The following is a 94,586-nucleotide window of genomic DNA, read 5'->3' on the forward strand; positions in this document are numbered from 1 at the left end:
GCATCAGAGTCATGGATGTTGTTTGACACACCGCATTCGCGGGCAAGCGCGCTCCTACAGTAAACAGTAAACCGTGAATATCGATTAAACCTATGACCTATAGCGAAACTACCCGCTTAGTAGATAACAGTCGTCGGCTTAACATGGCGATCACCTCACCAGAGGCCAGGAGCCACCCATGAGCCGCGCTATTTTCATCCCCCGCAAACCCTTCAGCCAACTGACCCATCCACGGGAAGTCATCCGCCAGTTCACTCCCAACTGGTTCGCCGCCACCATGGGCACCGGGATTCTCTCCGCTGTGCTCACGCAGCTTCCAACCCGCATCCCTGGCCTGTTCCAGGTGGCCGAAGCCCTGTGGATGCTGAACATCGTGATGTTCCTGACCTTCAGTTTTCTCTACACCGCGCGCTGGGTGATGTTCTTCGATGAGGCGCGGCGCATCTTCGGGCATTCGACGGTCTCGATGTTCTTCGGCACGATTCCCATGGGCATGGCCACGATCATCAACGGCCTGCTGACGTTTGGCTTGCCGCGCTGGGGCAACGCGGTTTTACCCCTGGCTGAGATGCTCTGGTGGTTCGACGTGGCGATGTCCCTGGCCTGCGGCGTGCTGATTCCATTCATGATGTTTACCCGCCAGCAACACAGCATCGATCAGATGACCGCGGTGTGGCTGCTGCCGGTGGTGGCCGCTGAAGTGGCCGCCGCCAGCGGGGGATTGCTGGCGCCGCATCTGATCGACACTCACAGCCAGTTCAGCGTGCTCATCACCAGTTACGTGCTGTGGGCGCTGTCGGTGCCAGTGGCGTTCAGCATCCTCACCATCCTGCTGCTGCGCATGGCCCTGCACAAACTGCCGCACGAAAGCATGGCCGCGTCGAGCTGGCTGGCCTTGGGGCCGATCAGCACCGGGGCCTTTGGTTTGATGGTGCTGGGCGCCGACTCACCGGCTATTTTCGCGGCCAATGGCCTGCCGGGCGTGGGTGACATCGCCTCGGGGCTGGGCCTGATCGCGGGCGTCATGCTCTGGGGCGTGGGCGTATGGTGGCTGTTGCTGGCGATGCTGATCACGGCGCGTTACCTGCGTCACGGCATCCCGTTCAACCTGGGTTGGTGGGGCTTTACGTTCCCGTTGGGGGTATTTGCCCTGACCACGCTCAAGCTTGGGGCGATGCTGCATCTGAGTTTTTTTGCTGTCCTGGGCAGCCTGTTGGTGGCCGGCCTTGCAGCGCTGTGGCTGGTGATCATGAAGCGCACGGTGGTGGGGGCTTATAAAGGAGAACTCTTCGTGTCGCCGTGTATTGCAGGTTGAAAGGGTAAGGATTCTCACGGCCTGCACGGCATCAAACTGTGGGAGCCAATTTATTCTGGGCGGCACTCCGATGAGACGTCGGTACATGCGATAGGTATCCGTCGCCAAGCAGATCTTTCGCGAATGAATTCGCTCCCACAGAAAGTGTGTATCGACACAAAGAGCGGTTGCGTCTTCAATGTGGCTCGGATCGACGCTTGAGCGTTCCAATCCAAAAGCCGGTCAGCGGCGCCACTCAGGGATCTGTTTGATGAGTCAGACGCAGTTCAGTTTGTTGGGCAAGCGGCGCTTCCTGCCGTTCTTCGTGACCCAGTCCCTCGGGGCATTCAACGACAATATCTTCAAGCAGTCGCTGATCCTCGCCATCCTTTACAAGCTGACCATCGACGGCGACCGCTCGATCTACGTCAACCTCTGCGCGTTGCTGTTCATTCTTCCGTTCTTTCTGTTCTCGGCGCTGGCCGGGCAGTTCGGCGAGAAGTACCCCAAAGACAAACTGATCCGCATGATCAAGGTGCTGGAGATCGGCATCATGGTGGTCGGCGCGGTGGGCTTTCTCTTCGACCACCTGTCGCTGATGCTCGCGGCGCTGTTCGCCATGGGCACCCACTCGGCGCTGTTCGGGCCAGTGAAGTACTCGATCCTGCCGCAACATCTGCATGAAAATGAGCTGGTGGGCGGTAATGGTCTGGTGGAAATGGGCACCTTTCTGGCGATCCTGGCCGGGACCATCGGCGCCGGGATCATGATGTCCGCCACTCATTACGCGCCCATCGTCTCGACAGCGATGGTGCTGGTGGCCTGCCTGGGGTATCTGGCCAGTCGCGGCATTCCTCCCGCTGCTGCGGCCAGCCCGGAGATGCGCCTGAACTGGAACATCTTCAGCGAATCCTGGGCCACTCTCAAACTCGGTCTGAACCAGACCAAAGCCGTGTCCCGCTCCATCGTCGGCAACTCATGGTTCTGGTTCGTCGGCGCGATCTACCTGACGCAAATTCCTGCGTACGCCAAGGAATTTCTCTACGGCGATGAAACTGTCGTTACCCTGATCCTCACCGTTTTCTCTATCGGCATTGCCGCAGGTTCGATGCTTTGCGAGCGGCTGTCGGGGCGCAAAGTCGAGATCGGCCTGGTGCCTTTCGGCTCGGCGGGGCTGACTGTGTTCGGCCTGTTGCTGTGGTGGCATTCCGGCGGCTTCGCGCAGAACATTCAGGCCAACAACTGGCTGGCGGTGCTGGGGTACGGCCAGGCCTGGTGGGTGCTGCTGGACATCCTCGGCATCGGCGTGTTCGGCGGCTTTTACATCGTGCCGCTGTACGCGCTGATCCAGTCGCGCACCTCGGAGAAAGAGCGCTCGCGGGTGATCGCCTCGAACAACATCCTCAACGCGCTGTTCATGGTGGTCTCGGCGATTGTCTCGATCATCTTCCTCAGCGTGGTGAAACTGTCGATCCCGCAGCTGTTCCTCGTCGTCTCGCTGATGAACGTCGCGGTCAACACCTACATCTTCAAGATCGTCCCGGAATTCACCATGCGCTTCATGATCTGGCTGCTCAGCCATTCCATGTACCGCGTAGAACACCGCGACCTCGAACAGATCCCTGATGAAGGCGCGGCGTTGCTGGTCTGCAACCACGTGTCCTTCGTCGACGCGTTGCTGATCGCAGGCTCGGTGCGCCGGCCGATTCGCTTTGTCATGTACTACAAGATCTTCAACATCCCGGTGCTCAACTTCATCTTCCGCACCGCCGGTGCGATCCCGATTGCCGGGCGTGGCGAGGACCTGCTGATCTACGATCAGGCCTTCAAACGCATCGCCGAGTACCTGAAGGAAGGCGAGCTGGTGTGCATCTTCCCCGAAGGCAAACTGACCACCACCGGCGAGATCGACGAATTCAAAGGCGGCATGACCCGCGTACTCGAAGAAACCAACGTGCCGGTGATTCCGCTGGCGTTGCAAGGCTTGTGGGGCAGCTTCTTCAGCCGCGACCCGAACAAGGGCGTGTTCCGCCGATTGTGGTCACGGGTGACCTTGGTGGCCGGGCCTGCCTTGGCGGGGGATGAGTCGCAGCCGGGGTTGGTGCGGGAACGGGTGGCTGAGTTGCGAGGGGCGGCGCGCTGATCTGGCGTCGCGGTTCTGATTGGCAGTGCGGTTTTCTGTGGGTGCGAATTTATTCGCGAGACGTAGGTGCATCCGACCCATCATTGTCGGAAGTCCCACCGCATCGCGAATGAATTCGCTCCTACAGTGTGATTTCGTGGTGTGTCAGACAAGACGCCTTCTCTGACACATTGCCGTCAGCCAACCACCGGCTTTTCTTCCGTCACCGCCACATCCGGCTCCATCTTCCGGAAATACGTCGAAAGCAACGCACCGGAAATGTTGTGCCACACGCTGAACAGCGCGCTGGGCACGGCCGCCAGCGGCGAGAAGTGGGCGCTGGCCAGGGCGGCGCCGAGGCCGGAGTTCTGCATGCCGACTTCCAGGGACAGCGACTTGCGCTGGGCCAAAGGAAGCTTGAACAACTTGCCGGTGAAGTAGCCCAGCAGGAAGCCGAAGCTGTTGTGCAGGATGACCACGGCCATGATCAGCAGGCCCGATTCGGCGATTTTCGCCTGGCTGGCGGCGACCACCGCGCAGACGATCATAACGATGCTCACCACCGAAATCAGCGGCAGCACGTCGACGGCGAATTGCACTTTGGCGCCGAGCAGGCGTTGGGCGACCACGCCCAGCACGATGGGCAGCATCACCAGTTGCAGGATCGACCAGAACATTTCCATGAAGGACACCGGCAGCCAGGCTGAAGCCAGCAGCCAGATCAGCGCCGGGGTCAGCAGCGGGGCGAGGAGGGTGGTGACGGCGGCGATGGCCACCGACAGCGCCAGGTCGCCCTTGGCCAGCCAGGTCATGACGTTGGACGACGTGCCGCTCGGGCAGCAACCGACGAGAATCACACCGACGGCGATTTCCGCCGGCAGGTGGAACACCTGACACAGCAACCACGCCACACCCGGCATGATCACGAAATGCGCGACTACGCCCAACGCCACGCGCCATGGATGGCGCACGACCTCGGAGAAGTCTTCAAGCTTTAAGGTCAGGCCCATGCCGAACATGACCAGCCCCAGCAGCGGGACGATCAGGGTTTTCAGCCCGATGAACCAGCTCGGGAACAGGAACGCCAGCACGGCGAACAGCAGCACCCAGTACGCGAAGGTATTACCGACAAAACGACTCAATGCAGCCAGTGCACGCATGGCTTGCTCCTTTTATTGTGGGTTTCACGACTGTAGGAGCGCGCTTGCCCGCGAATGCGTCATGTCTGCTTCAGATTTATCTGCTGACACGACGCCTTCGCGGGCAAGCGCGCTCCTACAGGAACAACACGAGTCCGGACGCTGGGTCAAATCCCCTGCGGGATTTCTTCACCGCCCAGCGCTTCGAACAGCTCCGGCAGGAACTCGCCAAAGGTCAGCATCATCAGGGTGAAGCTGGCGTCCAGCTGGCCCAGTGCGTCGTCGCCGCCGTCCTGTTCAGCCTGATCCTGCAGCAGGTCTTCGAACTTCAGGCGCTTGATGCCCAGCTTGTCGTCCAGCACGAAGGACAGTTTGTCCTGCCAGGCCAGGGACAGCTGAGTGACAACCTTGCCAGTGCTCAAATGCAGCTGGATCTCGTCGCTGGTCAGGTCCTGACGCTTGCATTTGACGATGCCGCCGTCTTCGTGGGTGTCGCGCAGTTCGCACTCGTCCAGAACAAAGAAGTTGTCGGCGGTCTGGCCGGTCTTGACCCAGTCAGTCATGACGGCGGTCGGCGCGGTCTTCACGGTCACCGGGCGCACTGGCAGCGAGCCGACCACTTCACGCAGGGTCGACAGCAGGTCTTCGGCGCGTTTGGGGCTCGAAGCGTTGACCAGGATCACGCCTTGCTTCGGTGCGATGGCGGCAAAGGTGGCCGAGCGGCGGATGAAGGCGCGCGGCAGGAAGGCTTGGATGATTTCGTCCTTGAGCTGATCGCGCTCCTTTTTATAGACCTTGCGCATTTGCTCGGTCTCGATCTCTTCGACTTTCTCTTTAAGGGCGTCGTTGACCACGCTGCCCGGCAGAATGCGCTCTTCCTTGCGCGCCGAGATCAGCAGGAAATCACCGCTGACATGCACCAGAGGTGCGTCTTCGCCCTTGCCGAACGGGGCGATGAAACCGTAAGTGGTCAACTCCTGGCTGGCACAAGCGCGTGCAGGCTTGGTCGCCAATGCGGTTTCCAGCGCCTCGGCGTCAAATGGCAGGTCCTGGGTCAGGCGATAGACAAGCAGGTTTTTGAACCACATGGGGTACATCTCTCCTTTATACAAAGGGGGGCATTATTCGCTCCCGCGACCCTGCGGCCAACCCTGATGTAACCCTTTGGTTGGATTATAAAAATTATTTGAAAAAGTGCTTGCCAGAGGTAGGAACGCTCCGTAGAATGCGCGCCACACCGAGAGACAAGGGTGATTAGCTCAGCCGGGAGAGCATCTGCCTTACAAGCAGAGGGTCGGCGGTTCGATCCCGTCATCACCCACCACTCGATGTAGTTGCAGACGCGCAGCGGTAGTTCAGTCGGTTAGAATACCGGCCTGTCACGCCGGGGGTCGCGGGTTCGAGTCCCGTCCGCTGCGCCATATTGAGTTACGAGGCCCTTGAACTCCTCGTAACGACAAAGAAAGCGACCTCAGGGTCGCTTTTTTTGTGCCCGGGATTTGATGTCATGTCCCGTCGAATCCCGTAGGAGCGCGCTTGCCCGCGATTGCGTTGGGTCAAACAGCATTAATAGTGCTGATCTACCGCAATCGCGGGCAAGCGCGCTCCCACAAGGCAGGCCAACCATGGGCGAACATCACCCCACATCCACCTCAACCACATCTCCATTCAATCGCGCTGGCCAGGTCCGCAATTTCAGCGACGCATCTTCCAGGCATGTGCCGTCTTCCAGCCGGTAATGCTGCTTATATAAAGGCGAGGCGATCACCAGATCCCCCGCCAGGCTCCCTACCAGCCCCCGGCCTATCACGTTCACCCCGGACACTGGGTCGCGGTTATCGACGGCGAACAGCTGCGGCGTGCCGCTGATGCAGGCGACGTAGAACAGCGCGACCTGGGTGTGACCGATCAGCGCCACCACACCGGAATTGAGCACCAGATCCTGTCGGGCGCAGACGGCGCGCCAGGCCTGGGTTTTAGACAAGTCCATCATTGCTGCGTTGGCCGGGCTCATTGTGCGATCTCCTCGACAGGAATCAGGTTGAGTTCATGGCTGCGCGCCGGGCGTCGCTGACTGCGCTCCTTGACGAAATGAATGTCCGGATCGGCGCTCTTGTCGTTGACGAAGGTGCGGAAGCGCTTGAGCTTTTCCGGGCTCTTGAGCGCATTGGCCCATTCGCATTCGTAGCGGTCGACCACCAGTTGCATCTGTTCCTCCAGCTCATTGGCCAGCCCCAGACTGTCTTCGATGACCACGGTTTTCAGGTAATCCAGCCCGCCTTCCAGCGATTCGCGCCAGACCGACGTACGTTGCAGCTTGTCGGCGGTGCGGATGTAGAACATCAGCACTCGGTCGATGTAGCGAATCAGCGTCTCGTCATCCAGATCGGTGGCGAACAGCTCGGCGTGACGCGGGCGCATGCCGCCGTTGCCGCACACGTATAGGTTCCAGCCGTTCTCGGTGGCAATCACGCCGATGTCCTTGCTCTGGGCCTCGGCGCACTCGCGGGTGCAACCGGAAACCGCAAATTTCAACTTGTGTGGCGAACGCAGGCCCTTGTAGCGGTCCTCGATGCGCAACGCCATGCTCACGCTGTCCTGCACGCCATAGCGGCACCAGGTGCTGCCGACGCACGACTTCACGGTCCGCGTCGACTTGCCATAGGCGTGCCCGGTTTCGAAGCCAGCGGCGATCAGTTCGGCCCAGATGTCCGGAAGTTCATGCAGCTGCGCGCCAAACAGGTCGATGCGCTGGCCGCCAGTGATCTTGGTGTAGAGGTCGTACTTCTTCGCCACGGCGCCGATGGCGATCAACCCCTCGGGCGTGATTTCTCCTGCCGGAATGCGCGGGACCACCGAATACGTGCCGTTCTTCTGCATGTTGGCCATGAACGTGTCGTTGGTGTCCTGCAACGGCACTAGGGAGGGGTCCATGATCGGCTTGTTCCAGCAAGAGGCAAGGATCGAGCCGACCGCCGGTTTGCAGATGTCGCAACCAAGATGGCCCCTGCCGTGACGGGCGAGCATGCCCTCGAAGGTTTCGATGTTTTCCACCCGGGCGAAGGCGTATAGCTCCTGGCGGGTGTAGGCGAAGTGCTCGCACAGGCTCTTGTCCACGGCGACGCCACGGGCGGTCAGTTCGTGCTCGAACACGCTTTTGAGCAACGCCGCGCAGCCGCCGCAACCCGTCGCAGCCTTGGTGCAGGCCTTGATCCCGGCCAGATCCGTGCAGCCACCGTCGATGGCCGAGCAGATGGAGGCCTTGCTGACGTTGTGGCAGGAGCAAATGGTCGCGGTGGCGGGGAGGGCGTCGGCACCGAGGGTCGGCGCACCTTCGCTTTGGGGCATGATCAGGCTGGACGGATCGGCGGGGAGTTTGATGCCGTTCTGCGCATATTGCAGCAGGGTGTCGTAGTAGCTGTTGTCGCCGACCAGCACCGCACCGAGTACCTGTTTGCCATCGGCAGAGACCACCAGGCGCCGATAGCTGGCGGTTGCCTCGTCGATAAAACGGTAGCTGCGCGCGCCGGTCAGTGCGCCGTGGGCGTCGCCGATGGAGCCGACATCGACGCCCAGCAGCTTGAGTTTGGTCGACATGTCGGCACCGAAAAACGGCGCGGCGTCCAGGGCGCACAATTGCGCGGCGACGTTGCGCGCCATCTGATAACCCGGTGCCACCAGGCCGAACACGCTGCCGTTCCAGGCCGCGCACTCGCCGATGGCGAAGATGTCGGCATCGCTGGTGCGGCAGTGCTCGTCGATGGCGATGCCGCCGCGCGGGCCCAGCTCCAGCTCGCATTGGCGGGCGAGGGCGTCTTGTGGGCGGATGCCTGCGGAAAACACGATCAGGTCGGTTTCGAGGAATTCATCTCCGGCGAAATTCATCCGATAGCGGTACTGCTCGCCTTGGCTGATCGACTGCGTGGCACGGGACAGGTGCACGCCAACGCCCAAGGCTTCGATGCGCGCCTTGAGTGCTGCGCCGCCAAAGTCGTCCAGTTGCACCGGCATCAGGCGCGGCGCGAATTCCACGACATGAGCCTCCAGCCCCAGCGACTTCAGCGCGTTGGCTGCCTCCAGCCCCAACAAGCCGCCGCCAACAACCACGCCGCGCTTGGCCTGAGTGGCGGCGGCACGAATGGTGTCCAGGTCGTCCAGCGTGCGGTACACCAGACGCGAATGGCCCTCGGCGCCTTCGATCGGCGGCACGAACGGGTAGGAACCGGTCGCCAGCACGAGCTTGTCGTAGCCGAAGCAGCCTTGAGCGGTGATCACCTCGCGGCGCACGCGATCAATCTCCAGCACCGGCACGCCCAGATGCAAGGTCAGGCCCGCTTGTTCATATAAAGTAGCGTCGCTCAGGGCCAGGGATTCGGCATCGCGGCCGCCAAAATATTCAGACAGGTGCACGCGGTCGTACGCGCGCTGGCCTTCCTCGCTGAAGACGTGAATGCGAAAGCGGGTCAGGGCGCCCGCCGCGATCAACTGCTCGACGCAGTGGTGACCGACCATGCCGTTACCGACCACGATCAGGGTTTGCACATCATCAAGAGGGGCGACAGTGGTGTTCATATCGAGTCCCGGCCAAGGCCAATCAGGTTTTGAAAGCAAAAAAAAAGGCGCCCGGAACCTCTCGGTTCCAGGCGCCTTTGCCTGTTCTTTTAGGTGTTGTCGCTCGACCGCATTGTCGGCGCAACCTGCTCGACCCGTGGCCGGTCATCATTGACAGGCCTGAGCCGCCAGCCGCGCATGTGTGGCTGGACTTGCAAGGGATGTAGCAATGGCTGTGCCAGCGGGGGAGGGTTGCCGCTCAAAGGGCTTTCTCAATACGTGTTGCGTTTGATTCTGCCCAAAGGGCGTAGGAGTCCAGCTTGCTGACGATCTGGCGCGAAGCGGCAGCAAAATCAGACACCTTGGTTGCGTCAGGCATATCGAGTCGTCAGGTTTTGCGACTGCTTCGCAGCCGATCGCGAGCAAGCTTGCTCCTACGCCTTCGGCAGCATCGAGTACGGTTTTCGGCACGCAAACGGTGCGGTCTGCAATAAATCGCCCCAACCTGTAGCAGTTGCGATTGCCCAAGGACGCAGCCGTCCGCCACTTAACGCAGGCGCCAGACACTGGCCTGCCGTTTGCAAAGCCTCCATTACAGGCAGTCAACGCTGATTGCCATTTTCACGACAAAGGCGCCGTGTGCTCCCCGTTTTTCGACGGAGGAGAACAGGGCGTCTTTTTTTGGCCTCGGGAACGTGGATATGGCAAGCAACAGCGTGAGAAGTGTGTGTCCTTATTGCGGCGTCGGCTGCGGCATCGTCATGCAGGTCGAGAACAATCGGATAATCAAGGTCAGCGGCGACAAGGCCCATCCGAGCAATTTCGGTCGCCTGTGCACCAAGGGCACGACCTGCGGACAGGCGATTGCCGAGTCCGGGCGCATGGCGTCGGCGTACCTGCGTCATCAGCGCAACCAGGACCCGGTGCGCACGCCCATGGAGGCGGCGATCAGCGAAACCGCGCAACGCCTGCGCGCCATCCTCGACCGCGACGGCCCTGATGCATTGGCGTTTTACGTCTCCGGGCAGATGTCGCTGGAGGCGCAATACCTGGCCAACAAGCTGGCCAAAGGCTTCGTGGGCACGAACAACATCGAGTCCAATTCGCGCCTGTGCATGGCCAGTGCGGGGAGTGGTTACAAACTGTCACTGGGCTCGGACGGTCCGCCCGGCTCCTATGACGATTTCGACAAGGCTGACCTGTTCTTCGTGATCGGCGCGAACATGGCCGATTGTCACCCGATCCTGTTCCTGCGCATGATGGATCGGGTCAAGGCCGGGGCGAAGCTGATTGTGGTCGACCCCCGGCGCAGTGCTACGGCAGACAAGGCCAGCCTGTTTCTGCAGATCCGGCCCGGCACCGACTTGGCGCTGCTCAATGGCCTGCTGTATCTGTTGCAGGAAAACGGCGACCTCGACGCTGACTTCATCGCCGCGTACACCCAGGGTTGGGAAGCGATGCCCGCGTTTCTCGCCGACTACACCCCAGACAAGGTCGCGCAGATCACCGGGCTCTCCGAGGCTGACATTCGCCAGGCCGCGACGATGATCGGCCAGGCGCCGCAGTGGATGAGCTGCTGGACCATGGGCCTGAACCAGAGCACCCACGGCACCTGGAACACCAACGCGCTGTGCAATCTGCACTTGGCCACCGGGGCGATTTGTCGCCCCGGCAGTGGCCCTTTCTCGCTCACCGGGCAGCCCAATGCCATGGGCGGTCGGGAAATGGGCTACATGGGGCCCGGACTTCCCGGACAGCGTTCGGTACTGGTGGAGCAGGACCGCAGCTACATAGAAGACCTGTGGTCGATCCCGCGAGGCAGCCTTGGTCAGACCCTCGGCGGTGGGACCATCGACCTGTTCGAGCAGATGCGCGACGGCGCGATCAAGGCCTGCTGGATCATCTGCACCAACCCGGTGGCCAGCGTCGCCAACCGCGCCACGGTGACCCAAGCCCTGCAGGCCGCAGAGCTGGTGATCACCCAGGACGCCTTCCTCGACACCGAAACCAATCGCTACGCCGATATCCTTTTGCCCGGCGCGCTGTGGGCGGAAGCCGAAGGGGTGATGATCAATTCCGAGCGCAACCTCAACCTCACGCAAAAGGCCGTCGATGCCCCCGGAGATGCTTTGCCGGACTGGCAGATCATCGCGCGGGTGGCCTGTGAAATGGGCTTCGCCGAAGGTTTCAGCTATGCCAGCGCCGAGGCGGTTTTCGAAGAAATCAAACAGGCGTGGAACCCCAGGACCGGCTACGATATTCGCGGCGCCTCTTACGCTCGCCTGCGCGACCAATCGCTGCAATGGCCCTGCGCGCCGGACGCCGAAGGCGCGCGCAACCCGATTCGCTACCTCAACAACGGCATCAGCCAGATGTTGAAACATGGCGATCGCGGCCATCGCCCAGCCATCGTGTTCGCCACGGAAAACGGCAAAGCGATGTTTTGGCCGCGCCCGCACAGGGCACCGGCTGAAATGCCTAATGATGATTTTCCGATGGTGCTCAACACCGGGCGGGTGCAGCACCAATGGCACACCCTGACCAAGACCGGCAAAGTCGCCACCCTGAACACACTCAACCCCGGCCCCTTCGTCGAACTTCACCCCGATGATGCAGCAACGCTGGGCATCCGCGACAAGGATGCCGTCGAGGTGCGCTCGGCCCGAGGTCACGCTGTATTGCCTGCCTTAGTGACCGACCGGGTGCGCCCCGGCAATTGTTTCGCGCCGTTTCACTGGAATGACGTGTATGGCGAGAGTCTGGCGATCAACGCCGTCACCAGCGACGCCATCGACCCGATTTCCCGGCAGCCTGAATTCAAGTTCAGCGCAGTGGCTTTGAAGAAGGTCGAGCTGATTGGTCATCGCTTTCTCGACCTGCCCGTGGTCGAGGACGAGGCGCAGGAAACCCTCGAAGGCGAGCCGTTGCTGACCCTGCTCTGGGCCTCGCAGACCGGCAACGCCGAGACGTTGGCCAAGGGGTTCGGCAGCCGTTTGCGCTCGGCGGGCGTGCCGGTTCAGGTCGCGGCTATGGACAGTTTCCCCGTCAGCCGCTTGAACCAAGTGAGCAACGTCGCGCTGATCAGCAGCACTTTTGGCGACGGCGATTCCCCGGACAACGGCCAGGATTTCTGGCAGTCGCTGAGCGCGCAACCCCAGCGCCTAGAATCCCTGCGTTATGCCGTGTTGGCGCTGGGTGATCCGAGCTACCAGAACTTCTGCCAGCACGGCAAGAACCTCGATCAGCGCCTGCTCGCCTTGGGCGCGTCGCCGCTGGTGGCGCGCGTGGATTGTGACGGGGAGTTTCAGGGGCACGCCAATGATTGGTTCAAGGCATTGCAACAAGCGCTGGCGCTGGACCTCCCTGATGCCGGGGTCAGTGAGCCGCCAACCGATCAACCGACTCGCGCACGGCCTTATCCCGCCCGGTTGTCGGTCAATCGTCGGTTGAACGGCGAGGGCGCCAGCAAGGACACCCGACAGTTCGCCCTGACCCTCGGCGATTCGGGCATGACCTACGAAGCGGGTGACGCACTGGGCGTGTGGCCGCGCAACTGCCCCGCGCTGGTCGATGAACTGCTCGACCTCACGGGCCTCAAGGCCGAGCAGCCAGTCAAGGTCGCCAAAGCGGGGGATGTTTCGCTTCGTCGGGCCTTGAGCGAGCATCTGGAAATCGCTCGGCCCAACGCGGAAATCTTGCATTTCATCGCCGATCGCAGCAGCAGTCAGGAGCTGAAAACCCTGCTTGGCGAGCCCTTCAAAGGCGAGTTGAAAAGCTGGTTGTGGGGCCGGCAATTGGCGGATGTATTACGTGAGTTTCCCCTGCGCTGCTCAGGTCCTGAACTGCTGACCCATCTCAAGCCCCTGCAACCGCGTCTGTATTCCATCGCTTCCAGTTCAAAAGCCCACCCTGAGGCCATTCATTTGACGGTTTCGGCCGTGCGTTATGGACAGCGTAAGGGCGTGTCGTCGACCTATCTCGCCGATCGGGCAGGTGGCTGCGAGGTACCGATTTTTCTGCAACCCACCCAGCATTTCCGCCCACCCGCCGATGGCGACGTGCCGATCATCATGATCGGGCCGGGCACTGGCGTGGCACCGTTTCGCGCCTTCCTTCAGGAACGGCAGGCGCGAGGAGATCGAGGGCGCAACTGGCTGTTCTTTGGCGAGCAACATGCTGCCACGGATTTCTACTACCGCGAGGAGCTGGAGAACATGCAGAAGGACGGGTTGCTGACAAACCTGAGCCTGGCGTTTTCCCGCGATCAGGCCGAGAAAGTCTACGTGCAACACCGGATTCGCCAGCAAGGCGCCGAGTTATGGAAATGGCTTCAGGACGGCGCGCGGATTTACATCTGCGGCGACGCCACGCACATGGCCAAAGATGTCGATCAGGCGCTGCGGGAGGTCATCGGCGAGCAGGGCGGGATGAGCGCCGAACGAGCGGCCGAATACCTGCGCGGGTTGGCCGAGCAGAAGCGCTATGTGCGGGACGTATATTGACGTGAGGTGATCCGCTTCACCAGCGTCGTGAGCTTCAAAATGGTCAACGCGGATAGGAGCCTGAACCGAAACTGAACAGTTTTCCCGATCATTGAACAAAACCTTTGGATACCTGAACTTATCTGCCTTTTCCCCCTCTCATGCCGGTAGCCATTGATCGCGGCGGCCTGATAAGCTCGCGGCTTTACTCGTTTGCCCTTTCGGCGCATGAACAAGGAAACAGGATGAAACAGCATCGGTTGGCAGCGGCGATTGCCCTGGTCGGTCTGGTACTCGCGGGTTGCGACAAGCAAGCCAGCACCGTTGAACTGAAAACCCCGGCACAAAAAGCTTCCTACGGCATCGGCCTGAACATGGGCAAGAGCCTGGCTCAGGAAGGCATGGACGATCTGGATTCCAAAGCGGTAGCGCTGGGTATCGAAGACGCCGTCGGCAAGAAAGAACAGAAACTCAAAGACGAAGAGCTGGTTGCAGCCTTCGGCGAGCTGCAAAAGCGCGCTGAAGAGCGCATGGCCAAGATGAGTGAAGAGTCGGCAGCTGCTGGCAAGAAATTCCTCGAAGAGAACGGCAAGCGCAAGGAAGTCACCACCACCGCTTCCGGCCTTCAGTACGAAATCATCAAGAAAGCCGACGGTCCTGTACCCAAGCCTACGGATGTCGTGACCGTTCACTACGAAGGCAAACTGACTGACGGCAAGGTGTTCGACAGCTCCGTCGAGCGCGGCAGCCCGATCGATCTGCCTGTCAGCGGCGTGATCCCGGGTTGGGTCGAAGGTTTGCAACTGATGCACGTTGGCGAGAAGATCAAACTCTACATCCCTAGCGATCTGGCCTACGGCGCACAAAGCCCAAGCCCGATGATCCCGGCCAACTCGGTTTTGGTTTTCGACCTGGAACTGCTGGGCATCAAGGATCCGGCTGCTGCAGGTAACGACGCCGCTGGCGGCGCTGCTGGCGCAGACGAGGAAGAAGATGCGGCGCCTGCGGCAGAACCTGCCAAGCCTGCTGCCAAGAAGTAATCGACACCTCGATTGCCGCTTGAATGAAATGCCCCGTCTCGACGGGGCATTTTCGTTTTTGTCGAAAAAAAATCGAACCGGGCCGGGCAGCTACAGTCCCAATACCGTCAGCGCGCTGGACGAATGTCGGGAAATGTTGACGCAGTCGACAGCTTTCGCGGGGCATCCGTTAGCGTCGGCAAACGTTCAAGTCAACGATTTTTTGCGTTTTTTGATGTGAGTAAAAAACGCGCGATTTAAGCCAAGCCCCTGTAAAACGGGCGTCTCAGGGCCGAAACTCGGCTCTGTTCACAAGGTTATCCACAATTTGTGTGGATAACCTTTTATGCGTGCAACGCGGTGTTGCACGATCGGGTCCTTCCATCCGTGGTGATTGACCAGTTGGCCGATTTTTATCGGCTCTTTATCGACGTTGCTGGAGTCAGCATGAAAGCACCCTGGAACCTCATTCGTTTTATACCCATGGCCAAACGTCTGATGGCAGCAGGCCGTTTGCCGGCGCTGCTGTTCGCCGTGGCCGGCAAGGCGGCCAGTGAAGGCAACCGCCTGGGCAAGCTCAAGGATGATCTGAAACTGCTGCAGGCGCTGTGCCTGGCCTACTGGCGGGGCGAGTACCGGGCCATCAGCGGCAAGGCGATTCTGTCTGTGGTCGCAGGCTTGATGTATTTTCTGAGCCCGCTTGATGCCATTCCCGACTGGATTCCGGGGCTGGGTATGCTCGATGACATCGCGGTGCTGGCATGGGTCATGAAGAATCTCGAAGCGGAGCTCAGTGCTTTTCGCGCCTGGCGCGACCGTCAAACCCCGGAAAAGCTCGCCGTGGTCGAGCGCCTGCCCGCCACGCCGAAATTGCTGGAGCGGGAAAAGAAGGATTAGCGCCGGGCCAACTGGGGCTGCAGAGCATTCCTTGGGGAGCGACGTCATTCGCGATGGCCGAACATACGATGCATCAGTGGCGCCTGTTGGATCGCATCGCGAATGAAGTCGTACCCACAGGTTGATTACCCCTGAAAACGTCGCTCCTGAGAGAACTCTGTCGATAGATCGCACGCAAGTTCTCTTCATCCGCTGGTAAGATGCCGCATTACAACGAAAAAGATTACAAGCAACGGCATTTCGTCCTACAGGGGGTGGTATGGATCTTCAGGTTATTTCCCGCAATGGAGAGCCAGAATACGCGGTGCTGCCATGGGCGCAGTATCAGGCCCTGTTGCAGGCCGCCGGGGTTTCCCGCCCGCAACCCGCCGTCAGCGCTGCACAGGCTGCCGACTCGCCGCCGGCCTGCGACCTTCCTTCACTCCATCAACTGGCTGCGCTGCGTCAGGCCAAGGGCCTGGAGCTGGCGCAACTGGCGCGTACGGTCGGCATCAGCCCGTCGTACCTGGAACTGATCGAAAACGGCAGCCGCCAACCTGATGCCGCGATTCGACGAAGTCTGGCGTGGGAATTGGGTGTGCCGGGCTGGCGAGGTGAGCCATGAGCGTGCGTATCAGCCGTCAGCACTGGCAAGCGCTGCTGGCTGAGCTGGACCTTGCACGTCGTCAACGGCACTTGGTCACTTATCGCGCTCTGCTCGAACGCCTGCAATTGCCGACGCCTGCGATGCAAACCCTGACCGCTGCCCTCGAACATCTCGCTGCCATTGACGCTCGCGCCGAACAGCCGTTGCGCAGCTCGCTGGTCATCAGCCAAGGCGCCAGCCGTCTGCCACGCACCGGCTTTTTTGAATGCGTCGAACGCCTGGGGCGTTTCACCGGGCCGTCCGACGGTGTTGCCGCAGCCTCCTGGCACGCGGCTGAAGTGGTGCGAGTGTTTGAGTTCGAGTATTCGCAATCAGCGAAGCCAGAGTAAGCCGTGAGGGCCCTCCCCAGCCCCATGTCGATCAGCACCGCCAGCTCTTCCTGCAGTTCGATGCCTTCGGCGAACGGTGGGGGTCTGTTCGGTCAGTTCGACCACCACCCGGTTCGGCGCGATGCCGTAGCGTTGCCACAACTGCAACGTGCGCCCTGGCGGGTGCGAGGCTTCCAGCAGGCTGATGGGGGAGTGCAGGGCGCTATTGGACAGGCCGCGGGTCAGGGATTCATAGCCCAGGATGCGGCGTCGGACAGCGACACAATCGGTTGGAACAGGCTGTGCAAGTCGCGGTGAGTCAGAATCGCATTCAAAGCGCTCAGCTGTTCGGTCACGGTCATGGCAATCTCAAGGCAAGAAAAAAGGGCTCGACACCTTGGCGTCGAGCCCCGTATTTCACGACAGGTTCATGAGTGTTTGATGACGCTTTGTTATCACCTCATCATGGTTCATGACGAGGCAGTCATTCCTTCACTTCTTTGCCACAGAACCGCTCAGACCCAGGTAGTCGAGGAGGATCCGACCAGTCTCGGCCAGGTATGCGTCGTCTTCCGGTTTAGTCTTGTCGTCGTCCGCTGGCAATGCGTCTTCGTCTTCTTTCTTAAGCTCTTTGAGCGGCTCTTCGCCCTTGGCCTTGCGGCGGGTGTTTTCCATCACCAGCTGCTTGCTTTCGACGTCGGCGTGCTCGCTGCGGCGTTCGGCTTCGTTGAGGCTGACGGTCTTCTCGCTCATCAGCTTCTTGGCCAGCGCCAGTTTCTGCTCGACGAACACGAACTCGGCGTCTTTGGCCGAGCGCACATCGTGACGCGCCTGCAGCTGGGCCAGGAACGGTTTGAACGGGTCCACTGCCGGCTTGATCGCAGGCTTGATGGTGTCGTAGGTCATCGCTTCCGGCAGTGCGCTTTCGCCGATTTCCTTGGTGTCGATGATCGACGGGTAGGCGATGTCCGGCAGTACGCCCTGATGCTGGGTGCTCTGACCGGACACCCGGTAGAACTTGGCCAGGGTCAGTTTTAGCTCGCCATGGTTGAGCGGCTGGATGGTCTGCACGGTGCCTTTACCGAACGTCTGGCCACCGATGATCAGCGCGCGGTGGTAGTCCTGCATGGCGCCGGCGAAAATCTCCGAAGCCGAAGCGGACAGGCGGTTGACCAACAGCGCCATCGGGCCTTTGTAGAACGCGCCGCTGTTTTCGTCTTCCAGCACGTCGACCTTGCCGTCGGCGTTACGCACCAGCACGGTCGGGCCCTTGTCGATGAACAGGCTGGTCAGCTCGGTGGCTTCCTGCAGCGAGCCGCCGCCGTTGTTGCGCAGGTCGATGACCACGCCGTCGACTTTCTCGGACTGCAGCTCAGTCAGCAGCTTCTTCACGTCGCGCGTGGTGCTCTTGTACTCAGGATCGCCGGCACGGTAGGCCTTGAAGTCCAGGTAGAAGGCCGGGATCTCGATCACGCCCAGCTTGTAGTCCTTGCCGTCCTGATTCAGGTGCAGGATCGACTTCTTGGCGGCTTGCTCTTCGAGTTTCACGGCTTCGCGGGTGATCGACACGATCTTGGTGGTCTGGTCGCTCGGCGCATTGCTGGCCGGGATGATTTCCAGACGCACCACCGAGCCTTTTGGACCGCGGATCAGCTTGACCACTTCGTCCAGCCGCCAGCCGATCACGTCGACCATTTCTTTATCGCCCTGGGCAACGCCGATGATCTTGTCGGCGGTCGCCACCTGTTTGGTCTTGGCGGCAGGGCCGGCCGGAACCAGACGAACGATCTTGACGTTGTCGTTGTCGCTTTGCAGCACCGCGCCGATGCCTTCGAGCGACAAGCTCATGTTGATGTCGAAGTTTTCCGCGCTGTCGGGGGACAGGTAGTTGGTGTGCGGATCGTAGGACATCGCGAAGGTGTTCAGGTAAGCCTGGAAGATGTCTTCGCTGCGGGTCTGACCCAGACGCGCCAACTGGTTCTTGTAGCGCTTGGTCAGGGTTTCCTGGATCTTGGCCGGGTCTTTGCCCGCGATCTTCAGGCGCAGGACTTCGTCCTTGACGCGCTTGCGCCACAGGTCGTCCAGCTCGGCTTCGTTCTTGGGCCACGGAGCGTCCTTGCGATCAACCAGCAAGGTTTCGTTGGTGGTCAGGTCGATCTTGTCGACGCCTTTATTCAGCTGCGCGATGGCGAAGTCCAGACGCGACTTGATGCGGTCCAGATAGCGCTTGTAGATGGTGAAGCCTGGTTGCAGGTCGCCGCTCTTGAGGAAGTCGTCGAACTGAAAACGCCATTTGTCAAACTCGGCGATATCGCTGGCCAGAAAATAACTGCGCGCAGGATCGAGGAGCTTCAGGTAGCTCTGATAGATGATTTCCGAACGCTTGTCGTCCAGCGGCGGCTTGCTGTAGTGGTGGCGCTTGAGCAGCTCCACGACATTCAGACTGGCGATGACTTCATCGCGATCAGGTTGAAGATTGTCCCAGCTATTGGCTGCGAACGAACTGGCTGACATTGGCAATGCCGCCAGGCCAATGAGTAATGCAAGGGTGGTGCTGGGCAAAAAATGCTTCATGCTGATTCGACGCGGGGACAATTGATAACGCATATTAGGCCGTCTTTAAGGTCGCCGGTTCCTCTCAGGCTTCGTGAAAAATCGCGGCGCCAGGCAACGTTTTGGTTGCCCGGGTGCGTGATGTGTTCACACAGACTGATGCGAAACCCGGTCGCATAATGCAAAAAGCCCGAATGCCATGAGGCACGTCGAGCTCAGTCAAGACTCACTATGGAGGCACCGTGAAAGCATTGCAAGGCGTTGAAGGTCACGTGGAATGGGTTGAACAGCCATCTCCGACACTGGATGTAGGGCAAGTGCGCATCAAGGTTGCGGCAGCCGGGCTCAATCGTGCCGATTTGTTGCAGCGCGCAGGTCTGTATCCGCCACCCCCGGGCGTCACGCAAATCCTTGGCATGGAGTGTTCTGGTGTCATCGCCGAGGTCGGTGCCGGTACGTCCTGGCAGGTGGGAGACCGCGTCTGCGCGCTGGTTGCAGGCGGTGCGATGGCCGAAGAAGTGGTGGTCGACGCACGCCATGTTTTACCGGTACCAGAGGGCATGTCGCTGCACGAGGCTGCGGGCATTCCAGAGGTCTATGCCACTGCCTGGCTCAATCTGTTCCAATTGGCGGGCCTCAAGCCGGGCGAAAAAGTGTTGTTACACGCCGGCGCAAGTGGCGTTGGTTCAGCTGCCATTCAGCTGTGCAAGGCTTTCGGCAACCCGTGCTGGGTGAGTGTCGGTTCGGCTGATCGCTTGAAGTACTGTGAAGACCTCGGCGCCCAAGGCGGGGTGATTCGCAGCGAGAGCCTGGATGGCTTGAGCGACTTCGGCCCATTCAACGTGATCCTCGACCCGGTGGGCGCCAACTACGCCGCGCTCAATCTGAAAGTCCTCGGCACTGATGGCCGGCTGGTGCTGATCGGTCTGATGGGCGGGCGCCAGGCTGAGCTGGACCTGGCGCTGGTTTTGGGCAAGCGCATTCAGATCCTCGGCTCGACCCTGCGCAGCCGCGACGATCAGTTCAAGGCCGACCTGCTGGCCGATCTGGGGCAGCACGTCTGGCCGCTGTTCACTGAAGGGCGCCTGAAGCCTCAACTGGCGCGCAGCTTTGCGATTCGCGATGCCGAAGAAGCCTATGCCGAGCTTGCGACCAATCAGGTCTCGGGCAAGATCGTGCTGGTGATTGATCCTTCGTTGAGCTGACGCCAATCGCTCATGGCATCGTGGATCGCCCGATCCCGATGCCGCTGTTTCCCCGACTTTGACCCTTCCTTCCGAGCGACCAGCGGTCGCAAGCACTGTCAAAAGTGACAGTATCCAAGTGGTGCCGGTTGGTGCCTAATCGATTGCACTCAACGTTCTGGCAAGCCCTCCACAGCTCACTTGAAAACTGATTTCAAGCGTGGTGGGGCGGCCGGATTTCAGACTCAAGGACGATGTCTCATGAACAACCTGTATGTGGCAGACCATGACGACTCCGATGAGGGTCGCTGGCAGATCGACGCCGAATTCGAGCTGCCGGTGGTCCCGGCAATTATCAAGGATGATCAAGGCAACGAAGAGGCCGGTGGGCTGCTGCCAAGGACGGCGCTGCAGGACGATCTGGAGGTTATTATTCCAGCATGGCTGTTCGATCAGGCCCGGCCCAATACGGTGATACTGTCCTGGCGTCGCGCGGGGGCACCGTTCGTTTCAGTGGACCGGTTTACGTTTGAGCCGCCCATTCTTCCCGGGGACAAAGCCGTATCTGTTTCGCAGGGGCTACTGCAGGAGGGGGGCTTTGAGCTTTCCTACAAGATTTCACTGCTGGGTAACGACGGGCCGGAGTCGCTGAAAAAGACCGTCACGGTAGACCTGACCGAGCCCGGTGCAGGACTCAAGCCCCAGGCAGGGGTGTTCCCTGTCGAGCTGGGCGGGGTGATCACCGAGGACTACCTGAGCCGCGAAGGCGAGGTGAGGGTTTCGCTGCCCATGTACTTCGGCGCCCGGCCCGGGGACGTCGCCACCTGGTTCTGGACCGACGCCAACCCGCCACCGGACGGCGAACCGGTACAGGGACAGGTGCGATTCTCTCAGGACGACATCGATAACGATCGGTTGATCATTGCGGTCCCCGAGAGCGTTATCACGGCGGCCGGGCAAGGGCCCCGGTATCTGTATTACACACTGGGGGATCTGGCGGGGAACATCAGCACGCGCTCGGAGGTTTCGCCCATTTCGGTGGACCTGACGCCGCCGCCACAAAACCTCAAGCCCGCGCGGGTGCCGTTGTCTGCCCGAGGTCTGATCGATCGCCAGCATGCCCGTGAGGGGGCCAGCAACGAGGGAGGGGTCACGGTCGAGATCGACGCCTATGACAACGCTGAGGCCGGGCATTTCATTCTGATTGACTGGGATGGCACCGCGCTTGCCGAAGTGCCAGTGGTGCCTTCCGGATTCCCGCTGCGCGCTTATGTGCCCTGGAGCACCTTGACCGCCAAGGGGCTGGGCCCGATGACCGTGCAGGTGAACTACCAGGTGCGTCGTGGCACGCTGCTCACCCCGGCGCCAGGGCCTGTGTCGGTACCGGTGGACTTCACCATTGCCGGACAGGATCACGCCAATGCTCCGGCCTTGCTCAATACCACGCTGGATAAACTGGTGGTGTTCGGTGAGAACTCCAACACGGCCAACACGCTTACAGGCGTGGACTTCGGTCTGGACGCCACGGCCACGGTCGCGCTGTTCCAAGACCCCCTTCCCGGCGAGCGGATTGAAGTGTTCTGGGGACGCTCCACATCGCCGGTTGCCGACTACACAGTCAAGAGCGGGGATGTCGCCGGCCAGCCGCTGTCCTTCGTCATTCCTTGGGCCGTCATCGAGCCTGAGCTGGTCAACCCGGCCTTGCCGGTGTTTTACCTGACGGACAACGGCGTCAATCAGCAGACTTCTCGCGTGACCGACGTCAACGTCAACATCGAGGTCGTCGAGGGCCTTCCAGAACCTTCGTTTCCTCACGCCGACCTTTATGGGTACCTCAATTGCTGCGCCGTACCGAGGCTGTGGGAGGGCGTGACGGTGAGGGTCGAGGGCCATGCGCAGTTCGCCGCCGGAGACCGCATCGTGCTCAGCTGGCAGGGCTGCGAAAATCTCAATGGCACCCGGCCGATCCCCGGAGCGGCTGCCACGTTCTCACGAACCTTGACCGCAGCAGAGGCGAGTAATGGTTTCGAACAGGTGGTGCTGCCCTTCGACACGCTGATCGCGCCGATGGTGGACAACGGCTCGGCCGTCGCCTTTTACACGCTTTACAAAGCCAGCGGCACGGTAGGGCGCTCCTATGAGGATTTCGTAAAGATCACCCGAAAAATGCCCAGCGGCCAGATCTGCGGTCCCGACAATGATCTGTGTGTGCAGAGCCAGACAACCGAGCCTGAAGAGGCCGTTTCCGAAACGGTCATGGGCAAGCTGTTGAAAGGGCTTTTTGAACGTTTTCGCAAGTAAACCCGTTGTAAACAAACCGTGGCAGATGCTCGTCGGCCGGGATCAGCAGTACGTCGCCAATGGACTGAAGGCCACTCAAGGAGGAACCGCGATGAGCGTCTCTAACACGATTGACACAAAAAACGCCAACGAGGCACGTCAGAATTTTCTGGCATTTCGCAAGGGGCTGCCCCTGGCCAGGCCTGCCCCGGTCCTGGCCGCAACCAACCCCCTGCTGCCGCCTACGGCAGACGATACGGACTACCAGCTGCCCGCCAGGTTTCAGGGGCAAACCTTGCAGGTGGAGGTCCCTGAGTTTGACGTTGAAGGTAACGCTGGACTGGCCGTTATCGTGCGGTTGATGTGGGATGGCGCCTTGTTGCGCGGCAGTGAATACCGAGGCACGCTGCCGATTCCGCGCGAGGATTTTCCGCTGAAACTGACGCTACCCCCTACCCAGTCCACCCGGGCGGGTCCTCACGCCTTGACCTACAACGTCAACGTGCAAGGCAATGGCGCCGTCTCCGATCCATTGAACTTCTTCATCGACCGGATGGCGCCCAACGGCGGCAATGCGGGTGGCCTTGTGATCCTGCCGCCCGAGATCGAAGCCAATGGCATCACCAAAGAGTATCTGGATGCCAATGGCAGCGTGCTGATTACGGTGCCCGGCGATTATGCCGACCGGAAAATCGGGGACATCGTCACGGTTTACTTCGGCTCCAGCATCCCCACCGCCGTACTGGTCGGTACGATTCCTCGGGGCGATACCACCACCCCCCTGACCATTCCCCTGACTGCAGCGCAGGTGGGGAACGAGGAGGGTACGAAATCCATCTTCTACACCTTGCAAGACAGAGTGGGAAACGTCGGTCCGTCTTCGCAATACAAGCCTGTCGAGGTGATCCTGACCCCCGCACCTGCGGATCTGAAACCGCTGACGATCCCCCTTGCCGCACCCGGTGACGATCTGATCGATCCTCAGGATGCTTCGCTGGGTGTCGATGTACAGATTGAGGCCTACACCCACTATGTGGCGGGTGACGTCGTTGAAGTCACCTGGGGCGGAATCATTGCCGCCGCGCCTGCAGTTCAAGACAGTCCGACGCTGGTGCGCATCCCTTACTCAGCGTTGCTCAAGGGCGGCGGTGAGGGGAAAGGGCCCAAGCCTGTGGATGTAACCTACGCGATCAAACGTGGCAGATCCTACCCTGAAGGCACCGTTGTCAGCATTGAGGTCGACTTGCGCACACCCGGTCCTGAAAACCCGGATATCCCGGACCCAGTCAACCCGGATCTGGAGCTCGTGACTGTTCGCGGTGCCGTCAGTGCCGAGGACAACAAACTGACAGAGGCCGATGATGGCCAGCCCGCCGACGCGACGCTGCTGATCTACAAGCCGCATTTGGATGGTGAATTCGTGCAGTTGTACTGGAACCGGGTGGCGGTTCCGGCGCCCGGTGGCGTGTACAAGGTCGATGGCACAGAACCGGATGACTTCATCATTCCGTTTGTCATTCCGTGGAACATCATTGACGCAGCGGGCAACAACTCAGCATTGCCGGTGCATTACTCGATCACTCATCCCCTGGTGAACGCAGCCGAAGTGCTTTCGCCGGACCAGTCGGTGGAAGTTTCGGTCAAGAAGGTCACTCTACCTGAGGCTAAATTCCTCAATCTCGACGAAGACTTCGGCAATCTCAACTGCCAGTCGCTGAGAAACGTCAGCGGACGTGGGTGGGTTGTGGAAATCCATGTTGATGGCGGGGAACCTGCCCTGGCGGGTCAGCTTCTGACCTTCACCTACCAAGGGCACAATAACGCCGAGAACCGGGACATCACGTTCACGTTCACCTATCAGCCTACCGATCAGGAGGCGAGTGCCGGTTTCAATGTGTACCTGGATTATGAACCTCTGCGTGACACGCGGGACGGTCGGGGAAGTATCGAATACACCGCGAAGATCAACGGATTTGACCGCACCTCTCCCAAAGACGAGGTGGCTGTATGGATGGGGATCGCGGGTGGTCCTGGCCTGACCTGTGAGTTGACACGCTCGGCCAATAGTTGAGATCCCTGTTGTAAAAAAAGGGAAGTGGCTGAGCACTTCCCTTTTCTATCGTCAGTCCAACTAAGAGCAAAACGCTCTAACGGCTAAATCGCTTATCGCGATTTCGAGTAATCCACATTTCTGAAACAGCTATAACTTTAATGAGGTTATACCGAATGATGGGCGATTGAGACTGCAACCAAGTCTCTTGTCATCTTCTGCAGGATGTTTCCTACAAGGTTGTCGGATGCGTCCTGCATAGTTATTTCGGTTTACCCACTACATTTCCTCGCCGTTATTTTCCCTCGGTCATTAAGACCGGCCACCTCAAACGGACTTGAAAAGATGATCCCGTTCCTGACTTACCCTGCGAATGTTGCTGCGCGCTATACCTGCCCCTTGTCACCCGGCCGTTTGGCGGCGGCTACCATTACCTTCTTTTCAATGATACCCATGGCCAGTGCACTCACTGTCGTCACCAACGGTGATGTACTGGATATCATCGCTGCTACCCCGCTGGACGGTTATTCGGTGAGCGGAGCGGGCAGCACACTGAATGCCGCAGCGGCGAATCTCTCATTCGTCGATCTGGCCAGTGGAGGGACTTTCAACATGAACGGCGGGAGCGTGCTGGCCGGCAGTGACGGGGTGGCCATCGAAATGGCCAATGCCACTGCAACCATTACCAACGCGACCATTTCCAGTGACGAGATCGGTCTTTCTGCGGGGCGGGCAGCGGGTGGCAGTGGCTCGCAGGCATCGGTCACGGGCAGCACCATCGAGGGGCTGCAAGCCGGGGCGCGGGTAACCGGGCTGAGCACGGTGCAGCTCAATGACACTCGGGTAACGGGCAGTGGGGTGGGCGGTGTCGGACTGCAGATTCTGGGAGGCGATGTCACCGCCAGCAACGGGTCGACAATCACCGGCGCGCAACAGGGCGTCGTCTTCGCTCAGGACGTACCGGATAACGGCGGGGCGTATCGCCTGGTGCTTGATGGCTCCAGCGTGATCGGCACCGCGGGGCCTGCCATACAAGTGACCCAGGGCGTCACCGCCACCGTGGATGTGCTCAACGGTTCTACATTGAGCGGGGGTAACGGCAATCTGCTGGAGGTTGAAGACAATTCGACGGCCAATGTGCAGGTCAGCGGCAGCACCTTGACCGGTAATATCATCGTGGCCGACGGGAGCACGGGCGCGGTGTCGCTGAGCAACGGGTCGGCGCTGACCGGGTCGTTGACCGGCGTCAATTCCGTCACCCTGGACGCCAGCTCGCTAACGGGGGACTACAGGATTACCGACGGCCGTAACGCCACTCTGGCGTTGCGCAACGGCGCTCGGTTCACCGGTAATCTGATCGACGTTGGCGGCGTCACGCTGGCTGACCAGTCGATCTGGAATATGGTCGCCTCCAACAGCGTCGGTGCGATGTCGATCACCGACAGTTCGGTGAAATTCGGTGCTGCCGATGAATTCTTCCAATTGAATGTCGGCACCCTCGCGGGTAACGGCAACTTCCTGATGGATGTGGATTTCGCTACCAATCAGCATGACCTCTTGAATGTGACAGGGGTTGCAACAGGGACCCATTCCCTGGTGATCCCCGGTTCCGGCGTCGACCCGGTATCGCCCGAGCAACTGACCGTGGTGCGCACGGGCGGTGGCGACGCGACCTTCGCTCTGGCCGGATCAGGCGTAGTGGACGTCGGAACCTTCTCTTATACGCTGGGCTCAGTGGCCAACGGCACCGGCACCGACTGGTTCCTCGATCCGTCGACCAAAACCGTCAGCCCCGGCACGCGTTCTGTGCTGGCCCTGTTCAACACCGCGCCCACCGTCTGGTACGGCGAGCTGACGTCCCTGCGCACGCGCATGGGTGAATTGCGATTCAATGGCGGTCAGGCCGGGGGCTGGGCGCGCACCTACGGCAATAAATACGACGTGAACGAGTCTTCGGGGCTGGGCTATCAACAGACGCAACAAGGCTTCTCGCTGGGCGCCGATGCGCCGCTGCCGATCGGTGACGGTCAGTGGCTGATCGGTGTGCTCGCAGGGCACAGCACCTCTGATCTGGACGTCAGCCGTGGCACCTCAGGCACCGTGAAAAGCTACTACGTGGGCGCCTACACCACTTGGCTGGACAAGGACACCGGCTACTACTTCGACGGGGTGCTCAAGCTCAACCGCTTTCGCAACGACGCCAAAGTCAGCATGAGCGACAACACCCGAGCCAAGGGCGATTATGACAACGTCGGCGTGGGCGGTTCGCTGGAGTTCGGACGCCACATCAAGCTGGACGACGGCTACTTCGTCGAGCCGTTCACGCAGTGGTCCACCGTGGTCATTCAGGGCAAGGATTACGGCCTGGACAATGGCATGGAGGCCCAAGGGGACCGTACTCGTTCGCTGCTGGGCAAGGTGGGCATGACCGCGGGGCGCAATTTTGCGATGGCTGGCGGCAGTGTCGTGCAACCGTATGTGCGGGTGGCAGGGGTTCATGAGTTCGCCAAGAACAACCAAGTGCAGGTCAACAACAACACCTTCAACAATGACCTTTCAGGTTCTCGCGGCGAGCTGGGCGCGGGTGTGGCGGTGGCGTTCAATGACCGTCTGCAACTGCATGCGGATTTCGATTACTCGAACGGCGACAAGATCGAGCAACCGTTCGGGGCCAATGTGGGGTTGCGGTATAGCTGGTGATGAACTCGCCCTGCCGCGACCGGCAGGGCGATACCCCACTTAATTGCCGATACCGACGATGTTGGAGTATGAGCCAAAATTCTCGTATTTCGTCGACAGCGATGATTCCGCACCGGTGACCAAATACTTGACGTAGTTTTGCCACAAGCCTGGAGCAGCGGTGCTGGACCAATAATGCCAGTTGCCCATCGGAAAGTTTGCACCATACAAAGCGTGAATAGCGCGTAGCACGTCAAGTGACGGAATACTCAAACCTCTGCTTTGAGCTATCTTCACCGCTGCCTTATAGGTGTCGTTTCCCAGACCATGGACCATCGTCACGTTCGAGACGGTCACGCGATAGGACCCGGACCTTCCCAGGGCGTCGGTCACCGTAATGTTTGTCGTGCCATTTCCTGTCGAATAAACAAACCCGGCGCTGTTAACGCCAGCTGCTGAAGGATTGCTGGAAGAATACCGGTAAGGCGGGACGCCGCTGGACGGCGTTCTTACGTAGGTGGTACCCCCTGGCCAACTCAGCGGTGGATGACCTGGACTCCCTGCCAGTGCGTAAAACCTGCCATTAAGCGAAACCGGCGACGTATTCAACACGAAGTCCGGCACCGATGGGTTAACCGTAAACGTGCGCACATTCGATGACGCGCCATCACCGTATTGCGCCACGGCCTTCAAGCTGTGCGAGCCCAGTGCGAGCCCTGAAACCGGATGACTCCAGTCGCCATTCGCGTTGACGGATGCCTGGCCTTGGGACGTATTTCCATCGAACACCTCGACCAGCTCGCTGGCAGCGGCCTTCCCCGAAGCGGTGACCGCCGTGTCAGTTGTGGTACTGCCAACCTCTCCTTTGGAATCGCGAACACTGATCAGTGTCGGAACCATCGCCGCCCTGACCGTGAAGTTCCAGGCCGAAGACACCGGCTTGCTCCCATACAGCGCCTTGGCGGTCAGGGATCTGCTTCCCACCGCCAGACCGCTGACCAGCCTCGACCAGGCGCCCGTGGCATCGGCGGTGGCGGTGCCTTTTGAGGTCGCTCCGTCAAACACTTCGACCAGTTGATGGATCGAGGCCCGACCCGATGCCGTCACCCTGTTGGCATAGGTCGAGCCGCCGTTGCTCACCGGCCTGTTCTGCGGATCGACTACGGCGGTAATGGTGGGATTGACCATGGCGACCACAGTGAAGCGGCGCACGGCCGATTCGGCGCCACTGCCATACAACGCCCGCGCCTTGATGTCATGTCGGGTCAAGGTCAGGCCAGCGATGGGGTGTGTCCACACACCGTTGGCATTGGTTGTCGTTTTGCCCATGGATATCGCGCCATCGAAAATCTCCACCTCAAGATTGGCCGTGGCGTTGCCGGTCAGCGTGACTTGGGTGTCGACGGTAAAGCCGTTGGGTGCGACCTCACCATTGGCATCCCGCACGCTGCTGATGGTGGGGGCGACCGCGGCAGACACGACAACCGTCCAGATCGCCGATACCGGGCCTGTTCCGTACAGCGCTTTGGCCTGGAGAGGGTGCGACGCTATGCCAAGGCCCGATACCGGCCGCGACCAGGCGCCCATGTTGTTCGTCACGGCCTGGCCTTTGCTGACGTTGCCGTCAAACAGCTCAATAAGTTGGTCCGGACTCGCCGTGCCGGAAACCGTGACGGTGGTGTCGACCGTGGTGCCGCCATTGGCCACTGGCCCTCGTGAGTCCAGCACTTGCTCGATGACGGGCGTCATATTGGCCAGCACTTCGTACGTGCGAGGCTGTGACACCAGGTCGCTGCCATCGACTGCTCTGGCCGTGATGACGTAGCCTTTCGGGCGCAGCCCGGTCAGCGGTGTCGACCAGTTGCCGCTGGCGTCCGTGCGAACGGTGGTCAGTAACGCGGTGCCGTCGAGAATCTCAAGCTCGGTGTCGAGGGTGCCGGTGCCGCTCAGGTTCAGCGTCGAGTCGAAGGTCGTCCCGCCGTTGCTCACTTCGCCTTTCGAATCCCTGACGCTGACGATGACGGGCGTGACCCAGTCATGGTGCAGCTTGAAGATGTATTGCATCTCGGGCAGGGGCAGGGCGGCGGCTTCGTCGTCGATACCGCCGAACCCTACGTTGCAAATGGCGTTGAGCGCCGAGTCCTGCCCAAGTTTTCCCAACTCTGTACGCAGTACCGCTTGCGAAAGCCCTGCGGCCACCTGCGCGCTGGTGAGTAACTCGCCATTGAGCAGCACGATCGAAAGCGGTCCGCTGCTGGCAGTTTCACCTTCAAGCCGCAACCAGGCACGCTGTCCGGTCGCGATGAACGGCCAAGGGGCGACCGAGGTGGTCGCGTTGCCGGCAAACGTCGCCAGATTCAGCACCTTCGTCTGCGCGTTGGCTTGGGTAATGGCCGGTGAGGGCAATTGGCTGTCCGCAATAGCAGTGATGTCCAGCAGCAAAAAATCGGACAGCTTTTCGGCGGCTGAGCGTTTGACCCGATAGGACACGCTGACCCGCTGGCCGATGTTTGCGCCGATGACGCTGGCCGGAACGGCGAAGTCCACCTGTCCACTCGCGCTCCCCTTGGCTGTTTGGTCGGGAGGTGAGCCGACCCCCGGCGTACCGAGCCAGGACAACGTGATGATGTCCTGCGGGTCCATGTTTGCGTAGCGCACCCGCACGGTTGCGCCGGTTTGGGCCTGCATCGGGTCAAGCCTGTTGCCGTTTGCCTGGAGCACGCCCGGTGCGGGCAGATCGCCGATCAGCTTGCCGATGATCAGGTCCAGCACGGCCGAGTATTGGTAAGCGCCGGTGCTGGCCAGCTTGAGGCTGTAATAGAGCTTGACGATGTTGTTGATGTTGGGTTCGATCAGCGTCCTGGGGATGTTGAACGTGATTGGCCGGCCCGCAACCGGCTGGGTAATGGGCAGCCAGTCGCTGGCGCTGCCATCCAGGGATTCGCCCTGCCAATACCAGGTCAGAATATCCCCCGCGGCGGTGCCGGTGTATGGCATGCGATAGATCGCGTAGTCGGTGATCGTTTCGGGGTCCAGAACGCCATCGGGCGCTTCGTCCACCGAAGGCGCGGGCAACTCGGCGTAACGGGCGCGAAGGTTCAGAAAAAGATGATCCGAGACCCGTACGTCTAAAGTGCCCGGGTCGTCGTTGGACACCCGATAGCTCAGGTCCAGCGTGCCGTTGGCGAGCACAGCGATGTGCTCTTCGGCGACTGGAATGTAAAGGGGTTGGCCGACTTCGCTTGCCGAAACGAAGTGCTGGTCTTCGTACAGATACGGCGTGTCGTTTTGTCGTGTGCCCAGCCAGATCAGATCGATCAAGTCACCACTGGCCATTTTGTCGTAGGTCGGGATCTGCACATGCACGCGTTCAAGCGTCGGGTCGAGGGTGTCGCCGACCGCCTCGAATACCATGGGGGCAGGGAGCGGGATCTTGCCCGTGACCCGCGCGGTGGCGCGTTTGGAGGATTGAGGTGGATCACCGTTGGCTTTGGTCAGCACATACGTGGCGGTGCCGCTGCCGTCCCGAATGGCGCGTATCTCTGCGTTGGGGACCTGGATTTGTGCCACGGAAGGGACATTAGTCAGGGTATGAGTGTCGATGAATTCCCGCACGTCGCCGACACTGGTTGTGCCTGTCCAGGTCAGGGTGAGCAAGTCGTTTGGTTCGAAGGGCGGGCCGAAAACCGGGATCTGCACGGTCGCATTCGCAGACCCCAGCAGCGCGAGATCGATGACACCGTTGTCTGAGTCCTTGATTATCGGCGCGTCCAGGCGCTGAGCGCCAGCCTCTACTTTCACGAACGTGCGCAGCGACCAAGCCGTCGAAAAATTCCAGACCTCATCGAACACCTGGTACTGCACCAGCAGATTGGGTGAATCTCCCCCGGCCAGGATCGTGGCCTGATCCACGGTGATCACGATGGGCGCTGACCCCGCCGCTTGCGCCTCCGTCACGCGATGCGTGACTGTTGCATCGCCCCATTGCATCTCGATTGTGTCGCGAGCCGCGCGTGCGGGGTACGCCGCAATTTCTACCGGCACGCCACGGGCCGCCCAACTGGCGTCGACACCATTGTCGATCACATCCTGCGGCAGCCTTGGGGCGGCGAGCTCCGAGTGGCCGGGAAGGTGCGGATCCCGATCAACGCCGGCTGGCAGGTCGAGCTTGACCCGAATGCGCAGCGGGATGCTGTCCTCGGGAGCGGAAGAACCGGCACGGGTCAGACGATAGAACACCTTTTCCCCCCAGTCTGGAACGACGGGCTCTGTAGGCAGGAAAAAGATCAGACGCCGATCGACATCCGCCGCTTCCACACTTCGGCTGGCGACTTTCTCATCGTCCCAATAGACCTCGACATGATCACCCTCGGCCATGCGCTGCCAGGGGTCCACCGCCGTGAGCAGACCCGCCGGGTTGTCGTTCACCATCGAGTGATTGACGCCCCCGTCACCGTTCTCAACCGGGGTGACCATGCCAGCGATAAGCAATGGGCGCAAAGCCAGAATCGGGTAATCCCGGTCCAGTGCCGGGAAGAGGGTAGGGGTATAGCGCTTCATGAGTTGAGTCCTTTCGAGTTTATGGATCCTTGAGGCGTCTTGGCAGTGATGTGCGCGGATGTGACAGAGGATGCCGACGCATGGGCTCTGTCACATTACGGGTTCGCTCATCTCAGGATGAGTAGGCCACAGTCCCTGAGAGGGTCACGCTGGTGTCGGTGGTGGTGCCGCCGTCGGGAATAATCGTTCCTTTTGAGTCTTTGACGTCGGTGATGGCGACGGCAGTGACGGCGATCACCTTGAAGCTGCGTACAGCCGATTCAGGGTTGTCGCCGTATTGCGCCACCGCCTTGATGGCATGGGTTGCAACGCTTAAGCCGGTTAGCTCTTGCGTCCAGTCACCGTTGGTATTTACCGGCGGCTTGCCTTTGGAGGTGGTGCCGTCGAAGACTTCAACGGCCTGGTTGGGCGAGGCTTTCCCGGAGACCGTCACCGTGGTGTCGAAGGTGCTGCTACCGTCAGGGATTTCGGCGCCTTTGGAGTCCTTGATGCTGGCGATGCTCGGAGGATCAAGTGCCACGACGCCGACTTCGAAGCCAAAGCTATCCGAATAACTCGTACCGGTACCTCCCGCACGGAGCACCTGATAAGAAGCGTCGACTCTGCCTTGATCATTGGGCTTGATCGCGGTGCCGGGAATCGTGAACGGGATCGGATAGTCCAGGTTGCGGCTGTTGACGGGCATTTTATCGTCATAGGTGCCGCTCACGCTGCCTTTCCACACCACCGTGATCTGATCGCCAATCGCCTTGCCTGGGTAATTGGGCACTTCGAGTTCCGTGCTGGCAAGGTTGGGGTCCAGGACACCATTGTCCACGTCGGGGACTTTTGGCGCAGGCAATTCGTTGCGCGGCTCTCCTACCGCTAGCTCGGTTGTACGCTCCGATTCCCGATTGACGACCTGCCCGTTCACTTCCTGTTCGAGCACGTAGTAGAGCTGCAGTTTGCCGCCTTCGATCGCCTTCAGGTGAGTGCCCTCGACTGTGAAGATCAGCGGCTGTTTGACGTTGGCATCGCCATTGCTGATGAATCTGGGGGGCAGGTTCGGATCGTAGATAGTGCCATCCGGTCGGGTGCCCAGCCATCTCAGCGTTACCATGTCCCCGGCGGTCATGCTGTCGTCCCATGGCACTTCGATGGTGGTCGTTGGCAGCTCCGGATCAATAGCGCCTTGTGAGGCATCCTTGGCGACGGGAGCTGGCAAACGAATGGCCTCACCGACGATGCTGATGAACGAACCTCTGGATTTGGCTTGCCCTCCCGCTTTGTAATTGACTTCATAAGAGAAGATCGCTTGAGTCTTTGCCAGCTTGCGCACTTCGGCATTGGGGATCGGCACTTCATAAATAGCGGGCAAATTGTTCACGATGACTTCAGGCGCCGTATAGCTCACCTCGGCGCCCTCGGTCGTGGTGCCTCGCATCGTCACCACGATCTTGTCGCCGGGGTTGAAATCAGCGAAGAGGGCCTGACCGTTCAGCGTTTCGTTACCCAACGATTGTGCTGTGGTCAACGCCTCGAATTGTGCCACCAGCTCCGCGCTGAGTACTCCTCTTCTGGACATGGCGATGATTTGCGCGGTTGCAGGTCGGGCGCCGAGGGTATCGAGGTCCAGCACATTGTTGTTGATGGCCTCTTTGATGATGGGGCTGTTCAGGCGGGAGTTGCCCGCATCGACGACGATGCGTGTTTCAGCCGCCCAGTCTTCGGAGCGATTGTCGACCAGGTCATACACTTCGAAAGTGACGGCAAGACCGTTGGGCCCGGAATCACCTGCCGCGACAATATCCTCTTTCGTTGCAGTCAGCACGATGGGTTGCCCGACTTGGGCTTGAGTGACGGTGTGCCAGATGAAATGGCCGCCCCAGGACAGCTTTATCACATCCAGTGCGGCCATATTTGGGTAAGGATCTATGGTGATTGGCACACCCTTTTCGGCCGCTTCCGCATCCACGCCGTCGCTGATGATGTTCGCGGGCAGGGAGAGTGTCAGTTCGGAATGGCCTGGAATGCTCCCATTCTCATCCTCGCCGCCGGGACGATCGAGCTTGACCAGGATGTTCGTCAGCGCAGAGGGTTCCGGCGTTTGACCCAGACGGGTGACGATGTATCCAAGGGTGTGCCTGGAGGGAGGCTGGGTCAGGTGCCTGGCTTCGACAAAGGTGGTGACACGCTGACCTACGTCCGACGCGGTGATCGTCTCGGTCCGAACGGTCTTGCCGTCCAGCTGCACAGCCACACTGTCGGCGAGGTTCATATCCCGCCATTCCCGGATGTAGACCTGCAGGCCATGCTGCGGAAAGTTGTCGAGTGCTGCCCCGTGGTTGATGCCCAACAATGTCTCCCCTGCATCGGCCGGGGGGCTGGGCAGTGGCCCGGTGGCGCCGGGGATTTCCAGTTCGATCAGTGCCAGCGCCGACGCTCCCATGATCGATGAACCACCGGGGTCCTGATGCTGAACAATGAGCTCGATCCCGGCCTCCATGTCGTGGGTTTCGATCAGCTTGCTCATGCACAGCTGATCGTCCAGCAGCACGCTGACTCGTATCCCCGTCTTGGCCCCATGCAGAGGGTAATTCATCAGAAACCTGGAGGGCCCATTGTCGGAGGAGTCGACCGTATTGCGTGGCAGCAGCACAAGTGTGACGCCGCTCTCCAACACTTCCGTGTTCAACGTTTTTTGCAGACCAACCTGATCGTTGAGCAGCACGGTGAATTGCGTGTTTTTTTGCGTGGTGTTCGATGGGGTGAGGATCAGATACTGCCGGGAAGTTGAAGAGGACGGGGTGCTGGTCATGCTCGTTGACTCCTGTGGATTACCTCAGATTCATTGAGCGCCGGTTCGTGATGTTTGCCAACTGTCAGAAATGACAGGTTTTGCTACCGCTGGTCGGGGTTTCAGCGTCACGGGACAGGGTCATCAACCGGCCAGATATCGGCGCCCTGGCCCTGACGAATCCTGCTTGTCAGGGTTGCATTTCCAGGCGCAAGTTGGTCGTCGGGTATGTAGTCGAAAGGTTGTGCTTGAGTGAGTGTCACTCGGACCACAGGTAAAAACATGCCCGTCGCGTTGAAATAGTCACGTTGGATGAACTGAGCGCGTGGCAACGCGTTCGCGGCGCTGTAGAAGAAAGCCTCCAGGGGAATTTGCGACGGTATGTCTTGCGGCCATGCGGCCACGATGAGTTCGTTCCAGCCTCCTCTGACGGACGGTGTAAGCTCGCTGCGCACCAGGATGCTGAGTTGAAACTGGGCGGGGCCGGAGGTAAACGCACAACTGCCACCGGGTGAAGCTCCATGCTTTACTCGCCAGCTCTCGACGCTGACGATCCCCTGTTGTTCACAACTGGCTCGACAACTGTCCGGGATACTGCTGGTGCCCGCGTTCACGGGATAACTGCAACGAAGCGTTATGGGGTGCTTGGTCGGGGCGAACGACTCTTTCATCGTGAAGCCCTGGGCAGCGGCGAGCGTGGTCGTACCGACGTCTGCTCTGAGGTAGCTGAATGACACGCCGTTTCGCCCCACGGAATTGGGGCTGGGGTTCCAGGCATGATAAGCCGTCGTGGCGGCGGCGCCACGAATCAGCACACCATTGCAAAAGTACGCAGCCTGTTGATTCATGCATTCGGTACGGGTGTCGCCATAGCGTCTGTTCAGGCTGGCGGCCACTTGATAGCCGAGATACAACTGATCCTGAAGATTGAACCCGAACACCTTGCCCGTGCTGTCATTGAGGTCCATGCGCAACAAGGGTAGCCACTGACCCGTCGCATTGAAGTAGTCCCGCTGATCCTGTTGCCCGGCGATCAGCGAGCCACTTTGATTACGGTCGTAAAACAGTGCTTGTATCGGAAGGCTTTCAGGCCGCGTATCGTCCCACGCCTTGACTTGCAGGCGATTCGCCTTGGCAGCCCATTCGTTGCTTAGCCCCTTGTGGGCTTTGAGGCTGGCGTCGAACTGAGCGGGTTCGAGGCTGCTCAACGAACACTGCTGTGCGGGCTGGCTGCCTGATTGCTCAAAATGCGCCAGCCAACTCGCGCTGTCGGTGACCCCCACGCCAGCGCACGAGCTGACATCGGCGGCAGTCTGCCGAGACTCTAGGGGCAGGCCGCAGCCATGGTCGGCTCGGCTGGCGTCCAGCGCTTGCGCCAGCGGGTAGGCGCATACGACTTCCAGCGTCTTACCGTCCCCTATTGCCGTGAAAAGATCGCTAAAAATCACCCCATGGGGGGCGCCGAGCTCGCGGATGCCCAAATCGCGGCGCAGGTAAGCGAAACCTTGGGCCCTCAGGGCTTGGGCGTCACTGTCGAGTTTCCAGAACGGCTGTCCGCTCACCGGCGCTTCGGCCCTCAGCAGCACGCCATTGCAATACCAGGCAGGTTTGCTGGCGGCGCAGGTCGTGGTGGTGTCCTGATAGCGGGTATTGAGCAATTGCGCGGTTTGCGGACCGGTGATTGCAGCGTGTGCGATGAGGCAGTGGAACACCAGCAGCGAAGCAACCACCCGGCTTAAAAACGCAGGAAGTGTGTTCATGGTCGTCCTGACCTCTTGGCGATGAGAGAGCACCCGCCTGCTCCATCGAAATGAACAGGCGGGTGGGTGTCATGCATGCCGTTTCTATTGCTCAGCGGCTGTCCTTGAAATGCCTACGGCTTGCATTCGTTCGCTCGCGTCGGATGACTGGGTTCGATCCCCCTCGAAGTCTTCGCTCAAATTGAAGGTGGAGTAAGTACCTGCGCCCACTTCGTTGGAGGTCCAGAACGGATAATTCAGCCAGCCAAGGTATTCATTCACCGGTGCGCGTTGGGCGTACGTACTCCACAAGGCTTTCAGATCCGAGACGGATGCCATCTGGAGCTCGCCTGCCTGGCAAGCGTCTTTCATGCCCTGCCAGTCGGTATTGGACGTCAGGAATTGAACGACCGTGATGCCTCGGATCGTCAATGCATAACTGCGACTCGCTCGCTGGCTGTCCTGTGCGGTGATGGTGCAGACACCATTGACCCGGGCGGAGACAGTGCCGCTGGCATCGACACTGGCGATGCTGTCGTCGCTGCTGCTGTAGCTATAAGGGCCCGTGCCCCAATCCGCGGCCCGCTGCATGCGCGTGAATTCAGGCGCCGGTTCCGGGGCTTTGTGCGTTGCAACGACGTAGCGATGCGCGGTGAGATCCAGCAGCGCGTCGTCCTCGAAACCGCCGCTGACCGTCAGCAGCAGCTCGCTGGACGGTTGCTCTTGGGTTTCGCCTGCAGGAATAACGCCGTACCAGACCCTCACTTGCCCACCGGTGTAGGCCATGAACTCACTGGCGGGCACCTCGAAATCGAGTCCGGCGCCGGGACCATTCCTGCCAACGACAGTCCAGTCGAACAGCGTGTCGTCAAGGTAGAGGTTGACCCTGTCTTGATATTTCAAAATGCCTGGGGCGATGTGTACCTCAATGATGTGATCCGGGTCGTTGCCGGGGTCCAGGACATCCCCGATGGCGTCGGCTATCTGAGGTTTGGCCCAGTCGGAGACACTGAATGAGAACGCACCGAAGGGGCTGACCCTGTGCGAGCGACCTTCGCTGTTGATGACACCCTGAGCCTTGAGGGCTTGGCTGCTGATGGCCACGCTGCTTTCGTAAGGTACCCGGTTGCGCAGATAGGGCTGTACCGCACTGCTGTCGCCTCCACCCCCCGCGTTGCCCCACGTTACGATTTCACCATCGGAGCGCAATGCCACGAAGCTTTGGCTGTTGCCATACACGGCCTTGACGTTCACCAGTTGGGCCGCCACTGCAGTGATGTCGCCCCCTACGGTTTTATCCCCCCAGGCCACGACCGTTCCGTTGCGCCTCAGCGCTGCGAAGGACTTGGAGTTGCCCACGACCTGGACGATATCGTTTAGCAGAGCGATGTCGGTGGGCACCGTGCCACCTGCTGCTGCGGCCCCCCAGGCAACTACACGTCCGTTGGCGCGCACGGCTGCAAAGGCTTGCCAGGTTGCGCTCACTTCGTTGATGTCGGTGAAGGACTTGATGTCATTCGGCACCGTCCCGCCGTAGCTGGCGTCGCCCCAGGCCAATACCTGCCCGCCGGTGGTGATGAGGGAAAACGCCCGTGCGCTACTGGCGGCCAATTCCCGTACAGTGGCCTGGGCTACCTCTGTGGTGACGGTGCCGCCGTTGGCCGCCGTCCCCCAAGCCACTACCCGATTGTTGGCGCGCAATGCAGCGAAGGCCGTGAAGTTGCCTGACACCTGAACGATGTCGGTGAAGGTACCGATCTCGGCGGGTACCGTCCCTCCGGCCGCTGCTGTTCCCCAGGCCACCACTTGGCCGGTGCCACGAATGGCCGCGAATGCAGTCCCTGCTCCGACGATCTGCTTGATATCGGAGTAGGCTTTGATCGCGTCGGGAACAGTCCCACCCGAAGCGGCCGCGCCCCAGGCGTAAACCTTGCCATCGCCCTTGATGCCCGCGATCGCAACGCTGTTACTGGTGAGCGCAACGAAATTGTCCAGCGGCGTGGTACCCAGGGAACCGCCTTCGGCAGCGTTACCCCAGGCAACGACGAAACCGTTCTGACGTCGGGCGGCGTAGGCGCTACGAGAACAGCACACGGCCACCATGTCGTCCATGGTGATGATGGTCGGAGGAATAGTGCCCCCATAGGCCGCGTGCCCCCAGCCCACTACATCACCGCTGTCGCGATGAGCGACGAAAGCGGCATCGCCGACTGTGGTGGTGTCGTTGCCGTTGCCGATGATATTGACGGGCGAGAGCACCACATGGTCGTCACTGGTGCGCACATGCAGCGCCACCTCGGGTCTGACATCGCGCCAGCGATTGGCCTGTGTCCAGCTCGCGTCGCCTTCGTACTGCCATTCAGCAGTCAAAGGTGCACCGGTGGTGTCGTTGAACGCACTGATCCAGCGCGGGGTGGCCGAGGCCCGATAGCTGCAATGGCTGAACCTGGCCCCCATGACGTTCAACAGGCCAGCGGCAATGGCACTCTTCACGTCATAGATTTTTTCGGGGGAAGGGCCGTCGGTGCTGCCGTCCGCTCGTTTGACGGTATAGCTCAGTGTGACGCTGAAGCCGTCATTGGCCTTGACCGTAGCGTAAGCGATCAGAATCAAAAGCTCGCCGTCTTGTGTGACAGAGACGCTCGGCGCGACGCTCCCCTCGCCTGGTTGCCCAGCCCAAGTCAGAGTCACCGTATCGCCTGTTTTCAGCTGGGCCTGAGCGGGAACGCGCACGTTGGCGCCAGCGGGAACCTTGGCTGGGTCGAGCAGGCCGCCGACGGCCTCAACGATGATCGCCTCAGGCAACTGGATCGGCAATTCTTCCACCACACCGAACGACCAGGGCTGTGAAGGTCGGTCGTCGCCGACCAGCGGCTCGACGATGTAGCTGACACTGACATGGCCATCGACGCTTTTCCTTACTTCGTCCAGTGGCACGGTGAAGTTCATGTCCCTGCCTACGCCACCTCCGGTCACCGACCTATCGAGCTTGAACTCAGAGCCGTCGTCATGCTGCCAGGTCATGTACACCCGGTCGCCTGCAGTCATCTCAGGCATCCAGGCCGGAATCACGACTGTGGCGCCATTGGGCACCAGCGCCACGTCCAGCGTGCCGTCTTCACTGCCGGGCACTGTGGGTGCAGGCAGGAGCGGCACTTGTCCTTTGCCAACCTGGAAGTTGAGGATCTGCGAATCACTGCGCCGTCCGCCAACGCGTATCACCCAATAAGACGCCGCTACCGTGCCCTCATCGTTGTCTTCGATCAGGGCCCTGTCGATGTTGAAGGGCACATCCTTGTCCTTGGTGAAGGAGTTTATGGTGATCCAGTCTTCTTCATCCCCGGCAATACTGCCCTGCCACAGGTAATGGACAACGTCGCCAATTTCCATGGTGGGGTAGCGTGGGACGGTCAGTGTAGTACCCGGCAGCGCTGGATCGATCACACCGTCGACGACGCCATCGACAATAGGCGCTGGGAGTTCGGCCTGAGGTTCACCCACGTTGAGCAGGGTTGCCCTCTCGGATTCCCGAACTACGATGGCTCCATTCACATCTTTGGCCAGTTCGAAATACAGTTGGAGCGTGCCACCCTCGAGCGTTTTCAGATGGGCGCCATCGACATTGAGTGTAAGGGGCAGTTTGTTAGCGGCTTCTCGTCCGGTGATGGCGTGAGGTGTTAACGCCGGGTCGTATATGGTGAGGTCCGGCCGTGTGCCGATCCAGCGCAGGGTAATCTGGTCCCCGGCAGCCATGCTCTCGTCCCATGGAATCTCAACGCGGGTTCGGGTAAGCGAAGGGTCCAGAGCGCCTTGCACTGCGTCCTTGGCGATAGGCCCGGCCATACCAACAGCGTGCCCGATGATATTGGCGAATTGGCTTCGCGATGGTGCGCTTACACTGGCGCGTTCCCGACGATAGGAGAAGGCGGCTTGCACTTTCGCCAAGCGCCGAAGGAAAGCGTTCGCAACCGCAATCTCGAACACTTTGTTCAGTCGGTCTACCGTTACCGGGTCGGCTTCGTGTTCAATCAGATCTCCGTCGGAAGTCGTGCCTGCAACGCGGACGACCAGAATGTCTCCGACGGCGAAATTCGCCGAGGTGACCCAGATCTGCACGGTCGCAGGCTCGGTACCCAGCACATCCAGATCCAGGATCCCGTTGATCACTTCTGCAACGATAGGGGCATCCAGCCGGGAGTTGCCCGTATCGACCACAATGCGTTTCTCCGCGCTCCAATCTGAGGAGCGGTTGAGTACGTTGTCGTAGACCTCGAACGTAACGGCCAGGCCATCTGGATCGGAATCGCCGGCAGCGAGGATGGTGGCCTCGTCGACAGTCATTTTGATTTCCTTGCCAACCTCCGCCGGGGTGACGGGCACGTGGTGTACGAAGTACCCGCCCCAGGACAGCTTGATGTCATCGCCCGCGGCCATGTTTGGATAGGGCGATACGGTGGCGATCACGCCTTTTGCCGCTGCATCCTTGTCCACGCCGTCCTGTTCGATGTCGGCAGGCAAGGAAAACTTCAATTCGGAATGCCCCGGAACGCTGCCGTCCTCGTCCACACCTCCAGGTGCATCGAGCTTGACGAATATTGACAACTCCTCCGAGGTTTCCGGCTGTTGCCCCTGACGCCGGATCACATAAGAAAGCGTGTGCGAGCCAGACGTCAGCCGGGCGCTGGGGACGAAAGCGACCACTCGCGAGCCAATTTCCTCCGGCTTGGTGATCACCCCTGACGCGACCTGCGTGCTGCTATTGAGCATGATTTGGTAACTGTCCCCAACCGCCATCGCCGACCAGGGTTGCAGGTAAAGTTGCAAACCCTGTAACGGGAAGTTGGTCTGCGCAGCGGCAATGTTGATGCCCCAGGAGTCGTCATCGAGTGGCCCGGTTGCGCCTGGAATTTCGAGGTCGATCAGCGACACTCGGGCGGCACCCATGATCGACATCCCCCCTGCCTTGCGAGGCTCGAGAATGATCTCGGCGCCCTTGTCCAGGTCCTCGGTTCTGACGAGTTTGCGCAGGCATAACTCATCGTCCAGCAGCACCGTCAGCCGGGTGGCTTTTTTCGTCGCGCGTAGGGGGTTGCTGATGACGAACTGCTTCGAAGATGAGGGGGCGCAGGTGTTATTCATGCTGACTGACTCCTGTCGATGGGTTCGCAGAAGTCATTGAGCGCCGTATCGGAAATCTTGCCTACTGTCAGAAATGACAGGTTTGGCTACCGCTTGTCGGGCGGCTTCGCGTTACGCGAGCACAGCCCGGCAAAGGTTATTTCCACTGATGAATCGGCCAGCCGGCTTGTTCTGCCGCGGCTTTGAGCACCGGGTCGGGGTTGACCACGTGAGGGAAATCCACCTTTTGCAGCAGCGGCAGGTCATTGCGCGAGTCGGAGTAGAAACTCGCGCCTTCAAGGTTTTCGCCTTCCTGATCCAGCCATTCCAGAAGACGCGTGATCTTGCCTTCGCGATAGGTCAAAACGCCTTGGGTCTGGCCGCTGTACACGCCGTGGGCGATGTCCAGATCGATGGCCAGCACTTCGTCGACGCCGATGCGTTCGGCGATGGGCTTGACCAGATGCACGCCTGAGGCCGAGATGATCAGGATGCGATCACCCGCGGCGCGATGTTCGGCGATGGCCTTGGTGGCGTCGCTGAAGATGATCGGCTCGATGCAGTCCTCGACCCAGGGGCCTACCAGGAAATCGACCTCTTCGGGCGTACGGCCAATCAGCGGCTCAAGGCTGAAGGCCATGTAATCCTCCATCGCCAGATCGCCCTTGCTGTAGGCCTCCATGAGTTCATGGTCTTTCTTGATGAACGACTCGGAATCGACCCAGCCCAGACGCCCCATCTGCTCGCTCCACAGGCTGGCGCAGTCGCCGTGAATCAGGGTTTCGTCCAGATCGAAAATGGCCAGTGCCATGGTGTAAATCCTCTTTATTCGGTGCGTGCGCAGCTGTCGCGACTGTCTTTATCCTGTGGGAGCGAATTCATTCGCGAGACGGCGTTACCGACAATGCAAATGTGTCGACCGTACATCCCTCTCGCGAATGAATTCGCTCCCACAGGTCAGGTCGGCGGTGAATTGGCGATCACGCCACTTCGCAGAGCGCCGACGCTTCGATGTTCAGGGTGACGCGCCGGCCGTTCGGGTGCAAGTCGTCCGCCGAGCGGTTGAGCACGTCGACCACCAGTTCTACCCCGCGCGCCTCGACGCGGTAGCGAATCACGTTGCCCAGCAGGCTATGGCTGCGCACTTCGCCTTCCAGGGCGCCGGTGAGGCTCAGTTGAATGGCTTCCGGACGAATCGCCACGCGGCTGTTGATCGGGCGCTGCATCAGGCGGCTGGCGTCGTCGGGCTCCAGCAGGTTGTAGTTGCCGATGAAGCCTGCGGCAAATGCATCGACCGGCGCGGTGTACAGGGTTTCAGCGTCGCCGCTCTGCACGATCCGGCCCTGGTTCATCAGGAAAATCCGGTCGGACATGGTCAGCGCCTCTTCCTGATCGTGGGTCACGAAAATCGTGGTCAGGCCCAGTTCCTGCTGGATCGCACGGATCTGTTCGCGCAGGTGTTTGCGAATCCGCGCATCGAGCGCCGACAGCGGCTCATCGAGCAGCAGCAGGCGAGGGCGAGTCACCAGCGAGCGCGCCAACGCCACACGCTGGCACTGCCCCCCGGACATCTGGTGCGGGTAACGCTTGGCCAGTTCGTTCAGCTCGACCAGCTTCAACACTTCAGCCACGCGCTGCCTGGTTTCCTCAGCGCTGACTTTCTGCATGCGCAGGCCGAAGGCGACGTTCTGCTCCACGTTCATGTTGGGGAACAGCGCATAGCTCTGGAACACCATGCCGATGCCGCGCTTCTGCGGCGACACCGGGACGATGTTCTTGCCATCGAGAAAGATCTTGCCGCTGGTGACCGAAGTCAGCCCGGCGATGCAACGCAGCAGGGTGGATTTGCCGCAGCCGGACGGGCCCAGCAGGGTGACGAATTCGCCCTTGTTGATCTCGCAGTTGATGTCGCTGAACACAGCGGTGCTGGCGTAATTCTTTTGCAGGTTTTCGACAGTGACGAAGCTCATGTCAGTCTTTGTCCTTGTTCAGTCGGTTGGCCGCCCAGGTCAGCAGCAGCACGAAAAGGAAATAGGAAATCACCAGGGCGCTGTTGAAGTGGCCGCTGCTGTTGCGCATGTTGTTCAGGTACACCTGCAGGGTCTCGTAACGCGTGCCCACCAGCAGGTTGGCGAAGACGAATTCGCCGAACAGAAACGAAAATGACAGCAGCAGGGCGATCATCATGCCCTTGCGCAGGTTGGGCAGCACCACCAGGAACGCGGCCTGAAACGTATTGGCGCCGAGCAGCTGCGCGGCGTCCATGAGGTCCACCAGATTGATCGCCTGCAGGTTGTTGGTAATCGCCCGGTACATGAACGGCAGGGCCACGGTGAAGTAGCAGCCGATCAGAATCCACGGCGTGCCCACCATCGCCAGCGGCCCCGAACCGTACAGCTGCAACAGCCCCACCGACGACACCACAGGCGGCACCGCGAAGGGCAGCAGGATGAGGATGTTCATCAGCGCGTCGAGTTTCGGGAAGTGGTAATGCACCACGAACAGCAGCGGCAAAATCAGCACCACTGACAGAGTCAGCGCGCCGACGCACACCAGCAGCGACTGGCCGAAGGCGATCAGAAAGCGCGGGTCGCTCCACAGGGCCACGTACCATTTGTAGGTGAAGCCTGCGGGCAGAATGGTCGCCGACCAACTGGTGGCGATGGAATAAATGAAGGTGCCCAGCAGAGGCGCCAGCAACAGCAGAAACAGGATGTACACCACCATGCGGTGGTAGAGCCCGGCCGGGCCGCGTTCAGCGCGAGACATGGTAGCTCCTCTTCAACAGCCACTGATGGACCACGGTTACCAGCGTCATCATGCCCACCAGAATCATCGCCAGGGCGCTTGCCATGTTCGGGTCGAGCGAGATATCACCGGCCACCATCGCCGCGATGCGGATCGGCAGCACGTTGAAGTTGCCGGTGGTCAGCGCATAGACGGTCGCGTAGGCGCCGAGGGCGTTGGCCAGCAGGATCACGAAGGTGCCGAGCAGGGCCGGGGTCAGCACCGGAATGCCGATGTGCCGCCAGAAATCCCAGGTGCTCGCGCCCAGCAGCGAAGCCGATTCACGCCAGTCATCGCGCAGGGCGTCGAAAGCCGGGTAGAGCAGCAGCACGCCGAGGGGAATCTGGAAGTAGGTGTAGAGGATGATCAGGCCGGTCTTCGAATACAGGTTGAAGTCATCGATGATTCCGGCCTGCTTGAGGATCAACGTCAGCGCGCCGTTGAAGCCCAGCAGAATGATGAACGCGAAGGCCAGCGGCACGCCGGAGAAGTTGCTGGTCATGTTGGCGAAGGCGCTGACGAAATCCCGCAGCCGCGACGGCACCTTGCGCAGCGAGTAGCTGCCCAGGATGGCGATGACGATGCCGATCAGACTCGACCAGAAACTGATCTCCAGGCTGAACTGCATGGCCTGGCGATAGAAACGCGAGTTGAAGGCCTTTACGAAATTGTCGATGCCCCAGCCTGCGTCCGAATACAGGCTGTTGATCGCGACCCACGCCAGCGGCGCGATCTGAAATGCGATGAAAAAGAGCGCAAAGGGCACCAGGCACAAGAGGCCCAACCATTTGCCGCGACGCTGTGAACTCACTTGAGCACCTCTCTGCAGACAGGTTTGTCGTGGGGCACGCCGAGCAACTCGCAGACCGTGCCGCAGATCTCGGTCTGTTTCGGTTGCGCGTCAGGGTCGAGGCTGAAGGCGTCGCCGATGACGAACAGCGGCACTTCGCGCTCCTCAGGCAGGATGCCGTTGTGCGAGCGGTCGTTGTTCATGCCGTGGTCGGCGGTCACCAGCACCTGGTAACCGGCGTCGAGCCAGCGCTGCAGGTACTCGGCGAGGATGATGTCCGCCGAGCGCGCGCTGTTGCGGTATTGCGGGGTGTCGAGGCCGTGCTTGTGCCCGGCGTCGTCGATGTTCATTGGGTGGATGAACAACACATTCGGTTGATGCGTGGTGCGCAAGTGCTCGGCATCGTCGAACAGGTGGGAATCGGGGTAGTGATCGACGTAGTAAAAATGACCGTGCTGAATCGGCAGGTCGACGTCATCGGTGTGGCGATCGCGGGAGGCAATGAACGGGCTGCGGTTGTACAGCTCGCTGACCCAGTGATAGGCCGCCGCTGCGGTGCTCAGCCCGGCAGCGGCGGCGTAGTGAAAGACGCTGCGCTGGTTGGACAGGCGCGAAACATGGTTGTGCACGATGCCGCTGTCGAGGGGCGCGACGCCCGTCAGGATGCATTCGTACAAGGGGCGGGACAGGGCGGGCAGTTCGCACTCGAGCTTGTACAACGCTGCGCGGCCTGCGTTCCGATACGCCAGCAAATGCCCCATCGCATGCTGCGCCACGCTGTAACTCAGGCCGTCCAGCAGGATCAGAATGACGTTGTGTTTCATACTCGCTCCGGGGGGCAATGGGCGATGTGGAATGATGTCTGTGGGAGCGAATTCATTCGCGATGGAGGGTACAGGCGACATCAATGCGTCGTCTGTACCTCCCATTCGCGAATGAATTCGCTCCCACAGGGTCCAGCCATTGGGGTCTTACTGCATTTCTACAATGACCTGCTCGTTCCACTTCTGCGGCAGGGCTTTCGAGGTTTTCTCCCACGCGTCCGGGTTCTTGATCGGGGTCACGTTCTTGTACTGCTCGTTAGGCAGCAGCTTGGCCTGGACTTCTGGCGGCAGCTTCAGGTGATCGGCACGGATCGGACGGGCGTTGCCGTTGGCCAGGTTGATCTGGCCGGCGTCGCTGAAGATGTACTCACGCGCCAGCTTGGCCGCGTTCGGGTGTTTGGCGTATTTGTTGATGATGGTGGTGTAACCGGAAATCACCGAACCATCGGAAGGGATCAGCACCACGTAGTCATCCGGGTTGGCCATCTTGGCTTTGTAGCTCAGGCCGTTGAAGTCCCACACCACGCCCACTTCCACTTCGCCTTTTTCCATGGTCTGGATGGTCGGGTTGTTGATGCCCAGACGCTTCTGCTTGGCCAGTTCGGTGAACAGCTGCAGGCCTGGTTCGATGTTGGTTTCGTCGCCTTTCATGGCGATGGAGGCCGCCAGTACACCGTTCGCTGCTTGAGCGGCGGTGCTGACGTCACCGATGGTGACCTTGTATTTGCCGGTCTTGAGGTCAGCCCAGGATTTCGGCACGTCCGAGCCGTGCAGCAGCTTCTTGTTGACGATGAAGGCGATGGTGCCGGTGTAGGCCAGCGCCCAGTGGCCATCTTTGTCCTTGGCCCAGTCCGGTACCTGATCCCAGGTGGTCGGCTTGTACGGCTGGGTCACGCCTTTGGCCACGGCGATCGGGCCGAATGCCGCGCCCACGTCACCGATGTCAGCGCTGGCGTTGTCTTTTTCCGCATCGAACTTGGCCACTTCCTGGGCCGAACTCATGTCGGTGTCCATGTGCACCAGGCCGTACTTGGCGGTCAGGTCCGTCCAGGTGCCTTTCCAGTTCGCCCAGTCGTCGGGCATGCCCACACTGTTGATCGCGCCTTCGGTCTTGGCGGCGGCTTCCAGCGTTTTGAGGTCGGTGTCCGCGGCCATGGCCGATGTGCTCAGCGCGATGGCCGAACCCAGGAGTGATGCCAGCAAAAGGTGTTTCATTCGAAGCTCCTTTGTGCACTTCTCGACGTTGATGTGGAAAGGGTCGGTGAAGTGTTGGTTGCGGGTGGGTGTGTCTAATGGTTTGGTCTAGGTCAGCAATACCTGAGCCAAGTTAGGCCAGTCTCATGACACTTTCGTGTCTGGACCGACCTTTGCTGGCGTTTGCAGAGGCTTGCGCCTGGCAATAAGCAGTGCCGTGTAATAAGCGTAGACCATGGCCAAGTCGCTGATATGAAAAGGCTAATTTCTTTTTATTGTCTGGTTTTTCAAGCGGATCGCGCTGGAATGTCATGCAACAGTCATCTAGTCTGCCTACGCTCTAGAGCACTGAAACGGGCCTTCCCGCTGCTGACCGTGCCCCCGAATCGCACTGGTCTAGTCCAGATAGGTAACGCAATGCGCCAAGATGTGCCACGAGCGGTGACGACCATTTGCAATGCTCTGCAGGAGCAGATCGAGCACGGTCTGTTGCCCCCCGGCAGCAAACTTCCCGCCGAACGCAAACTCAGCGAGGTCTTCGACACCACGCGCATTACCCTGCGCGAGGCACTGGTGCAGCTGGAGGCGCAGGGGCTGATTTATCGCGAGGAACGCCGAGGCTGGTTCATCTCGCCGCCGCGCCTGGCCTATGACCTGATGCGTCGCAGCCACTTTCACGCCATGGTCGAGGCGCAGGGGCGAGTGCCGGCCACCCAAGTGATTTCCGCGCGCCTGCAACCGGCCTCGGCGGCGATCTGCGGCTTGCTGCAATTGCCCGCGCTGTCCAGCGTGATCCAGGTCTGCCGCGCTCGCCGTATCGACGAGCGACTGGTGCTGTACGTCGAGCATTACCTCAAGCCTGAGTATTTTCCGCACATTCTGGATTTCGACCTCAACCAGTCGCTGACGGAACTGTACGCCCGCCATTACGACATTCGTTACGGTCAGGTGCGTTTCGAGATGGTGCCGACGGCGCTACCCGTTGAGGCAGCGGCGGCGTTGAAGGTGTCGATCGGAAGCCCCGGTTTGCGCATCGCCAGGGTCAACCATGACCAGCGCGCGAGGTTGATCGATTGCGACCTGGAATATTGGCGGCACGATGCGATTCATGTGAGCGCGGTGGTGGGGGAGCTCTGAGCCAGCGTGCTCTGTCAGACGTACGCAGAAACCCTGTGGGAGCGAATTTTTTCGCGAGACGCCTGTTCGGATGATAGCGATGTGTCGAATGTACAGGCCTCTCGCGAATGAATTCGCTCCCACGGGAGATCCGATTTGCAGGCCGGAGGGTGTCGTCCAATCACCTACAAATCAATCACCAGATCCGACGTCGGCTTGCTGCAACACAACAACCGCAACCCCTTGTCGATCTCGCGCTGGCGAATTCCGCCGTTGTGGTTCATCTCGACCGTCCCTTGCAGCAGCGCGGTCTTGCGCATACCCCTTGGCTGCAGGATGACGGCACGATCGCGCCGGCCTTTTTCGCTGCCGACAATACCGTTTGGGTCGCAGGCATGCTGAAGATCTTGCCGGAGCGGGACAGGGTGACGGTGAACAGCGCTTGGCCCTGTTCGACACTCGGGGCGGCTTCGATCAACGGCTCTTGCATCAACGCCGCGATGTCGAAGCTTTCTTCGTGGTAATGGGCGAAATCGAAGCCGCCGTTTTTCAGCAGCGCCTTGACCGCGTCCATGTAGCCTTTCGGCCCGCAGGTGAAGACCTCGCGCTCTCTGAAATCCGGCACTGACTCGCTCAACAGCTCCAGACTCAAGCGACCCACCGGCCCCGTCCAACCCGCTTCGGCACCCAACCCCTCGCAGGTGCGAAATTGCGTCACGGCGTCGACATCCAGATGCTCCACGGCATCGCAGACGAAGCCTTGGTCTTCCCAGCTTTTCTTCGCGGCAGCGTTGCGTTGTTCGTATTCATCCAGCGCCTGCAGCGACTCCTCGCTGAGCCCCTCGGCGCAGAAACCAAAATCTTCGGGCAGGAACGACGCCGTCAATTCCGGGTGCGTGCCTGCGCAGTGATAACACTCGCGGTTATTTTCGATCACCAATTTCCAGTTACCGTTCTGACTTGCCCCCAGGCTTGAGCCGCGCGCCACGATGGCGGCAGACGTTGCGAAATGCCTGAATCTGCTCGTCGTCATCGCGTACCAGACTGATCGAGGATTTGCCGATGTCGAGGGTCGATACATCGCCGGGCTCGGAGATATCCGCTGCGACGCCGACCAGTATCCAGTGTTGGGTAAGGAAGATATCCACGTCAGTGTTGAATATGTCTTCGCGCGCGAATAATGCGTCGTTCATGCCATGACCCGGTGTTCGTTTTTCAACTAACTGGCGATGAGTCTCGATGGCGACGGCACCGCAAGGCGGTCATCGAAGGGATCAGGCGTCGGTAGCCTTTGACCTTCTTCGGGAGCTCGTCGGACTGCATGGGTGATTACGCCTGATTCAGAAAGAGGGGTTGAATGTCATTCGAATGTACACGGATGTACATCAAGAAATCAGGGGCGTACAGTTCATTCACTCACAATCGAACAAAGGCGACATCAGATGTCGGTAGCAGGCAAAGAACGAGGCAAATCCCAGGACTCCGGCTGGCGCGGTTCGGCCGAAGGGTGGCTGGAAGCGGCCTACGATGCCTTGAAGGAATCCGGGGTGGACGCCGTTCGCGTCATGCCCCTGGCCAAACGCCTCAACCTGTCGCGCACCAGCTTCTATTGGTTCTTCCAGGACCGCGAACAATTGCTCGCCGCGTTGCTGGCGCGGTGGAAGGACAACAACACCGGCGGTATGGTCAAGCAATCCGAAAGCTACGCGGAAAACATCACCGAAGCGATCCTCAACGTTTTTGAATGCTGGCTGAACCCCGAGCTGTTCGATTCTCAGTTCGAATTCGCCGTGCGCAGCTGGGCGTTGCAGTCCGAGGAAGTCGCCTCGGAAATCGCTGCTGCCGACGATTCGCGTATCAATGCACTGGCTGCGATGTTCCGGCGTTTCGGCTACGACCCCGAGGCCGCTGACACACGAGCGCGGACGATTTATCTGACGCAGATCGGCTACATCTCGATGAAAACCAACGAAGACATTACCGAGCGTTTCAGACGCATCCCACACTACGTCGCGATTTTTACCGGCAAGGCACCAAAGAAGCGCGAACTCGACCGCTTCTATGGTGCCTTCGGTTACGCCGAAAAAGAGCCCGGCGAGTTCGTGCCGCTGGCCGAGACCTTCGAGGAGACGGCGCACAGTGAGTAAGCGCATCGGCATCATCGGCGGGACCGGTTGGCTGGGCGGGGGATTGGCGCAGGCGATGCTGGACAGCGGTTTCATTGAGGCTGATCGGCTGTTTTTGTCCAACCGCACCGGCAGTCATCCACTGGCGCAAAGCGGTGCCCATGTGCTGGCGGACAATCAGGCGTTGGTCGACGCTTGCAATGTGGTCGTGCTTTCCGTTCGCCCCGAGCAGTTCAAGGGGCTGAACGTCAAGGCGCCCGGCAAACTGGTCATTTCCCTGATGGCAGGCGTCACGGCCAAGGCGATCGGCGAGGCAACCGGGGCTTGGGTCGTTGTGCGGGCGATGGCCAATGCGGCGGTTGAAATCAGGCAGTCGTTCACGCCTTGGCATTGCGCGCAGACGTTGGATGAGGCCCAGGTAGCATTCATTCAGGGATTGCTTGAATGCGTGGGCACTGCCAGCCGAGTGCCGACCGAAGACGGCATCGATTACCTGAGCGCGCTGTCCGGCACCGGGCCTGCATTTCCTGCGCTGTTGATGACCGCACTGACGCAGCAGGCGGTGATCGCCGGTATTCCTGAAAGCGTTGCTCTGCAGGCAGCGAAAGGGGTGGTGGTATCGGCCAGCCAGTTGCTTGCCAATCACGATCCGCAGGAAATGATCGATTCGCTGGTGGCGTATAAAGGGGTCACGGCCGCGGCGTTGCAGAGCCTGATCGATGCAGGGTTTGAAGAGCAGATCGGGCAAGCGTTGCAGGCTGGAGCGGATATCGCACGCAAAGGAATGTGATCGCGCCCGCGTTGACGGGCCAACACTTTTATTCGGGCGGATACGAAGACCTGTGGGAGCGAATTCATTCGCGAGGCGGTCATACATCCGATGCATGTGTATCGGACGTACTGTCCTCTCGCGAATGAATTCGCTCCCACAGGTCCGCGTATCCACACGTTCTGCGGCGTACCGAGATCTTGCGTTCAACACCGAAGTCCGAGCTACAAATCCTTCACCAAACGCAGCGCATCGTAGATCGCGGCGTGGGTATTGCGCGCCGCCACCGCATCGCCAATCCGGAACAGCTGAAAACGCCCCTGAGGGTTGGTCACCAGGTTCTGCGCCTTGCCAGCAATCAAATCGTGCTGTTCCACCGCGCCTTCGTTGCTCGAAAGCGGACGCAATTCGAAATACAGCTCGTCCATCGGCAGGGTGCCGTGGTTGATCACCACCTGATCGACGATGCGTTCCTTGTTGACCTTGCCGTAGTCGCTGCCGAAGATCGCCGCCAGTTTGCCATCGCGTCGTTTCACGGCTTCCACGCGGTAGGTCACCGTAAACACCACGTCCAGGTCCTGCAGGCTGCGCATGTAGGGCACCAGGTTCATGGCCATGACTTCGGGCGAGAAGGCGCGATCCGGTGTGACGATTTCCAGTCGCGCGCCGCTCTGGGCGATGACTTCAGCCGCTTGCAGCGCCGCGTGATCGCCGGCGTCGTCGAAGATCAGCACGTTCTTGCCCGGTTTGGCGTCACCGGAAATGATGTCCCACGCCGAAACCACCAGTTCGTTGCCTTCTTTGAGCACCTCAGTATCCGGCAGCCCGCCCGTGGCGACGATCACCACGTCCGGTTCCAGATCCAGCACCGTTTGGCCCTCGGCCCAGGTGTTGAACTGAAACTTCACTCCCAGCCGTTCGCACTGGGCCATGCGCCAGTCGATGATGCTGATCATCTCGCGACGACGTTCACTCAGGGCCGTCAGGCGAATCTGCCCGCCCGGCTGATCGGCCGCTTCCAGCACGGTCACGTCATGCCCGCGCTCGCCCGCCACCCGCGCCGCTTCCAGCCCGCCGGGGCCTGCGCCGATGACCACGACCTTGCGTTTGATCGCGGCCTTGGGGATTTCGTGGGGCATGGTGGTCTCGCGACCGGTGGCAGCGTTGTGGATGCAATATGCAGCACCGCCCTGATAGATGCGGTCCAGGCAGTAATTGGCGCCGACGCAGGGGCGAATTTCTTCCTCACGTTTTTCGATGATCTTGCGCACGATGTGCGGGTCGGTCATGTGCGCGCGGGTCATGCCCACCATGTCGACTTTGCCGGAGGCAATGGCGTGGCGGGCGGTGGCCACGTCCGGAATCTTCGCCGCGTGAAAAGTCGGGAAGCCGGTGGCGGCGCGAATCTCGCCAGCAAAATCCAGGTGCGGCGAGTTGCGCATGCCCTGAATCGGGATCACGTCGGTGAGCCCGGCATCGGTGTCGATGTGGCCTTTGACGACGTTGAGAAAGTCCACCAGCCCGCTGTCCTTGAGCATGTGGGAAATCGCGATGCCGTCCTCGGCGCCAAAGCCACCCGGCAAGTCTTCGTCGCCGGTATAGCGCACGCCCAGCAGGAAGTCGTCGCCGCATTGCTTGCGAATGCCACGCAGGATGTCGAAGGTGAAGCGCAGGCGGTTTTCCAGCGAGCCGCCGTAGGGGCCTTCGAGGGTATTGGTCAGCGGCGACCAGAACTGGTCCATCAAATGGCCGTAGGCCTGAAGCTCAAGGCCGTCCATGCCCGCGGCCTTCATGCGTTCGGCAGCGTCAACGTAGTCCTTGATGATGCGCTGGATGTCCCAGTCTTCCAGCTGTTTGGGAAAGGAGCGGTGGGACGCTTCGCGCCGGTGCGAAGGCGACACCACCGGCAGCCAGTCAGCCTTGTCCCAGCGGGTGCGACGGCCCAGGTGCGTCAGCTGGATCATCACCGCCGCGCCGTGTTCGTGGCATTCGTCGGTCAAATCCTTCAGCCAGCCCACCACCTCGTCCTTGTACGCCAGCACGTTGTTGAACACTGGCGGGCTGTCCCGTGAAACCGCCGCCGAGCCTGCGGTCATCGTCAGCGCCACGCCAGCCTTGGCGCGCTCCACGTGATACGCCCGATACAGGTCCTTGGGCATGCCGTCCACCGGGTAGGCCGGTTCATGGGATGTGGTGATGATGCGATTACGCAGGGTCAGGTGCTTGATCTTGTAGGGCTGCAGCAGTGGATCGCTGGACATCGTGTTGCGCTCCTCGGGTGAAGGTCAGGCTCGGTTTGAGATGAAATTAGGAGGAATGTACACAGGTGTCAACTGGATCTGACGTAGGTGTACATTTCCCTTGCGTCCCTACCGAGTGTGTGGATAAGATCGGCGCAGTCAGCTGGCTCAGACCGGCGCGATTCACCACTTTCACTGCCACACCCAGTTACATCCATACACAACAGGGGAGATGCACGATGGTTGCTTATTCGCCGTATAAGAAAAAAAGTATTGGTTGGTTAGCAGGTGTCGCATTGGCGACTGCGAGTCTGTTCAGCGCGGCAGGCCAGGCGGCAGAACAGCCGCCGGTGCGCATCGGATGGGTCAATTGGTCGGACACCGAGATCACGGTCAAGCTGGCGACGCTGGTGCTGGAGGATCAGCTCAAGCAGCCGGTCAAACTGGTCATGGCCGACATCGGCATCCAGTTCCAGGCCATGGCCAACGGCAACATCGACATGATTCCGATGGTCTGGCTGCCCGGTACGCACAAGGCCTTCTACGACAAGTACAAGGACAAGATCGAAGACCTGGGCGTGTTGTATGAGGGCCGGATCGGCATGGCGGTGCCAGACATCGTGCCAGCCAGCGAAGTCGCAAGCCTGGCCGATTTGAACAAGCCGGGCATCAGCGAGAAGTTCGACGGCAAGATCCTCACCTCCGAAGTGGGCAACGGCCAGTACAAGCTCACCGAGAAGGTGCTCAACGACAAGAAAATCGTCGGCTACAAGATGGTCGCGTCTTCGGAAACCGGCATGTTGAGCGAGCTGGATCGCAACCTCAAACGCGGCAAGTGGTCACTGGTCAACGCCTGGAGCCCGCACTGGATGTTCTCCAAATACCCGCTGCGCTATCTGGATGACCCGGAGCACCTGTTCGGCGGCGCCGAGCAGATTCACGCCTTTGGCCGTAAGGGATTCAGCGAGCAGTATCCGAAGGTGGCGCAGTTCTTCGCTCATTACTCCATTCCCAAGGACGATCTGCAAAAGATGATGCTGGAAGCGCGCTCCAGTTCGGCCGAGAAGGTGACCGCCGACTACTACGCGGCCAACAAACAGCGCTTCGCGGCGATGTTCAAGGACAACACCACGGCGGCGACGACGCCTTGATCTGACGTTCAACCTCAAATGCGAAACCCCTGCAGCAGTCCGACTTGTCGGCGGCAGCGACCACACGGATGTCGCTGGCGAGCCGGACTGCTACAGGGGTTTCGTGTTTTTCATTGCCGTTTACGTTGCTTTGGGGCGGTGAGTGCTTCAACGGTGGGAGTGAGCACGCAGTGACAGACTGGCGAGTCAGTCACCTCACGCTTCATCCTGCTTCCCGCGAACCCCGCTCACACTGCCGCCACTGGTGCTGACCTGCACATTCAGGCGCGGCGTGGCCAGGTCCATTCCGGCTTCATCCAGATAACGCTTGAGCGACAGGTTGAATGCTCGCGACACTTCCCATTGCTTGATCGGCGCGGTCTTGAAGCGCGCACGCAGAATGGCGTTGCCCGACTCGAAACTCTCCACCCCTTGAATCTCCAGCGGCGACCAGATGTTGCGCCGTTGCAGTGGATCTGTGCGCATCTTCTGGCCCACGTCACGAATCATCTTCAACGCATCGTCGATGTTCATGTTCGACGGAATCGCGATGCGGAAGATCGCGTAGCCGAACTCGCGGGAGTAGTTCTGGATGCTCTTGATCTCGCTGAACGGAATGGTGTGCACGATCCCGTCGATGTCGCGCAGGCGCACGGTGCGAATCGTCAGGCCTTCAACCGTGCCCAGATGGCCGCCGACATCGACGTAGTCATCGATGGCCAGGGAGTCCTCGATGATGATGAACAGGCCGGTGATCAGATCCGCCACCAGCGACTGCGCACCGAAACCGATGGCCAGACCGATCACACCGGCACCGGCCAGCAAGGGCGTGACGTTCATGCCCATATTCGCCAGCGCAACGATCACCGCGATGATGAAAATGGTCACGAACAGCACGTTGCGGATCAGCGGCATCATCGTTTGCGCGCGCGCGTTCGCCAGGCCTTTGCGCGAGCGGGTGAGGGCATGATGAATCGCGGTGTCGGCCAGTATCCACACCAGCCAGGCGAACATCAGCGTGGTCGCCAGACCCAAGATGCGCACGCTGATGTCATGGCCATCGCCTTCTGAAAAACGAATCAGCGACAGGCCCCAGACCCGCAGCCCCAACTCGATGAACACGAGCCAGACCAGCAGATGCACCACGGTGTAGAAAAAACTTTTCAGGCGCTCGGAATACAACGCATGGCGTTTATGGCCGTGAGAGGGCTTCAGCGAATGGCGCCGTACCAGCCCGTTGATGACCATGCACAGCACCAGCAACACGGTGCAGATCAGCGACTGGCGCAAGGCCGTGCTGGTGTCGCCCGCCGAGAAGAACGTGGCGAACAGCGACACACCCACCAGGACCAGCGCAGGCAAGTACCAGAAGCTGCCGATGATCTCGATGGTGTCGCTCAGGGCTCGGCGTTTCAGGCGTCTGGCCAATGGCTGGTTGCGGATCAAGTGCGCGATGGGACGGCGGAAACGGATGATAAACAGACCCGTGGACACCGCTGCCATGACATTGGCCAAGGTCGCCGTGGTGTGCGCCAGATGCACGCCCAGGCTCGCCACCAGCCGCGGATCGCTCAAGGCTTCTCCGAACGCGGCAAAACTGCCGATCCACCACAGCGGTCGAAAGGCCTGATGGCGCAGGATGTACAACGCCTGATGACGATGAGGGCCGTCGAGCAGGGAAAACGCAATCACGCAGATCGCCGAGAACAGCGTGCCGACCACCAATGCGTAGGCCAGCACCATCGCCAGATCACGCCCCAGCGACGGCGGCAGCGAATAGCTCAGGTATATCGTGATCACCAACGCAATCAACCACGGGCCTAACTTGCGCAGGGCAAAACGTAGCATGTCGGTAGGACGAGGATGCTGCGGTAACTCCTCCGACAGCCCGAAACGCACTCGCACCCGATGACTGAGCCAGATAAGCGCTGCCGCCAACAGACTCCACAGGGCGATCACCACGGCGAAACCGAAGATGATCGGCCACCACTGATTGGCTGGCAGCATCAGGTCGATCAGCTCTTGCTCGGCCAGAGAAATCTCGTCTCCCCAGCGACTGACGGGGCTGTCGTCACCGGTGAACTGCTTCTCGAATTCCGACAAGGTGCTGCCGATCAGGCCCAGCACGCCTTGTTCGGCGGCGGGTTGAGCTTTTTTCGTGGCGTCGCGCAGTTTCTTCAGATCGTCCAGCAACCTGGCGCGCTGCTGATCGTTTTCAAGGGCAGTGATCACCTCATCCAGCGACTGGCCCAAGGGCTCCTGCGCTTGCGGCTGGGCTTTCTGACCGCTCAGCAGACTGGGCAGCCCGGCGGCCTGAGTGAACGCGAACGGGAACAGCGCCAGCAGACAGATCAGCAGCAGGCGCGACAGGGTGTGGGTGCGAGAAAAGGCAGTCACCGGGTCATCAACCTCGAGTCGGCAGGGGCGTTACATCACATTGTGGGAGCCAGCTTGCTTGCGAAGAGGGAGCGTCAGCTAATGCACCTATAACTGACCCACCGCTTTAGCCAGCAAGCGGGCTCCCACAGAAGGCATTGACCATCAGATTGGGAGTGCCCGCGTAATGGTCTTAAGGCAACTCGGCACTGGCATAGAACGCCGTCAGCACCTTGACCAGATGCGCGAGGTCCTGGCTACCGGCCAGTTCGCGGATCGAGTGCATGGCGAAGGTCGGCAGGCCGATGTCCACGGTCCGCACGCCCAGGTGACCGGCGGTGATCGGGCCGATGGTCGAGCCACAAGCCATGTCGCTGCGCACCACGAAACTCTGCACCGGAACTTCTTCGGCCATGCACAGATGACGGAAGAAGCCGGCGGTTTCGCTGTTGGTGGCGTAGCGCTGGTTGCTGTTGACCTTGATCACGGGGCCGGCGTTGAGTTTCGGGCCGTGGTTGCCGTCGTGTTTCTCGGCGTAGTTGGGGTGCACGCCGTGGGCGTTGTCGGCGGAAATCAGCAGCGATTTCTGTACCGTGCGCACGTAGTCGTCGCCCTCTGGCAGCAGACGCTGCAGCACTTGCTCCAGCATCGGGCCGTCAGCGCCACAGGCCGAGGTCGAACCGACTTCTTCGTGGTCGGTGCAGACCAGCACGCAGGTTTCTTCACCTTCGGCATTGAGCAACGCCTGCAGGCCGGCGAAGCACGACAGCAGGTTGTCAAGGCGTGCGCCAGCGATGAAGTCGCCATTGAGGCCGATGACCGCGGCGCTCTGGGTGTCGTAGAAGCTCAGCTCGTAATCGAGCACCACGTCGGCGTTCAGGCCGTGCTCACGTGCCAGCTGGTCGGTCAGCAGGGCGCGGAAGTCTGCACGTTCATCACCGGCTACCTGGGCGAGGATCGGCGGCAGTTCGTTCTGCGCGTTGATCGGCCAGCCCTCGTTGGCAGCGCGGTTGAGGTGGATCGCCAGGTTGGGAATGATCGCGATCGGTTGCTTGAAGTCGATCAGCTGGCTCTCGACCTTGCCGTCACGGCGGAAGGTGACGCGGCCGGCCAGGGACAGGTCGCGGTCGAACCAGGGGGCGAGCAGGGCGCCGCCGTAGACTTCAACGCCGAGCTGCCAGAAGCCTTGGCGTTGCAGTTCAGGCTGCGGTTTGACCCGCAGGCACGGGCTGTCGGTGTGGGCGCCGACCAGGCGGATGCCGCCGAGCAGGGGCGACAGGCGGCCGAGTTTGAAGGCGACGATCGAGGAGTCGTTGCGGGTGACGTAGTAGCGGCCACCGGCTTCGGTGCGCCATGGCTCGCGTTCGTCCAGGCGCTGAAAACCTGCGCCTTCGAGACGTTGCACCAGGGTGGCGGTGGCGTGAAACGGGGTGGGAGAGGCCTTGAGGAAGTCGATCAGGCCTTGGTTCAACTCTTCGCGCATAAGTTACTCCAGACAGCAATGGCGGGAGTTTACAGGCGTATTACCGTCGGAGCGAGCGCGCTTATGGAAAGGTTGAAATGGTTGTCAGGTGTTGGCTTTAGGGCGCTACACGGATGCCCTTTGGGCGCTATCGCGGGCAAGCGCGCTCCTACATTTTTTGCAACGTGCCGCATTCTGATGTACCGCGTCGCCAGCCTCTAAAGCCTTGCGCCAAGGCTAACAACTCGGTCCATCAGGCCATGGCACGTTTAAACAAATGTAGGAGCGCGCTTGCCCGCGACAGGCCCGAAGGGCTTCAGCGTCACCCTCTAAAGCCAACCCCTCAAAACGGCGCCGGACACTCAAACCGCATCCGCTCTTTGCTCACCGGATGCGTAAACGTCAACATGCTCGCGTGCAGACACAACCGCGGATACGCCGCCAGCGCCTCGGGATCGGCGTACAACCCGTCCCCCAACAACGGATGCCCGATCGACAACATATGCACCCGCAACTGATGCGAGCGCCCGGTAATCGGCGTTAGCTCCACCCGACAGTGCGTGTCGTACCGCTCCAACACCTTCCAGAACGTCAACGCATGTTTGCCGAACTCATGGTCCACCACATGCCGAGGCTTGGTCGGCGGGTCGTAACGCAGAGGCAAGTCGATACTGCCACTGTCCAGCTCAGGTTGCCCCCAGGCCAGCGCCGTGTAGGCCTTTTCGGTTTCCCGGTCGTGAAACTGCCGAGATAACTCACGATGGGTGTCGGCATCACGCGCCAGCAGGATGATCCCGGAGGTCTCCCAGTCCAGCCGATGGACGATCAGCGCGTCGGGATAGCCGTTTTCCTGCAGGCGCGTGATCAGGCAATCCTTGTTGTCGTCGGCGCGGCCAGGCACTGAGAGCAGCAGGGTGGGCTTGTTCACCACCAGCACGGCATCGTCCTGATGGAGAATGTGAACATTGGACAGCGGCATTGAACAGCCTCGTAGCGAAAAGCAATCTCGGAGCAGAAATCGGCGTAGATACAAACGCCAACGGCGGCTCGCTCACCCTCATCCCGGTGAAGAGATCAGGACGAGCGAGCCGCCGTGGCGACTGCCTGTTCGGTTAACGATCAGGCAGGGTGATGTTGAGTTCCAGGATCGAGTAGCTGCCCTCATTGTCGAGCGCAACCTGCACTTTATCGTCCTCGATCTGGACGTATTTACGGATCACTTCAACCAGTTCCTTCTGCAGGGCAGGCAGGTAATCCGGGGTACTGCGTTGGCCGCGTTCATGCGCCACGATGATCTGTAGACGCTCTTTCGCGACCGATGCGGTACTGGGCTTTTTGTTGGCACGAAAGAAGTCAAAAATGTTCATTAGTTACCCCCGAACAGGCGTTCGAAAAATCCTTTTTTCTGTACGTCCAGGAAGCGGTGCTCGCGATCTTTGCCCAACAGGCGGTCGACGGCATCGCTGTACGCCTGACCGGCGTCGCTCTGGTCGTCGAGGATGACCGGCACGCCCTGGTTGGAGGCCTTCAATACTGCCTGAGACTCCGGGATCACCCCCAGCAGGGTCACCGCCAGGATTTCCTTGACGTCTTCCACGCCCAGCATCTCGCCTTTGCTTACGCGCTCGGGGTTGTAGCGGGTCAGCAGCAGGTGCTCCTTGATGGGATCTTCGCCACGCTCGGAACGACGGGATTTACTGGCCAGCAGGCCCAGCATGCGGTCCGAGTCGCGCACCGAGGAGACTTCCGGGTTGGTCACGACAATGGCTTCATCCGCGAAATACATCGCCAGGTGAGCGCCTGTTTCGATACCGGCAGGCGAGTCGCAGACGACGTACTCGAAGGTTTCCTTGAGCTCCATCAGGACTTTTTCAACGCCTTCTTTGGTCAGCGCGTCCTTGTCACGGGTCTGGCTGGCAGCCAGGACGAACAGGCCTTCGATCTTCTTGTCCTTGATCAGGGCCTGTTGCAGGTTGGCTTCGCCGTTGACCACGTTGACGAAGTCATACACCACGCGACGCTCGCAACCCATGATCAGGTCGAGGTTACGCAGACCGACGTCGAAGTCGACGATGACTGTTTTGTGGCCGCGCAGTGCGAGGCCGGTACCGATAGCGGCGCTGGTGGTGGTCTTGCCCACACCACCCTTGCCGGATGTAACCACGAGAATCTTGGCCAAGGTGAATCACCCCTAGAGGAAAAAGGACTCGTCGAGCCCCTGAATAGCCCCGCGTGATGTCACCAAAAATGAGCAAAAATGAAAACGTGGGACCGGTTGAGCGGCTACGTCATTTGCATCGAATCGTCAGCGAATCAGCGTGGCTTTGAAAATGGCGCAGTATCCGTTAAAGGCGGACGATGTTCAACACATCGCCAGACAGACTGACTTGTACCCCGGCACCCCACAGAGGGTCGCGTCGCAGGTCTTCGGCGACCTTGTAATGGCCTGCGATGGAGACCAGTTCGGCGACCATCTGCTGGCAGAAAATGCGGGCTTTGGTATCGCCCTTGATGCCCGCCAGTGCGCGACCCCGCATGGGGCCATACACATGGATGTTGCCATCGGCGAGAAGTTCCGCACCAGGACTGACCGAGGAAATCACCACCAGGTCCGAACCCTGCGCGTAGATCTGCTGACCGCCGCGCACGGGAGCCGTGATTATCTTGGTCGGCTTGATCAAGGGCTCCGGCGGTTTTTCCACCACTTCGGGCTTTTTCTTTATTTCGCCTTCCGTCGGATCGAGGGGTCTTTCCCGCGCACCCGAGGGGGGCAATACGGGCAGGTCAATGGCGATGGCGGCGGCGATGTCTTCGATGCGGTTGGCGCGGATGGCCAGGGTGCGCAGGCCGTGATGGCGGCACACGCGCATCATCGCTTGCAGATCGATCGCGCCTTCGTTGGGCGGCAGCTTGTCCAGCGCCAACACCAGCGGGGTGTTGCTGAAGAAATTCGGCGCCTGGGCGACCTTGGCCGCCAGCTGACGATCCAGCGCTTCAAGGTTGTTGCGGGCCAGTTCCAGCACGGTGATGGCCAGCATGCTGCCCTTCAACTGGAACACGGGTTCCTTGTCTTGCAATTCGATTTGGCTCATGTCGGCATACAGCGGCTTGTCGCTAAAAGTGCCGAGACTTATAACGAGAACGCCCGCGAGTCGCAAGGGAGGGGGCACCTGACGAAGCGTCACAGGCAGCGCCGAACCGATGTAGAATGCCCGCCTTTGCCCTGACGGAAGCTGTAATGGATCGCCCGCGTTTTCGAGCTTACTTTCTTCATCCCCGCTTTTGGCCGCTGTGGCTGGGGCTGGGCTTGCTCTGGCTGATCGTGCAATTGCCGTTTCGTGCGCTGGTGCTGATTGGCCGGGCGCTGGGCGGGATCATGTATTACTTCGCCACCGACCGGCGGATCATCGCGGCGCGCAATCTTGAGCTGTGTTTCCCGCAGTATTCAAAAGCCGAGCGCAAGCGCCTGCTCAAGGAAAACTTCGCCTCCACCGGCATCGCCTTTTTCGAGATGGCCATGAGCTGGTGGTGGAGCCCGCAACGCCTGGCCAGGCTCGCCCACATCGAAGGGATCGAGCACCTCAAGCAGCCGCACGAGCAAGGGCAGGGCGTGATCCTCATGGCGCTGCACTTCACCACGCTTGAAATCGGCGCGGCCCTGCTCGGTCAGCAGCACACCATCGACGGCATGTACCGCGAACACAAGAACGCCCTGTTCGACTACATTCAGCGTCGCGGCCGTGAGCGACACAACCTGGATTCCATCGCCGTCGAGCGCGAAGACGTGCGCGGCATGATCAAGCAACTGCGCAAGGGCCGCGCCATCTGGTACGCGCCCGATCAGGACTACGGCGCCAAGCAGAGTATTTTCGTGCCGCTGTTCGGCATTCAGGCCGCCACCGTACCGGCCACCAGCAAATTCGCGACCCTGGGCCGCGCCTTGGTGGTGCCGTTCACTCAGGAGCGTCTAGCCGATGGCAGCGGATACAAACTGGTGATTCATCCGCCACTCGCCGATTTCCCCGGCGAGAGCGATGAGGCCGACTGCATCCGCATCAACCAGTGGGTCGAGCGCGCCGTGACCGAATGTCCCGAGCAGTACCTGTGGGCGCACCGGCGTTTCAAGAGCCGGCCGCCGGGCGAGCCGAAACTGTACAACAAGCGTGGTTGAACACGAGAGCTGAGCCTATATGACGACAAGCGCAACAGAACAAAAACCAGTCAACAGCGCTTCAACCACCCCGGTGGGCCTGGAATCGGTCACCGGGTTGATCCTTTCCGGCGGCGGTGCCCGCGCGGCCTATCAGGTCGGGGTACTGGCCGGCATCGCCGACCTGCTGCCGGTGGGCGCGAAGAACCCGTTTCCGGTGATCGTCGGCACCTCCGCCGGCGCCATCAACGCAGTGAAACTCGCCAGCGGCGCCACGCAGTTTCGCACCGCCATCCACGAGCTTACCGACTTCTGGCAAAGCTTTCGCAGCCATCAGGTGCTGCGCAGCGACTGGTCGGGAGTGGTTCGTCAGGCCGCGCGATTCTTCGCCCGCAGTCTGCTCGGCATTGGTCGCAAGCAGGTGCCGGTAGCGCTGCTCAACAGCTCGCCGCTCAAGGACCTGCTCAATGAGCGGCTGAATCTTTCCGGCATCGACGAGGCCATCGAGTCCCGCCATTTACGTGCGGTGGCGGTCACGGCGTTCGGTTATGAGTCGGGGAGGGCGGTCACGTTCTATCAGGGCAAGGGCACCATCGATTCCTGGTTGCGTCATCGGCGGATCGGCCTGCCGACGCGTCTGACGGTCGATCACTTGCTGGCCAGCTCGGCGATTCCGCTGCTGTTCGCCCCGGTGAAGCTGGAAGATGAATACTTTGGCGATGGCGCCGTGCGGCAGTCGGCGCCGATCAGCCCGGCATTACACCTGGGCGCCAACCGCGTGCTGGTGGTGGGCGTCAGCGGCAACCCGCGCGGGCCAGGCGCGAACGTGGCGGTCAAGCGCACGGTCAGCGGCGCACAGCCAAGCCTGGCGCAGATCAGCGGGCACATGCTCAACAGCACGTTCATCGACAGCCTTGAAAGCGACATCGAGCTGCTGGAACGGCTGAACCTGCTCAGCCGCATGCTGCCGACGCCTCCCGAGCCGTCGCCGCACATCAGCGAGCAGCCCACGCCTGCACAGTCTCTGGCGCCGGTGGAGGTGCTGGTGATTTCGCCGAGCCAGCCACTGGATGAAATCGCCGCCCGCCATCGCCGCGAGCTGCCGTCGGCCCTGCGCACGTTTCTGCGTGGGCCGGGAGCAACCAAGACCAGCGGGGCAGGGGTGCTGAGTTATCTGCTGTTTGAATCGGGGTATTGCAGCGAATTGATAGAGTTGGGACGCCGCGATGCGATGGCCCAGCGAGAGGATTTGATGCGGTTTTTGGGGATCGTGTGAAGACGGATTCATCCGATAGGCCGGGATCAGGTGTAGGAGCGCGCTTGCCCGCGATTGCGGTAGGTCAGAGGCGCATATGTCACAGGCAGACCGCCCATCGCGGGCAAGCGCGCTCCTACAGGATCGTAGTTATCGGGCGATTGTTTACGCCGTCAATTTGTCATCGCGAAAATCGCGCAACGCTTGTTCGATCTCTTCGCGGGTGTTCATCACGAACGGACCGTATTGCACGATCGGCTCGCCCAGCGGTTTGCCTGCGATCAGCAGCACTTTGGTGTCGACCGATGCGCTCAGCTTCAGCTCGCCATTTTCCGACAGCCGCGCCAGACGGCTCTTGCCGAGCTTTTGTGATTGTCCGGCGATTTCCGCTTCACCTTCGTACACATACAGCAGCACGCGATGGCCTTCAGGCACCTTTGGGCTGACCGACTGGCCGGCCGGGATGTGGAAGTCGAAATACTGCGGCTCGGTGTCCGGACGCTGCACGGCGCCTGCTTGCTGCACCTGGCCGTCGTCGAAGAGACCTGCGATCACCACAACGTCAACGCCGTTCTGCGTGGTGATGCGCGGGATGCGCTCGGGCTGAATATCGTCGTAACCGGCATCGCCCATTTTCGATTTGCCCGGCAAATTCAGCCACAGCTGAAAGCCGCGCATCACGCCTTCTTCCTGCTCGGGCATTTCGCTGTGAATCACGCCGCGGGCAGCGGTCATCCACTGCACACCGCCGCCCTGCAGCAGGCCGACGTTGCCCATATGGTCCTCGTGGCGCATGCGGCCTTCGAGCATGTAGGTCACGGTTTCGAAGCCGCGGTGGGGGTGTGGCGGAAAGCCGGCGATGTAATCGTCAGCCTTGTCAGAGCCGAACTCATCGAGCATCAGGAAGGGGTCGAACGCCTCGATACCCGGACCGCCGAAGACGCGAGTCAGCTTGACGCCGGCGCCGTCCGAGGTCGGCTGGCCGCTCTGCATGGACAGCACTTTGCGATATTGAGTCATGAGGCTCACTCCGAGAAGAATGGGAATGGCGCCTATGGTATGCCTATTGATGCGATGGATGGGTGACGTTTTTGCGAGGGATTGATCGGGTTGTTAGATGGTTTTCAGGATTAATGTGATTCTCTGTGGGAGCGAATTCATTCGCGAGACGCCAGTACATTCGACAGAAATTTATCGACTGTGCCGACTTCTCGCGAATGAATTCGCTCCCACAGGGTTAACCAGCGCCGATCAGCAGTGTGACCGGCAGGCGTTCATCACTCGGAAATCTGCAGCTTGCGCGCTTCGGTGTACACGTACCGCACCTTCTCATACTCGAACGGCGAGTTCATCTGGCCGTAGCGGAAGCTGGTGGTGTAGCGGCGGTCAATGGCACGCAGCAGGTACAGCTCCGGATGATCCTGGCTGACCTGCGCCACGTTCAGGAAGTTGATCTGCGATTCGGCGGTGAAGTCGAACACCAGGCCGCCGGTGTCACGCAGGTTAGAGGGCCCGAGGATCGGCAGCACCAGATACGGCCCGGCAGGCACGCCATAGAAGCCCAGGGTCTGGCCGAAGTCTTCGCTCTGTTTGGGCAGGCCCATCCAGGTGGCCGCGTCCCACAAGCCCGCGACGCCAATGGTCGTGTTGATGATCAGTCGGCCCGTGGTGTCCAGCGAGCGCTTGCCCTTGAATTGCAACAGGCTGTTGAGCAGGTTGGGGATGTCGCCCAGGTTGCTGAAGAAGTTGCTCACGCCGGTACGCAGAAAACTTGGGGTCACGTATTTATAGCCGTTGACCACCGGCAGAAACACCCACTCATCGAAGCGGTAATTGAAGTGGTAGACCCGACGGTTCCACGATTCCAGCGGGTCGTAGACATTGAGGGCGTTGAGCGAGGAGCGCTCGAACTCCTGGGCGTCCAGGCCGGGGTTGAATTTCAGCGACTTCAGCGGCTCGGTGAAACCGTCCGGGTTGTCGACCCGTTTGACCGGTTGCGCCTGGGAGACAATCGGCGCATCGGCCGCGTGAACAGCGCCTGCGCAGAGCAGGGCAGCGATAAGCAATAGACGTTTAGCCACGGAAAAACTCCAGCATGGCGTCGCTGTTGACGCGATAGTTCATGTTGCCGCAATGACCGCCGTAGGGATAAACGGTCAGGCGATCGCCAAAGGTCTTGCGCAGGAATCCGAGGTCGCCAGGCCCCAGGATCACGTCGTCGGCGTTATGCATCACGGCGATCTTCTTGCTGGTGCTCAGGTAATCCTTGAGGGCATACAGGCTGACCTGATCGACCAGCTGCAGCAGGCTGCCGCCGTCGGTGCGGGCGCGCCACATCGGGATCACCTGTTCGGTGACGTAGCAGTCGAAGTCGCATTGCAGCGCACGCTTGAGGAACGGCGTGAGGCTGGTGCCTTCGCTGATCGGCGTCTTCGGCGGAGTGATCAGGCCGCGACGGTTGATCAAGTCCGAGGTGAAGGCAATGTCAGCCGCCGAGAAGCGGAACGAGGTGCCGATCAGCATGGCCATCTGTTCGTTGGACAGGTGCTGCTTGGACTGCTGGAAGTCATAGAGCAGCGCGTCGTTAAGGTCGATGTAGCCTTTTTCGCGGAAGTAACGGGTCAGCTTTTGCAGCACCAGCTCATAGAAGGTGGTGCTGTTGGTGATGCCTTTAACCTCGGTCTGGACCATTTTGTCCAGGTTGGTGATCGAGGTGTAGAGATTGACCGGCGGGTTGATCAGCAGCACTTTCTTGAAGTTGAAGCTGCGACGGGTCTCGTCCAGCTTGCTGACGAACGCCGCGTCCAGAGCGCCCAGGCTGTAACCGGTGAGGTAATACTCGGTGACCTGAAGCTTATTCTGCTGTGCGCGTATGGCCTGCATGACGCGGTAGAGGTCTTCAGCGTCTTCAGTGGTCACGCCGGGGGTGGCAAAGCGTGAGGCAGCGCTCATGAAGTCGTAGCTGGTAGGCGACGACAGCTGTACGACGTTGTACCCGGCTCCGTAATACAGACGCTTGAGGTACTCATTGAGGGTGCTGTTGTATGGCGCGCCGGTGCCTGCGATCAGGAAGATCAGCGGCGCCGGGTGGTCCTGTTTGGCCAGGCGGTAACGCAGTTTTTTCACCGCCCAGAAGTTGTCCGGCAGGGTAAATTCGCGATCCGGACGCAGGGTCAGGCTGTAGTCGTCCTGATCGATGTCGGCATCGTCAGGGACTTTTGCACGCAAATCTGGAGGCGTCGTGGCGATGGTCGCCTCGAACGGGTTGGTCAGAGGGTAGCCATAGCTGGACGGATCGACATCGACCGCCATCACGGACGCACTCAAGAACAGGCCGCCAGACAGGGCGGCGAGGCGTAGAAAACGAAGCATGACTAAATCCCTTGGGAAAGAAGTGCTGTTGAGATACGCAGGCTATGACCGGAGGGCGATGACAAAAGTGCCGTAATGGCAATCTGCATTTACACCCGGCCGTACCCCCTGCAAATCCTAGGCGACAATACACGTTCTGGCCCGCTTGGCGTGTCATGTTGTGCTTATAAAGTGTGAAGGTTGTTGTGCCTGTTCTTGTGGCGGGGTGAGTGCGGCTATGCTGGGCGTCGTTTTTGCGCTTTGGAGCGTTCTGTGTCCCGTCGTCTGCCGCTGGTTGTCTCGCTCATTGCCCTGGCCCTGTGGCTGGCTCTCTCTTACGGGCTGCGTTACGGGCTGATGGAGGATGTGCAGTGGGTAGGGCTGTGCTCGGACGATGCCTTGAAATGGCAATGCGTGGTGCGTTCGAACCTGGGCCTGCTGATTCACTTCGGCGTGTTCGGCTGGGGCGCGCTGGTGACGTCGCTGATCGCCTTCTTTGTGCCAAAAAGGGCGGGGCGGGTGCTCGCGGGCATCGCGCTGATGCTGGGCGTGCTGTCGCTGGTGCTGTACACGGCGAGTCTGGCGGTGTTTGCGGTGGTGATTGCGGGGCTGCGGCTGGTGCGGGCGCAGTGATCCGCTCTGATTCTGCCCGGGGTCGCGTCCGAGCGCAGCTGCAATGAAATCGGTCAATTGGGTGTGTCAGGTATACGGCGTCGTCAGGTTTCACTGCCGCTGCGCAGCAGATCGCGAGCAAGCTTGCTACGGCCTGCGGCCAGAATTAAAAGCCTGACAACCGCCACAACCAGCTTCTGCCGAAGGCGTAGGAGCAAGCTTGCTCGCGATCGGCCGGGAACCGGCAGCAAAACCGGACGCCAAGGTCGACCTGACACACCGCATTGACCGATTTCACTACCGCTGCGCTCGGACGCCATCCCGGGCAGCGCGAAGCTTTTCGCAACGTCAAACCCCAGACAGCATAAAGGGGAGCCGAGGCTCCCCTTTAAATCGTTGCACGTGCTCTTTTCTTATTGTTGTAGGGCGGTCTATTGTTGTTTTTGGCAACCAGTCCCTTCACAGCGTTCTTCAGTGATCCCCATCCGGGATACAAGAGCAAACGTATTTTTTTGAGCGCTTATCTGCTTCGATCCTTGGCCTGAGGCGAGGATCCAACCCATTCCGGACGCTACCTGAAGGTAGTTTTATTGTTCTCTGTCGGGTTGTGGGGCCAGGGCCCCTGTAAAGCACATCTACTCCAAAAAAATCAGTTGGCTGCGTCTCTGTACCGTTGTTCTTGTTATGTCAGAGCCGATTCATCTTATTTTTATTGGGTTTTCACATTTTGTTCTTGTTATGCAGGAGATATAGCAGGTACCGTGCCAACTTTTAAAAACCTTTTTAAATCAATCGTTTGAGAATGCTTGACGTTTTTTCAAGTCTTCGGCGCAGCCCATTCTGTTTCCGTGTTACCCGTATTCTGTTTTGGAATGCCGTCATCGGTAACACAATGTGTTTCGCACACTGCGCACCAGTGCCAGGGTCATCACCACGCTGACCAAGGCCCATGCCAGAGCCTGCGGGTTACTGAGCCCTTCTCGAAACAATTGCGGGGCGATGCCGACGCCGACGATGAACGCCAGCAAGATCACTTCACGTTTTGGCACGCTGACCGGCCGTAACAGATAGAAGAGGGCGGGCAGCCACAAGGTCGCCGTGGCGAAGCTGCGATAGCGCGGGTCGAACACCATGGCCAACATCATCACCGCCGCCGCGAACCCGCTTGCTCCCAGCCACCAGCCCGCCCGTGCGTCGAACCACATGAACGCTCGTCCGCGCCATCCGTTCTTCGCCGACAGTGTGAGCGACGCATGGGCCAGCACCAGCAGATTGAGCACGACCAACACTACAGCCCAAAGGTATTCGCCTGCAAAGCGACTGGTGACCCGCGCAAGCTCGCCCCAGGTCGCAATGCAGCATCCTCCGAACACCGCCAATATCGGCAGGATCAGCGCACTGCGCTGTTCGGTGACGCGTCCGGCGACGACCAGAGCCAACAGGCTGATCACGCCGCTCACTGCCAGCCAAAACGGCCAGTAGGGCAGGTTGGACACCGGCCCCGCCAGCACGCCTTTCTCCAGACGATCGGCATCGAACAGCCCCCAGTAACCGCCCACTGCCCCCTCGGCCTCGCGCTTCCACGGTTGGTCGAAGGCTTCGATCAGGTTGTAGCGCCAGCCGTTTTGCTCGGCCATGGCGACAAAACTGCGGATGAACTTCGCCTCATTTACCCGGCTGGGCAGGGCAGTTTCCCGCTGGCGCCCTTCGCTGGGCCAGCCGGTCTCGCCGATGAAAATGTCCCTGGGGGCGAATTGCCTGGCGAAGGTGTCGTGAATCTGCGCCACATGAGCCAGCGCGTCATCGATGCTCTTGGGGTTGTCTTCCCAGTACGGCAATAAATGGATGGTCAGGAAATCCACCGCAGGCGCGACTTCCGGGTACTGCAGCCAATATTCCCAGACGTCGGCATAAGTCACTGGCTGCTTCACCGCTGCTTTCACCTGGCGGATCAGCGTTGCCAGTTGGGGCCCGGTGACCTCTTTGCGTAACAACGTCTCGTTACCGACAATCACAGCGGTGACAACATCCGGATACGCATTGGCGGCCGCAATCAGCGCCTTGACCTCCTTGGCCGTGTCCTCGGGGTTGGCGTTGACCCACGCCCCCAGCATCACTTTCAGGCCATGTTTGCGTGCCAGTTCCGGGATCGCTTCAAGGCCCGTCATCGAATAAGTGCGAATGCAGTCGAAGCGCGTTGCCAGCAGGGCAAGGTCGGCGTCCATCCGCGCCGGGCGCAGGGTGAACGGCTGATCGAAGGGCGACTGGTCTTTATCGAACGGGGTGTAGGAGGCGCATTGCAGCTTGTGCGTTGGCGTGGCGGCATCAGGGAGCATCACCGGTTTGCCGAGGCTGTACCAGTAACCACACAAGGCGATCAGAGCGATCAGGCAGGACAGCAGATACGTCAAAACAGGCGAGCGGGAGGTGGCGGGCATGATCGAGCCGAATAGGGCAGGGGAGCGCATGTTAGCACTGGTCGGCACTGCCCTGTAGGAGCGCGCTTGCCCGCGAAAACGCGGTGTTCTGGCACTGAAAATCTTTGCTGGCAGGACGCCATCGCGGGCAAGCGCGCTCCTACATGTGACGTGTCGGGCGGCTCGTATTAATCAGACATGCAATTTTCGGACGGACTGCGGCCCTTTTTACGACTTGTCTGTCGCTGATGGCTTACTGATGTCGTTTCCCGGTGCCTGAGTGTCGTTGACAGGAAAGGCACAAGGTCGGTGGGGGTTGATGATCGTCTCGTCAACGCAGCGGGTGCTGCTGCGCAGGCAAGTGGTTGAAGCGTGAAAGTCGGGGGATGCGCCAAATGTGGGCGCGGCGTCCTGTCTTATAAAAACGTTAACGAGACCCAACGACCCGTTGGGTTCAGGACTACCGGGGAAGTAACGATGAAGATGCGAAATATCCTGGGTGCGGGTGCCGTTCTGGCCCTTGCCATCAGTTCTACGCTGGCCCTTGCCGCCGACAAACCCGAGCTGAGCGTCGGTTATGTGGATGGCTGGTCTGACAGCGTTGCGACCACCAACGTGGCCGCCGAAGTGATTCAGCAGAAACTGGGCTACCCCGTGAAACTGCAGGCGGTCGCCGCCGGGATCATGTGGCAGGGCGTCGCCACCGGCAAGCTGGATATGATCCTGTCTGCCTGGCTGCCCGTGACACACGGCGAATACTGGGCCAAGAACAAGGACAAGGTCACCGACTACGGTCCGAACTTCAAGGACGCCAAGATCGGCCTGATCGTGCCGGAATACGTGAAAGCGAATTCGGTCGCCGACCTCAAGACCGATGAGTCCTTCAAGAAGAAAATCGTCGGCATCGACGCAGGTTCCGGCGTGATGATCAAGACCGACCAGGCCATCAAGGACTACGGTCTGGACGGCTACAAGCTTCAGGCAAGTTCCGGCGCCGGCATGATTGCCGAGCTGACCCGCGCCGAAAACAAGAAAGAATCCATTGCCGTCACCGGTTGGGTGCCGCACTGGATGTTCGCCAAGTGGAAACTGAAATTCCTGGAAGACCCGAAAGGCGTTTATGGCGCCGCTGAAACCGTGGACAACATCGGCAGCCTGGACTTGGCCAAGAAAGCCCCGGACGTTGCAGAGTTCCTGAAAAAATTCCAGTGGAAAGACAAAGATGAGATTGGCGAAGTCATGCTCGCCATCCAGGACGGCGCCAAGCCTGAACAGGCCGCCAAGGACTGGGTTGCCAAGCACCCGGAACGCGTCAAGGAGTGGACCGGTAAGTAATCTGCCGTAAAAGATTCATGTGTGACCCGAACCGCCCGACGATCTTTCGCCGGGCGGTTTTTTGACTTGCCTACAACCGCTTCTGCCCGCAGGGCGTAGGAGCAAGCTTGCTCGCGATCTGGCGCGAAGCGGCAGCAAATCCTGTGTACGCGGTGTATCAGGCAGACCGAGGAGGCAGATTTTACTCCTGCCTCGCAGCAGATCGCGAGCAAGCTTGCCCCGGCCTTCGGCCAGAATCAAAAATTTGCGTAGCCCCACAGGTCACTTACGCCAAACATGCCTCCGCTTTTTTCTCATCCTTGAAACACACGGGGTCTCGCCCATCAGCTAATGTCGTTCTAATACTAAGGTCGTCTGGAGTGCGTGCCAGAGCCGACTAAAGTGGATCACGTGACATCCATCTGTGCTGCGAGGACAAAAACAATGAACGACAGCATTTACCTCTCGATTCAGAACAGCCCGCGCTTCAAGGAGCTGGTCTCGAAAAGGGAACGATTCGCCTGGATTCTCTCGGCGATCATGCTTGGGCTCTATGCCGCTTTCATCCTCTTGATTGCGTATGGGCCTCAGATTCTGGGCGCCAAACTCAGCGCCACATCATCCATCACCTGGGGAATGCCAATCGGCGTGGGCCTGATCCTTTCCGCGTTCGTGTTGACAGCCATCTATGTGCGTCGTGCAAACGGCGAGTTCGATGAGCTGAACAACGCGATCCTGAAGGAGGCACAACAATGAGCCGGCGCCTGCTAGCACTCCTTGGCCTTGCGGCCTTTGCCCCGACACTCATGGCGGCGGATGCCTTGACTGGCGCGGTGCAGAAACAACCGCTCAACGTGGCCGCGATCATCATGTTCGTGGCCTTTGTGGCCTTCACCCTGTGCATTACGTACTGGGCGGCGAAAAAGAACAAAACGGCGGCTGATTATTACTCGGCGGGCGGCAAGATCACCGGGTTTCAAAATGGCTTGGCGATCGCCGGGGACTACATGTCGGCAGCGTCCTTCCTGGGTATCTCGGCCTTGGTGTACGCGTCCGGCTATGATGGCCTGATCTACTCGATCGGCTTCCTCGTGGGCTGGCCGATCATTCTGTTCCTGATCGCCGAACGCCTGCGTAACCTGGGCAAATACACCTTCGCTGACGTGGCGTCCTACCGCCTGAAGCAGAAGGAAATCCGTACCCTGTCCGCCTGTGGTTCGCTGGTGGTGGTGGCGTTCTACCTCATCGCGCAGATGGTCGGCGCGGGCAAGCTGATCCAGTTGCTGTTCGGCCTGGACTACGCGGTTGCGGTGGTGTTGGTCGGTATCCTGATGTGCCTGTACGTGCTGTTCGGCGGCATGCTGGCGACCACCTGGGTGCAGATCATCAAGGCCGTGCTGTTGCTGTCCGGTGCGTCGTTCATGGCCCTGATGGTCATGAAACACGTCAACTTCGACTTCAACGTGCTGTTCTCCGAAGCCGTGAAGGTTCACCCGAAAGGCGAGGCCATCATGAGCCCCGGCGGCCTGGTGAAAGACCCCATCTCGGCATTCTCCCTGGGTCTGGCGCTGATGTTCGGCACTGCGGGCCTGCCACACATCCTGATGCGCTTCTTCACGGTGAGCGATGCCAAGGAAGCCCGTAAATCGGTTCTGTACGCGACCGGCTTCATCGGCTACTTCTACATCCTGACCTTCATCATCGGTTTTGGCGCGATCCTGTTGGTCAGCACCAACCCGGCGTTCAAGGATGCAGCAGGCGCGCTGATCGGCGGCAACAACATGGCGGCGGTGCACCTGGCCGATGCCGTAGGCGGCAGCCTGTTCCTGGGCTTCATCTCGGCGGTGGCCTTCGCGACCATCCTGGCGGTGGTAGCGGGTCTGACTCTGGCCGGTGCTTCGGCGGTCTCCCACGACCTCTACGCCAGCGTGATCAAGGCCGGTAAAGCCAACGAGAAAGACGAAATCCGCGTCTCGAAGATCACCACCATCGCGCTGGCCATCGTCGCCATCCTGCTGGGTATTGCCTTCGAAAGTCAGAACATCGCGTTCATGGTGGGCTTGGCGTTCTCCATCGCGGCGAGCTGCAACTTCCCTGTGCTGTTGCTCTCGATGTACTGGAAAAACCTGACCACCCGTGGCGCCATGATCGGCGGCTGGATGGGGCTGATCAGCGCGGTTGTGCTGATGATTCTCGGCCCGACCATCTGGGTGCAGATCCTGCATCACGAGAAGGCGATCTTCCCGTACGAGTACCCGGCGTTCTTCTCGATCATCATCGCGTTCGTGGGGATCTGGTTCTTCTCGATCACCGACAAGTCGAAAGCGGCTGAAGGTGAGCGCGAGCTGTTCTATCCACAGTTCGTGCGTTCGCAGACCGGCCTGGGTGCCAGTGGTGCGGTGTCTCACTGATATGTGGTAATCGCTTGGAATGAAAACGCCCCGACTGAATCGGGGCGTTTTTGTTTGCGCGGGCATCGCGGGTGTGTGACGGGATGTTCAGCGGTGCAGGGTCTTCTGTCGCAGGATGTAAATCGTCACCCCTGTTGCGCTGAGCAGCATGAACCCCCGCGCCCATATCGACGGCACCAGCCAACAGGAAAACCCGATACTCAGCCACATCAGGCCGATGGCGTAGACCTTGCCCTTGAGCGGGATGCCGTTGCCTTCCAGGTAGTCACGAATCCACGGGCCGAGCCGAGGGTGATCGACCAGCCAGTGATAAAAGCGCGGGGAGCTGCGCGCGAAGCAGGCGGCGGCCAGCAGAAGAAAGGGCGTGGTCGGCAATACCGGAAGGAAAATCCCGATCACACCGAGCGCGACGCTCAGCCAGCCGATGCCTTGCAAGAGAACGCGTACGAGCCGGGACCGACTCGTACGGGGTGTTGAATCACCGGAACCGCCGTGCGCCATAGGCGCCGACTCAGTGGTGACGAGGCTTGAGGATCGCCGGTTTTTCATCCGGAGCGTGCAGCAGCAGATACAGCGCGGTCAGCGCTTCAGGGATCTGCACGATCATGTCGTCCATCAGGCTGGCGTCAGCGGCGATGTCGGCGAATTCAGGTTGCTCGTCGAACAGGCCCGAACCGACCATGATCGGCAGCAGCATTTCGCTGACTTCCTCTTCGTCGTTCTCGAACCAGGCCGCTTCACGCAGGAACACGCCTTCCATGAAGCCGATGCACCAGCCGCGCAGTTCGGAGTCGTCCGGCTCGTCGCCCAGATCCAGATCGCAAGGCAGCTCGAATTCTTCGTCGGAGGCCAGCTGACGGGCGATGTGCGCCTTCAGCTGAACGAGCGTGGACTCGATTTCCTCGTGCTGGGCCTTGTCGGTGTAGTGCGGCGGCTCGGCGAACAGGGCGTCGATCCATTCGCGATCAGGCACGGACTCGGCACAGATCGACAGCGCGGTCAGGTAGCCATGGGCGGCTACATAGTCCAGCGCTTCGTCATGCAGCTCATCGGCATCGAGGAAGGCTTGCAGGCGGTGTAATTGCTCAGCGAAGGACATTGAAGGACTACCTTGGAAATAAACGATGCTGAATTCTAGGCTCTGGGGCTTGTAGATGCCAGCGCCGAGGCCTTCGCGGACCGCGTAAAACTGCTGCGCTCGGCAATACTGCGTTAAAAACAGGCAGGAAATGCTCATTTAGAAAACCCTAGACTCCGCTTTCCTGCCTGTTTTTGCCTTGTCTTGCCTTCGCTCGCGACGTTTTACACAGCCCGCGTGGAATCGGCTTTTTGATAATTTCGACCGCTCGTGTCGTCGCTGTCCTATCTGCCCAAGCGCTCCGGTATACTGCCGCGCTTTGCGATTTCGACAGCGCTGCTTCACCCGCTGTGGTGGCACCATCCGGGGTACTTATGCTCGACCAGGCTCAACGCGTACTTAAAGACATCTTCGGCTACGACAGTTTCCGTGGTCGCCAGGGTGCCATTATCGAGCGCGTGGCCAGTGGCGGTGATGCATTGGTGCTGATGCCTACCGGCGGCGGCAAGTCCCTGTGTTTTCAGGTGCCTGGCCTGTTGCGCGAGGGGCTGGCGGTGGTGGTCTCGCCGTTGATCGCCTTGATGGACGATCAGGTCGCGACCCTCGAAGAGCTCGGTGTTTCGGCGGCGGCGCTGAACTCCACGTTGAGCGCCGAGCAGCAGCGCGACCTGGCCAACCGGATTCGTCTGGGCGAAGTGAAGATGCTCTATCTTGCCCCCGAGCGCCTGGTGCAGCCGCGCATGCTGGCGTTTCTGCAAAACCTCAAGATCGCCCTGTTTGCCATCGACGAAGCCCACTGTGTGTCGCAATGGGGCCATGATTTTCGCCCGGAATACCTGCAATTGGGTCAACTGGCCGAGCTGTTCCCCGATGTGCCGCGCATTGCCCTGACCGCCACGGCCGATAAGCGCACCCGCGAAGAGATCGTCACGCGTCTGCACCTGCAGAATGCCGAGCGTTTCCTGTCGAGCTTCGACCGCCCCAACATCTTTTACCGCATCGTTCCCAAGGAACAGCCGCGCAAACAGCTGCTGGCGTTCCTCTCCGAGCGGCGCAGCGATGCCGGCATTGTCTATTGCCTGTCGCGCAAGAAGGTCGAAGAAACCGCCGCCTTCCTCAGCGACAACGGTTATCCGGCGCTGCCCTATCACGCCGGGCTGCCGATCGAGACGCGCTCCGAGAATCAACGCCGTTTTCTGAATGAAGAAGGCTTGATCATGGTCGCGACCATTGCTTTCGGCATGGGCATCGACAAGCCCAACGTGCGCTTTGTGGCGCACATGGACCTGCCCAAATCCCTGGAAGCCTACTACCAGGAAACCGGCCGGGCAGGGCGCGACGGTTTGCCGGCCGATGCCTGGATGGCCTACGGCCTGCAGGACGTGGTGATGCTCAAGCAGATGCTGCAGAACTCAGAGGGCGACGAGCGCCACAAGCGGGTCGAGCAACACAAGCTCGATGCGATGCTGTCGCTGTGCGAAGAGACCCGCTGCCGTCGTCAGGCGCTGCTGGCCTATTTCGACGAAGACATGCCCAATCCGTGCGGCCATTGCGACAACTGTGTCGACGGCGTGCAGACCTGGGATGCCACCGAAGCGGCGCGTCAGGCGTTATCGGCGATCTACCGTACCGGCCAGCGCTACGGTGTCGGTCACTTGGTGGATGTGCTGCTGGGCAAGGAAAACGACAAGGTGCAGAGCTTCGGTCATCAGAAGCTTGCGGTGTTTGGCGTGGGCAAGGGCCGCAGTGACGGCGAATGGCGCTCCTTGTTCCGTCAATTGGTGGCCCGGGGTCTGGCCGATACCGACCTTGAAGGCTATGGCGGCCTGCGCCTGAGCGACACCTGCCGTCCGCTGCTGCGCGGCGAAGTCACTCTGCAGTTGCGCCGCGACCTCAAACCCCAGACCACGGCCAAGGCTTCCGGCAGCAGCCCGGCGAGTCAACTGGTGCGTGGCGAAGAGCGCGAACAGTGGGAAGCCCTGCGTGCCTTGCGCCGCAAACTGGCCGAAGAGCATGGCGTGCCGCCGTATGTCATTTTCCCGGACTCGACGCTGCTGGAAATGCTGCGCAGCCAGCCGGGGACCATGGCCGAGATGGCGCGGGTCAGCGGCGTCGGTGCGCGCAAGCTGGAGCGTTACGGCGAGGCCTTCCTCGAAGTGTTGGGCGGTGCGGCCCCTGCGCCTCGGGTGGTCACCGACCTGCGTCACGAACTGATCAGCCTGGCCCGCGCAGGCATGACGCCGATGCAGATCGCCGGGCAGTTGCAATGCTCGGAAAAGAACGTCTACACAATGCTGGCCGAAGCGATCGGCAAGCAGCAACTGTCCCTTGAGCAGGCGCTGGACCTGCCGGAAGACCTGCTCAGCGAGATCCAGGACGCCTTCCTCGACGGCGAAGGCGAATTGCCGCCCGTGGCTGCGATTGCCGAAATGTTCACCGGCCGCGTGCCCGAGGGCGTGCTGTATTGCGTGCGTGCGGCGTTGCAGTCCGAGTTTGAGGTTTAAGCACCGCACCTGTGGGAGCGAATTCATTCGCGAGGGGATTCGGCTGACAACACCTTTGGGTTGGATGTACCGACGTCTCGCGAATAAATTCGCTCCCACAGGATTTGCGATCCGTCAGGTGCTGCCGCCACCAAGCCAAATGCGCCGCTCTCCGGTCTATCCCGCCCCTGTGCGACGAAACACCACGCCGCGCCCCTTGCCTCGTCAAGGGCTCCATGGTTAGCTGCCTATTAATTAGGAATCGCTTTTAACCGTTGAGTTACCTATGCCGTTAACTGAAGAGCACCGCTTTGGCATGCAGCTGGCCAACCTGTCCCGGGGCTGGCGTGCCGAGCTTGATCGTCGTCTGGCCGACCTGGGTCTGTCCCAGGCCCGTTGGCTGGTTTTGTTGCACCTGGCACGTTTCAAAGAGCCGCCAACGCAACGTGAGCTCGCGCAAAGCGTGGGCGTTGAAGGCCCGACCCTGGCGCGTTTGCTGGACAGCCTGGAGAATCAGGGGCTGGTGAGCCGACAGGCCGTGGTTGAAGACCGTCGGGCGAAGAAGATCCTGCTGTGCGACACCGCCAAGCCTCTGATCGAGAAAATCGAGACCATCGCCACTGCGCTGCGCCATGAACTGTTCGAGGGGATCGACGAAGCTGATCTGCGGGTTTGCATGCGCGTTCACTCGACAATTCTGGGCAATCTGGAAAAATCCTGAGGTCATGGCCCTGCGCCATCCATAAATACGTTGAACCTGCCGAAACATCCTGTTCTATTTGCAGCCATACTGCATCAGTCCACACCACGATATTCGCAGGGAAGCCTGCCTCATAAGGGTTCGCATGCTGAAGAGTTTTCAGGCCGGTAGTCGGCGCGGGAGTCACGGATCGTTTCGCGTTCATTCGGGTCTTCGCACGGGGTTGCTGGCGTTGGCCGTCGCCTCGGCGTCCATGCTACACAGCTCCATGGCGGCAGCGCTGGGGCTGGGGGAAATCAGCCTGCATTCGGCGTTGGGGCAGCCATTCAATGCCGACATCGAGTTGATCGAGGCGGGCGGTCTCACCCCTGAGGAGATCGTCGTCACCCTCGCCTCGGCAGAAGCGTTCTCCAAGGCGGGCGTCGAGCGGGTGTTCTTCCTCAATGACCTGCGCTTCACGCCGGTCATTCGCGGCAGCCGGGCTGTGGTGCATGTCGAGTCGCACAAGGCGGTCACCGAGCCCTACATGGATTTTCTGGTGCGGCTGTCGCGCCCCAATGGCGATCAGCTGCGCGAATACACTGTGCTGTTGGATCCGCCGAATTCGCCTAACGGTCTGGCCGCCACCCGCAGCCGCACGCAATCCCCAGCATCGGCCAGCAAGAATGATCAGTCGCGCCTGCCCGTCGCTCCGCCCAAAGCGGTTCAGGGCAAGCATTACACTGTTGTGTCTGGCGACACCCTGGCCGGCATCGCCCGACAGATTCAAACGCCAGGCAGCAAGGCGACGTCCGCCGAGTTGATCAGCGGCATTCAGGCACTCAACCCGCAAGCGTTCCCCAACGGTGAACGCAGCCAGTTGAAGGTGGGGCAAAGCCTGCTGTTGCCTGACAATGCCACCGAGCCCAAGGCTGCGGCGCCAGCTTCCACTGCGACTCCGCCCACGACGTCAGCCTCGACACTCGCACCGCAGCCCGCTCCGACCGCTGCCAACGGCGCTGAGCAATTGACCGCGACTGCGATGGAAAACCAGCAGCTGTCCAAGTCCGTCGAGGCGTTGAAAGGGCAGGTCCAGCAGATCACCGCTGATGAGTCGGACAAAGACAAACAGATCATTGAGCTGCAAACACAGTTGGCCGAAATGAAGGCCTTGGCCGCTCGACCGGCTCCTGCGCCTGCCCCGGCCAATGCCCCGGTCCAGAAGTCCGAGCCTGCCGCGCCTGCGCCAGCGCCGGTCGCAGTGCCTGCTCCGGTTGCTCCGCCACAAGCTGACGATCTGCCGTGGACGACAATCATCGCCGGCCTGCTGTTGGTGCTCCTGCTGCTGGCACTGGCCTGGTCGGTACGTCGCAACCGCATCAAGAACCAGCAGGCATTGCACGCCGAACCGTTGCAACCGGTGGAGCCGATCATCAAGCCAGCCCAGGCCACCGTGACGCCGGTGTTCGAAGTGCCGGCGGTGACGCCACGCCCGGCTGCGGCCACATCGTCCACTGCTGCGCCAGCAGGGCAGCGTCTGGCGGGCGCCGCAACCGATGCTCTGGACGGCGCGAGCATCTACATCGCTTATGGCCGTTTCGCCGAGGCCTTGGCCATTCTGCGCGAGGCACTGGACAAGCAGCCTCAACGAACCGATGTGCGCATGCGCATCCTGGAGTTGCTCGGCGAGCAAGGCGATGTCGAAGGTTTCGATCAGGAAGAGAAGGTGCTGCTGGCCCACGGCATCGAGCCTGACAAGCTGGCCGAGATCCGTGCCCGTTACCCAAAACTCAAGACCGAGCCTGCGCCAGTGGCCCCAGCGACTTCTGTCGCACCGGCCGTGGTGGCAGGCGCTGCCGTTGCCGCAGCAGCCATTGCAGCCGCCGCCGCAGAGAAACCACCGGCGCAACTGGACGAGAACGCAGCGGCAGCCCTCAATCCCGAGCCTGTCGATGACTTCCAGCTCAACCTGGATGATCTGTCCATGGACGCGGACTGGGATCTGGTCGACCCGTTCGACAGCGCCCCTGCACCGCGTAAACCCGATGTGCCTGCCGAGCCTGAAGTGGACCCAACGTTCGCCTCCGACCTCAAGCAGTTGCCTGAAGTCTTCGAGATGCCCGACGAGCAATTCCTCAGTGATTTTGCTGAAGAAGAGCAAGCGCCACAGATCGAATTCGAACCGGCGCCCGAGTCCATTGCCCAGAGCGACAGCGACTTGCTGGACGATGCCTTCCTCGACAGCTTCATGACCGACGACACCGAATTCGACCTGATGGATCTGGACGACGCGCCCCTGAGCAAGATCAACGAAGCGCAGGTGTTGATTGACGATGGCAACCTCGAAGAAGCCCGCCGTCTGTTGCAGGAAGTGATCGACGAATCCGATGACGGCCCGCGGCAAACTGCCCGCGATTTGCTGGCAGGGCTGGGTTGATCGATGAACGCCAAGGCCGAAATCACCATCACTTACTGCACGCAGTGCCAATGGCTGTTGCGTGCGGCGTGGCTGGCCCAGGAGCTGCTCAGCACCTTTGGTGACGATTTGGGCAAGGTCTCGTTGGTGCCGGGCACCGGCGGCGTGTTCATCATCACCTGCGATGACGTGCAGATATGGGAGCGCAAGGCCGACGGTGGCTTTCCCGAGGCCAAGGTATTGAAACAGCGGGTTCGCGACCGGATCGATCCGGATCGCGACCTCGGCCATAACGATCGCGGCAACGACTCCAGCAGCGGGCTGGACAGCTGACAGGCCGTCGATAGAATTCTCGCTGTCGGCAAACGCAAAGCCTCTGTCCGACAAAGGTCCATCAGGCATAAAACCCCAATGCGAATGAAGTCGCTCCCCCAAGGGAGGGCGCGGTTCATCTGACATCCGGCTGTGTCATCAAATTTCCATCTGCTCGTCACGTTCACTTCACCGGCCCGGTCCACCCTTGCTTAAAACCGAGCGGAGGCTGTCCATGAGCATTGCCGAGAACGTGAAGCCCAGTCGTAAACAACGTGTCCGGACCTTGTGGATTTCAGACGTTCACCTGGGAACGCGGGATTGTCAGGCCGAGCATCTGTGCGCCTTTCTCAAGCAGTATCACGCCGACAGGATTTATCTGGTCGGCGATATTATCGACGGCTGGAAACTGCGCGGCGGCATGTACTGGCCTCAAGCGCACACCAACGTCATTCGCCGCTTGCTGACCATGAGCAAACGCGGCACCGAGGTGATCTACGTCACCGGCAATCATGACGAATTTTTGCGCCGCTACTCCAGACTGATCCTGGGCAACATCCAGCTGGTGGACGAAGCCGAGCATGTCACCGCCGACGGCCGTCGCCTGTTGGTCATCCATGGCGATCAGTTCGACGTCATCACCCGTTATCACCGCTGGCTGGCGTTCCTCGGCGACTCGGCCTACGAATTCACCCTGACCCTCAACCGCTGGCTGAATCACTGGCGCGCCAAATACGGCAAGGGTTATTGGTCGCTGTCGGCGTACCTCAAGCACAAGGTCAAAACAGCGGTGAACTTCATTAGTGACTTCGAAGAAGCCATCGCCCACGAGTGTGTGAAGCGTGGCCTGGACGGCGTGGTGTGCGGGCATATTCACCATGCGGAGATCCGGCAGGTGGGCGGTGTGCAATACCTCAATTGCGGGGACTGGGTCGAATCCTGCACCGCGCTGATCGAGCACTGGGACGGCACCATCGAGCTGTACAAGCTGGCCGACGCCCGCGTGAAAGCCAAGAGCCTGCAGGTGCAACCGGCCGCGGAGACGGTTTGAAAGCGCAGAGCGGTTCATCCACAGGGGCATAAGTTCTGTGGATAGGCCGTTATCAGAACGGCACCTTGCCCGTCAGCATGTCCTTGTACATCACGAAATCGCCCAGCAGGCTGTAGAACGGATGCTTGAAGGTGGCCGGGCGATTTTTTTCGAAAAAGAAATGACCCACCCAGGCGAAGGTGTAGCCCGCCAGCGGCAAGACCCACAGCAATAGCCAGTTGGCGCTGAGCAGAGCGGTCGCCGCGATCAGGATGACCAGCGTGGTGCCGACGAAATGCAGGCGACGGCAGGTGCTGTCGCGGTGTTCCTGCAGGTAATAGGGGTAGAAGTCAGCGAAGTGCGCGAAGGTTTTGACGTTATCCACTGCATGCCTCTCTTGTTGTTCTGCACGTCCTCAGTTTAGCCGAGTGCCGCTGCTGACCAGTGACAATGGGTGCCAACGTAGTATCCTTCGGCTATCAGTCGCAGGGGGCGCCTGACTGGAGCAAGAAGACGTGGCCATGGAAAAAACGACTTCTTCAAGCTGGGCGATGGGGATCGTCAAGTCCCTTGAAATGGATGGTCTGGATTGTCGCACGCTGTTCAAGGAACTGGGGTTGGTGTACGCCGATCTCGAGAACCCTGACGCCCGTTTTCCACAGGACTCCATGACCCGGCTTTGGCAACGGGCGGTGGAGTTGTCCGGCAACCCGGCAGTAGGGCTGAACATGGCCAGGGTGGTGAGGCCTGCATCGTTCAGCGTGGCCGGTTACGCGCTGATGTCCAGCCGCACCCTGAAAGAAGGCTTCGAGCGGCTGGTGCGGTATCAACGCATCATCGCCGACAGCGCCGATCTGAGTCTCAAACTGCTGCCCGAAGGCTATGCGCTGATCCTGACGGTGCATGGCGATCTGCTCCCTCCCACACGACAAAGCGCCGAAGCCTCACTGGCCTTCGCTTTGGCGTTCTGCGGTTGGCTCACGGGCCGACCGCTGCACCCGCGTCAGGTGTTGATCCAGGGTGATACCCCCCGGAATGTCGAGCCCTACAAGAAATTCTTCCATGCGCCGCTGACCTTCAACGCGCCTTACGACGCCCTGGTGTTCGAGCGCGCCGACATGGAAGCGCCGCTGCCCACCGCCGACGAGGCGATGGCCAAGCTGCATGATCGTTTCGCCGGGGAGTTCCTGGCCCGCTTTGCCAGCAACCGCGTGACCCATCAGGCTCGCCAAGTGTTGTGTCGCTTGTTGCCCCAGGGCGAGCCCAAGCGCGAGGCCGTGGCGCAGAGCCTGCACCTGTCCCAGCGCACCTTGCAGCGTCGCTTGCAGGAGGAGGGCACCAGCTTTCAGACCCTGCTCGACGACACCCGCCGAGAGCTGGCCGAGCAGTATCTGGCCCAGCCGCAGATGACCTTGCTGGAGATTGCGTACCTGTTGGGGTTTGCCGATCCGAGTAATTTCTTCCGCGCGTTCCGGCGCTGGTTCGACGAGACGCCGGGGGAGTATCGGATCAGAAAATCGATCGAGTGAGCGCTGATGCCTCTGTAGATCAATGCCGCCAGAACGCCGGGATGCACAGCACCAGCACGGTGATGATTTCCAGCCTGCCTAACAGCATTCCCACCGAAAGAATCCACTTCGCCGCGTCCGGCAGGGTCGCGAAATTGCCTGCCGGGCCGATGGTTTCGCCAAGGCCTGGCCCCACCCCGGACACTGTACTGGCCGCGCCGGTCAGGGCGGTCATCCAGTCCAGGCCCAACAGCGACAGCAGCAAGGCGATCAGGCAAATGGTGAAGGTAAAAAAGAATGAAAACGTCAGGATCGAACGCACGATTTCGTCGTCCAGCCGATGGCCGTTGTACTTCTGCTTGATCACCGCCCGCGGGTGGATCAGCTGGTTGAGGTTGGCCTTGAGGAGGATGTACGCCACCTGGAAGCGAAACACTTTCACCCCGCCGGCGGTCGAGCCTGAGCAGCCGCCGATGAAGCCGATGTAGAAGAAAAACATCAGCGCGAAGTTGCCCCACAGGCTGTAGTCACCCAGGGCAAACCCTGTGGTGGTGACGACCGAGGTGACGTTCAGCGCCACATGTCGCAGGGCGTCGTACCAAGGCAGGTCGGTGGTGGCCCAATACCAGAGCGTCATCAGCAGCCAGGTCACCAGCAACAGGCCGATGAAGCCTTGCACCTGTTGATCTTTGATCAGCGCCTTGCGATGGCCGCGTAGGGTCGCGACGTACAGGGTGAAGGGCAGGCTGCCGAGGATCATCATCACGATGGCCACCCAGTGCACCGCCGGTTGCGGCCACTTGGCCAAAGACAGGTCGGAAGTGGAAAAGCCACCCGTGGAAATCGCCGACATCGCGTGGTTGATCGCATCGAACAGGCTCATGCCCGCCCACCAGAACGCCAGGCTGCCGATGACGGTAAAGCCGACGTACACCAGCACGATGAATTTGGCCACCATGTGCGAGCGTGGCATGACCTTCTCGGAGCGGTCCGAGGATTCGGTCTGGAACAGGCGCATGCCGCCGATGCGCAGCAGCGGCAGGATCGCTACCGCCATCCCGATGAAGCCGATGCCCCCCAGCCAGTGCAGCAGCGAGCGCCAGATCAGAATACCCGGCGACATGCTGTCCAGCCCGCTCAACACCGTGGAGCCGGTGGCGGTAATGCCTGACATGCTCTCGAAGAACGAGTCGGTGTAGCTGATGTGCTGGGTCAGCAGAAAGGGCAGTGCGGCGAATACACAGACGATCACCCAGCTGCTGACGGTCAGCAGGTACATGTCACGGGGGCGCAGGTGCACGTGTTCCGGGCGACCCTGACCCACCAGCGCCAGCCCTGCGATGAAGGTGATCATGCTCGACCAGAGGAACGACGGCATGTCGCCGGTGCGATGAAAGATCAGCAGGGTCGCCATGGGCACGACCATGGCAATGGCCAGGGTGATGAGGAAGATGCCGATGATGAAACCAATGATACGGAGGGTCGGCAACGCCATGCAGTCGCTCTGATTGGTGGGGTGGAAAGCCGCACATTCTACCTGTGGGTAAAACCGTGTAAACCTGAGCCCTTTCCGAGAGTCTTGTAAGTAATTGCCGCGTTCACCGTAATTGAAGTTCAAGAACGCGTTCGCGGCACTACAATGCCCCATCAAATTTCAGGAGACGATTCAATGGAAGCGCTCGATGCACTGCTCAATCGCGTGTCTGTCCCTCGGCTGGTCGAGCCGGCACCCGATGCCGCCCAGCGCGAAATCCTCTTTGGCGCGGCCTTGCGTGCCCCCGACCATGGCGGGCTGCGGCCGTATCGTTTTCTGACCGTGGAAGGCGAGGCGCGCAATCGCATGGGCCAGCTGCTGGCCCAGTCGCTGATCGAAAACGGTGGCGGTGCGGACGAGAAAGCGTTGGAGAAAGCACGACTGGGCCCATTGCGTGCGCCATTGGTGGTCGTGGTCATCGCCAAACTGAGCGATCACTTCAAGGTGCCCAAGCAAGAACAGCTCATCACCGCCGGCTGTGCCGCCCATGGCGTGTTGCTGGCCGCCTACGCGCTGGGCGTCGGCGCGGTGTGGCGCACGGGCGAGCTGTCTTACTCGCCTTACGTGGCCAAAGGGCTGGGGCTGGCGGCCGATGAGGAAGTCGTCGCGTTCCTGTACCTGGGCACACCCCAGAACCCACCCCGTGAAGCCGCCAAGCCGGATGTGGCGGAGTTCGTGACGTCGTGGCAGGGCTGATGTCGGGGGCGTAGCAGGCGGAATGCGATCCTGTGGGAGCGAATTCATTCGCGAGGGGCCCGGACATCCGATACATCTTCGTCGGCTGGACCACCGCATCGCGAATGAATTCGCTCCCACAGGGAAGATCGAGGCTAGGTCGTGGTCTCCCGTGGAACGACGATGCTGGCCACGAACCCGCCCTCTGGATGATTCTCGAACAGCAGATGGCCGCCGTGCTTTTCAGCGGCGCGTTTGGCGATGGCCAGGCCCAGACCGTAACCCGGAGCGGTCTGATTCGGCGCGCGGTAGAACGGCTCTCCCAATTGCGCCAAATGCTCTTCGCTGACCCCCGGCCCATGATCGCGCACGCTGATGCGCAGGCCCTGATCGCCATTCTGTGCGGTCAACTCGATGGGCTGACCGGCCGGGTTGAAGCGCAAGGCATTGCGCAGCAGGTTGTCCAGCGCGCGTTCCAGCACGTTGGGCCAGCCCTGCAGCTCAATTCCCGGCTGCAATTGCACCGCTACGGTCTGTTCGATACTGCTCATTTCAGTCTCGGCTTTCAGATGATTAAGCAAACCCGGCAGGTCGATGGGCGTTGCGCTTCCGATGTCGGCATCCAGTCGCGCCAGCGCCAGGATCTCACTGATCAACTCCTCCAGCCGGTCGCATTCGCGGGTCAGCCTTGGCCAGAGTTTCTCCCGCTCCGCAGGCTCGGCGCGTTCGGCCAAGGCCAACGCGATGCGCAGTCGCGCCAAGGGGGAGCGCAGTTCATGAGAGACGTCACGCAGCAATTGCCGCTGGCTGCTGATCAGGCTCTGCAAACGTGCGCCCATGCGGTTGAAGTCGTTGGCCAGCACGCCAAATTCGTCGCGACGGTTGGCCAGTTGCGCGAGGCTGTTCTGTTGATAGGTGGTTTGCCCCAGGTCATGCACGGCGCCGCGCAGACGGCTCAGCGGGCGGGTGATCGACAGGGTGACCAGCAGACTGAACAGCGTCAGCACGACCAGCGCGATGCCCAGCGCACTGAGCGGCCACATCAGGCTCTGCCGGTGCCAGGCGTCCAGTTCCGGGTGCGGAATGCGGTAGATCAGCAGATAGGTTTCGCTGCTTTTGGGGCTGGTGTATTCGGTGGTCAGGCGGCGCCAGGGCAAGGGGCGCTCGTCATCCTTTTGCTGGCGCGCTTCGAACGCTGCCGCGCGGGGCGGGAAAGTGCCGGGAATCACGGCCTCGCCACTGTCGTTCAGCACCTGGACGTCGATGTGGTATTTGCGCTTGAGGTTCTGCAGGTAATCCTGCGCAGCGTCCTCGCCTTGGTTTTCGTAAAGCGTGGTCCATTTTTCCGGCAGGTTGTGCAGGCCGGGATGGCGACTGAGGATCCAGGCATCCTGATTGAGCATGTGCCCCAACAGGATCGACAAACCCGCCACCAACGCGATGGCAAGCCAGAAGCTCGCCAGAATTCGCCAAAACAATGAACGCACGTGAAGCCCTCGACCCTGCCCCTCAATGAAAAAAGCCCGACACGCCGGGGAGAGCGTGTCGGGTTACAGAGTGTAATGCCGCGCCAGCAGCAGTTACTGGGTTTTCTGCGCTTTTTGCGCTTTCCAGGCCTCGAACTCGGCACGGTCGGCGCGACGCTGTTCACGATCCTTCTGGATCTGGTCGAAGGTCTTCTGCTGATCGGGGGTCAGCATGGCGCGAATGTCAGCCTGGGTCTTGGCCCGCTTTGCGGCGAACTCGTCTTTCATCGCCTTTTGATCGGCAGGCGAGAGTTTGGCCAGGTACTTTTGGGTGATCTCGGAACGGCTGTGCCATTGCTCGCCCATCAGTTTGCCGACGGCCTGGCGCTGTTCAGGAGTCAGGTTCAGCTTGTCGAACGGACCTTTGCGGTGATGCATGCCAGGACCGTCAAAGCCTGGGCCGCCAGGACCGCCCATGTGGCCGCCATCGGCAGGGGTCGCCATCGCAACGGTTGGCAGGGCAGCAGCGAACATCAAAGCCATCAGAGTCTTACGCATGGTGAATCTCCTTGTCTCGAATCCGGCTCTGTGCCGGTTGTGGCCAGTTTAGGGAGATCAAGGTCAAGCGAGGTCAGGCGTGGGTAAAGCTTGGGTAAAGAGGGTTTGTCATGGAGCTGACATTCCCGAATGGCGGCTGGTACGGCGGCGTTATCTGTGGGAGCGAATTCATTCGCGAGACAATCGTCCATCCGCTAGAGATGCCTGGGAGGTACCTCACTCTCGCGAATGAATTCGCTCCCACAGGTCAATCCGCGTCGTCTGTTAAACCGCGTAGTAATAACCGCGACTGCGCAACGCCACGATCCGCGGGCGGCCATCGGCATGGGGGCCGATCTTCTTGCGCAGATTGCTGACGTGCATGTCCAGACTGCGATCGTACAGCGTCAGCTTGCGGCCCAGCGCCAGTTGCGCCAGCTCCTGTTTCTCCAGCGGCTCGCCGGGCTGACCCAGCAGGGCTTCGAGCAGGCGTGCCTCGGAAACGGTCAGCGTAAATTCCTGATCGTCGATGGTGACTACACCGCGGGCCGGGCTGAAACACAGGTCCCCCAGCTCGATCTGGCTCGACACGGCAGTCGGGTGGCTGCGACGCAATACGGCACGCAGACGGGCCGTCAGCTCGCGCGGATCGCACGGTTTGGCCAGGTAATCGTCAGCGCCCAGTTCCAGACCGAGAATGCGGTCCAGCGGCTCGCCACGGGCCGACAGCATCAGTACGGGCAACTCGGGGTGATCGGTGCGCAATTGCTTGAGCAGTTCCAGACCGCTGCCATCGGGCAGCATCACGTCCAGTACCACGGCAGCCGGGGCCGATTCGGCAAGGGCCTTGCGGGCGCTCTGGCCGTCGTGGCAGGCCCGCACCAGAAAACCTTCCTGGCTCAACCAACTGCTCAGGAGCTCACACAGCTCCTGGTCGTCATCAATAAGTAACAGCTCGCTCATGACTCACTCAATTTAGCCATTGCCGACGCTGTCTACGCCAGCCGCTGGCAAAGATACCGCACAGCAGGGCCAGCATTGCAACGCCGCCCCCCGTGACGAACCATTGTTGTTGCTCGGTCAGGATGCGCGCGGGCATCGCTGATTGAGCTTCTTTGAGCTGCAGTTTAAGCCTTTGGTTCTCCTGACGCAGGCGTCCGACTTGAATACTTTCGCGTTCGGCGTCGGCATTGTGCAATTGCCGGGTCAATTCTTCGCGCTGCTTTTCGCTGTCGGCCAGACGCTGGCGCAGGTCGGTCAACTGACTGGCCGTGCTCGGCAAGGGCAGCGCATGGCTGATCGAGTCGGTGGATTCATCGGCCTGAACATCGAAACTGGTTGCCGCAACGACCAAGGTGGCCGCCAGCACACACCACACACGTGGACGCATCTGAACTCCTGACTTTTCTCGCGGCACCGAACAGCGCACCGGCTTTATTGGGCATTTGGCAGGGTATCGGCACAGGGATGCGAATAATGAGCAGTCAGGGCAGCGTGACGCGAACCCGGTCTCACGGCGAGACCGGGCCAGGTGCAGCGTTACGGCAGGACTTGCTTGAACGGCTTGACCACCACGTGATCGTAGACACCGGCCTTGATGTACGGATCGGCGTCAGCCCAGGCCTGAGCGGCATTGAGCGACTCGAACTCGGCGACGATCAGGCTGCCGGTGAAACCCGCAGGGCCCGGATCGTTGCTGTCGATGGCAGGCAGCGGGCCGGCCAGGACGACACGGCCTTGGTTATTCAGAGCGGTCAGGCGTTCCAGGTGCGCAGGGCGCGCTTGCAGGCGTTTTTCCAGCGAGTTGGCGACGTCCGTTGCCACGATTGCGTAGAGCATGTCAGTCCTCGGTCTTTTTTGTTGAAGGCTCGGTCGATGCGTCGGCATCGTGAATGTGACGCGCCAGGAAGATGCCCTGGCCGATCAGGAAAATCAGGGTCATGCCCAGGCTGCCGAAGACTTTGAAGTCGACCCAGAAATCCTGGTAGGTGAAGGCTACGTAAAGGTTGGCCGCGCCGCAGAACAGGAAGAACACGATCCAGGCGATGTTCAGCTTGACCCAGATGGCTTGGGGCAGCGTCAGCGCGTGACCCATGATGCGCTGGATCAGCAGGCGATCACCGATGAAGTGGCTGCCGGCGAAGATCAGCGCGAACAGCCAGTTGACCACCGGCGCTTTCCATTTGAGGAAAGTCTCGCTGTGGAAGGCCAGGGTCAGACTGCCGAACACCAGGCACGCGACGAGGGTCAGCCACTGGCTTTTCTCAAGCTTGCCCTGACGCACATAAAGGATGCCGTAGACCACGATGGAACTGGCGATCAGCATCGCGGTGGCGCTGAAAATCCCGCCTACCATGAAGCTGTGGCCCAGGATATCGACGGCTTGGGGGCTGATTTTGTAGACGATGAAAAACAGGATAAGCGGGATGAAATCGATGAATTGTTTCACAGTAAGAGCCAGAAGCTGGATGTGACGGCATAATAACAAACATCAATGACTGCGAAAGCGCCCCTATGAATGTCGATCTGCACTGCCACAGTACCGCCTCCGACGGCGCGCTTGCGCCCGCGGCACTTGTTGCCCGTGCCTTCGAGAACGGTGTGCGGGTGCTCGCGCTGACCGACCACGACACCATCGAAGGCCTCGAAGAAGCCCGCGCGGCGGCCCTTGCGCTGCACATGCAGCTGATCAACGGCATCGAACTGTCCTGCACCTGGGGTGGTGCCACCATCCATATTCTGGGCTACGGTTTTGATGTCGATGCAAGGCCCTTGCTCGACGCCATTGAGCAATTGCACAGCGGTCGCTGGCTGCGCGCTGAAGAAATCAGTCGCAAATTGGCGATGAAAGGTATGCCGGGTGCGCTGGAAGGTGCCCGCGCCGTGCAGCAGGCCTTGGGCGACAGTGGCAATGCCCCGGCCAGACCGCATTTCGCAGACTTTCTGGTCAATGAAGGTTTCGTGAAGGATCGCGCCGAAGCGTTTCGTAAATGGCTGGGCGCGGGCAAGCTGGGCGACGTCAAGCAACACTGGCCGACGCTGGAAGACACCGTCGCCACCTTGCGCGCCGCCAACGCCTGGGTCAGCCTTGCCCACCCATGGCATTATGATTTCACCCGCAGTAAACGTCGCAAGCTGGTCGCCGATTTCCTTCAGGCGGGCGGCCAGGCGATCGAAGTGGTCAACGGCCTGCAGCCTGCCGATCAGGTGGGCAGCCTGGCCATTCTGGCCCGGGAGTTTGGCTTGCTGGTGACTGCTGGCAGCGACTTCCACGCCCCCGGTGCCTGGTCCGAGATTGGTGTCTATCGTCCACTGCCGGAGGATTTGCCGCCCTTGTGGCGTCGATTCAAACATGACCAGCCTACTGCCGTCTGAACAGGAAAATACCGTGAGTCAATTTTTCCAGGTCCACCCGGAAAACCCGCAGGCGCGCCTGATAAAGCAGGCCGTGGACATCATCAAGCGTGGGGGGCTGGTGGTCTATCCCACCGATTCGTCCTACGCGCTGGGGTGCCAGATGGGCGATAAAGGCGCCGTCGAGCGCATTCGCCGCCTGCGCCAGCTGGACGACAAGCACAACTTCACCCTGATGTGCTGCGATCTTTCGCAACTGGGGCTGTTTGCCAAGGTCGACACCGCAGCCTTCCGCGAGCTCAAGGCCCACACGCCGGGGCCGTATACCTTCATCCTCAACGCCACCCGCGAAGTGCCGCGCCTGGTACTGCACCCCAAGCGCCGCACCATCGGCCTGCGTGTGCCGCGCCATCCGGTGGCGCAGGCGCTGTTGCAAGAGCTGGGCGAGCCGCTGATGAGCGTGAGCCTGATCATGCCCGGCGAAACCCTGCCGATGAGCGACCCTCATGAAATGCGCGAAATCCTCGAACATCAGGTCGACCTGATCATCGACGCGGGCCACGGCGGGGTATCGGCCTCCACCGTGGTCAACCTGTCCGAAGGCGAGCCGCAAGTGGTGCGCGTGGGCTGTGGCGACCCGACGCCGTTCGGGGTCGAAGTCGAGTGACCGACGCCCAGACACTGGACCCTCAGACCGACGCTCAGCAGGAGCTGCCGTTTGCGCTGGTCTATGGCCAGGCCGTCACGCAGCTGCCGATCGACCTGTACATCCCGCCGGACGCGCTGGAAGTGTTCCTCGAAGCGTTCGAAGGCCCGCTGGATTTGCTGCTGTACCTGATCCGCAAACAGAACATAGACATCCTCGACATCCCCGTGGCAGAGATTACGCGCCAGTACATGGGCTATGTCGAGCTGATGAAAACCGTGCGTCTTGAGCTGGCCGCCGAATACCTGGTGATGGCCGCCATGCTGGCCGAGATCAAGTCGCGCATGCTGCTGCCGCGCTCCGACGTCGCCGAAGCGGAAGAAGACGACCCCCGCGCCGAGCTGATTCGCCGTCTGCAGGAGTACGAGCGCTTCAAGGCCGCCGCCGAAGGCATCGATACCTTGAGCCGCGTCGGTCGCGATGTGATCGTGCCCAAACTCGACGCCCCTGAGGCCCGCGCCCGCAAACTGTTGCCGGACGTGGCGCTGGAGGAACTGCTGGTGTCCATGGCTGAAGTGCTGCGCCGTGGCGACCTGTTCGAAAGCCACCAGATCAGCCGCGAGACGCTGTCCACCCGCGAGCGCATGAGCGACGTGCTGGAGCGCCTCAAAGGCGCGGGTTTCGTGCCGTTCGCCGAGCTGTTCACAGCCGAGGAGGGAAGGCTGGGCGTGGTCGTGACTTTCATGGCGGTGCTGGAGCTGGTCAAGGAGCAGCTGGTCGAGCTGGTGCAGAACGAACCGTTCGCTGTCATTCATGTGCGCGCACGAGCCGAATAGAAAATGCTCGCACGCGGGCGCCGAATCAAAGAGCTCTGATCGATGAACCTGAACGAACCCCGTGAACTCGCGCCCCTGCTCGAAGCCTTTCTGCTGGCCTCCGGCAAGCCACAATCCCTTGATCGGCTCTATGAGCTGTTCGAAGAGGGCGAGCGCCCGGAACCTGCGGTCTTCAAGAAAGCCCTGACGCTGCTCAGCAAGTCCTGCGACAACCGCGCCTTCGAGCTTAAGGAAGTCGCCACCGGCTATCGCCTGCAGATTCGCGAAAAATTCGCGCCCTGGGTCGGCCGTCTGTGGGAAGAACGCCCGCAGCGCTATTCCCGCGCCTTGCTGGAAACCATGGCGCTGATTGCCTACCGCCAGCCCATCACCCGTGGCGAAATCGAAGACGTGCGCGGCGTGGCGGTCAACAGCAACATCGTCAAGACCTTGCTTGAGCGCGAGTGGATCAGGATCGTCGGCTACCGCGACGTGCCAGGCAAACCGGCGATGTTCGCCACCACCAAGGCGTTCCTCGATCACTTCAACCTCAAGAGCCTGGATGAACTGCCGCCTCTGGCGGATCTGCGGGAAATGGAAGCAGAACCCGTACTCGATTTCGATGACGCCCCGGTGCCTGCGCATTTGCAGGCCTTGGCCGATGCAAGTCTTGAGCAGGACCCGGACGCGGAGCCTGAGGCGCCCCGGGACGAGACGAGCTTCCGCAGCCTGCTCGCCGAGTTGGACACCATGGAAGAGGGCCTGAAAATTGATTTCGACGATTTATTGCTCGATGAGGGCGATAAAGCGTCTGAATTGGAAGACGCGCCTGCGGATGACGAAGATCCCCGCTAGCCGTCGATTGTGAAAACATCCCGATTCCATGCCGAGCCACAACTCGGTGGGAGCGAATTCATTCGCGAGACGTGGGCCATGACGGCCTGGCTGTATCGACTGGATCGTCCTCTCGCGAATGAATTCGCTCCCACCAGTTTTCACCGCGGCATCCTCAGAGATTCAGGCCAGCCCATGAGCACCAAAGACCCCTGCATCAGCATCTGCAAATTCGACGATGACATCTGCATCGGTTGCGGGCGCAGCAAGCGCGAGATCAAGTCCTGGAAGAAAATGGACAAGAGCGAAAAGCGCTCGGTGCTCGCTGAATCGGCCATGCGTCTTGTAAAGCTTACGCCGTCCAGTCGGCGGAAAAAGAAATGAGTCTGGGGATTTCATCTACTCTCTGATGCGCAACGCGCGCCATGCGCGTATGATTCGCGACCTTTTGGCGATCCACACTCGCCAGAACGTTTCCAGTTTCAGCCCGACGCTCTTGTCCAGAGAGCAGGGCAACAGGCCGTGCCCACTCGCGCACGGCCTGATTCGACACACCGGGAGGTGCCCAGATGAGTGAACAAGACAAGCAGGACAAAGAGATCGGCCCAGCAGGCGAAAAACTGCAAAAGGTGCTGGCGCGCATTGGCGTTGGCTCGCGCCGTGACGTCGAGGCCTGGATCGGGGAAGGCCGCATCAAGGTCAACGGCGTTCAGGCAAGCCTGGGCCAGCGCGTCGATCTGCATGACGCCATCACCGTTGACGGTCGCGTCATCCGCCGCGAAGAAGCGGCCGAAACGGTCCGTCGCGTCATCATGTACAACAAGCCAGACGGCGAAATCTGCACCCGTGACGATCCGGAAGGCCGTCCGACGGTGTTCGATCGCCTGCCGCGCCCCAAAGAAGGCCGCTGGATCAACATCGGGCGTCTGGACATCAACACCACAGGTCTTCTGATGTTCACCACCGACGGTGAGCTGGCCAACCGCCTGATGCACCCGTCGTTCGAAATGGACCGCGAATACGCCGTGCGTGTACGTGGCGAAGTCGACGACGACATGCTGCTGCGTCTGAAGAACGGTGTGATCCTCGAAGACGGTCCGGCGCGCTTCACCGACATCCAGCAAGCGCCGGGCGGTGAAGGCTTCAACCATTGGTATCACTGCGTGGTGATGGAAGGCCGTAACCGCGAAGTACGTCGCCTGTGGGAATCCCAGGGCCTGGTGGTCAGCCGCCTGAAGCGTGTGCGTTTCGGTCCGGTGTTCCTGAACTCCGACCTGCCGATGGGCCGCTGGCGCGAAATGAGTCAGCAGGAAGTCGACATCCTCAGCGCCGAAGTGGGGCTCAAGCCTGTGGCCATGCCGCAAATGAACGCCAAGACCAAGGACAAGCTGGAGCGTCTGCAGCGTCAGTCTTCGCGTCCGTTGGGCAAAGGCGAGCGCGTGCGTCAGCTGCGTCCGGCCAAGGATGCGGCGCCGACCGAGCGCGCGCCGCGCGAACCG

At 60.5% G+C, this 94,586-nt stretch carries 70 protein-coding genes, 2 tRNA genes and 3 pseudogenes; 36 read left to right on the plus strand and 39 right to left on the minus strand.

Features of this window, described 5'->3' with window-relative positions:
* Positions 1 to 178: 178 nt before the first annotated feature.
* Positions 179 to 1,315 (plus strand): TDT family transporter, encoded by a 1,137-nt coding sequence (locus tag AC07V9_RS23095; RefSeq protein WP_495017960.1) that lies wholly within the window; start codon positions 179 to 181, stop codon positions 1,313 to 1,315.
* A gap of 247 nt (positions 1,316 to 1,562) precedes the next feature.
* A complete protein-coding gene (locus AC07V9_RS23100) occupies positions 1,563 to 3,437 on the plus strand; it encodes an MFS transporter (protein WP_495017961.1) in 1,875 nt (624 codons plus the stop codon).
* Positions 3,438 to 3,613: 176 nt separating this feature from the next.
* Here AC07V9_RS23100 and AC07V9_RS23105 read toward each other — a convergent pair whose 3' ends face one another.
* A complete protein-coding gene (locus AC07V9_RS23105) occupies positions 3,614 to 4,576 on the minus strand; it encodes a bile acid:sodium symporter family protein (protein WP_495017962.1) in 963 nt (320 codons plus the stop codon).
* Positions 4,577 to 4,722: 146 nt separating this feature from the next.
* Positions 4,723 to 5,643: a recombination-associated protein RdgC gene (gene rdgC, locus AC07V9_RS23110; RefSeq protein WP_166593397.1), complete on the minus strand. Its 921-nt coding sequence runs from the start codon at positions 5,641 to 5,643 to the stop codon at positions 4,723 to 4,725.
* Positions 5,644 to 5,803: 160 nt separating this feature from the next.
* On the opposite strand from rdgC, the gene AC07V9_RS23115 reads away from it, so the two are divergent.
* Together AC07V9_RS23115 and AC07V9_RS23120 are read left to right on the plus strand one after the other, a co-directional pair.
* Positions 5,804 to 5,879 (plus strand) — tRNA-Val (locus AC07V9_RS23115).
* Positions 5,880 to 5,899: 20 nt separating this feature from the next.
* A tRNA-Asp gene (locus tag AC07V9_RS23120) sits at positions 5,900 to 5,976 on the plus strand.
* A gap of 215 nt (positions 5,977 to 6,191) precedes the next feature.
* Here AC07V9_RS23120 and nirD read toward each other — a convergent pair.
* Together nirD and nirB are read right to left on the minus strand one after the other, a co-directional pair.
* Entirely contained in the window at positions 6,192 to 6,569 is a 378-nt protein-coding gene (gene nirD, locus AC07V9_RS23125) for a nitrite reductase small subunit NirD (RefSeq protein ID WP_495017963.1), read from the minus strand.
* A complete protein-coding gene (nirB, locus tag AC07V9_RS23130; RefSeq protein ID WP_495017964.1) occupies positions 6,566 to 9,127 on the minus strand; it encodes a nitrite reductase large subunit NirB in 2,562 nt (853 codons plus the stop codon). Before nirB ends, nirD begins: the two co-directional genes overlap by 4 nt.
* Positions 9,128 to 9,807: 680 nt before the next feature.
* On the opposite strand from nirB, the gene AC07V9_RS23135 reads away from it, so the two are divergent.
* The 5 genes from AC07V9_RS23135 (at position 9,808) to AC07V9_RS23155 (ending at position 16,478) form a co-directional block, all read left to right on the plus strand.
* Complete coding sequence (locus AC07V9_RS23135) at positions 9,808 to 13,608, plus strand: bifunctional nitrate reductase/sulfite reductase flavoprotein subunit alpha (RefSeq protein ID WP_495017965.1); 3,801 nt, start codon at positions 9,808 to 9,810, stop codon at positions 13,606 to 13,608.
* A 224-nt stretch (positions 13,609 to 13,832) separates the two neighbouring features.
* Positions 13,833 to 14,627, plus strand: coding sequence for a BamJ family beta-barrel-assembly machinery protein (gene bamJ / locus AC07V9_RS23140; RefSeq protein WP_495017966.1), 795 nt, complete (start codon positions 13,833 to 13,835; stop codon positions 14,625 to 14,627).
* A gap of 426 nt (positions 14,628 to 15,053) precedes the next feature.
* Positions 15,054 to 15,503: a YkvA family protein gene (locus tag AC07V9_RS23145; RefSeq protein ID WP_495017967.1), complete on the plus strand. Its 450-nt coding sequence runs from the start codon at positions 15,054 to 15,056 to the stop codon at positions 15,501 to 15,503.
* A 259-nt stretch (positions 15,504 to 15,762) separates the two neighbouring features.
* Positions 15,763 to 16,107 (plus strand): helix-turn-helix domain-containing protein, encoded by a 345-nt coding sequence (locus AC07V9_RS23150; RefSeq protein WP_495017968.1) that lies wholly within the window; start codon positions 15,763 to 15,765, stop codon positions 16,105 to 16,107.
* The gene (locus tag AC07V9_RS23155) at positions 16,104 to 16,478 is read left to right on the plus strand and encodes a hypothetical protein (protein WP_495017969.1); all 375 of its coding nucleotides are present in this window, start codon (positions 16,104 to 16,106) and stop codon (positions 16,476 to 16,478) included. The genes AC07V9_RS23150 and AC07V9_RS23155 overlap by 4 nt, the downstream gene beginning before the upstream one ends.
* Before the next feature lie 75 nt (positions 16,479 to 16,553).
* On the opposite strand, the pseudogene AC07V9_RS23160 reads toward AC07V9_RS23155, so the two are convergent.
* Positions 16,554 to 16,819 (minus strand): annotated as a pseudogene (locus tag AC07V9_RS23160) (diguanylate phosphodiesterase); the annotation flags it as partial.
* 130 nt (positions 16,820 to 16,949) lie between these two features.
* A complete protein-coding gene (locus tag AC07V9_RS23165; RefSeq protein WP_495017970.1) occupies positions 16,950 to 19,031 on the minus strand; it encodes a carboxy terminal-processing peptidase in 2,082 nt (693 codons plus the stop codon).
* Positions 19,032 to 19,252: 221 nt separating this feature from the next.
* Here AC07V9_RS23165 and AC07V9_RS23170 point away from each other — a divergent pair, with 221 nt between their 5' ends.
* The 4 genes from AC07V9_RS23170 to AC07V9_RS23185 all read left to right on the plus strand — a co-directional run bounded on the left by AC07V9_RS23170 (position 19,253) and on the right by AC07V9_RS23185 (position 27,224).
* Entirely contained in the window at positions 19,253 to 20,215 is a 963-nt protein-coding gene (locus AC07V9_RS23170) for an NAD(P)H-quinone oxidoreductase (RefSeq protein ID WP_495017971.1), read from the plus strand.
* Positions 20,216 to 20,455: 240 nt separating this feature from the next.
* Positions 20,456 to 22,495, plus strand: coding sequence for a hypothetical protein (locus tag AC07V9_RS23175; RefSeq protein WP_495017972.1), 2,040 nt, complete (start codon positions 20,456 to 20,458; stop codon positions 22,493 to 22,495).
* Between the two features lie 91 nt (positions 22,496 to 22,586).
* Positions 22,587 to 24,545, plus strand: coding sequence for a hypothetical protein (locus AC07V9_RS23180; RefSeq protein WP_495017973.1), 1,959 nt, complete (start codon positions 22,587 to 22,589; stop codon positions 24,543 to 24,545).
* Between the two features lie 432 nt (positions 24,546 to 24,977).
* Positions 24,978 to 27,224, plus strand: coding sequence for an autotransporter outer membrane beta-barrel domain-containing protein (locus AC07V9_RS23185; protein WP_495017974.1), 2,247 nt, complete (start codon positions 24,978 to 24,980; stop codon positions 27,222 to 27,224).
* A gap of 39 nt (positions 27,225 to 27,263) precedes the next feature.
* Here the strand turns inward: AC07V9_RS23185 and AC07V9_RS23190 are convergent, their stop codons facing one another.
* From AC07V9_RS23190 to AC07V9_RS23235, 10 genes are all read right to left on the minus strand, one after another.
* Positions 27,264 to 31,763, minus strand: a complete 4,500-nt coding sequence (locus AC07V9_RS23190; protein ID WP_495017975.1) for an immunoglobulin-like domain-containing protein — start codon at positions 31,761 to 31,763, stop codon at positions 27,264 to 27,266.
* 112 nt (positions 31,764 to 31,875) lie between these two features.
* A complete protein-coding gene (locus tag AC07V9_RS23195; RefSeq protein WP_495017976.1) occupies positions 31,876 to 34,560 on the minus strand; it encodes a hypothetical protein in 2,685 nt (894 codons plus the stop codon).
* Positions 34,561 to 34,667: 107 nt separating this feature from the next.
* Complete coding sequence (locus AC07V9_RS23200; protein ID WP_495017977.1) at positions 34,668 to 36,299, minus strand: hypothetical protein; 1,632 nt, start codon at positions 36,297 to 36,299, stop codon at positions 34,668 to 34,670.
* A gap of 84 nt (positions 36,300 to 36,383) precedes the next feature.
* Positions 36,384 to 41,417 (minus strand): RCC1 domain-containing protein, encoded by a 5,034-nt coding sequence (locus AC07V9_RS23205; RefSeq protein ID WP_495017978.1) that lies wholly within the window; start codon positions 41,415 to 41,417, stop codon positions 36,384 to 36,386.
* A gap of 136 nt (positions 41,418 to 41,553) precedes the next feature.
* The gene (locus AC07V9_RS23210) at positions 41,554 to 42,207 is read right to left on the minus strand and encodes an HAD family hydrolase (protein ID WP_495017979.1); all 654 of its coding nucleotides are present in this window, start codon (positions 42,205 to 42,207) and stop codon (positions 41,554 to 41,556) included.
* A gap of 169 nt (positions 42,208 to 42,376) precedes the next feature.
* Positions 42,377 to 43,366 carry an ABC transporter ATP-binding protein gene (locus tag AC07V9_RS23215; protein WP_495017980.1) on the minus strand — a complete coding sequence of 330 codons (990 nt, stop codon included), beginning with the start codon at positions 43,364 to 43,366 and terminating at the stop codon, positions 42,377 to 42,379.
* 1 nt (position 43,367) lies between these two features.
* Positions 43,368 to 44,165 carry an ABC transporter permease gene (locus AC07V9_RS23220; protein ID WP_495017981.1) on the minus strand — a complete coding sequence of 266 codons (798 nt, stop codon included), beginning with the start codon at positions 44,163 to 44,165 and terminating at the stop codon, positions 43,368 to 43,370.
* Positions 44,152 to 44,994 carry an ABC transporter permease gene (locus tag AC07V9_RS23225; protein WP_495017982.1) on the minus strand — a complete coding sequence of 281 codons (843 nt, stop codon included), beginning with the start codon at positions 44,992 to 44,994 and terminating at the stop codon, positions 44,152 to 44,154. The genes AC07V9_RS23220 and AC07V9_RS23225 overlap by 14 nt, the downstream gene beginning before the upstream one ends.
* On the minus strand, positions 44,991 to 45,797 hold the full coding sequence (locus AC07V9_RS23230) for an alkaline phosphatase family protein (protein WP_495017983.1): 807 nt from the start codon (positions 45,795 to 45,797) through the stop codon (positions 44,991 to 44,993). Before AC07V9_RS23230 ends, AC07V9_RS23225 begins: the two co-directional genes overlap by 4 nt.
* A 147-nt stretch (positions 45,798 to 45,944) precedes the next feature.
* Positions 45,945 to 47,012: an ABC transporter substrate-binding protein gene (locus AC07V9_RS23235; RefSeq protein WP_495017984.1), complete on the minus strand. Its 1,068-nt coding sequence runs from the start codon at positions 47,010 to 47,012 to the stop codon at positions 45,945 to 45,947.
* Between the two features lie 396 nt (positions 47,013 to 47,408).
* On the opposite strand from AC07V9_RS23235, the gene AC07V9_RS23240 reads away from it, so the two are divergent.
* Positions 47,409 to 48,128, plus strand: a complete 720-nt coding sequence (locus AC07V9_RS23240; protein ID WP_495017985.1) for a UTRA domain-containing protein — start codon at positions 47,409 to 47,411, stop codon at positions 48,126 to 48,128.
* Between the two features lie 164 nt (positions 48,129 to 48,292).
* Here AC07V9_RS23240 and AC07V9_RS23245 read toward each other — a convergent pair.
* Both AC07V9_RS23245 and AC07V9_RS23250 read right to left on the minus strand, forming a co-directional pair.
* A pseudogene (locus AC07V9_RS23245) lies at positions 48,293 to 48,807 on the minus strand (2Fe-2S iron-sulfur cluster-binding protein); the annotation flags it as partial.
* Between the two features lie 159 nt (positions 48,808 to 48,966).
* Positions 48,967 to 49,348 (minus strand): annotated as a pseudogene (locus tag AC07V9_RS23250) (Rieske 2Fe-2S domain-containing protein); the annotation flags it as partial.
* 201 nt (positions 49,349 to 49,549) lie between these two features.
* Here AC07V9_RS23250 and AC07V9_RS23255 point away from each other — a divergent pair.
* Both AC07V9_RS23255 and AC07V9_RS23260 read left to right on the plus strand, forming a co-directional pair.
* Positions 49,550 to 50,254 (plus strand): TetR/AcrR family transcriptional regulator, encoded by a 705-nt coding sequence (locus AC07V9_RS23255; protein ID WP_495017986.1) that lies wholly within the window; start codon positions 49,550 to 49,552, stop codon positions 50,252 to 50,254.
* Positions 50,247 to 51,023 carry a pyrroline-5-carboxylate reductase family protein gene (locus AC07V9_RS23260; protein WP_495017987.1) on the plus strand — a complete coding sequence of 259 codons (777 nt, stop codon included), beginning with the start codon at positions 50,247 to 50,249 and terminating at the stop codon, positions 51,021 to 51,023. Before AC07V9_RS23255 ends, AC07V9_RS23260 begins: the two co-directional genes overlap by 8 nt.
* A gap of 203 nt (positions 51,024 to 51,226) precedes the next feature.
* Here the strand turns inward: AC07V9_RS23260 and AC07V9_RS23265 are convergent, their stop codons facing one another.
* Positions 51,227 to 53,263: an oxidoreductase gene (locus tag AC07V9_RS23265; protein ID WP_495017988.1), complete on the minus strand. Its 2,037-nt coding sequence runs from the start codon at positions 53,261 to 53,263 to the stop codon at positions 51,227 to 51,229.
* Between the two features lie 218 nt (positions 53,264 to 53,481).
* Between AC07V9_RS23265 and AC07V9_RS23270 the strand changes: the two genes are divergently transcribed.
* Complete coding sequence (locus AC07V9_RS23270; RefSeq protein WP_495017989.1) at positions 53,482 to 54,393, plus strand: glycine betaine ABC transporter substrate-binding protein; 912 nt, start codon at positions 53,482 to 53,484, stop codon at positions 54,391 to 54,393.
* A 195-nt stretch (positions 54,394 to 54,588) separates the two neighbouring features.
* Here the strand turns inward: AC07V9_RS23270 and AC07V9_RS23275 are convergent, their stop codons facing one another.
* From AC07V9_RS23275 to minC, 6 genes are all read right to left on the minus strand, one after another.
* Positions 54,589 to 56,769: a mechanosensitive ion channel family protein gene (locus tag AC07V9_RS23275; protein ID WP_495017990.1), complete on the minus strand. Its 2,181-nt coding sequence runs from the start codon at positions 56,767 to 56,769 to the stop codon at positions 54,589 to 54,591.
* A gap of 172 nt (positions 56,770 to 56,941) precedes the next feature.
* Positions 56,942 to 58,231: a M18 family aminopeptidase gene (locus tag AC07V9_RS23280; RefSeq protein ID WP_495017991.1), complete on the minus strand. Its 1,290-nt coding sequence runs from the start codon at positions 58,229 to 58,231 to the stop codon at positions 56,942 to 56,944.
* 322 nt (positions 58,232 to 58,553) lie between these two features.
* Positions 58,554 to 59,189 (minus strand): RluA family pseudouridine synthase, encoded by a 636-nt coding sequence (locus AC07V9_RS23285; protein WP_495017992.1) that lies wholly within the window; start codon positions 59,187 to 59,189, stop codon positions 58,554 to 58,556.
* Positions 59,190 to 59,322: 133 nt separating this feature from the next.
* The gene (gene minE, locus AC07V9_RS23290) at positions 59,323 to 59,577 is read right to left on the minus strand and encodes a cell division topological specificity factor MinE (RefSeq protein ID WP_166593368.1); all 255 of its coding nucleotides are present in this window, start codon (positions 59,575 to 59,577) and stop codon (positions 59,323 to 59,325) included.
* Complete coding sequence (gene minD / locus AC07V9_RS23295; protein ID WP_495017993.1) at positions 59,577 to 60,389, minus strand: septum site-determining protein MinD; 813 nt, start codon at positions 60,387 to 60,389, stop codon at positions 59,577 to 59,579. The genes minE and minD overlap by 1 nt, the downstream gene beginning before the upstream one ends.
* 166 nt (positions 60,390 to 60,555) lie before the next feature.
* The gene (minC, locus tag AC07V9_RS23300) at positions 60,556 to 61,302 is read right to left on the minus strand and encodes a septum site-determining protein MinC (RefSeq protein WP_495017994.1); all 747 of its coding nucleotides are present in this window, start codon (positions 61,300 to 61,302) and stop codon (positions 60,556 to 60,558) included.
* Positions 61,303 to 61,448: 146 nt separating this feature from the next.
* Here minC and AC07V9_RS23305 point away from each other — a divergent pair, with 146 nt between their 5' ends.
* Positions 61,449 to 62,381 (plus strand): lipid A biosynthesis lauroyl acyltransferase, encoded by a 933-nt coding sequence (locus AC07V9_RS23305; protein WP_495017995.1) that lies wholly within the window; start codon positions 61,449 to 61,451, stop codon positions 62,379 to 62,381.
* Positions 62,382 to 62,400: 19 nt separating this feature from the next.
* Complete coding sequence (locus AC07V9_RS23310; protein ID WP_495017996.1) at positions 62,401 to 63,636, plus strand: patatin-like phospholipase family protein; 1,236 nt, start codon at positions 62,401 to 62,403, stop codon at positions 63,634 to 63,636.
* A 144-nt stretch (positions 63,637 to 63,780) separates the two neighbouring features.
* Here the strand turns inward: AC07V9_RS23310 and AC07V9_RS23315 are convergent, their stop codons facing one another.
* The 3 genes from AC07V9_RS23315 to AC07V9_RS23325 form a co-directional block, all read right to left on the minus strand.
* On the minus strand, positions 63,781 to 64,635 hold the full coding sequence (locus AC07V9_RS23315; RefSeq protein ID WP_495017997.1) for a pirin family protein: 855 nt from the start codon (positions 64,633 to 64,635) through the stop codon (positions 63,781 to 63,783).
* Positions 64,636 to 64,892: 257 nt separating this feature from the next.
* Positions 64,893 to 65,696, minus strand: a complete 804-nt coding sequence (locus AC07V9_RS23320; RefSeq protein ID WP_495017998.1) for an MlaA family lipoprotein — start codon at positions 65,694 to 65,696, stop codon at positions 64,893 to 64,895.
* Entirely contained in the window at positions 65,689 to 66,987 is a 1,299-nt protein-coding gene (locus AC07V9_RS23325) for a serine/threonine protein kinase (RefSeq protein WP_495017999.1), read from the minus strand. Before AC07V9_RS23325 ends, AC07V9_RS23320 begins: the two co-directional genes overlap by 8 nt.
* 252 nt (positions 66,988 to 67,239) lie before the next feature.
* Between AC07V9_RS23325 and AC07V9_RS23330 the strand changes: the two genes are divergently transcribed.
* Complete coding sequence (locus tag AC07V9_RS23330) at positions 67,240 to 67,599, plus strand: hypothetical protein (protein WP_495018000.1); 360 nt, start codon at positions 67,240 to 67,242, stop codon at positions 67,597 to 67,599.
* An 857-nt stretch (positions 67,600 to 68,456) separates the two neighbouring features.
* Here AC07V9_RS23330 and AC07V9_RS23335 read toward each other — a convergent pair.
* Positions 68,457 to 70,016, minus strand: a complete 1,560-nt coding sequence (locus AC07V9_RS23335; RefSeq protein WP_495018026.1) for a glycoside hydrolase family 17 protein — start codon at positions 70,014 to 70,016, stop codon at positions 68,457 to 68,459.
* A 456-nt stretch (positions 70,017 to 70,472) separates the two neighbouring features.
* Between AC07V9_RS23335 and AC07V9_RS23340 the strand changes: the two genes are divergently transcribed.
* The 3 genes from AC07V9_RS23340 to AC07V9_RS23350 all read left to right on the plus strand — a co-directional run bounded on the left by AC07V9_RS23340 (position 70,473) and on the right by AC07V9_RS23350 (position 73,720).
* The gene (locus AC07V9_RS23340) at positions 70,473 to 71,330 is read left to right on the plus strand and encodes a glycine betaine ABC transporter substrate-binding protein (protein ID WP_495018001.1); all 858 of its coding nucleotides are present in this window, start codon (positions 70,473 to 70,475) and stop codon (positions 71,328 to 71,330) included.
* 423 nt (positions 71,331 to 71,753) lie between these two features.
* Entirely contained in the window at positions 71,754 to 72,065 is a 312-nt protein-coding gene (locus tag AC07V9_RS23345) for a DUF485 domain-containing protein (RefSeq protein ID WP_400597123.1), read from the plus strand.
* Positions 72,062 to 73,720, plus strand: a complete 1,659-nt coding sequence (locus tag AC07V9_RS23350) for a cation acetate symporter (protein ID WP_495018002.1) — start codon at positions 72,062 to 72,064, stop codon at positions 73,718 to 73,720. Before AC07V9_RS23345 ends, AC07V9_RS23350 begins: the two co-directional genes overlap by 4 nt.
* An 87-nt stretch (positions 73,721 to 73,807) precedes the next feature.
* Here AC07V9_RS23350 and AC07V9_RS23355 read toward each other — a convergent pair whose 3' ends face one another.
* Both AC07V9_RS23355 and AC07V9_RS23360 read right to left on the minus strand, forming a co-directional pair.
* Complete coding sequence (locus AC07V9_RS23355; RefSeq protein WP_495018003.1) at positions 73,808 to 74,221, minus strand: YbaN family protein; 414 nt, start codon at positions 74,219 to 74,221, stop codon at positions 73,808 to 73,810.
* 10 nt (positions 74,222 to 74,231) lie between these two features.
* Complete coding sequence (locus AC07V9_RS23360; RefSeq protein ID WP_495018004.1) at positions 74,232 to 74,819, minus strand: UPF0149 family protein; 588 nt, start codon at positions 74,817 to 74,819, stop codon at positions 74,232 to 74,234.
* Positions 74,820 to 75,172: 353 nt separating this feature from the next.
* Here AC07V9_RS23360 and recQ point away from each other — a divergent pair, with 353 nt between their 5' ends.
* The 5 genes from recQ to AC07V9_RS23385 all read left to right on the plus strand — a co-directional run bounded on the left by recQ (position 75,173) and on the right by AC07V9_RS23385 (position 81,739).
* Positions 75,173 to 77,302 (plus strand): DNA helicase RecQ, encoded by a 2,130-nt coding sequence (gene recQ, locus AC07V9_RS23365; protein ID WP_495018005.1) that lies wholly within the window; start codon positions 75,173 to 75,175, stop codon positions 77,300 to 77,302.
* 265 nt (positions 77,303 to 77,567) lie between these two features.
* Complete coding sequence (locus AC07V9_RS23370) at positions 77,568 to 78,002, plus strand: MarR family transcriptional regulator (protein WP_495018006.1); 435 nt, start codon at positions 77,568 to 77,570, stop codon at positions 78,000 to 78,002.
* 124 nt (positions 78,003 to 78,126) lie between these two features.
* Positions 78,127 to 80,397 carry a FimV/HubP family polar landmark protein gene (locus AC07V9_RS23375; RefSeq protein ID WP_495018007.1) on the plus strand — a complete coding sequence of 757 codons (2,271 nt, stop codon included), beginning with the start codon at positions 78,127 to 78,129 and terminating at the stop codon, positions 80,395 to 80,397.
* 3 nt (positions 80,398 to 80,400) lie between these two features.
* Positions 80,401 to 80,709, plus strand: coding sequence for an Rdx family protein (locus AC07V9_RS23380; protein WP_495018008.1), 309 nt, complete (start codon positions 80,401 to 80,403; stop codon positions 80,707 to 80,709).
* Positions 80,710 to 80,923: 214 nt separating this feature from the next.
* Positions 80,924 to 81,739: a UDP-2,3-diacylglucosamine diphosphatase gene (locus AC07V9_RS23385; protein ID WP_495018009.1), complete on the plus strand. Its 816-nt coding sequence runs from the start codon at positions 80,924 to 80,926 to the stop codon at positions 81,737 to 81,739.
* A gap of 52 nt (positions 81,740 to 81,791) precedes the next feature.
* On the opposite strand, the gene AC07V9_RS23390 is transcribed toward AC07V9_RS23385, so the two are convergent.
* Positions 81,792 to 82,103: an Mpo1-like protein gene (locus AC07V9_RS23390; RefSeq protein ID WP_495018010.1), complete on the minus strand. Its 312-nt coding sequence runs from the start codon at positions 82,101 to 82,103 to the stop codon at positions 81,792 to 81,794.
* 136 nt (positions 82,104 to 82,239) lie between these two features.
* On the opposite strand from AC07V9_RS23390, the gene AC07V9_RS23395 reads away from it, so the two are divergent.
* Positions 82,240 to 83,247: an AraC family transcriptional regulator gene (locus tag AC07V9_RS23395; protein ID WP_495018011.1), complete on the plus strand. Its 1,008-nt coding sequence runs from the start codon at positions 82,240 to 82,242 to the stop codon at positions 83,245 to 83,247.
* A gap of 19 nt (positions 83,248 to 83,266) precedes the next feature.
* Here the strand turns inward: AC07V9_RS23395 and AC07V9_RS23400 are convergent, their stop codons facing one another.
* Positions 83,267 to 84,721, minus strand: coding sequence for a TrkH family potassium uptake protein (locus AC07V9_RS23400; RefSeq protein ID WP_495018012.1), 1,455 nt, complete (start codon positions 84,719 to 84,721; stop codon positions 83,267 to 83,269).
* Positions 84,722 to 84,895: 174 nt separating this feature from the next.
* Here AC07V9_RS23400 and AC07V9_RS23405 point away from each other — a divergent pair, with 174 nt between their 5' ends.
* Positions 84,896 to 85,456 carry a nitroreductase family protein gene (locus AC07V9_RS23405; RefSeq protein WP_495018013.1) on the plus strand — a complete coding sequence of 187 codons (561 nt, stop codon included), beginning with the start codon at positions 84,896 to 84,898 and terminating at the stop codon, positions 85,454 to 85,456.
* Positions 85,457 to 85,590: 134 nt separating this feature from the next.
* Here AC07V9_RS23405 and AC07V9_RS23410 read toward each other — a convergent pair whose 3' ends face one another.
* The 6 genes from AC07V9_RS23410 to AC07V9_RS23435 all read right to left on the minus strand — a co-directional run bounded on the left by AC07V9_RS23410 (position 85,591) and on the right by AC07V9_RS23435 (position 89,887).
* Positions 85,591 to 86,922, minus strand: coding sequence for a sensor histidine kinase (locus AC07V9_RS23410; RefSeq protein WP_495018014.1), 1,332 nt, complete (start codon positions 86,920 to 86,922; stop codon positions 85,591 to 85,593).
* Between the two features lie 93 nt (positions 86,923 to 87,015).
* Positions 87,016 to 87,459: an LTXXQ domain protein gene (locus AC07V9_RS23415; protein WP_495018015.1), complete on the minus strand. Its 444-nt coding sequence runs from the start codon at positions 87,457 to 87,459 to the stop codon at positions 87,016 to 87,018.
* Between the two features lie 264 nt (positions 87,460 to 87,723).
* Positions 87,724 to 88,401 carry a response regulator transcription factor gene (locus AC07V9_RS23420; RefSeq protein ID WP_495018016.1) on the minus strand — a complete coding sequence of 226 codons (678 nt, stop codon included), beginning with the start codon at positions 88,399 to 88,401 and terminating at the stop codon, positions 87,724 to 87,726.
* 7 nt (positions 88,402 to 88,408) lie between these two features.
* On the minus strand, positions 88,409 to 88,828 hold the full coding sequence (locus tag AC07V9_RS23425) for an SH3 domain-containing protein (RefSeq protein WP_495018017.1): 420 nt from the start codon (positions 88,826 to 88,828) through the stop codon (positions 88,409 to 88,411).
* Between the two features lie 149 nt (positions 88,829 to 88,977).
* Complete coding sequence (locus tag AC07V9_RS23430; RefSeq protein ID WP_495018018.1) at positions 88,978 to 89,277, minus strand: YciI family protein; 300 nt, start codon at positions 89,275 to 89,277, stop codon at positions 88,978 to 88,980.
* Between the two features lies 1 nt (position 89,278).
* On the minus strand, positions 89,279 to 89,887 hold the full coding sequence (locus tag AC07V9_RS23435) for a septation protein A (protein ID WP_495018019.1): 609 nt from the start codon (positions 89,885 to 89,887) through the stop codon (positions 89,279 to 89,281).
* A 65-nt stretch (positions 89,888 to 89,952) separates the two neighbouring features.
* On the opposite strand from AC07V9_RS23435, the gene AC07V9_RS23440 reads away from it, so the two are divergent.
* From AC07V9_RS23440 to rluB, 6 genes are all read left to right on the plus strand, one after another.
* A complete protein-coding gene (locus AC07V9_RS23440; RefSeq protein WP_495018020.1) occupies positions 89,953 to 90,813 on the plus strand; it encodes a PHP domain-containing protein in 861 nt (286 codons plus the stop codon).
* Between the two features lie 13 nt (positions 90,814 to 90,826).
* Positions 90,827 to 91,459, plus strand: a complete 633-nt coding sequence (locus AC07V9_RS23445) for an L-threonylcarbamoyladenylate synthase (RefSeq protein WP_495018021.1) — start codon at positions 90,827 to 90,829, stop codon at positions 91,457 to 91,459.
* A complete protein-coding gene (locus AC07V9_RS23450) occupies positions 91,456 to 92,274 on the plus strand; it encodes a segregation and condensation protein A (RefSeq protein ID WP_495018022.1) in 819 nt (272 codons plus the stop codon). Before AC07V9_RS23445 ends, AC07V9_RS23450 begins: the two co-directional genes overlap by 4 nt.
* 42 nt (positions 92,275 to 92,316) lie before the next feature.
* Positions 92,317 to 93,108 (plus strand): SMC-Scp complex subunit ScpB, encoded by a 792-nt coding sequence (gene scpB, locus AC07V9_RS23455; protein ID WP_495018023.1) that lies wholly within the window; start codon positions 92,317 to 92,319, stop codon positions 93,106 to 93,108.
* 174 nt (positions 93,109 to 93,282) lie between these two features.
* The gene (locus tag AC07V9_RS23460; protein WP_495018024.1) at positions 93,283 to 93,471 is read left to right on the plus strand and encodes a DUF1289 domain-containing protein; all 189 of its coding nucleotides are present in this window, start codon (positions 93,283 to 93,285) and stop codon (positions 93,469 to 93,471) included.
* 185 nt (positions 93,472 to 93,656) lie between these two features.
* On the plus strand, positions 93,657 to 94,586 hold a 930-nt coding region (gene rluB, locus AC07V9_RS23465; RefSeq protein WP_495018025.1), incomplete at its 3' end, for a 23S rRNA pseudouridine(2605) synthase RluB.

It is taken from the genome of Pseudomonas sp. GW821-FHT02A11 (assembly GCF_059421985.1).

What these genes read in the sequence shown, in the direction of transcription:
- AC07V9_RS23095 (WP_495017960.1), top strand. Translation starts at nt 179, where the DNA reads ATGAGCCGCGCTATTTTCATCCCCCGCAAACCCTTCAGCCAACTGACC.
- AC07V9_RS23105 (WP_495017962.1), bottom strand. Translation starts at nt 4,576, where the DNA reads ATGCGTGCACTGGCTGCATTGAGTCGTTTTGTCGGTAATACCTTCGCG.
- rdgC (WP_166593397.1), bottom strand. Translation starts at nt 5,643, where the DNA reads ATGTGGTTCAAAAACCTGCTTGTCTATCGCCTGACCCAGGACCTGCCA.
- nirD (WP_495017963.1), bottom strand. Translation starts at nt 6,569, where the DNA reads ATGAGCCCGGCCAACGCAGCAATGATGGACTTGTCTAAAACCCAGGCC.
- nirB (WP_495017964.1), bottom strand. Translation starts at nt 9,127, where the DNA reads ATGAACACCACTGTCGCCCCTCTTGATGATGTGCAAACCCTGATCGTG.
- AC07V9_RS23135 (WP_495017965.1), top strand. Translation starts at nt 9,808, where the DNA reads ATGGCAAGCAACAGCGTGAGAAGTGTGTGTCCTTATTGCGGCGTCGGC.
- bamJ (WP_495017966.1), top strand. Translation starts at nt 13,833, where the DNA reads ATGAAACAGCATCGGTTGGCAGCGGCGATTGCCCTGGTCGGTCTGGTA.
- AC07V9_RS23145 (WP_495017967.1), top strand. Translation starts at nt 15,054, where the DNA reads ATGAAAGCACCCTGGAACCTCATTCGTTTTATACCCATGGCCAAACGT.
- AC07V9_RS23150 (WP_495017968.1), top strand. Translation starts at nt 15,763, where the DNA reads ATGGATCTTCAGGTTATTTCCCGCAATGGAGAGCCAGAATACGCGGTG.
- AC07V9_RS23155 (WP_495017969.1), top strand. Translation starts at nt 16,104, where the DNA reads ATGAGCGTGCGTATCAGCCGTCAGCACTGGCAAGCGCTGCTGGCTGAG.
- AC07V9_RS23165 (WP_495017970.1), bottom strand. Translation starts at nt 19,031, where the DNA reads ATGAAGCATTTTTTGCCCAGCACCACCCTTGCATTACTCATTGGCCTG.
- AC07V9_RS23175 (WP_495017972.1), top strand. Translation starts at nt 20,456, where the DNA reads ATGAACAACCTGTATGTGGCAGACCATGACGACTCCGATGAGGGTCGC.
- AC07V9_RS23180 (WP_495017973.1), top strand. Translation starts at nt 22,587, where the DNA reads ATGAGCGTCTCTAACACGATTGACACAAAAAACGCCAACGAGGCACGT.
- AC07V9_RS23185 (WP_495017974.1), top strand. Translation starts at nt 24,978, where the DNA reads ATGGCCAGTGCACTCACTGTCGTCACCAACGGTGATGTACTGGATATC.
- AC07V9_RS23190 (WP_495017975.1), bottom strand. Translation starts at nt 31,763, where the DNA reads ATGAAGCGCTATACCCCTACCCTCTTCCCGGCACTGGACCGGGATTAC.
- AC07V9_RS23195 (WP_495017976.1), bottom strand. Translation starts at nt 34,560, where the DNA reads ATGACCAGCACCCCGTCCTCTTCAACTTCCCGGCAGTATCTGATCCTC.
- AC07V9_RS23200 (WP_495017977.1), bottom strand. Translation starts at nt 36,299, where the DNA reads ATGAACACACTTCCTGCGTTTTTAAGCCGGGTGGTTGCTTCGCTGCTG.
- AC07V9_RS23205 (WP_495017978.1), bottom strand. Translation starts at nt 41,417, where the DNA reads ATGAATAACACCTGCGCCCCCTCATCTTCGAAGCAGTTCGTCATCAGC.
- AC07V9_RS23210 (WP_495017979.1), bottom strand. Translation starts at nt 42,207, where the DNA reads ATGGCACTGGCCATTTTCGATCTGGACGAAACCCTGATTCACGGCGAC.
- AC07V9_RS23215 (WP_495017980.1), bottom strand. Translation starts at nt 43,366, where the DNA reads ATGAGCTTCGTCACTGTCGAAAACCTGCAAAAGAATTACGCCAGCACC.
- AC07V9_RS23220 (WP_495017981.1), bottom strand. Translation starts at nt 44,165, where the DNA reads ATGTCTCGCGCTGAACGCGGCCCGGCCGGGCTCTACCACCGCATGGTG.
- AC07V9_RS23230 (WP_495017983.1), bottom strand. Translation starts at nt 45,797, where the DNA reads ATGAAACACAACGTCATTCTGATCCTGCTGGACGGCCTGAGTTACAGC.
- AC07V9_RS23235 (WP_495017984.1), bottom strand. Translation starts at nt 47,012, where the DNA reads ATGAAACACCTTTTGCTGGCATCACTCCTGGGTTCGGCCATCGCGCTG.
- AC07V9_RS23240 (WP_495017985.1), top strand. Translation starts at nt 47,409, where the DNA reads ATGCGCCAAGATGTGCCACGAGCGGTGACGACCATTTGCAATGCTCTG.
- AC07V9_RS23255 (WP_495017986.1), top strand. Translation starts at nt 49,550, where the DNA reads ATGTCGGTAGCAGGCAAAGAACGAGGCAAATCCCAGGACTCCGGCTGG.
- AC07V9_RS23265 (WP_495017988.1), bottom strand. Translation starts at nt 53,263, where the DNA reads ATGTCCAGCGATCCACTGCTGCAGCCCTACAAGATCAAGCACCTGACC.
- AC07V9_RS23270 (WP_495017989.1), top strand. Translation starts at nt 53,482, where the DNA reads ATGGTTGCTTATTCGCCGTATAAGAAAAAAAGTATTGGTTGGTTAGCA.
- AC07V9_RS23280 (WP_495017991.1), bottom strand. Translation starts at nt 58,231, where the DNA reads ATGCGCGAAGAGTTGAACCAAGGCCTGATCGACTTCCTCAAGGCCTCT.
- AC07V9_RS23285 (WP_495017992.1), bottom strand. Translation starts at nt 59,189, where the DNA reads ATGCCGCTGTCCAATGTTCACATTCTCCATCAGGACGATGCCGTGCTG.
- minE (WP_166593368.1), bottom strand. Translation starts at nt 59,577, where the DNA reads ATGAACATTTTTGACTTCTTTCGTGCCAACAAAAAGCCCAGTACCGCA.
- minC (WP_495017994.1), bottom strand. Translation starts at nt 61,302, where the DNA reads ATGAGCCAAATCGAATTGCAAGACAAGGAACCCGTGTTCCAGTTGAAG.
- AC07V9_RS23305 (WP_495017995.1), top strand. Translation starts at nt 61,449, where the DNA reads ATGGATCGCCCGCGTTTTCGAGCTTACTTTCTTCATCCCCGCTTTTGG.
- AC07V9_RS23310 (WP_495017996.1), top strand. Translation starts at nt 62,401, where the DNA reads ATGACGACAAGCGCAACAGAACAAAAACCAGTCAACAGCGCTTCAACC.
- AC07V9_RS23315 (WP_495017997.1), bottom strand. Translation starts at nt 64,635, where the DNA reads ATGACTCAATATCGCAAAGTGCTGTCCATGCAGAGCGGCCAGCCGACC.
- AC07V9_RS23325 (WP_495017999.1), bottom strand. Translation starts at nt 66,987, where the DNA reads ATGCTTCGTTTTCTACGCCTCGCCGCCCTGTCTGGCGGCCTGTTCTTG.
- AC07V9_RS23335 (WP_495018026.1), bottom strand. Translation starts at nt 70,016, where the DNA reads ATGCCCGCCACCTCCCGCTCGCCTGTTTTGACGTATCTGCTGTCCTGC.
- AC07V9_RS23340 (WP_495018001.1), top strand. Translation starts at nt 70,473, where the DNA reads ATGAAGATGCGAAATATCCTGGGTGCGGGTGCCGTTCTGGCCCTTGCC.
- AC07V9_RS23345 (WP_400597123.1), top strand. Translation starts at nt 71,754, where the DNA reads ATGAACGACAGCATTTACCTCTCGATTCAGAACAGCCCGCGCTTCAAG.
- AC07V9_RS23350 (WP_495018002.1), top strand. Translation starts at nt 72,062, where the DNA reads ATGAGCCGGCGCCTGCTAGCACTCCTTGGCCTTGCGGCCTTTGCCCCG.
- AC07V9_RS23355 (WP_495018003.1), bottom strand. Translation starts at nt 74,221, where the DNA reads ATGGCGCACGGCGGTTCCGGTGATTCAACACCCCGTACGAGTCGGTCC.
- AC07V9_RS23360 (WP_495018004.1), bottom strand. Translation starts at nt 74,819, where the DNA reads ATGTCCTTCGCTGAGCAATTACACCGCCTGCAAGCCTTCCTCGATGCC.
- recQ (WP_495018005.1), top strand. Translation starts at nt 75,173, where the DNA reads ATGCTCGACCAGGCTCAACGCGTACTTAAAGACATCTTCGGCTACGAC.
- AC07V9_RS23370 (WP_495018006.1), top strand. Translation starts at nt 77,568, where the DNA reads ATGCCGTTAACTGAAGAGCACCGCTTTGGCATGCAGCTGGCCAACCTG.
- AC07V9_RS23375 (WP_495018007.1), top strand. Translation starts at nt 78,127, where the DNA reads ATGCTGAAGAGTTTTCAGGCCGGTAGTCGGCGCGGGAGTCACGGATCG.
- AC07V9_RS23380 (WP_495018008.1), top strand. Translation starts at nt 80,401, where the DNA reads ATGAACGCCAAGGCCGAAATCACCATCACTTACTGCACGCAGTGCCAA.
- AC07V9_RS23385 (WP_495018009.1), top strand. Translation starts at nt 80,924, where the DNA reads ATGAGCATTGCCGAGAACGTGAAGCCCAGTCGTAAACAACGTGTCCGG.
- AC07V9_RS23395 (WP_495018011.1), top strand. Translation starts at nt 82,240, where the DNA reads ATGGAAAAAACGACTTCTTCAAGCTGGGCGATGGGGATCGTCAAGTCC.
- AC07V9_RS23400 (WP_495018012.1), bottom strand. Translation starts at nt 84,721, where the DNA reads ATGGCGTTGCCGACCCTCCGTATCATTGGTTTCATCATCGGCATCTTC.
- AC07V9_RS23405 (WP_495018013.1), top strand. Translation starts at nt 84,896, where the DNA reads ATGGAAGCGCTCGATGCACTGCTCAATCGCGTGTCTGTCCCTCGGCTG.
- AC07V9_RS23415 (WP_495018015.1), bottom strand. Translation starts at nt 87,459, where the DNA reads ATGCGTAAGACTCTGATGGCTTTGATGTTCGCTGCTGCCCTGCCAACC.
- AC07V9_RS23420 (WP_495018016.1), bottom strand. Translation starts at nt 88,401, where the DNA reads ATGAGCGAGCTGTTACTTATTGATGACGACCAGGAGCTGTGTGAGCTC.
- AC07V9_RS23425 (WP_495018017.1), bottom strand. Translation starts at nt 88,828, where the DNA reads ATGCGTCCACGTGTGTGGTGTGTGCTGGCGGCCACCTTGGTCGTTGCG.
- AC07V9_RS23430 (WP_495018018.1), bottom strand. Translation starts at nt 89,277, where the DNA reads ATGCTCTACGCAATCGTGGCAACGGACGTCGCCAACTCGCTGGAAAAA.
- AC07V9_RS23440 (WP_495018020.1), top strand. Translation starts at nt 89,953, where the DNA reads ATGAATGTCGATCTGCACTGCCACAGTACCGCCTCCGACGGCGCGCTT.
- scpB (WP_495018023.1), top strand. Translation starts at nt 92,317, where the DNA reads ATGAACCTGAACGAACCCCGTGAACTCGCGCCCCTGCTCGAAGCCTTT.
- AC07V9_RS23460 (WP_495018024.1), top strand. Translation starts at nt 93,283, where the DNA reads ATGAGCACCAAAGACCCCTGCATCAGCATCTGCAAATTCGACGATGAC.